Origin of the sequence: Jannaschia sp. R86511 (genome assembly GCF_042466345.1) — a bacterium.
Classification (GTDB): Bacteria; Actinomycetota; Actinomycetes; order Actinomycetales; family JBBAYJ01; genus Aquipuribacter.
Map to the genome: position 1 here is coordinate 3,376,182 of NZ_JAXHCD010000001.1, position 115,343 is coordinate 3,491,524.

Genomic DNA, 115,343 nt, shown 5'->3' on the forward strand with positions numbered 1-115,343 from the left:
CGACACGTCGTCGGCGGCCCCGCTGGGCCCCTCGACGTCGGCGCCGGTGTTGAAGATGAAGTCCCCGTCGGCGTTGACGAGCGTGGTGAGCAGGAACTCGCAGTCCCCGCCGCCGCAGGTCTCGGTGCCGCCCCGCTCCCAGCTGACCCGGACCAGCACGCGGTAGGTCAGCACGCCGTCGGCCACGGTCGTGGCGCAGGGCCCCACGGGGACGCCGGTGGTCGGGTTCTGCGCCTGGGTGCAGGTACCGATGTACGTCTCCAGCACGTAGGGCTGGTCGTCCACCGTCTGCTCGCTGCGCAGCGGGACGGCCGGCGTGCCGCTGGGGCTGGTGTCCCAGGCCGGGTCGGTGCCGGCCAGCTCGGCCGGGCCGTCGGCCCACTGGCCCTCGACCGCGGACTGGCTGCGGCCGTCGAGCAGCTTGCTCGCGCCCGGGTCGGTCTCGGTCGGCCGGACCGCGCGGACCAGCTCCATCTGCTGGTCGGACAGCTGCGCGGCCACGTTGGTGCGCGCGAGGTGCGCCGCGCTGGAGGTGCTCCGGATCAGCAGGCCCGCGACGCCGGCCAGGATGATGGCCATGAGCATGACCGCGACCACGGTCTCGATGAGGGTGAACCCCTCGTCGCGGCGGTCTCGCCGGTCGGTGCGCGTCATGTGGTGCTCCAGGTCTCGTCGGTGGCGCGGGCGCGTCAGGTGCAGGGGGCGCCGGGGGCCAGCAGGCCGCCGCCGTCGGAGTCGTAGTGGATGGTGCTGTCGCTGTGCGGGCTGGTCCCGACCAGGCAGTAGGCCTGCTCGTCGGTGAACGCCGGCACGAGGGCCACCTCGTTGTCGCCGCTCAGCTGGGTGGGGGGCGGGACGGCCGCCGCCAGCACCTCGAGGTCACCGGCGTACTCGCCCTCGTCGACGTAGTAGGTCTCCATGATCCGGGCCACCTCCCGCAGGTCGGCGCGGACGCTGGTGTCGAAGGCCGAGGCGCGCTGGTTCAGCAGGACCGGCACGGCGATCGCGGCGAGGATCCCGATGATCACCATGACGACGAGCAGCTCCACGAGGCTGAAGCCCGACTCCCGGCCTGCTCCGTCCATGTCGTGCGCTCCCGGTGGTGGTGGCGAGATGGTGCCGCCTGGCCCCCGACTACCGGGGGCCAGGCGCGGATCAGGTGGATCAGGCGCAGGCGTCGACGAGGCCGCCGGCGTCGCTGTCGTAGGAGACCGTGAGGGCGTCGGAGGGCGAACCGGGGACGCGGGTGAGCTCGATGCAGAAGGCGTCGGCGGTCGCGGTGAGCTCGGCCCGGTTGTTGGCGGACAGGTTGATGTCGTTGCCGTTGAGGTTGGCCGCGGGGACGGTCTCCACCGGGCCGAAGTCGCCGGGGTACTCCTGGTTGTCGACGAAGAACGTCTCGACCTCGTTGGCGACGGTGCGGGCGTCGGACTCCATGGAGGAGACGACGGCGCGCTCGCGCTGGTTGAGGAAGACCGGGATGGCGATGGCCGCGAGGATGCCGATGATGATCATGACGACGAGGAGCTCGATCAGGGTGAAGCCCTGGTCCTTGTCGCGCATGGACTTGTGGATACGAGCGAGCATGTGGGGTGTGTCCCTTCGAGAAGACTGACCGTGAGCTGTGACCGGTCCCTCGCGGCGCGGGTGCGCCGGCCGAGGCAGCTGGGCCGACCCGGACGGGTCCCCTGGCTTTGCGACCCCGCCTCGCGGCGGGAGTGCCTTGTCTGGCCGTGCTCGATGACACCGGGGACATCGGCGTCCGACCGCGTCCCTTGAGCCCTTCGCGACCGCCGTCACCCGGAGGGCGTAGCGGGCACGTCTGCGCTGGTCACGGCACGGTTACGGCCCGGCCGCCCTGTTGGGCGACCGGGCCGTGTGGCACCGTCCTGGATGGCCTGTCCGGCCGCCCCGCGGTCTACTCGATGAGGGTGAACACCGAGAAGATCGGCATGTAGAGCGCGACGATCATGGCGCCGACGATGGCGCCCAGGAACGCGATCATCAACGGCTCGATCAGGCTGGTGAGGGCCTCGGTGGTGGCCTCGACCTCCTGGTCGTAGAACTCGCTGATCTTGTGCAGCATGGTGTCCATGGCGCCGGTGTCCTCGCCGACGGCCAGCATCTGCACCACCATCGACGGGAACACCGGGTGGTTGTTCAGCGGGCCGGCCAGGCTCTCGCCCTGCCGCACGCTCTGCTGCACGTCACGGATGGCGCGGGCCAGCACCATGTTGCCCGTGGTGTCGGCCACGATGTCCAGCGCCTGCAGGATCGGCACGCCGGAGCTGATCATGGTGCCCAGGTTGCGGGCGAACCGGCTCAGGGCGATCTTCTGCACCAGCTGGCCGAACACGGGCATCTTGAGGGACAGCGGGTCCACGACGTTGCGCACCTTCTCCAGGTGCTTGACCCTCCCCCAGACGGCGACCGCGACCACGATGAGCACGGCGATGGGGATGGCGGTCACCTTGAGCGCCGCGGACAGCCAGACCAGCACCTTGGTCGGTGCCGGCAGCTCACCGCCCAGGTCGGCGAACATCGTCGAGAAGATCGGGACGATGAAGAGCAGCATGCCGATCACGGCCAGGATCGCGATGACGAACACCACGACGGGGTAGGTCATCGCCGACTTGACCTTGTTGCGGAGCTTGACCTCGGCCTCGTAGTTCTCGGCGATCTGCAGCAGCACCGCGTCCAGGAACCCGCCGACCTCGCCGGCCCGGATCATGTTGATCATCAGCGGCGGGAAGACCTCCGGGTGCTTGGCCAGCGACGCCGACAGCGACACACCGGTCTCGACCTCGCCGCGGACCTCGCCCAGCGTCCTGGCCAGCTTCTTGTTGTCCGTCTGGTCGGCCAGGATCGTCAGCGCCCGCAGCAGCGACAGCCCCGAGTTGATCATCGTGGCGAACTGCCGCGACATGATCGCGAGGTCCTTGAGCTTGACCCCGTTGCCGAACGGCAGCTCGATGTCCTTGTTCAGCCCGCCGCCGGACTCGCGCACGCTGACCGGGGCGTAGCCCATGGCCTTGAGCTTGGTGACGAGGACGGCCTCGTTCGGGGCGTCGAGCTTGCCCGAGGCCAGCTTGCCCGCGCGGTCGCGGACGCTGTACTCGTAGGTCTTGGTCGCTGCCATCAGGTGGCTCCTCTGCTCCGTCGCCGGGCTCAGCCGCGCCCGGTCAGGCGCTGGTAGTCCTCGACGTGGTGGCACTTCTCGAGCCCGTGCTCCCACGTGATCTGGTTGGTGCGCACGAGCTCGGCCAGGTGCTGGTCGAGGGTGTGCATGCCGTGCTGCGCGCCGGCCTGCATGGCCGAGTAGATCTGGTGCGTCTTGCCCTCGCGGATCAGGTTGCGGATGCCGGGGGTCGCCACCATGACCTCGGTGGCCACGACCCGGCCGCGTCCGTCGGCCTTCTTGCACAGGGTCTGGCAGACCACGCCCTGGATGGCGCCGGCCAGCTGGGTGCGGACCTGCTGCTGCTGGTGGGCCGGGAACACGTCGATGACGCGGTCGATGGTCTGCGCGGCGTCCGCCGTGTGCAGCGTGCCGAACACCAGGTGGCCGGTCTCGGCCGCGGTCAGGGCGACGTGGATGGTCTCCAGGTCGCGCATCTCGCCGACCAGGATGATGTCGGGGTCCTGGCGCAGCACGTGCTTGAGCGCGGCGGCGAAGCTCAGGGTGTCCTCGCCGACCTCGCGCTGGTTGACCAGGCAGCCCTTGTGGTGGTGCAGGAACTCGATCGGGTCCTCGACGGTCATGATGTGGTCCTTGCGCGTGCGGTTCGCGCGGTCGACCACGGCGGCCAGGGTCGTCGACTTGCCGGAGCCCGTAGGCCCGGTCACCAGCACCATCCCGCGCGGCAGGCCCGAGAAGTTGTTGACCACCGGCGGGACGCCGAGCTCCTCCAGGGGCTTGATCTCGAACGGGATCAGCCGGAACGCCGCGCCCAGGGACTCGCGCTGGCGGTAGATGTTGACGCGGTACCGGGCGTGGCCGGGCACCGAGTACGACAGGTCCAGCTCGAGGTTCTCCTCGAACTTCTCGCGCTGCTTCTGGGTGAGGATCGAGTACAGCACCCGCTGCGTGTCGGCCGGGGTGAGCTTGGCGTACTCGTCGAGCTGCACCAGCTCCCCCGACAGCCGCATGGCCGGCGAGGCGTTGGCGGTCAGGTGCAGGTCGGAGCCGCCGCGCTCCTTGAGGTCGATGAGCACGGCGTTGAGCTCGAACTCCTCGTGCGTCGACGCCGGCATCTCGACCTCGACGGGCCCGGCGGGCACGTCGTCGAAGCGCGCGGCCACGGCCGAGAAGTCGCCGTCGATGTCGACGCCGTGCCCCTCGAGCTGGTCGTCGCCGACGTACGCGCCGGAGTCGCGGACGGCGCTGCGGTAGTCGTAGGCCTGCGCCGCGGGCGCGGCCTGCCACTCGTCCTCGCGCGGCAGCACGCCGGGGGTGTACACGGCCGCCGCGGCCGGCGGGACGGGCGGCGCCACGGGGCCGCCGACGTCCTGGTACCCGGCCGCGGGCACGCCCGGGGCCGGGTGCGCGCTGCCGTCGAAGGCGTAGCTGTTCGGCTGGTAGCCCTGCTCGCTCACGTGTCATCCCTGCTGTGCTCAGGCCTGCGTCGGTCGGACCGGGGTCCGGGGGACGGGTGTCCTGGGGGTCCATCGGACGTCCCGGGGGCCGCCTTGAGGCGCGAGGTCACGCGACCACCCGCAGGATCTCGTCGATGGTCGTCACACCCGCGCGGACCTTGGCCATGCCGTCCTGGCGCAACGTGGTCATGCCCTGCTCCCGGGCCACCGCGGCGATCTCGGTGGCCGAGGCGCGGCTGACGGTCAGGCGCTCGATCTCCTCGCTGACCGTCATCACCTCGTGCAGCGCCAGCCGGCCCTTGTAGCCGGTCTTGGCGCACGACGGGCAGCCGACCGGGCGGCGCAGCACGGGCACCGGCTCGTCGTCGGGCAGGCCGAAGCGGACCGCGCGCAGGTCGTCCCGCTCGGGCGTGTACTCCTCGGCGCACTTGCTGCACAGCTTGCGGGCCAGCCGCTGGGCGAGCACGGAGTCCAGCGCCGAGCCGACGAGGAACGGCTCGACGTCCATCTCGGTCAGCCTGGTGATGGCCGACGGGGCGTCGTTGGTGTGCAGCGTGGACAGCACCAGGTGCCCGGTCAGGGCCGCCTCGATCGAGATCTGCGCGGTCTCGTGGTCGCGGATCTCACCCAGCAGCACCACGTCGGGGTCCGAGCGCAGGATCGAGCGCAGCGCGGCCGCGAAGGTCAGACCCGCCTTGGGGTTGACCTGCACCTGGTTGATGCCCGGCAGGCGGTACTCGACCGGGTCCTCCACCGTGATGACGTTGATCTCGGGCTTGGAGACCACGTTGAGGGTGGCGTACAGCGTCGTGGACTTGCCCGACCCGGTGGGGCCGGTGACGAGGATCGCGCCGTACGGCTTGGTGTAGCTCTGCTCGAACCGGTCGAAGTTCTCCTCGCTGAAACCCAGGTCGCGCAGCCCCATCCGGGTGTTGCTGTTGTCCAGGATCCGCATGACGATCTTCTCGCCCCACACCGTGGGCAGCGTCGCCACGCGCAGGTCGATCTTGCGGCCGTTGGCGTTGATCGACAGCCGGCCGTCCTGCGGCTTGCGCCGCTCCGCGATGTCGATGTCACTCATGATCTTGAGCCGGCTGGTGACGCCGGACGCGATCGCCTTGGGCGAGCGCATGATCTCGTGCAGCACGCCGTCGATGCGGTAGCGGATGCGCAGGTTGTCCTCGCCCGGTTCCACGTGGATGTCGCTGGCCCGGTCCTGGATGGCCTGGGTGATGAGCATGTTGACGTACTTGACGATCGGCGCGTCCTCGACGATCTCGCGCACGTGGCTGAGCTCGTCCTCGAGCTCGTCGGCGTCCATCGCGTTGGTGATGTCGTCCATGTCCGCGTCGGCGCGGCAGTACCGGTCGATGGCGGCCAGCAGGTCGTCGCGGGTGGCCACGATGGGCCGCGGCTCGCGCCCGGTGATCTGCCGGACGTCGTCCAGGGCGAACACGTTGCCCGGGTCGGCCATGGCCAGCAGCAACCGGCCCTGCTCGTCGTAGCCGATCGGCAGCACGGTGTGCCGGCGCGCGATGGCCGGGTTGAGGACCGCCACCGCCGTGGCGTCGACCGCGTGGTCGGACAGGTCGACGAAGTCCAGGCCGATCTGGCTGGCCAGGGCCGCGACCAGCTGGGCCTCGGTGATGTGGCCCATCTCGACGAGGATGCGCCCCAGCGGGCGGCCGACGCGTTCGTGCTCCTGCCACGCCTCGTCCAGCTGGGCCGGGTCCACCAGCTGCTCGTCGAGCAGGATGTCGGTGAGCTGCTTCATCGGCTCACCCGGGTCCCGCCGGGCAGGCCAGGGAGGAGGGTCATGCGGGTCAGTTCGGCGCGACCGGGCCCCGCCTTGACGCCGTCAGGAGATCTCGGGCCGGACCTCCGCCAGCGCCACCCGCATGGGCGCACCCGGGGCCGGCCGCCCCGTCATGAGCCGGACCTGCTCCGCGGCCTGGTGCAGCAGCATGAGCGACCCCGGGGCCACCGCTCCCCCGGCCGCGCCCCAGGCCGCCGCCAGCCGGCTCGGCCAGGGGTCGTAGGCGACGTCCAGCAGGGTGCCGGTGACGACGCCGGGCAGCACGGCGGCCACCGCGTCGGCGCTGCCGGCCGGGGTGGTCGACACGACCACGTCGGCGGCGGCCAGCGCGGCGGCCAGACCGGTCCGGTCCGGCCAGGGCTGCAGGTCCACGGCGCTGCCGCAGCGCTCGGCGGCGGCCAGCACCGCCCCGGCCCGCGCGCGGTCGCGGACGTGCACGACGGGCACCGGGCAGCCCAGCCGGCGCAGCGCGAGCACCGTGGAGGCTGCCGTCGCGCCACCGCCCAGGACGTGGGCCACGGCGACCGTGCCGTCCGGTCCGGCGCCGGCCTCGCGCAGGGCCGCGAGGATGCCGGCCACGTCGGTGTTGGCCCCCGACCGGTGGCCGTCGCGCAGCAGCAGCGTGTTGCACGCGCCCGTCACGGCGACCGTGTCGTCGACCTCGTCCAGCAGGGGCAGCACGGCCTGCTTGAGCGGCATGGTCAGCGACAGGCCCGCCCACTCCGGGCCCAGTCCGGCCACGAAGCGCGCCAGCTCCGGCTCGTCGACGTCGACCGCGTCGTAGCGCCACCCGGTCAGGCCCAGGGCGCGGTAGGCCGCCCGGTGCAGCAGCGGCGACAGCGAGTGCCGCACCGGGTGCCCGAGCACCGCGGCCCGGCGGTCGTCGCCCGGCTCAGCCACAGATCAGCGAGCCGTCGTCCGCCGTGTTCTCGCGCTGCCACGCGTTGAGCACCTGCACGTTGGCCTGGTGCTCCTCGAAGGTCTCGGCGAACGCGGTCTCCCCCGTGCACAGGTCCACCGTGACGAAGTACAGCCACGGCCCGGGAGTGGGCGACACCACGGCCTCGATGGCCTGCCGGCCCGGCGACTTGATCGGTCCCGGCGGCAGCCCGGGGAACCGGTAGGTGTTGTACGGCGAGTCCGAGTCGCGCTGCTCGGCCGTCGTGCGGGTGTCGAAGGTCTGCGTGGCGTAGTTCACGGTCGAGTCCAGGCCCAGCGGCTGGTCGATCGCCAACCGGTTGTCCACCACCTGCGCCACCCGGCCGAAGTCCTCGTCCAGGCGGGCCTCGCCCTGCACCAGGCTGGCCTTGGTCAGCACCTCGAGCTGGTCCTCCGGGGCCACGCCCAGCTCGGCCAGCACCTCCTGGCCCCGCGCGATCATCGTGTCGACGACCTCCTGCGCCGTCGGGTCGTCGCCGAACTGGTAGCCGTCGGGGTACAGGAAGCCCTCGGCCGGGTCGACGACGCCCTCGGCGCCGGCCGCGGGGGGCAGCTCGGCGGCGGCCACGGCCGCCTCCAGGTCGGCCAGCGGTAGCCCGGTGCCCTCGGCGAGGCGCTCCAGGGCCTGGTCCACCCGCAGCCCCTCGGCCACGACCACGGTGTTGGTCTCCCGGTTGGCCGGGTCCACCAGCGCGGCGACGGCGTCGGCGGCCGGCAGCTGCTGGGCCACCGTGTAGGTGCCGGGCTGGACCGACGTGAAGCGCGGGTCGGCGTTGGCGGCCTCCACGAACGCCTCCACGCTGGCCACCACCCCGGCGTCCAGCAGCGTCTGGCCCATCTCGCGGCCCGTGTCGCCGGGGGCCACGACCACCTCGACCGAGCCCGTGCCGCTGCCCTCGAAGTCCTCGGCCCCGGCGAACAGCTCGACGCCCTGGATGTCCGCGATCACCGGGCGCAGGCCCTGGTAGGCGAACCAGCCGGCCACCCCGACCACGCCGACGGTCATCACCAGCGCCAGCAGCCCGACCCAGCGGGGCCGGCGGCGGGGCGGCGGCGCGAACGCGGCCGTGCTGACGTAGCCGTCGCTGACCGGGTCGCCGAAGGCGTCGTCGTGGTGCGGCTCGTCGAAGTGGTGCTCGGCGTACGGCGCGGCGCCGGCGTAGGCGGGCTCGTGCGCGTAGTCGTGCACCGGCTCGTGCGCGTGGTCGTGGACCGGTTCCGCCGCGGGCTCGTGGGCGTGCTCCGCGTGGTCGTGCGCGTGGGCGTCGGGGTGCTCCGCGTGGTCCGGGGCGTACCCCGGCGCGTGGTCGTACGGGTGCTCCGCGTGGTCCGGGGCGTACCCCGGCGCGTGGTCGTACGGGTGCTCCGCGTGGTCCTGCGCGTGCTCCGTCGCGTGCGCGTCGGGCCCCTGGTCGTGGGTGTGGTCCTGAACCGGCCCCGGCGCGGGGTCCCGGGACTCGTAGGCCCGGACCGTCGGCTCGTACGCCTGGCCGTGACCCGGCTCGGGGGCGTACTGGTCGAACGGCTGGTCCGCGGCGGGCGTGACGGGCACGGCGCCGGGGGCCGCAGCCACCCCGCCCCGCGCGCGCTCGGCCTCGATGCGGGCTGCGCGGCGCGGGCTGGTGCGGCGCAGCTGGTCGAGGTCGGCGTCGGTGGTGGCGCCGTCGCCGGACGTGGGGCTGCCACCGGGGTCCCGGTAGGTCATTCGTCGCTCCTGTCGGCCGTCCCCGTGGGTGGTACGGGTTCCCCGAGTGCTGCGGTGCTCCCCGGGCTGCCTGCTCCCCCGCTCCCCGTCTCGGCGTCGAGCACCGTCTGGAGCAGGATCGCGGCGGCCGTCCTGTCCACCACCGTACGGTGCCGTCGGCCCGGACGCCCTGCGGCGTGCAGGACCTGGTGCGCCGACGTGGTCGTCAGCCGCTCGTCGACGAGCAGCACGGGCAGCGGGGCCAGGGCGTCGGCCAGGGTCTGCGTGAACGCCCGCACGGCCGTCGCCGCGGGCCCCTCCCGCCCGGACAGCCCGACCGGCAGCCCGACCACGACGTCGTCGACCTCGCGCTCGAGCGCGATGGCGGCCAGCGCCCGCAGGTCGGAGCCGTCCTTCGCCCGGGCCACGGTGTCCAGCGGCACCGCCACCGCGCGGCGGGGGTCGCTCACGGCGACCCCGATCCGCACGCTGCCGACGTCTACGGCCAGGCGGGCACCCACGCGATCAGGCCCCGACCGTCCCGGACACCTCGCGCCGGACGGCCGCCAGGGCCTGCTCGACCGCGCCCGGGTCGGTCCCGCCGCCCTGGGCCAGGTCCGGCTTGCCGCCGCCCCCGCCGCCGAGTACCCCGGCCGCGACCTTGACCAGCGCCCCGGCCGCGACCCCGGCCTCGCGAGCCGCCTCGTTGGTGGCGATCACCACGAGCGGGCGGCCCTTGGCCACCGCGGTCAGGGCCACGACCGCCGACGTCGCACCCAGCCGCTGCCGCACGTCCAGGACGAGCGAGCGCACGTCGTCGCCGCCGACCTCGCCGACGTGGGCCGCGACGAACCGGGTGCCGGCCAGGTCCTCGGCCTGCGCGGCCAGGGTCGGGGCGGCCGCCAGCACCTTCTCGCCCTGGAGGCGCTGCAGCTCCTTCTCGGCCTCGCGCAGCCGGGTGACGATCTGCTCGACGCGCTCGGGCACCTCGTCCGGGCGGACCTTGAGGGCGTCGGTGACGCTGGCCAGCAGCACGTGCTCCCGCGCCAGGTGGGCGTAGGCGTCCACGCCGACCAGGGCCTCGACCCGCCGCACGCCGGCGCCGATGCTGGCCTCGCCCAGCAGCGTGACCACGCCCAGCTGGCCGGAGCGTTCGACGTGGGTGCCGCCGCACAGCTCGCGGGCCCAGTCGCCGACCGACACCACGCGGACTGCGTCGCCGTACTTCTCGCCGAACAGGGCCATCGCGCCCGCGGCGCGGGCCTGCTCCTGGGTCATGACCTCGGCGGTGACCTCGAGGTCGTCCGCCAGCAGCGTGTTGACCCGCTGCTCGACGTCGCGCAGCACCGTCGGCGGGACCGGCCCGGAGGAGCTGAAGTCGAACCGGAACCGGCCGGGCGCGTTCTCCGAGCCGGCCTGGGTCGCGGTCTCCCCCAGGGCCTCGCGGATGGCCTTGTGAACCATGTGCGTGGCGGTGTGGGCGCGGCTGATGGACCGGCGCCGCTCCAGGTCGACCTCGGCGCGCACGCCGTCGCCCACCACGACCTCGCCGCCGGTGACCCGGCCGCGGTGCACGATCAGGCCCGTGATGGGGCTCTGCACGTCGACCACGTCGACGCTCGCCCCCGAGGACGTCCGCACGGTGCCCGCGTCGGGCAGCTGGCCGCCGCCCTCGGCGTAGAACGGGGTGCGGTCCAGGACCAGCTCGACGTCGGCGCCCTCGGTGGCCGCGGGGACGGACGCGCCGTCCACCAGCAGGCCGACCACGGTGGCGTCCCTGGTGGTGGTGTCGTAGCCGGTGAACGTGACGGGCCCGCCCGCCCCGTCGGCCACCGCGCGGTAGACGCTGGTGTCGACCCCGCCGGTCTTCTTGGCCCGGGCGTCCGCGCGGGCGCGTTCGCGCTGCTCGCCCATGAGCCGCCGGAACCCGTCGGCGTCGACGGCCAGGCCCTGCTCGGCCGCCATCTCCAGCGTCAGGTCGATCGGGAAGCCGTAGGTGTCGTGCAGCGCGAAGGCCTCCTTCGCGGACACCGACCGGCGACCCTGCGCCCGGGTGCCGTCGGCCGCCGCGGTGAACCGGGCGGTGCCGGAGTCCAGCGTGCGCCGGAAGGCGTCCTCCTCGGCGTAGGCGATGGTGGAGATCCGGCCGAAGTCGGCGCGCAGCTCGGGGTAGGAGCGGCTCATCCGCTCCATGCTGACCGGCAGCAGCTCGGGCAGCACGGGCGTCTGCACGCCCAGCAGCCGCATCGCGCGCACGGCCCGACGGACCAGGCGACGCAGCACGTAGCCGGCACCCTCGTTGCCGGGGCGGACGCCGTCACCGATGAGCATGAGCGCGCTGCGGACGTGGTCGGCGACCACGCGCAGGCGGACGTCGGTCTCGTGCGCCGCCGCCTGCTCGGGCGTGCCGTCGGTCGCGTCGTGCCCGTCCACGGTGCCGGCGCCGTAGGTGACGCCGGCCAGCGCGGCCGCGCGGTCCAGCACGGGGCGGACCTCGTCGATCTCGTACATGTTCTCGACGCCCTGCAGCAGCAGCGCGACGCGCTCCAGGCCCATGCCGGTGTCGATGTTCTTGGAGGGCAGCTCGCCGAGGACGCGGAACTCCTCCTTGCTGCGGACCTGGTCGATCTCGTACTGCATGAACACGAGGTTCCAGACCTCGAGGTAGCGGTCCTCGTCGGCCACAGGGCCGCCGTCCACGCCGTAGGCCGGGCCGCGGTCGACGTAGATCTCCGAGCAGGGGCCGGCCGGGCCCGGCTGGCCGGTGGACCAGTAGTTGTCGGTGCGGCCGCGGCGCTGGATCCGCTCGGGCGGCAGCCCGGCGACCTCCTGCCACAGCCCGTACGCCTCGTCGTCCTCCTCGTAGACCGTGGCCCACAGGGTCTCCGGGTCGAAGCCGTACCCGCCGTCGTCCTGGCTGGTGGTGAGCAGGTCCCAGGCGAACCGGATCGCATCGGCCTTGAAGTAGTCGCCGAAGCTGAAGTTGCCGTTCATCTGGAAGAACGTGCCGTGGCGCGTCGTACGGCCGACCTCCTCGATGTCGAGGGTCCGGACGCACTTCTGCACGCTGGTCGCGCGGGAGTAGGGCGGGGTCTCCCGGCCGGTCAGGTACGGGATGAACGGCACCATGCCGGCCACGGTGAACAGCAGCGACGGGTCGGGCGAGACGAGCGAGGCGCTCGGCACCACGGTGTGGCCGCGCTGCTCGAAGAACGACAGCCACCGGCGGCGGATCTCGGCGGTCTCCATCTGGGGGTCCTCTCACGGGCCCGCTGGTCGCGGGCCGGGTGATCGTGCGGGGTGGTGCCGGGCGGGTGGTGCGGCGGGGTCGGCGTCGGGCCGGCGCGCTCAGCCGGCCCGTCGGTCCTCGTGGCGCTGCGTCGGGTGCTGCAGCAGGTCGCGGGCGTCGTCCGGGTCGATGCCGCCGGTCTCGACGTCCACGCCGAGGGCGCTGCGCAGCAGGTCCTCGCGCTCGGCCGCGTTCTCGCGCACGGCGGCGGCGAAGTCGGCGACGTTGTCGGCCAGCCGGCGCACCTGGCCGGTCAGCCCCTGCGACGCCTTGCTGCCCACGGCGCCGGCGAACCGGGCGCCGGCGTCGGCCACCGACTCCGGCGTGGCGCGGCGCAGCGAGGACGTGACCTTGCGGACCACGACGACGCCCACGACGGCGCCGGCGGCCGCCCAGAGGGCCCGGCTCACCGGGCCCGCCGTCCGGCCTTGCGCCCGCTGCGGGCGCCCGTGACGGCCTGGCGGACGCCGTAGGTGAACGCGGCGACCCGGATGATCGGGCTGCCCAGCGTCGCGGCGAACAGGGCGGTGAGCGCCGACACGTTCGTGGTGGTCGAGGCGACGTTGGTGGTGATCACGTCGACCTTGCCGAGCTGGGCGTTGGTCTGCTCGACCGTGGTCGTCACGCCCGCGATGAGCGGGGTGGTCTCGTTCGACAGGTTGCGGACGGTGATCCGCGCCTCGTCGATGAGCGAGCCGAGCTTGACCAGCGGCACGGCGAGCGCGCCGACGAGCAGCACGAACGCGATGGCCGCGATCAGCCCTGCGACATCTCCTGCAGACATGTCGGGGACCCTACCTGCTGGACCGGCGACCCAGCAGCGCCCGCAGCCGCTGCAGCCGCTCGCCCAGGCGGGCCTCCACCCCCCGGTCGGTGGGCCGGTAGTACTCCGCGTCGACGAGGTCGTCGGGCAGGTACTGCTGCGCGGCCACGCCGTGCTCCTCGTCGTGGGCGTAGCGGTAGCCCTGCCCGTGGCCGAGCTTCTGGGCGCCGCTGTAGTGGGCGTCACGCAGGTGCGCGGGCACCCCGACCCCCTTGCCGGCCCGGACGTCGGCGATCGCGGCGTCCACGGCCAGGTAGGCGGCGTTGGACTTGGGCGCGGTGGCCAGGTGGACCACGGCCTGGCCCAGCACGATGCGGGCCTCGGGCATGCCGATCAGGGCGACGGACTGGGCCGCGGCCACGGCGGTCTGCAGCGCCGACGGGTCGGCCATGCCGATGTCCTCCGACGCGCTGATCATCAACCGCCGGGCCACGAACCGGGGGTCCTCCCCCGCCTCGAGCATGCGCGCCAGGTAGTGCAGGGCGGCGTCCACGTCGCTGCCCCGCACCGACTTGATCAGCGCGCTGGCCACGTCGTAGTGCTGGTCGCCCTCCCGGTCGTAGCGGACCGCGGCCACGTCGACCGCCGCCTCGGCGTCGGCCAGCTCGACGACCACGGCCGTCGCATCATCCGTCGCGCCGTCCGTCGCGCCGTCCGTCGCGACGTCGCCCGCGTCGTCGGGCGCAGCGTGGGCGGTCCGGGCCAGGGCCGCCCCCGCCGCGGCCTCCAGGATCGTCAGCGCGCGCCGGGCGTCCCCGCCGGCCAGGCGCACCAGGTGCTCGCGGGCCTCCTGCGACAGCTCCACCCGGCCCGCCAGGCCACGCGGGTCGGTCAGCGCCCGGGCCAGCAGGCCGTCGATGTCGTCGTCGGTCAGGGGGCGCAGCGTCAGCACCAGCGAGCGCGACAGCAGCGGCGAGACGACCGAGAACGACGGGTTCTCCGTCGTCGCCGCGACCAGCGTCACCAGCCGGTTCTCCACCGCCGGCAGCAGGGCGTCCTGCTGGGAGCGGCTGAAGCGGTGGATCTCGTCGATGAAGAGCACCGTCTCGGCCTGCTCGAGCCCGTCCCGGGCGTGGCGGGCGTCGTCGATGACCGCGCGGACGTCCTTCACCCCGGCCGTCACCGCGGACAGCTCGCGGTAGCGACGGCCCGGGACCGAGGCCACCAGGTGGGCGATGCTGGTCTTGCCCACCCCCGGCGGGCCCCACAGCACGAGCGAGCTGGGCCCGATCCGGTCGGCCCCCGGGCGCGGCTCCACCAGCCGGCGCAGCGGTGAACCGGGGGCCAGCAGGTGCTGCTGGCCGACGAGCTCGTCGACCCGGCCGGGTCGCATCCGCACCGCGAGCGGCAGGGCGGGGTCTGGGGTGGCGTCCACTGCTGCCAACCTATCGGTGTGCGCCGTCATCACAGTCTGCTCGGTCGTCTCGGTGGCCTGGTCGGCCACCACCCTTGGGTGACCCTGGTGACCTGGCTGGCGGTCGCCCTCAGCGCGTTCACGCTGGCCGGCGGCGGGTTCGGCAACCAGTCCCTGTTCGACCGGCTGACCTCGGGCGAGCCCACGGTGCCGGGCGAGTCGCTGACCGCGACCGAGCTAGTCGCCGAGGCCTCCGAGTCCGGCGCGGTGCTGACCACGCTGCTGCGTGACGTGGACCCCGCCGACCCGGTCCTGGCCGAGCTGGTCGGGCAGGCCCGGGAGGACCTGGCCGCCGTGGCCGGGGTCCAGTCGGTCGCCGACCCGTTCGCGTTCGGGCCCGACGACCCGCGCGCCGGGGCCTACGTGTCGACCGGGGCCGACGCCGTGGTCGTCGTGGTGGTGCCGGCCGACGACATGGCCGAGGCCGACCTCGAGGCCACCGTGGCCCGCCTCGACCGGCTGGTCGCCGACGTCGAGGCCGACCTGCCCGGGACCTCCGGCACGGTCGGCGGGGTCGACCAGCTGGTCGAGGCCATCACCGGCCAGGTCGAGGAGGACCTGCGCAGCGGCGAGCTGATCGCCCTGCCGCTGTCCCTGGCGGTCATGGTGTTCGTGTTCGGCGGGTTCCTGGCCGCGGGCATCCCGATCGTCGGGGCGGTGGCGTCGGTCGCGGCCGCCCTGGCCAGCCTGCTGGGCTTCTCGTACCTGGTCGAGATCGACTCCTCCGTGGTCAGCATCCTCACGGTGCTGGGGCTCGGGCTGAGCATCGACTACGGCCTGCTGATCGTGTCCCGCTACCGCGAGGAGGCCCGCCGGGACCCGGCCGACCTGCCGGCCGACGCGCAGGTCCCCGGCCACCGGCACCGTCACAGCGCCCGCGAGCAGCGGGTCGACGCGCTGCGCCGGACCATGGCCACCGCCGGCCGGACGGTCATGTTCTCCGGCATCACGGTCGCCCTCAGCCTGTCGGGCCTGCTGCTGTTCGAGGCGTCGATCCTGCGCGCCGTGGGCGCGGCCGGGCTCAGCGTCGTGGTCGTCGCGCTGCTGGTCGCGCTGACCCTGGTCCCGGCCCTGCTGGCCGCGGGCGGGGACCGGCTGCTGCGCCCCGGCACGGTGCGCCGGGTCCCGGGGCTGCGACGCCTGTCGACGGCGTTCGGCGACGTCCCGCCCGAGACCGGGTTCTTCTCCGTCCTGGCCGCGTGGACCCAGCGCCGGCCCTGGCTGGTGGCGGTGGGGACCACGGCGGTCCTGGCCGTGCTCACGGTCCCGGCGCTGGACATGCAGCTGCGCTCGTCCGGCACGGCCCTGCTGCCCGCCGGCAACGAGCAGCGCGAGCTCTTCGACACCCTCGACGAGGACTTCCCCGCCCTGTCGGCGCCCGCCGTGACGGTGGTGCTGACCACGACCGACGAGGCGGTCGTCGCGGACCTGGTGCAGCAGGTCGAGGACCTGGACGACGTCGACGCGGTCCGCCCGCCGCGCCCGTCGGGCGACATCACCGTCGTCGACGTCGACCTGACCGTGCCGGACGCCTCGTCCGCACCGGCCCTGGCCGTCATCGAGCAGGTCCGCGCGCTGGACGTCGGGACGGAGACGTACGTGACGGGGCTGGCCGCGTCGTTGGACGACTTCACCGCCTCGCTGGTGCGCGACGCCCCGCTGGCGATCGGGGTGGTGGTCGCGGCCACGTTGGTCCTGCTGTTCCTGATGACCGGCTCGCTGCTGATCCCCGCCAAGGCGCTGGTCCTCAACGTGCTGTCGCTGGGCGCGTCCTTCGGCGTCCTCGTGCTCGTGTTCCAGGACGGCTGGGGCGAGGACCTGCTGGGCTTCACGTCCACCGGGGGCATAGAGGCGTTCATCCCGCCGCTGGTCCTGGCCCTGGGCTTCGGCCTGGCCATGGACTACGAGGTGTTCCTGCTGGCCCGGATCAAGGAGCTGCGCGACGCCGGGATGGCCAACGACGAGGCCGTGGCCGCCGGGCTGCAGCGCTCCGGGCGGATCATCACCTCGGCCGCGCTCATCATCGTCTTCGTGTTCGCGGGGTTCGTGACCGGCGAGCTGCTCATCATCAAGCAGACCGGCGTCGCCCTGGCCACCGCCGTGGCCATCGACGCCACGCTGGTCCGGATCCTGCTGGTGCCGGCGACCATGACGCTGCTGGGCGAGTGGAACTGGTGGGCGCCGCGGCCGCTGCGCCGGCTGCACGACCGGTTCGGGGTCAGCGAGTGACCCGGTCGCCCGGTGCGGCCGGCGCGACCGGTGCGGCGGGCGCGACCGGCGCAGCGGGCGCGACCGGCGCGGCGGGTGCGACCGGCGTTCCCGGTCGGGCGGTCGGCCGGGCCTGGACCGACGCCGTGCGCGCCTCGGGCCGGGACCCCTACGTCGTGCACCACCTGGCCCCGGCCGCGGTGCAGCAGGTGCGTGTGGGCGAGGGCTGGTGGGCCGTGCAGCACGCGCCCACGTCGTACTTCGCCCGGGGCGGCCTGCACGTCGGAGGCGACGTGGCCCGGGTCGGTGAGGTGGTCGAGGACCTCTGCCGGGCCCGCGCCCGCACGAGGTCACGGTCGACGCCCGTGTCCCGCTGCCCTTCGCCCACCCGGACAACGGCGCGCTCTGGCGCTGGGTGGCCACCACCCGCCCGCTGCCGGCGGTGCCGGGCGAGGACCGGCTGACCTGGGACCCGGACCCGGCCGCCGTCGACGCCCTGCTCGACGAGGCCAACCCGGACGCCTACGTCCGACCGGGCCGTCCCGGGGGGCTGGCCTGGGCGGCGGTCCCCGGGCCCGACGGCCGGCTGCTGGCCTGCGGGGCCGCGTCGTACCACCGGCCGGGGGTGCCGCACCTGGCCTCGATCGCGGTGTCGCCGTCGGCCCGGCGCCAGGGCCTCGGCGCCGCCCTGACCGTGGGCATGACGCGGCACCTGCTGCGCACCGCCCCGGCGGTCAGCCTGGCGCTGTGGTCGGGCAACACCGTGGCGAGGGCGCTGTACGAACGGATCGGGTTCGCCACCGGCCACGACTACGCCACCCGTGAGCTCACCTGACCGTCCACAGTGCCCCCGTCCCGCCCTCCGGCCCGCCGACCCTGGGGTTGGCAGTCGGCACGGTCGTGATCCGGGCCCCGGAGGCGGTCGATCCCGACACTTCCGGCTGCCAACCCCCGGGGGACGGGTCAGGCCTGGGGCGCGGGCTCCGGCTTGGCGTCGATGCCGGCCTCCTTGCGCTGGAGGGCGCTGATGGGGGCCGGCGCGCCGGTCAGCGGGTCGTGGCCGCCGCCGGACTTGGGGAACGCGATGACCTCGCGCAGGGACTCGGCCCCGGCCAGCAGCATGACGATCCGGTCCCAGCCGAACGCGATCCCGCCGTGGGGCGGGGCGCCGAACTTGAACGCGTCGAGCAGGAACCCGAACTTCTCCTGCGCGGCGTCGGCGTCGATCCCCATGATCCGGAACACCCGCTCCTGCACGTCGCGGCGGTGGATACGGATGGACCCGCCGCCGATCTCGTTGCCGTTGCAGACGATGTCGTAGGCGTAGGCGAGTGCGCGGCCCGGCTCGGTGTCGAACGTGTCGAGGAACTCGGGCTTGGGCGAGGTGAAGGCGTGGTGCACGGCCGTCCACTCCCCCGCGCCGACCGCGACGTCGCCTGCGGCGGTGGCCGAGGCGGACGACTCGAACATCGGCGCGTCGACGACCCAGACGAAGGACCAGGCCTTGCCGCCGGGCGCCGCGGCGTCGGCCGCGTCGATCAGGCCCGTGCGGCGGGCGATCTCGACCCGCGCCGCACCGAGCAGGGCCCGGGCCTCCGACGCGGGGCCGGCGCCGAAGAAGATGCAGTCGCCGACCGAGGCGCCGACGTGGGCGACGAGGCCCTCGCGCTCGGCCTCGGACAGGTTCTTGGCCACGGGGCCGCCCAGGGTGCCGTCCTCCGCGACGAGCACGTAGGCCAGGCCCTTGGCGCCGCGCTGCTTGGCCCACTCCTGCCAGGCGTCGAGCACCTTGCGGGGCTGCCCGGCACCGCCGGGCATGACAACGGCGCCGACGTGCCCGCCGGTGGCCTTCTGCTGGAACACCCGGAACGGGGTGTCGGCGAAGTAGTCGGTGCAGTCGACCAGCTCCAGGCCGAAGCGCAGGTCGGGCTTGTCCGAGCCGTAGCGGGCCATCGCGTCGGCGTAGGTCATCCGCGGGACCTCACCGACCTCGTGGCCGACCAGCGACCACAGCGCGCGCAGCACGTCCTCGCCGACCGCGATGACGTCGTCCTGCTCGACGAAGCTCATCTCGACGTCGAGCTGGGTGAACTCCGGCTGCCGGTCGGCGCGGAAGTCCTCGTCGCGGTAGCAGCGGGCGATCTGGTAGTACCGCTCGAGCCCGCCGACCATCAGCAGCTGCTTGAACAGCTGGGGGCTCTGGGGCAGCGCGTAGAACGAGCCGGGCGCCAGGCGGGCCGGCACGACGAAGTCGCGGGCGCCCTCGGGCGTGGACCGGGTCAGGGTCGGCGTCTCGACCTCGACGAAACCCTGGGCGTCCAGGACGGTGCGGGCGGCCTTGTTGACCTCGCTGCGCAGCCGCATCGCGGCGGCGGGGCCGGGGCGGCGCAGGTCGAGGTAGCGGTGACGCAGCCGGGCCTCCTCACCCACCTCGACGTGCTCGTCCACCTGGAACGGCAGCGGGTCGGCCGGGCTCAGCACCTCGAGCTCGTCGACGTCGACCTCGACCTCGCCCGTCGGCAGCGCCGGGTTCTCGTTGCCCTCGGGGCGGCGGCGCACCGTGCCGGACACCTTGACGCAGTACTCGTTGCGCAGCTCGTGGGCGCCGGAGGACTCGATCGTCTCGTCCCGCACGACCACCTGCACGACGCCCGAGGCGTCCCGCAGGTCGATGAACGCGACGCCGCCGTGGTCGCGACGGCGCGCGACCCAACCGGTCAGGGTGACGGCGGTGCCGGTCGTGGCGGCGCTCAGGGCGCCGGCCGTGTGGGTGCGAAGCACGGGGTGGACCTCTGTCTTCTCGGGGCTGACGGGCTCCGGGGAGTCTAGGTGCTCAGCGCGTCGCTGCCGCGCGGGACGGGACGGCGGGTGGGGTGCATCGGCCACGGGCTGTCGACGGGGCGCAGGGTCGACCAGCCGGCCCGGCGGGCGGCGTCGGCCGCCAGCACGGCGATCACGGCACCCGGGTTCTGCACCCGTCCGGCCAGGACGTCGGCCACGGCCTCGGCCAGAGGCACCCAGGCCGTGATGATGCCGGCCTCCTCGTGCTCGCGGGTGAACCGCTCGGCCTCGGGCACCAGCTCGACGTCGCGGGCCAGGAAGACGCGCTGCGCCTCGTCCGAGCCGCCCGGGGAGTTGAGGAAGTCCACGAGCAGGTCGTAGCGGCCGGCCCGCAGGTCGACCTCCTCCCAGAAGCTCGCGCGCCGCGGCCAGCACCGGCTCCTCGCCGTCCAGGTCGAGCAGGCCGGCGGGCAGCTCCCACAGGTCGTGGCGCACCGGGTGGCGGTACTGCCGCAGCAGCAGGACCCGCTCCTGGTCGTCCAGGGCGAGCACGCTGACCGCGCCGGGGTGCTCGAGGTACTGCCGACGGACGGTGGAGTGCTCCTCGCCGTCACGGCCCTCGGGCGGCTCCAGCAGGAAGTCGTCGGCGACGACGTCCCACTTCATGCCGTCGACGAGCCGCTCGCGCCGGACGACCGGCCGCGGGGCGTACCGGTCGGCGGGCACCTCAGGCCCCCGCGCGGGTGGCGGCGGCGACCGGGGCCGAGTCGTCGGCGACCTTCTCCGGTCGCTCGTCGCCGTGGTCCGGGTCCAGGTCGGTCTCGTCCAGGTCGAGCCGCTCCTCGGCCTGCCGCTGCAGCGCCGCGGCGACGAGGCCGGCGAAGAGCGGGTGGGCCCGGGTCGGCCGGGACCGGAACTCCGGGTGGGCCTGCGTGCCGACGTAGAACGGGTGGACCTCGCGGGGCAGCTCGACGAACTCCACCAGCGCCCCGTCCGGGCTGGTGCCGGAGAACACCAGGCCGGCCTCGGCGAGCCGGCCGCGGTAGGCGTTGTTGACCTCGTACCGGTGCCGGTGCCGCTCCACGCAGGTGGTGGCGTCGTAGACGCCCGCCACGACGCTGCCCTCCGCCAGCCGGGCCGTGTAGGACCCCAGCCGCATGGTGCCGCCCAGGTCGCCGCCGCCGGCCACGATGTCCTGCTGCTCGGCCATGGTCGCCACGACCGGGTGCGTGGTGTCCGGGTCGAACTCCGAGCTGCTCGCGTCCTCGAGGCCCAGCACGGTGCGGGCGTACTCGATGACCATGCTCTGCAGGCCCAGGCACAGTCCCAGGGTCGGCACCCGGTTCTCCCGCGCCCAGCGCAGCGTGCCGAGCTTGCCCTCGATGCCGCGGATGCCGAACCCGCCGGGAACGCAGACCGCGTCCACGCCCTCCAGCGCGCGCCGCGCACCCTCGGGGGTGTCGCAGCTGTCCGAGGGCACCCAGCGCAGCCGGACCCGGGCGTCGTTGGCGAAGCCGCCGGCCCGCAGCGCCTCGGTCACCGACAGGTAGGCGTCGGGCAGGTCGGTGTACTTGCCGACCAGCGCGACCTCGACCTCGTGGGCGGGGTGGTGGACCGTGCGCAGCAGCTCGTCCCACTGCGTCCAGTCGACGTCCCGGAACGGCAGGCCCAGGCGGCGCACCACGTAGGCGTCCAGGCCCTCGGAGTGCAGCACCTTGGGGATGTCGTAGATGGACGGTGCGTCGATGGCGGCGACGACACCCTCGAGGTCGACGTCGCAGGAGTTGGCGATCTTGCGCTTGACCGAGTCGGGGATGTGGCGGTCGGCGCGGCACACGATGGCGTCGGGCTGGATGCCGATGCTGCGCAGGGCCGCCACGGAGTGCTGGGTCGGCTTGGTCTTCTGCTCCCCCGACGGGCCGATGAACGGCACCAGGGAGACGTGGACGAAGAACACGTCGTCGCGGCCGACGTCCTGGCGTACCTGGCGGGCGGCCTCGAGGAAGGGCAGGGACTCGATGTCGCCGACCGTGCCGCCGATCTCGGTGATGATGACGTCGACGTCGGAGCCGGCCTTGGCCCGCATCCGGGCCTTGATCTCGTCGGTGATGTGCGGGATGACCTGGACGGTGTCGCCCAGGTACTCCCCGCGCCGCTCCTTGGCGATGACGGCCGAGTACACCTGCCCGGTCGTCACGTTGGCTGCGGCGTCCAGGTCGATGTCGAGGAACCGCTCGTAGTGCCCGATGTCCAGGTCGGTCTCGGCGCCGTCCTCGGTGACGTACACCTCGCCGTGCTGGAACGGGTTCATGGTGCCGGGGTCGACGTTGAGGTAGGGGTCCAGCTTCTGCATGACCACCCGCATGCCCCTGGCCCGCAGGAGCCGGCCCAGGCTCGAGGCGGTCAGCCCCTTGCCGAGGGACGAGGCGACGCCCCCGGTGACGAATATCTGCTGAGTGACCGCGCGCTGCACCACGGACCTCGACGTTATCAGTCGGCGGGGGCCACCGGGTTTCGCCGCGGGCCGGTGGGACGGACGGCACAGGCCTCGGCGTAGGCGTCGAGGACGTCGACGGCCACGTCGTCCTCGTCGGGCAGCGAGCCGGCCCGGCGGCTGGCCGACTCGGCCAGGGCGAGCGCCCGCGCCGGGTCGCTCAGCAGGTGCGCCACCTCCACCGCGAACGCCTCGAGGTCACCGCCCGGGACCAGCACGCCGGTGTCACCCAGCACGTCCGGCACCCCGCCCACGGCCGTGGACACCACCGGCAGGTGCGCCCGCATGGCCTCCTGCACCGACAGCGCCGGGGCCTCCCAGCGGGAGGTGAGGACGAACACGTCTGCGGCGTGCATGAGCGCCGCGATGTCGTCCCGCGCCCCCAGCAGGTGCACGGGCAGGTCGGCCTCGGCGATGGTCCGCCGCAGCCGCGTCACCACCGGGGCCGGCCCGACGCCGACCACGAGGACCTGCGGGCACGGGTGCAGGCCGCGCCAGCGGGCCGAGGCGTCCAGCAGCAGGTCGTGGTTCTTCTGCGGCACGATCCGCCCGACCGTGAGGATCCAGGGCACGTCGACCGGCAGGCCGAGCTCGGCGGCCAGCGCGGCCCGGACGTCGGCCCGCTCCCCCGCAGGCGGGCGGGCCGCCGGTGCGGCCACCGGGGACAGCCGCGCCCGGCGGGCCCCCAGGCCCTCGGCCCGTCGGAGCAGGTCGCTGCTGGGGGCGAGCGTGACGTCGCTGGAGCGGGCGACCAGCCGCTCCCCCGCGCGCAGCGCCACCCGGCCGCCGTCGCCCGGGTACGGCAGCGAGTGCCACGTGGTCACCAGGGCCGGGCGACGGCGCAGGGTCCGCACGGCCAGCGCCGCGACGGCCCCGGCCCGGAAGCCGTGGGCGTGAACGACGTCGGTGCCGTGGTTGCGCAGGGCGGCGCGCAGCGTGCTGGCCGCCGCCAGGTCGTGGACCGGGCGGACGTCCTCGCCCAGCGGCAGCACGGTCCCGTGGACGTCCACGTCCAGCACGTCGGCGAAGGACGCCAGGACGGCGCGCGACGCGGCCAGGCGCACGTCCACCCCCGCCAGCAGCAGGCGGCGGACCAGGCCCCGGACGTGCACCCGGACGGTCTTGGTCGGCGAGGAGAGCACCACGACGGCGCGGGGGCACCCGGTGGCCCCGTGGGGCGGCGTCGCACCGCCGGCCACCGTCGGGGTGGGCCTGGTCGTCACTGCCGGGACCTCCTGACCGCGCGGGCCGAGCCCCCGGGCCCGGTCGGGCCGGGGTGCTCGACGTCGTGGGCAGACGGTAGCCCGGGGCCCCCGGGCACGGTCGAGCCGGGTGCGGCCGGCCGCGCGCCTAGCCTCCGGAGCCGCCGGTTCCCGTCCACGGCCAGCCGCGGGCCGCCTCGGCCAGCCCGGCCAGCTGGTCCTGGCCCCAGGGGGTGGCCGCGGCGACCGACAGGCCCGCCACCAGGACGGCCAGCACCAGCAGCAGCACCGTGGCCCAGTGCCGGCGCGGCTGGTGCAGGAGCGCGACCGTGCCGGCGTCGACCAACGTGCCGCCCGCCCGCAGCCGGGTCAGGAACGAGCTCGCCGACCCGGACCGGCCACGGTCGAGGAACTCCTCGAGCGTGGCGTGGGAGCCGACGGTGACGATGCAGCCCGCCCCGTTGCCGTGGGCCAGCAGGATGGCGGTGTCCTCGGTGCTCAGCCGGGACTCGAACCGGCTGCTGCCCGGGTCGGACGACGACGGCGCCGCCCCGCCCGGACGGCAGTGCACGACGACGTGGGCCCCGGACGACAGCGCTGCCACCCCGGCGGGCACCCCGTCGCCGGCGTCGGCGTCGGTCACCACGACGTCGGGACGCAGCCCGGCCTCCACCAGCGCGTCGGCGCCGCTCTCCACCCCGACGAGGACCGGTCGCCGCTCCGCCACGAAGGTCCTGAGCCGGCGCAAGTCCTCCCGGTGCCCGTACCCGGCGGCCACGACCACCACGGGCCGGCCCGCCAGCCGGACGGGCAGCTGCGGGACGCCGTCACCCTCCAGCAGCAGGTCGCGCTCGACCGACAGCACCTGGGCCGTGCTCTCGGCGAAGGCCTCCAGCTGGGTGGTCATGCTGCGGGCCGCCTGCTCCACGGCCGCCCGGACGCCGGCGAGGTCCTGCACCCGGCCCTGCAACGGCACCTGGGTGTCGACCCAGCGGTCACGTCCGGCCCCCACGAGCACCCGGCCGTCGTCGACGCGCACCGTGGTGCCGTCGGGGAAGGTGTCCATCAGGTGCGGCCCGAGCCGGTCCACGAGCGGGATCCCGGCCTCCAGCAGCAGCTCGGGGCCCCGGTGGGGGTAGCGGCGCGAGGTCGCGTCCCCGGCCAGCAGCACCGCCGCGGGGGCGCGGTCGACCAGGGCCTGCGCGGTCGCGCGGTCGAGGTGGGGCAGGTCCAGGACGGCGACCTCACCGGCGCGCCGACGCCCCCGGGGCAGGTGGCCGGTCTCGGCGACCCGCGCGGTGCCGACCACCCCGAGGTCGTCCGGCTGGGACCGGCGTCGTCGCAGGAGGGTCCTCATGCGCTCGAGCGTGTCACGCCCCCCGGCGACGGGCCGGCTGCCGGGACGGCGCGTCGCGCATCTGCGCCGCGGTGGCCAGCAGCTCCTCGGCGTGGGCCGCGGCCGTGGTGGACGTGCCGAGGCCGGCGAGCATCCGGGCGATCTCCTGCACGCGCTCCGCCCCCTGCACGGCGGCCACGTCGGACACGGTGCCCGTGCCGTCGTCGGCCTTGGTGACCACGAGGTGGTGGTCGGCGAAGGCCGCGACCTGGGGCAGGTGGGTGACGACGACGACCTGGCCGCCGTCGGCCAGCCGGGCCAGCCGCCGGCCGATCTCGACCGCGGCCTCGCCCCCGACCCCGGAGTCCACCTCGTCGAACACGTAGGTGCCCACCGGCTCCGCGGCGGTCGTGACCACCTCGACGGCGAGCATGACCCGGGACAGCTCACCGCCGGAGGCCGACCGGGCCAGCGGGCGCGCCTCGGCGCCGGAGTGCGAGGCCAGCAGGAACTCGACGTCGTCGGCCCCGTCGGGACCGGGCTCGCCCGGGCGGACCTCGACCTGCAGCCGGGCCCGTCCCAGCGCCAGCTGTCCCAGCTCGGTCGTCACCGCGGCGGCCAGGCGGTCGGCGGCCTCCCGGCGCGAGGTGTGCAGCCGCCCGGCCAGCCCGGTCACCTCGGCCCGGGCCTGCTCGACCTGCTGGCGCAGCCGCTGGGGCAGGCCGTCGTCGTCCAGCTCGTCGAGCCGGGTCCGGGCCTGCTTCGCCCAGACGGCGGCCTGCTCGAGGTCGCCGTGCGAGCGCAGCAGCGGGGCCAGGTCGTTGCGCCGGGCGTCGACGTCGGCCAGGCGGGCGGGGTCCGCGTCGACGCCGGAGGCGTACCCGGCCAGGTCGGTGCCCAGGTCGGTGGTGAGGTAGGTGAGCTCGGCGACCCGGTCGGCCAGCTCGGCCGCCCGCGGGTCGTGCTCGCGCACCGCCTCCAGGGCGTTGCGGGCCGCGGCCAGCAGGCCCTGCGCCCCGGGCGTGGTCCCCTCGTCGTCACCGGCGACGGCGGCCAGCGCCTCGTGCCCGGCGCGCTGCAGCTCGTCGGCGTGGGCCAGGCGCTCCCACTCCTCGTTCAGCTCGTCGGCCTCCCCCGGCACCGGCTGCACCCGGTCGTAGTCGGCCAGGGCGAGGCGCAGCATCTGCGCCTCCTGCGCCCGTTCCCGGGCCCGGGCGTCCACCTGCGCGAGCTCGGCAGCCAGCCTGCGGTGCTCCCCCCAGGCGGTCCGGTAGGACGCGAGCAGCCGGCCGTGCCCGGCCCCGGCGTAGCCGTCGAGCAGGGCCCGCTGGTGCGTGGTCGAGCGCAGCCGCAGCTGGTCGGACTGCCCGTGGACGGTGACCTCCTGCTCGGTGACCGAGCCCAGCACCGACACCGGGACCGAGCGCCCACCGGCCCAGGCCCGCGCCCGTCCGTCGGCCGGCACGGAGCGGGCCAGCAGCAGGGCGTCGTCGTCGAGCTCGCCGCCGGCCTCCAGCGCGAGCCGCGCGGCCTCGCCGTCCACGGGCACCCGCAGCAGGCCGTCGACCGTCGCGGCCCGGGCGCCGGCGCGGACCAGGGCCGGGTCGGCCCGGACGCCCAGCAGCAGGCCCAGGGCCGTGACGACCATGGTCTTGCCGGCCCCCGTCTCGCCCGTCAGCACGTTGAGGCCCGGGTGCAGCGGCAGCGTGGCGTCGGCGATGACGCCGAGGTCGCGGATGCGCAGCTCCTCGATCACGACCCGGCCCCCGGTCCGCGCCAGCCGTTGACGGGCAGCCGGAACCGCTGCACCAGCCGCTCGGTGAAGCCCGTGGCGGACAACCGGGCCAGCCGGACCGGCACCTCGCCGCGCCGCACCTCGACCCGGGCCCGTTCGGGCAGGTCGACCGAGCGCCGCCCGTCGGCCCAGAGCACCCCGGGCCCGCCGAGCCCGGGGACGGTCTCGACGGCCACGACGCTGCTGGTGCCGACCAGGAGCGGGCGGGCGAACAGGGCGTGGGCGCTGAGCGGGACCACCAGCATGGCCTCTACCTCGGGCCACACCACCGGACCGCCTGCGGAGAAGGCGTAGGCGGTCGAGCCCGTGGGGGTGGCGGTGACGATGCCGTCGCAGCCGAAGCGGGTCAGCGGCCGGCCGTCGACCTCCAGGATGATCTCCAGCATCCGCTGCCGGCTCGCCTTCTCCACCGCGACCTCGTTGAGGGCCCAGGTGCGGGCCACCTCTCGGCCCGCGTCGAGCACGACCACGTCGATGGTCATCCGCTCCTCGACGTCGTAGTCGCCGGCCAGCAGCCGCTCGACGGTGTCGGCGAGGCCGTCGAGCTCGCTCTCGGCCAGGAACCCCACGTGGCCCAGGTTGACGCCGAGCAGGGGGGCCGGCGTGCCGCGCACGATCTCGGCCGCGCGCAGGATCGTGCCGTCGCCGCCCAGGACCAGCACGAGGTCCACCCCGTGCAGGACCTCGGGCGAGGGGGCACCCACCTCGTCGACGGGGACGTGGCGGAACTCGCCGGTCACCTCGGCGTAGTGCATGGCCGCGGCCAGGGCCTGGGCCTGGTCCTCGCCGACCACCACGTCGACCCCGGCCGAGGCCAGCGCCGACACGACGGACACGACGGCCTGCAGGGCCTGCTCCCGACCGGTGTGGGCGATGACCAGGACGCTGCGCGGCGCCAACCGCTCGCGGCCGCTCACGACTGCTCCCCCGGGCCCGGGTCGTCGGCCGCGCCGGTGGGCCCCTCGACGACGGCCCGCTCGACCTCGGCGCGGTCCCGTCCCGGACCTCCGTCGCCTCCCGGACCGGTGCCGGCCGCCCCGCTGTCCTCGGCCCGACGCAGCAGCACGAAGTACTCGACGTTGCCGGACGGGCCCGGCAGCGGGCTGGCCGTCGCCGCGACGAGCCGTCGTCCCAGCGTCCTGGCCTGCTCGACCACCGACAGCACCGCCGCCGCCCGCAGGGCCGGGTCACGGACCACCCCGCCGGCCCCGACCTTGTCGCGACCGACCTCGAACTGCGGCTTGACCATGAGCAGGTGCGCGGCGTCGGGCGTGGCGGTGCCGACGAGGGCCGGCAGCACCAGGGCCAGGGAGATGAACGACAGGTCGGCGACGACCAGGTCCGGGGCCGGGTCGAGCCAGCCCGGACCCAGCTCGCGCACGTTGGTCCGCTCGCGCACCTGCACCCGCTCGTCCGTGCGCAGCGGCCAGGCCAGCTGGCCGTAGCCGACGTCGACGGCGTGGACCACCGCGGCCCCCCGGGCCAGCAGCATCTGGGTGAACCCGCCCGTGCTGGCGCCCGCGTCCAGGCACACGGCGTCCTGGACCACCGGGGCCAGGCCGCGGGCGGCCAGCGCGTCCAGGGCGCCGTCGAGCTTGCCGGCGCCCCGGCCCACCCAGCGGTCCGACGGCTCGGGCTCCGTGACGAGCACGGCCGCCGCGGCGTCGACCTGGGTCGCGGGCTTCTCGGCGCGCTGCCCGGCCACGCTCACCCGACCGGAGGCCACCAGCTCACCGGCGTGCTCCCGGCTGCGCGCCAGCCCGCGACGGACCAGCTCGACGTCGAGGCGTCGTCTCACGCCCGGTCGGTCCCCGGGGCGCCCGCGGTCGCGGTGAGGCGGGCGTCCAGGGCGTCCGCCGTCGCCTCGAGGCGGGCCACGGCGACCGCGAGGTCGTCGAGGTCCTCGACGGCGTCCCTCGTCTGGTCGTGGCCGGTGTCCGCCTGCATGGACCCGACCGTACCCGTCACCGTGGACGACGCACGCCCTCACCCCGGGGCTGGGGACAGCTGCCGGGACCACCTGGACAGCGCCTCGTCGCGCTCGTCGTCCGACAGGCCGGCGTCGAGCTCCGCCCAGGCCCGGTGGAGGCCCCGGGTGAGCGCGTCGGCCGCGTCGTGCCCAGGCCCGGGCCACAGGTCACCCAGGTCCTGCAGCAGGCGGTCGGGCCGGTGGCTCGGCTCCGCCCGCAGCGCGTCGAGCACCCCGTGGACCCCGGTCAGCACCAGGGCCGTCCGTTGCCCGGCCGCACGTCCCCCCGCCACGTCGGTGTCGAGACGGTCGCCGACGACCAGCGGGGTGACCGCCCCGCACGACTGCGCCGCGACGGTGAACAGGTGAGGCCCGGGCTTGCCGGCCACGGCGTCCGGTCGACGGCCGGCGGCCTCGGCGACCGCGCGCACGAGCAGGCCGTTGCCGGGCGCGATCCCCCAGGCCGTGGGGATGGTGGCGTCCAGGTTGGTGGCCACCCAGGGCACGCCCTGCGCCACCAGGCGGCTGGCGGTGGCCAGGTCCTCCCAGGTGGTCGCCGGCGAGAACCCCTGCACCAGCGCCGCCGGCGTCCCGTCGAGACGGGACACGTGCTCGGCGGTCAGCCCGGCCTCGGTGACGGCCTGGAGCAGGCCCTGCCCGCCCGCCACCGCCACCCGGTCGCCGTCGTCCAGGCCGAACCGGCCGCGCAGCAGGCCGACCGCGGCGCGGGGCGAGGCGAGCACCTCCTCGGCGGTGGCGGCCACACCCACCGACACCAGCTTGTCGGCCACCTGCTGCGGGGTGCGGAAGGCGTTGTTCGTGACGAACCGCAGGGCCACGCCGTCCGCGCGCAGCCGGGCCAGCGCCTCGGGGGCCCCGGGGACCGCGCCGTCGCCGGCGTAGACGACGCCGTCGAGGTCCAGCAGCAGCGCGTCGTGCTCAGGACTCCGCACGGGGGCTCCCCTCGGCGACCGTCCGGGCCCGGGCCAGCAGGGCCTGGTACTCCGCCCGACCGGGACGCATGACGTCGGCCATGACCAGGTGCGGCAGCGCGTCGGCGTGCCGGCCGAGGCGCACCAGGCTCGCCCCCAGCCCGAAGCGGGCGTAGTCGGAGTCCGGGCTGCTCTCCACCAGGTCGGCGAACAGGTCGCGGGCGGCGACGAAGCGGCCGGACTCGAACTCGGCCCGGGCCAGCGTCTCCACCAGCTCCGGCGAACCCGGCTCCTCGGCGACGGCGTGGCGCAGCAGCGTGGCCGCCGCCCCGGCGTCGCCGCGGGCCAGCAGCGCCCGGGCGCGGGAGAGCCAGTCGTAGACGTCCCCGGCCGGTCGCCTCACGTCGCCGGCCGCCACGTCCTCGGGGCTGCCGTCCCGGCTGCCATCCGGACCGCCGTCCGGGCCACCGTCCGTGATGCCGTCCGTGGTGCCGTCCGTGGTGCCGTGTCCGGGCTCCTGGGCTGCACCCACCGGCCACCTCCGTTCCTGTCGGGTCGCACCGCCGGAGGACCGTACGATGCCGGGCATGATCACCGGGACGGCGGGGGTCTCGCCGGTCCGGCTTCTCCATCCTGACCCCGAGGCGGCCCGGCACGACAGCCGGCTCCGGGATGCGGGCTGGACCGAGCACGGTCGTGACCTGCTCGCACCCCCCGCGGTGTTCGCCGTCGAGCTCGACTCCCCCGCGGCCGTCGTCCGCGGCGTGGTGGCGGTCTGGGACGTCACCGACCCGCCGTCGAGCGGTGGGCTGCTGCCCCACGAGCAGACCGACGGCAAGGCGGTCCGCCGTCGGGTCAGGGCGCTGCGCACCGCCCACGTGGACCGCGACCCGCTGCTGCTGACCCACCGCGGTGCCGGTCGGGTCGCCGACCTGGTGGACGGGCGGACGACGCCGGTGTACGAGGTGACCGAGCGCGACCGGCACGTCCGGGTGCTGCAGGTGGACGGGCACGCCGGCGACGCCGTCCTGGCGGAGCTGCGCGGCGGTCGGTACCTGGTGGCGGACGGGCACCACCGGCTGGCCGGGGCGGTGCAGCTGCGCACGGAGGGGCACCGGGCGCAGGTGACGGCGCTGGTGGTGGACGCCGACGACTCGCCGCTGGCGCTGGGTCCCGTGCACCGGGTCATGCTGGACCGCCAGGGCCGAGACCGGGTCGGCGACGACGTGGTGCAGGAGGTGCTGGAACGCTGCCGCGCGGTCGGCGCCGTGGCCGAGCCCGCCGGCCCGGACGCGGCCGGTCAGGGCTCGGTCACCCTGCTGCACGGGGAACGGACCTGGCTGGTGGCCTGGCCCCAGCACCCTGGGACCGACGTGACGACCCTGGTCGAGCACGTGCTGGAGGACACCACGGGCTCACGCACCCGGCGTGAGCCCGACACGGCGGTCGCCGAGGCCTCGGCCCGGCACGGTGCGTTGACCGCCCTGCTCCCCGCCCCGGACCTGGACGAGGTACTGCGGCTGGCCGCGCGGGGCGCCCTGCTGCCCTACAAGGCGACGGCCTTCGAGCCCAAGCTCCCCTCGGGGGCGCTCGTGCGCCCCCTGGAGGCCTGGCAGCCCGGTCCGGTCCGGAGCTCGTCGACCTGACCCGGCGTCACTCCGGGCGGCCGAGACCGCCGTCCACCCGCTCGTCCTGCTCGTCCTCCGGGTCGAGGTCCACGATGTCACCGACGGAGCCGTCCGCCGCGTCGTCGACCTCCAGGCCCGCGGGCGCCGCCGGATGGGACGCCGCCCGACGCCGCCAGACGGCGGCCTCGTCGAGTCGTCCGGCGTCGGCCAACGCCTCCGCGTAGCCGGCGACGAGGCGGTAGTGCCACTCCTGCTTGTGCCGGGCCTCGAGCTCCGGGACCTGCAGCGTCAGCACGGCCGCGTCGGCCTGCCCCAGGTCCTTGCGGGCCCCCGAGGCCACGAGGAGCATCTCGATGCGCCCCTCGAGGTCCAGACGGCCGGCCTCGGGCGAGGCCGCCAGCTCCAGCGCCCGCTCGGGACGGCCCAGTCCGCGCTCGCAGTCGGCCAGCACGGGCAGGGTGTCGTTCCGACCGCTGATGCGTCGCGCGGCCTTCAGGTCCTTCGAGGCCAGGTCGTAGCGGCCGCAGCGGTAAGCGATGACGCCGGCCGCCTCACGGGCCGCGGCGAGCCGGGCGCCGGCGACCCGCACCACGGCGATGTGCCCGAGCGCCGTGTCGACGTCGCCCTCGTCGGCCGCCACGTAGGCGGCCACCAGCCGACGCGCCACCTCGGTCGAGCGACGCTCGCCCAGGGCCTCGAACTCGCGCAGCACGTGCCGGTCGAGGGCACCTTCGGTCGCCCAATCCGGGATGGGGGGCCCGAGCGGCACCACGGCCCGCTCGTCGCGTGCCCCGTGAGGACCCGGCTCGAACGCCTCCCGCGACTGGCTGGGTCGGTTCGGGGCACCGCCACGGCCGCCCGAACGCTCCGGACGGCCGGTGCCGCGATCGGGCCGACCGGCTCCGGCAGAGCCACCACGCGGCGGACCGTCCCGACGAGGGCCGCCCTCACCACGCGGCGGACCGTCCCGACGGGGACCGCCCTCACCACGCGGCGGACCGTCCCGACGGGGACCGCTGCCGCCGCCTCGAGCGGGGCCGCCCGGCCGTCCACCACGGGACGGGGGCCGGCCGCTGCCGGATCCGCTGGGTCGTGAATTGCTGACCATCATGTCTCCTCGTGAACGCACGATAGGCCGCCCCAATCGGGGCGGCCTATCGTAAAGAATGTCCGGCGGTGACCTACTCTCCCACACAGTGTCCCGTGCAGTACCATCGGCGCAGAAGGGCTTAGCTTCCGGGTTCGGAATGGGACCGGGCGTTTCCCCTTCGCCATGACCGCCGAAACTCTATCGAGATGTCAGGAACCGACACACCACCCGCAAGCACACACTCGTGCTCACGATGGTCTGTCGGGCCCCCGTATCCCGGGAACCGCATAGTGGACGCGAAACAAATCGTTGTAATCAAGTCATCGGCTTATTAGTACCGGTCAGCTGCACGTGTTACCACGCTTCCACCTCCGGCCTATCAACCCAGTAGTCTAGCTGGGAGCCTCTCGGGCCTAAACCCATGGAGATCTCATCTTGAAGCAGGCTTCCCGCTTAGATGCTTTCAGCGGTTATCCCTTCCCAACGTAGCTAATCAGCGGTGCTCCTGGCGGAACAACTGACACACCAGAGGTTAGTCCGTCCCGGTCCTCTCGTACTAGGGACAGCCCTTCTCAAATCTCCAACGCGCACAGCGGATAGGGACCGAACTGTCTCACGACGTTCTAAACCCAGCTCGCGTGCCGCTTTAATGGGCGAACAGCCCAACCCTTGGGACCGACTCCAGCCCCAGGATGCGACGAGCCGACATCGAGGTGCCAAACCATGCCGTCGATATGGACTCTTGGGCAAGATCAGCCTGTTATCCCCGGGGTACCTTTTATCCGATGAGCGACCGCGTTTCCATTCACCACGGCCGGGTCACTAGTTCCGACTTTCGTCCCTGCTCGACTTGTCAGTCTCGCAGTCAAGCTCCCTTGTGCACTTACACTCAACACCTGATTGCCAACCAGGCTGAGGGAACCTTTGAGCGCCTCCGTTACATTTTAGGAGGCAACCGCCCCAGTTAAACTACCCACCAGGCACTGTCCCTGATCCGGATTACGGACCGAAGTTAGATGTCCAGAACGACCAGAGTGGTATTTCAACGTTGACTCCACCGACACTAGCGTGCCCGCTTCACAGTCTCCCACCTATCCTACACAAGCCGTTCCGAACACCAATACCAAGCTATAGTAAAGGTCCCGGGGTCTTTCCGTCCTGCTGCGCGTAACGAGCATCTTTACTCGTAGTGCAATTTCGCCGAGTCTGTGGTTGAGACAGTGGAGAAGTCGTTACGCCATTCGTGCAGGTCGGAACTTACCCGACAAGGAATTTCGCTACCTTAGGATGGTTATAGTTACCACCGCCGTTTACTGGCGCTTAAGTTCTGAGCTTCACCCACGAATGAGTTAACCCGTCCCCTTAACGTTCCAGCACCGGGCAGGCGTCAGTCCGTATACATCGTCTTGCGACTTAGCACGGACCTGTGTTTTTAGTAAACAGTCGCTTCTCCCTGGTCTCTGCGGCCATCAGCGCTCTCACGCCTCCGGCCCCCCTTCTCCCGAAGTTACGGGGGCATTTTGCCGAGTTCCTTAACCACAGTTCACTCGATCGCCTTGGTATTCTCTACCTGACCACCTGAGTCGGTTTGGGGTACGGGCGGCTAGAACCTCGCGTCGAAGCTTTTCTAGGCAGCATAGGATCACCCATCTTCCCGCATACGCGGTCACTATCGCGCCTCAGGTACGTAGAGCACGGATTTGCCAATGCTCAACCCTCGGACACTTGGACGGGGACAACCATCGCCCCGCGGAGGCTACCTTCCTGCGTCACTCCTGTTAATACGCTTACCTACTACAGATCTGGGTCGCACGATCCACCCACCCCAGCAAGCTGGGACAAGCTTCATGGTGCTCAGCATCGTCTGCCTCGATATGGGCGGTTCTTCGCCGGTACGGGAATATCAACCCGTTGTCCATCGACTACGCCTGTCGGCCTCGCCTTAGGTCCCGACTTACCCAGGGCGGATTAACCTGGCCCTGGAACCCTTGGTCATTCGGCGGACGGGTTTCTCACCCGTCTTTCGCTACTCATGCCTGCATTCTCACTCGTGTGGCGTCCACGACTGGGTTACCCCGCCGCTTCACTCGCCACACGACGCTCCCCTACCCATCCACACGCCTGGACCCGGATCAAGTCCGGATCGGGCTGAAGTGTGAATGCCACGGCTTCGGCGGTGTGCTTGAGCCCCGCTACATTGTCGGCGCGGAATCACTTGACCAGTGAGCTATTACGCACTCTTTCAAGGGTGGCTGCTTCTAAGCCAACCTCCTGGTTGTCTGGGCAACTCCACATCCTTTTCCACTTAGCACACGCTTAGGGGCCTTAGCCGGTGGTCTGGGCTGTTTCCCTTTCGACTACGGAGCTTATCCCCCGCAGTCTCACTGCCTCGCTCTCACTTACCGGCATTCGGAGTTTGGCTGACGTCAGTAACCTGGTGAGGCCCATTAGCCATCCAGTAGCTCTACCTCCGGTAAGAAACACGAGACGCTGCACCTAAATGCATTTCGGGGAGAACCAGCTATCACGAAGTTTGATTGGCCTTTCACCCCTACCCACAGCTCATCCCCCAGGTTTTCAACCCTGGTGGGTTCGGTCCTCCACGCGGTCTTACCCGCGCTTCAACCTGGCCATGGGTAGATCACTTCGCTTCGGGTCTAGATCACGCGACTCAACCGCCCTATTCGGACTCGCTTTCGCTACGGCTTCCCCACACGGGTTAACCTCGCCACGTAACACTAACTCGCAGGCTCATTCTTCAAAAGGCACGCTGTCACCCCGTAAGGCTCCAACGGCTTGTAGGCACACGGTTTCAGGTACTATTTCACTCCCCTCCCGGGGTACTTTTCACCTTTCCCTCACGGTACTTGTCCGCTATCGGTCATCAGGGAGTATTTAGGCTTACGAGATGGTCCTCGCAGATTCACACGGGATTTCTCGGGCCCCGTGTTACTTGGGATCCCTCCAGGGCCGCCATGCCATTTCGCCTACGGGGGTCTCACCCTCTGTGCCGGACCTTCCCAAGTCCTTCGGCTATGACACGAACGTCACCCTGCTGGAACGGCAGTCCCAGCCAGGAGGTCCCACGACCCCGCCCACGCAACGCCTGCCGGCTATCACACGTGAACGGTTTAGCCTGATCCGCTTTCGCTCGCCACTACTCACGGAATCGCTGTTGCTTTCTCTTCCTGAGGGTACTGAGATGTTTCACTTCCCCTCGTGCCCTCCGCACGCCCTATGTGTTCAGGCGTGGGTGACTGGACATGACTCCAGCCGGGTTGCCCCATTCGGAAATCCTCGGATCACAGGTCGGTTACCACCTACCCGAGGCTTATCGCAGGTTCCTACGTCCTTCATCGGCTCCTGATGCCAAGGCATCCACCGTGTGCCCTTATCAACTTGGCCACAAAGATAAAGATGCTCGCGTCCACTATGCAGTTCTCAAGAAACGGGAGGTCCCCTGCAGCACCTCGGCGCCTACCAACCCACCACCAGCCCGACCTGAGCTTCCAGGCACTCGAGCAGGTGTTCACGTAGGTGGCGGTTCGACCGACCACAGGGTCCCCGGAGTTCGTGACCGCAGCCACTCCCTCAGGACCCAACAGCGCGCCAAGCGACCAGACCCCGTCGATGTCGTTCCATCCCCCACAGCAAGCTGCAGGGAAGTACTGGACACACGAGAACCCGATCGCCAACTAATTGATGTATCCACCCATGAGCCACCCCTCGGAGACGAACGCCCCGAGCGGGCACTGGACAACCCCCACCGAAGTGACGGCTGCCAAGATGCTCCTTAGAAAGGAGGTGATCCAGCCGCACCTTCCGGTACGGCTACCTTGTTACGACTTCGTCCCAATCGCCAGTCCCACCTTCGACGGCTCCCTCCCACAAGGGGTTGGGCCACCGGCTTCGGGTGTTACCGACTTTCGTGACGTGACGGGCGGTGTGTACAAGGCCCGGGAACGTATTCACCGCAGCGTTGCTGATCTGCGATTACTAGCGACTCCGACTTCATGGGGTCGAGTTGCAGACCCCAATCCGAACTGAGACCGGCTTTTTGGGATTCGCTCCACCTTACGGTTTCGCAGCCCTTTGTACCGGCCATTGTAGCATGCGTGAAGCCCAAGACATAAGGGGCATGATGATTTGACGTCATCCCCACCTTCCTCCGAGTTGACCCCGGCAGTCTCCTATGAGTCCCCGGCATAACCCGCTGGCAACATAGAACGAGGGTTGCGCTCGTTGCGGGACTTAACCCAACATCTCACGACACGAGCTGACGACAACCATGCACCACCTGTACACCGACCTTGCGGGGCACCCATCTCTGAGTGTTTCCGGCGTATGTCAAGCCTTGGTAAGGTTCTTCGCGTTGCATCGAATTAATCCGCATGCTCCGCCGCTTGTGCGGGCCCCCGTCAATTCCTTTGAGTTTTAGCCTTGCGGCCGTACTCCCCAGGCGGGGCGCTTAATGCGTTAGCTGCGGCACGGAATCCGTGGATAGGACCCCACACCTAGCGCCCAACGTTTACGGCATGGACTACCAGGGTATCTAAGCCTGTTCGCTCCCCATGCTTTCGCTCCTCAGCGTCAGTTACGGCCCAGAGATCCGCCTTCGCCACCGGTGTTCCTCCTGATATCTGCGCATTCCACCGCTACACCAGGAATTCCGATCTCCTCTACCGCACTCTAGTCCGCCCGTACCCACTGCAGATCCGAGGTTAAGCCTCGGACTTTCACAGCAGACGCGACGAACCACCTACGAGCTCTTTACGCCCAATAATTCCGGACAACGCTTGCACCCTACGTATTACCGCGGCTGCTGGCACGTAGTTAGCCGGTGCTTCTTCTGCTCCTACCGTCACTTTCGCTTCTTCGGAGCTGAAAGAGGTTTACAACCCGAAGGCCGTCATCCCTCACGCGGCGTCGCTGCATCAGGCTTTCGCCCATTGTGCAATATTCCCCACTGCTGCCTCCCGTAGGAGTCTGGGCCGTGTCTCAGTCCCAGTGTGGCCGGTCGCCCTCTCAGGCCGGCTACCCGTCGTCGCCTTGGTGAGCCATTACCTCACCAACAAGCTGATAGGCCGCGAGCCCATCCCTGACCAAAATTCTTTCCACCAACAGACCATGAGGCCGAAGGTCGTATCCGGTATTAGCACCGGTTTCCCGGAGTTATCCCAGAGTCAAGGGTAGGTTGCTCACGTGTTACTCACCCGTTCGCCACTGATCCACCCCGAAGGGCTTCACCGTTCGACTTGCATGTGTTAAGCACGCCGCCAGCGTTCGTCCTGAGCCAGGATCAAACTCTCCATAGATGCATAACCCCCGACCACCGAAGCGGACGGGACATCTGCGTGATTGATCTCGGCATAAACGACCCCCCACTACAGGAGGCCGCCACCATAACGAATCGACACCAACGAACCCCCGAAAGGGAACGCCAGGCCGAACATATCTGGCATCAATTTTTGGCACGCTGTTGAGTTCTCAAGGAGCAGATGCACGCCGCCGGGACCCGCGAAGGTCCGTCTGGGGCTTGTGGCCGCCCGGCCCTGCACCTCTCGGTGACCTGGCCTGTGTCGGGGCCGACCACCTCTCGGTGTTCGGCGCTCCCTGTGGGGCGGCGAAGAGAAAGTTACGGGCGTGCGTCCTGCGGGTCAAATCGGCTGGTCAGAGCCATGATCACCCGATCCGGCGACGTCACCGCGCCGGCAGCACCGCGGCCAGCGTCTTGCGGCCGCGGCGCAGCACGGCCACCCGGCCGTGGACGAAGTCCTCGGCGCCCAGCACGGCGTCCTCCGCCGTCGCCTTGACGTTGTTCACGTGCACCGCTCCCTCGCCGATGGACCGCCGGGCCGCGGACCGGCTGGGCGACAGCCCGGTGGCGGTCAGGGCGTCGACCAGACCGGACCCGACGGGCAGCGTGGCGGAGGGCAGCTCGCCGGCCGCGTCCACCAGGGTGCGCTCGTCCACGCCGCGCGGGTCCTCGCCCCCGAACAGGGCCCGCGCCGCCGCCTCCACGGCCACGACGGCGTCCTCGCCGTGGACCAGCGCCGTCACCTCCGCCGCCAGCCGTCGCTGCGCGGCCCGGGTGTGCGGCCGTTCCGCCACCTCGACCGCCAGCCGGGACGTCTCGTCGTCGTCGAGGAACGTGAAGTACCCCAGGTACCGCATCACGTCCTCGTCGGCGCTGTTGAGCCAGAAACTGGTGGAACGCGTACGGGCTCGTCATGTCCGGGTCCAGCCAGACGGCGCCCCCCTCGGACTTGCCGAACTTGGTGCCGTCGGCCTTGGTGACCAAGGGGGTGCCCATCGCGTGCACGGCCTGCCGTTCCACGCGGTGCAGCAGGTCCACACCGGCGGTCAGGTTGCCCCACTGGTCGGAGCCACCGGTCTGCAGCCGCACCCCGTGCCGGCGGTACAGCTCGAGGAAGTCCGCGGCCTGCAGCAGCTGGTAGCTGAACTCGGTGTAGCTGATGCCGTGCTCGCTGTTCAAGCGCGCGCTGACGGACTCCTTGGCCAGCATCTTGCTGACCCGGAAGTGCTTGCCCACGTCCCGGAGCAGCTCCAGCGCGCTCATCCCCCCGAGCCAGTCGAGGTTGTTGACCATCTGCGCCGCGTTCGGCCCCTCGAAGTCCAGGAACGGGGTCAGCTGGTCGCGGATGCGCCCCACCCACTCCCTCACCTGCTCCTGCGGGTGCAGGGTCCGCTCCGAGGTGGGCCGAGGGTCGCCGATCAGACCGGTCGCTCCCCCCACCAGGGCGTAGGGCCGGTGCCCGTGCTGCTGGAACCGGCGCAGCGTCAGCACCTGGGTCAGGTGGCCGACGTGCAGGCTGGCCGCCGTCGGGTCGAAGCCGCAGTACAGCGACACGGGCCCTCGCGACAGCTCGCTCTGCAGGGCGTCGGCGGGCGTGCTGAGCGCGACCAAGCCCCTTCGCTCGAGGTCCTGCCAGACCGCGCCGGTGGACGTGCTCACGTGGCTCCTCCTCGGAGGTCGTGCTGCTGGTGGCCCTCGGGCCCGGGTCCGTCGGCAGCACGGTACGCGGACGCGTCGGCCGGTGCTGGGACCGTCCCGTCGCTCAGGCCCGACGGTAGGCCGAGACGGTCGGGTCCTCGTCGAGCCAGAACCGCCACGGGTACGTGCCCGCCTCGCCACCGGCCCCGCTCACGCCCACCCGGGCTCCTCGCCGCACCCCCGCCGCCGGCCCTCCCGGGGCGGGCCGCAGCCGCACCGGCCCGTGCGGGTCGAGCAGGTCGACCCCGTCGTGCTCGCGGGTCAGGCCCAGCACGACGGCCAGGCGGGCCGGCCCGCGCGCCAGGTCCCGGTCCCGCCGGCAGACGCCGCGTCCGGTCGTACGCCGCTGCCAGGCGACGTCGTGGCCCTCGACGACCTCACCGGCGCGCAGCAGCACGGCGGCGGCGCTGCCGGCGGGCCCGCACACCACGTTGACGCAGTGGTGCAGCCCCAGGTGCCGGTAGACGTACAGCCGCCCCGGCGGGCCGAACATGACCGCGTTGCGCGCCGTCGGTCCTCGGAAGGCGTGGGAGCCGGGGTCGTCGGCCCCCTCGTATGCCTCGGTCTCGCTGAGGCGCACCGAGACCGTCGCCCCGGCCACGCGGCTGGTCACGACGGCGTCCAGCAGCTGCGGAGCGACCGTGAGCGCCGTCCCGGCGAGGAAGGACCCCACGTCGTCGCTCCCCCGCCGGCTCACCCGGGCTGCGGCCCCCGCGCCCAGGCCAGCGCCTCCTGCAGCTGCGCGCGCAGGCTGGTCCGCTGCTCGCCCACGCGGACCGGGGCGGTGCCGCCGACGGCGTCGCGGGAGGCGATCGCACCCGCCACGTCCAGCACGGAGCGCACGTCGGGTCGCAGGTGCGGGCTGATGGCGGACAGGTCGTCGTCGGACAGCTCGTGCAGCTCGATGCCCCGCTGCTCGCAGGTCTGCACGCACGCCCCCGCGACCTCGTGCGCCACCCGGAACGGCACGCCCTCGCGCACCAGCCACTCGGCCACGTCGGTGGCCAGCGAGAACCCGGCCGGGGCCAGGGAGGCCAGCCGCTCGGTGTCGAAGCGCAGCGTGGCGACCATGCCGGCCATGGCGGGCAGCAGCAGGCCCAGCTGGGCCACGGAGTCGACGACCGGCTCCTTGTCCTCCTGCAGGTCGCGGTTGTAGGCCAGCGGCAGGGCCTTGAGCGTGGCCAGGAGCCCGGTCAGGTTGCCGATCAGGCGCCCGGTCTTGCCCCGGGCCAGCTCGGCGATGTCGGGGTTCTTCTTCTGCGGCATGATCGAGCTGCCGGTGGCCCAGGCGTCGTCCAGGCGGGCGAAGCCGAACTCGTGGGTCGTCCAGATCACGACCTCCTCGGCCAGCCGGGAGACGTCGACCGACGTCATGGCCAGCACCCAGGCCGCCTCGGCGGCCAGGTCGCGCGAGGCGGTGCCGTCGATGGAGTTCTCCACCGGGCGCGAGAACCCCAGCTCGGCGGCGACCATCGCCGGGTCCAGCCCGAGCGAGGTCCCGGCCAGCGCCCCGGAGCCGTACGGGCTCGCGTCGGCGCGGGCGTCCAGGTCGCGCATCCGACCGATGTCGCGCAGCAGGGCCCAGCCGTGCGCCTGCAGGTGGTGGGCCAGCAGGACGGGCTGGGCGTGCTGCAGGTGGGTGCGCCCGGGCATGGGCGCCTCGGGGTGGGCGTCGGCCTGCAGCAGCAGCGCCTCGACCAGCCCTCCGACCTGGGAGGCGACCTGCCGCAGGGCGTCACGCAGCCACATCCGCAGCAGGGTGGCGACCTGGTCGTTGCGGCTGCGGCCCGCGCGCAGCCGCCCGCCCAGGTCCGCGCCCAGCCGCTCGATCAGCCCGCGTTCGAGCGCGCTGTGGACGTCCTCGTCGGTCGGGGCGGGGGCGAAGGTCCCGTCGGCCACGTCGGCGGCCAGCCCGGTGATCCCGGCCAGCAGCCCGTCCCGCTGCTCGTCGTCCAGCAGCCCGGCGCGGTGCAGCACCCGGGTGTGCGCCGCCGAGGCCCGCAGGTCGTAGGGCGCCAGCACCCAGTCGAAGTGGGTCGACACGCTCAGCGCGGCCAGGGCGTCGGACGGCCCGCTGGCGAAGCGGCCGCCCCACAGGGCCCCTCCGGCGGTCGCGCCGGGGACGTGCTGGGGGTGCTGGCGGTCGGGGGCGTCGGGGCTGGTCGGCACGCGTGCTCCTGTCTGGGGCGTTCGGGGGCGGGGTCCTGGCGGTCGGGCCGCCCGCTCAGGTGTGCTGCGGCTCGCTGAGCTCGAGGAACCGCTGCGCGACCGCCGGACCGCCCGCCGGGTCACGGGTGATCACCAGGACGGTGTCGTCGCCCGCGATGGTGCCGAGGACGCCGGACACCACCGCGTGGTCGACCGCCGAGGCCAGGAACTGGGCCGCACCCGGAGGGGTGCGCAGCACCACCAGGTTGGCAGAGGCCTCGGCGCTGACGAGCAGCTCGGCGCAGCGGCGGGCCAGCCGTGCGCCCAGCACGTCCTCACCGACGTCGGCGACCGGGCTGGCGTCGCCGCCCTCGCCCGGCACGGCGTAGACCAGCGTCCCGTCGCCGTGGCGGACCTTGACGGCGCCGACCTCGACCAGGTCGCGCGACAGCGTGGCCTGGGTGACGACGTACCCCGCCGCGGCCAGGACCTCGCCCAGCTGGGTCTGCGAGCGCACGGCCCGCCGGGTGATGGTGTCCACGACGGCGGCCTGCCGGGCGGCCTTGCTGCGGACCACGGGGCGCTCGCCGGCGGCGGCGTCGCCCGTCACGTGGCGCCCTGCGAGCGCTCCAGCAGCCAGACCAGCAGGGCCTTCTGCGCGTGCAACCGGTTCTCGGCCTCGTCCCAGACCGCCGACGTCGGGGCGTCGAGCACCGACGCCTCGACCTCCTTGCCGCGGTAGGCGGGCAGGCAGTGCAGCACCACGGGGTCGGTGCCGGCCGCGGCGAGGGCGGCCTCGGTGACGGCGTAGGGGACGAACGGGGCCTCGCGGTCCAGGGCCTCGTTCTCCTGGCCCATCGAGACCCAGGTGTCCGTGGCGATCACGTCCGCCCCCTCGATCGCGGCCCGCGGGTCCTCGGTCACCATGACCGACCCGCCGGTCAGCGCGGCCCGACGCTCGGCGTCGGCCACCACGTCAGGACGCGGCAGGTAGCCCGAGGGTCCGGCGAGGCGCACGTGCATGCCGGCCGTCGCGCCGGCCAGGGCGTAGGAGTGGGCCATGTTGTTGGCCGCGTCGCCCAGGTAGGTCATGGTCAGCCCGGCCAGCCGGCCGGTGCGCTCCCGAACGGTCTGCAGGTCGGCCAGCAGCTGGCACGGGTGGAAGTCGTCGGTGAGCGCGTTGACCACCGGGACCGTGGCCACGTCGGCCATCCGCTGGATCCGCTCGTGGGCCCCGGTCCGCCAGACCACGGCCTCGACCTGGCGCTGCAGCACCCGGGTGGTGTCCTCGATGGGCTCGCCGCGGCCCAGCTGGGAGCCGGCCGCGTCGATCACCAAGGGGTAGCCGCCCAGCTGGGCCACCCCGACGGAGAAGGAGATCCGGGTGCGGGTGCTGGGCTTGTCGAACAGCACGGCCACGGCCCGGGGTCCCTCGAGCGGGCGGGCCGAGAACGGCTCGGCCTTGAGCCGGTCGGCCAGGTCGAGCACCTCCAGCAGCTCGTCGGGGGCGAGGTCGTCGTCGCGCAGGAAGTGCCTGGGCGTGGGCGAGCCGGTCATGCCGTGCCTCCGGTCGGGGGGCCGCTCCGCTGGAGGACCCGGTCGAGGACGCCCGGCAGGGCGTCGAGGAAGGTGGTGGCCTGGGCGTCGGTCAGGACCAGGGGCGGGGCGAGCCGGACGGCGTCGGGGGCCACGGCGTTGACCACGAACCCGGCCCCGAGCAGCTCGGCGGTCACGTCCCGGGCGACCGGGGCCGACAGCACCAGGGCCAGCAGCAGGCCCTCGCCGCGGACGCCGAGGACCAGGGGGTGGTCCACGGCGACCATGCCGTCGCGCAGCAGGGCCCCCACGTGCCGGGCGCGGTCCAGCAGGCCGTCGCGCTCGATCACGTGGATGGTCGCCAGCGCGGCCGCGGCCGCCACGGGGTTGCCGCCGAAGGTCGTGCCGTGCTGGCCGACACCGAGCAGCCCGGCCACGGCGGGGCCGTAGGCCACGGCCGCCCCGACGGGGATGCCGCCACCCAGGCCCTTGGCGAGGGTGACGACGTCGGGGCGCATGGCCGGGTCGGCCGCGATGGCGTCACCCAGGTGGTGGGGCTGCTGGTGGGCCAACCAGGTACCCGTGCGGCCAGCCCCGGACTGGACCTCGTCCAGCACCAGCAGCGCGCCGTGCTCGCGGGTGAGGCGACGGACGGCCGCCAGGTAGCCGGCCGGCGCCGGGCGAACCCCGCCCTCGCCCTGCACCGGCTCCAGGACCACGGCGGCGACCTCGCCGGCGGAGGTGTCCGCCAGGGCCGCGGCCATCGCCTCGACGTCGCCGAACGGGACGTGCTCCACCCCACCGGGCAGGGGTGCGAACGGCTCCCGGTAGGCGGGGTTGGCGGTCAGCGCGAGCGCCCCCATGGTCCGGCCGTGGAACCCGCCCTCCGCGGCGAGCACCCGGGGCCGACCGGTCCGCCGCGCCATCTTGAACGCCGCCTCGTTGGCCTCCGCCCCGGAGTTGGTGAAGAAGACCCGGCTGCCCTCGGGGGCGTCGCAGGTGCGCAGCAGGGTCTCGGCCAGACCGACCTGGACCGGGGTGGCCGCCAGGTTGGACACGTGACCGAGGGTCGCCAGCTGCGCGGAGACCGCCCCGGTCAGGGCCGGGTGGGCGTGGCCGAGCGCGTTGGTCGCGATGCCGGCCAGCAGGTCGAGCAGCTGGTTGCCGTCCGCGTCCCACAGGTGGGCGCCCTCGCCCCGCACCAGCACGCGCGCCGGTCGCCCGTAGGTCCCCATGACCGACGCGGCGTGGCGGTCGAGCCACTCCTCGCTGCGGGGGCGATCGAGGGCGCCGCCCCGGCTCGTGGTCACCGTCATCTGCATGACTATACATGCCAACGCATGACCGAGTGGCGGCGCGCGCGGCCGGTATGGCAGGTTCCCGGCGTGACCCACGACCCCGGTACGACCACGACCCCCGATCCCCTCGACGTGACGCGGGTGGTCGCCGCCGGACGCCCCGCCGCGGTGACCGTCCGCAGCGGGGTCGTCGAGTGCCTGCACCACGGCGTGGGGGCCGCCGTCCGGCTGGGGGCCGGGGCCCCCGACGACGAGCCCGGGGACCTGGTGGCTCACCTGGGTGACGAGTCGTGGGTGCTGCTGCCCCGCTCGGCGCTCAAGCTGCTGCACGCGGTGGCGTTCCTCGAGGTGGGCCTGGAGGTCGACGACGAGCTGCTGGCGATCGTCTGCGCCAGCCACTCCGGTGAGCCCGGCCACCTGGACGTCGTCCGCCGGCTGCTGGGCCACGCCGGGTTGTCCGAGTCCGACCTGCGGGGCACGCCGGACCTGCCCGTGGACGCCGAGGCGGCCTTCGCGTGGCGGGCCCGCGGGGGCACCGCCTGCGCGCTGACCCAGAAACTGCTCGGGCAACCACGCGGGGATGCTGGCCGCCTCGGTCGCGGCGGGCTGGGACCCCGCGGGCTACACCGGGGCCGAGCACCCGGTGCAGCGGGCGATCGCGGCGACCACGGCCCGCCTCGCCGGGGCGGTGTCCCCCGCCGTGGCCGTCGACGGCTGCGGCGCCCCGGCGTTCGGCACCACCGTGGCCGGGCTGGCGCGCGCCTACGCGGCGCTGGCGGGCGCCCCGGCCGGGACGCCGGAGGCCCGGGTGCGCGACGCGGTGCTGGCCCACCCCTGGCTGGTCGGGGGCACCGGGCGCCGCAACACCGCCCTGATGGGGGCCCTGCCCGGCGTCGCCGTCAAGGACGGCGCCGACGGCGTCATCGCCGCCGGGTGGGCCGCACCCGACGGCACGGGTGTGGGCGTGGCCGTCAAGGTGCTCGACGGGTCGGACCGGGCTCGCGGGGTGCTGCTGGCCGAGGGCATGCGGCGGGCCGGCCTGGACGTCCCGGTGACCACGCCCGGGGTGACCGACGCCGTACTGGGTCACGGCGAGCCGGTCGGTGCGGTCGTCGCGCTGCCGTGGGGCTGACGGGCCCGGACGGGCTCAGCAGAACGGGCAGGAGTGGGGCGCCCCGAGGACGACGACGACCACGGGCACCAGCACGGACAGCCGGCGGCGGCGGTTGAGCCAGCCGAGGAACCGCGCCTGCCAGCCGTCGGCGGGGCCCAGGTCGGGCCCGCCGCGGCGAGCCCGGACGTCGGTGCCCGGGGGGCAGGTGGGGGCGGGGCTCGTCATGGGCGGCAGGGTACGACGCCCGCCTGGGAGCACGGACCCACCCCTCAGGCGGTCACCATCGTGCCGGCCCCGGCGTCGGTGAACACCTCGACGAGCAGGCTGTGGGGCCGCCGCCCGTCGATGACGTACGCGGCGGGCACCCCGCCGCGCACGGCCTCCAGGCAGCCGGCCATCTTGGGCACCATGCCGCTCTGCAGGCGCGGCAGCATCAGCTCCAGGTCGTCGGCGCTGACCTGCGACAGCAGGCTGGCCCGGTCGGGCCAGTCGGCGTACAGCCCCTCCACGTCGGTCAGGACCACGAGCCTCCTGGCCCGCAGGGCGACGGCGAGCGCGGCCGCGGCGGAGTCGGCGTTGACGTTGAGCACCTGCCCGGTGGGCTGCCCGGCGGCGTCGACCTCGGGGGCCACGCTGGACACGACCGGCACGCGACCGGCGTCGAGCAGGTCCATGAGCGAGCTGACGTCGACGTCGGCGACGTCCCCGACCAGGCCGATGTCCACCTCGTGCGTGCTGCCGTCGTCGTCGGTCACCGTCGCGGTCCGGCGGCGGGCGGTGAGCAGCCCCGCGTCCTCCCCCGACATCCCGACGGCGTACGGGCCGTGGGCGTTGACCAGGCCGACCAGCTCGCGCCCGACCGAGCCCGTGAGCACCATCCGCACGACGTCCATCGCCTCGGGCGTGGTGACCCGGTACCCGCCGCGGAACTCGCTGGCGATGCCCATCCGGTCCAGCATCGTGCTGATCTGGGGTCCGCCGCCGTGCACCACGACCGGCCGCAGCCCGGCCAGGCGCAGGAACAGGATGTCGGCCGCGAACGCGGCCTTCAGCTCGTCGTCGACCATGGCGTTGCCGCCGTACTTGACCACGACGAGCGCGCCCTGCAGCTGCTCCAGCCAGGGCAGGGCCTCGACCAGGACGGCGGCCTTGGCCCCGGCGGACTCGAGCTCCTCCGCGCGGCGGGCCGTGGTGCCCCGGGACGGGGCCGGGCGGCCGGGCTGCGTGCCGCTCACGTCGTGTACGCCGAGTTCTCGTGGACGTAGGCGTGGGTCAGGTCGTTGGTCCACACGGTCGCCTCGGCGTCGCCGGCGTGCAGGTCGACGAGGACCGTCACCTCGCGGCCGGACAGGTCGACCCCGGCGCGGTCCTCCCCTGGGCCGCCGGCCCGGCAGACCTGCACCCCGTTGACGGACACGTCGACCTCGAGCGGGTCGAACGCGGCCGCGGTGGTACCCACGGCGGCCAGGATGCGGCCCCAGTTGGGGTCGCGGCCGAAGATGGCGGTCTTGAACAGGGCGCTGCGGGCGATCGCCCGCCCCACCTCGACGCCGTCGTCCTCGGTGGCGGCGTGCACGACGCGGATGGCCACGTCGTGCTCGGCACCCTCGGCGTCGGACAGCAGCTGCATGGCCAGGTCGTGGCAGAGGTCGGTGAGCACGGCCGTGAACGCGGCCTGGTCGGGGGTGACGCCGCCGGCGCCGGAGGCCATCAGGGTGACGGTGTCGTTGGTCGACATGCAGCCGTCGGAATCCAGCCGGTCGAAGGTCACCCGGGTCGCGGCCCGCAGCGCGGCGTCCAGCACGGCGGCGTCCAGCACGGCGTCCGTGGTCAGGTGCACGAGCATGGTGGCCAGGCCGGGGGCGAGCATGCCCGCCCCCTTGGCCATCCCGCCCACCGTCCACCCGTCGGCGGTGCGCACGGCCTGCTTGGCCCGGGTGTCGGTGGTCATGACCGCGGTGGCGGCGGCCAGGGCGTGGGCGTCGTCGTCGCCCAGGTCGGCGGCGGCGGCGCTCATGCCCGCCAGGACGGTGGCCGTGTCCAGCGGCACGCCGATGATGCCGGTGGAGCACACCACGACGTCCCCGCCGCCGACCTCGCGGTCGGCGGTGCCCAGCAGTCCGGCCACGTGCTCGGCCGTACGGTGGGTCACCAGAAACCCGTCGGGGCCCGTGTAGCAGTTGGCGTTGCCGGCGTTGACGGCCACGGCGCGGGCGCTGCCGCTGCGCACGACCTGCTCGCTCCACAGCACCGGGTGCGCCCGGGCGCGGTTGGCGGTGAAGACCGCGGCGACGGCGTCCAGCGGGCCGTCGTTGACCAGCAGCGCCACGTCCGGGCGCCCCGACGGCTTGAGCCCGGCGGTGGCGGCCCCGGCGCGGAAGCCGGCCGGTGCGGTGACGCCCAGCCCGGTCACGGGGCGAGCCCGGTGGTGCTCAGGCCCAGGGTCTCGGGCAGGCCCAGCGCGAGGTTGACACCCTGCACGGCGGCCCCGGCCGTGCCCTTGGTCAGGTTGTCGACGGCGGCGACCACGACGGCGCGTCCGGCCCGGGGGTCGAGGGTGACCTGCAGGTGCACGGTGTTGGCTCCCAGCGTGTCGGCGGTCCGGGGCCAGCGACCCTCGGGCAGCAGGTGGACGAACGGTTCGGCGGCGTAGGTCGCCGACCAGGCTTCCCGCAGCGCCGCGGCGGTGGTGCCGGGGACCACGCGGGCGGTGCAGGTGGCGAGGATGCCCCGGGGCATGGGGGCGAGGGTCGGGGTGAAGGAGACGCCCACCGGGACCCCCGCGGCCAGGGTCAGGTTCTGCTCGACCTCGGGCGTGTGACGGTGCCCGCCGCCGACGCCGTACGGGCTCATCGAACCCATCACCTCGCTGCCGGCCAGGTGGGCCTTGGCGGCCCGACCGGCACCGGTGGTGCCCGACGCGGCCACCACGACGACGTCGTCGGGCTCGAGCAGGCCCTCGGCGAACCCGGGGGCGAGCGCGAGCGACACGGCCGTCGGGTAGCAGCCGGGCACGGCGAGCCGGGCCGGGGCGTGCGGGTCGAGCCCCGGCAGCCGGTGCCGCTGCCGGCTGCCGTCGGCCAGCACGAGCTCGGGCAGGGCGTACGGCCACGCGCCGGCGTGCTCGCCGCCGTAGAACTCCCGCCAGGCCCGGGCGTCGCTGAGGCGGTGGTCGGCGGCCAGGTCGACGACGAGGACGTCGGGACCGAGCTGGGCGGCGACGGCCGCGCTGTGCCCGTGGGGCAGGGCCAGGGCGACCACGTCGTGCCCGGCCAGCGTCACGGCGTCCGTCGGCTGCAGCACCCGTTCGGCCAGCGACGGCAGGTGGGGGTGGTGCTCACCGACCGTGCTGCCCGCGCTGGCGGCGGCGGTCAGCGCGCCCACCTCGAGCTCGGGGTGGCCCAGCAGCAGACGGAGCATCTCGCCGCCCGCGTACCCGCTCGCCCCGGCCAGCGCCATTGTATACGTCACAGTGCATGACTATACACAGGCGTCAGTCGGCCCCCAGCAGCTCCCGGCCGGAACGGGTCAGGCCCTCGACCTGCGCCTGCGGGTGGCCCTGGTCGCGCCAGCGCTCGAGGCTCATGCGGTAGCGCCGGGCCTCACGACGGGCACCCCGCACGACCTCGACGGCCTCGCCGTCGCGCAGGTAGCCGGCCTTCTGCGACACCCGGTCGCTGGCCAGGTTGTCCTTGTAGGCGCCCGTGACGGCCGACCCGGCCCCCAGGTGGTCGAAGGCCAGCGACAGCACCGCGAGCCGCATCGCGGTGCCGGTGCCCCGCCCCTGGTGGACCTGGCCCAGCCAGGAGCCCGTGGCCACCTCGCGGGTGAGGGCGAACCGCGTCGACTGCAGGTCCTGCCGCCCGACGACCACCCCGTCACGCAGCACGGCGAAGGACAGCAGCCAGTCCTCGGCCGACAGCGCGCCCCGCGTGCGCCAGACGTGCTGGACGACGGCCCGGCCACGCTCCAGGTCGCTCACGTCGGTCCACTCCGTCAGCGGCTGCCAGGACGCGTCGTGGATGCCGTCGGCCGCCACGGAGGCCAGCGCCGGCAGCAGGTCGTCGTCGACGTAGCGCAGCTCCACCCCGCCCGGCGCGCGCAGGGTCAGGCCGAAGAACGGGTGCAGGTCGTCCCAGCCGAGCGTCATAGGTCCTCCCACCCCACCCGGGCACGTGCTGCCGGGTGCACGACGGGCACCGCGGTGCGCCGCGCGCCCGACGCTACTCCGCCCCGGTCCCCGACCAGCAGGGACCGGGGGGCCGACGTCGGCGGGGCGGGCGGGCTCAGGTGCGCAGCGTGGCCCCGACCGCCTCCGCCGCTCGCAGCGCCCCGGCGCGGGCCGCGGCCACCTCCTCGGCGGTCAGGGTCCGGTCCGGCGCCCGGAACCGGAGGGCGTAGGCCAGGGACTTGCGACCCTCGCCCACCTGCGCCCCGGTGTAGACGTCGAAGAGCCGGACCGACTCCAGCACCTCGCCCGCACCGAGCACCAGGGCCGCCTGCACCGCCCCGGCCGGCACGGACCGGTCGACCACCAGCGCCAGGTCCTCCTTGGCCACAGGCTGCCGGGACAGCGGCTCCGCCTCGACGACGCCGCCGGCTCCGGCGGTCACCACCTGGTCCAGGTCGAGCTCCACGGCGCAGGTGCGGGCCGGCAGCCCCAGGCGGGCGGTCACCCGCGGGTGCAGCTCGCCGGCGTGGCCCACCAGCACGGGGTCCCCGTCCGCCCCGGCGACGTGCAGCGCCGCGCAGCGTCCCGGGTGCCAGGGGGCGTGCTCGTCCGGGGTCACCGTCAGCTCGGTCCCGGCGGCCGAGGCGACCTGCCGGGCGACGTGCACGGCGTCGTCCCAGCCCACCGGTCGCCCGGGGCCCTGCCACCCGGCCGGCTCCGCCTGCCCGGCCAGGACGGCAGCCAGGCGCCGGGGCTGGTCGGGCAGCGCCGCGTCGAGGGCGGCCAGCTCGTCGTCGCTCGGCCGGCCGGCGGTCCCGGGCACCCCGGCGGGCGCGACCTCCGGCGACGGCCGGACGACCAGGCCGACCTCGAAGACGGCCAGGTCGGTCTCGCCCCGACCCAGGTTGCGGACCGCCGTGTCCAGCAGCGGCGTCAGCAGGTTGGTGCGCATCTCCGGCTGCTCGTCGCTCAGCGGGTTGGCCAGGCGCAGGGCCCGGCGCCGGGCGTCGTCGGCGGGCAGCTCGAGGACGTCGTGGGCGGTGGGCGCGACGAACGGGTACGACAGCACCTCGACCAGTCCGTTGGAGACCAGGTGGTCACGGACCCGCCGGACCGTCCGCTGCGCCTCGGTGAGGCCGCCACCGGGCGGCGGGGTGGGGACGCGCTCGGGGATGGCGTCGTAGCCGCGCAGCCGCGCCACCTCCTCGGTCAGGTCGGGGGCGCCGGTCAGGTCGGGGCGCCACGACGGCGGGGTGACCAGCAGCGGGCCGCCCGGCTGCTCGGTGACCTCGCAGCCGATGGCCACCAGCGTGTCCACGACCTGCTCACCGGTGTAGTCCACTCCGACCAGCCGGGCCGGGAAGGCCGGGTCCAGGGTGATGACCGCCGGCGCCTCGACCTGGTCGAGGTCGGTCCACGCCTGCTCGGCCGTGCCGCCGCCGTGCTCGACCAGCAACCGGACCGCGAGCTCGGCCGCCGCGGGGGCGAGCCGGGGGTCGACGCCGCGCTCGAACCGCTTGCTGGCCTCGCTCGGCAGCCGGTGCCGGCGCGCGGTGCGGCCCACGCTAACGGCGTCGAAGTGCGCCGCCTCGACGAGCACGTCGCGGGTGGCGTCGCTGACCTCGGTGTCGGCCCCGCCCATCACGCCGGCCAGGCCGAGGATCCGCGAGGCCGGCTCGCCGGTGCCGCTGTCGGTGATGAGCAGGTCCTCGGTGTGCAGGGTCCGCTCGACGTCGTCGAGGGTGCGCAGCGTCTCGCCGGACCCGGCGCGCCGGACCACGACCGGACCCGACAGCAGGGCCAGGTCGTAGGCGTGCAGCGGCTGGCCGAGGGCGAGCATGACGTAGTTGGTGACGTCCACGGCCAGGCTGATGGGGCGCATCCCGGCCTGGGTCAGGCGCCGGGTCAGCCAGGCGGGGCTGGCGGCCGTGGGGTCGATGCCGCGCACGGTGCGGGCCACGAAGCGGTCGGCGCCGACACGGCCACGGATGGGGGCGTCGTCCTCGACGCGGACGGGGTACCCCTCCCCCGAGCTCGGCGCCGGCGCCAGGTCCGCGACCGGGTCCGCGAAGGGCCGCCCGGTGCTGTGGGAGTACTCGCGGGCCACGCCGCGCACGCTCAGGCAGTACCCGCGGTCGGGGGTGACGTTGACCTCGACCGTGCGCTCGGCCAGGCCCAGCAGCCCGAGCGCGTCCTGGCCCGGGGCCAGGTCGGCGGCGTCGTGACCGAGGCGGGTCAGCACGATGATCCCGTCGTGGTCCTCGCCCAGGCCCAGCTCGGCGGCGGAGCAGATCATGCCGTCGGACACGTGGCCGTACGTCTTGCGGGAGGCGATGGCGAACCCACCGGCCAGGACGGCCCCGGGCAGCGACACGACGACCAGGTCACCGGGCGCGAAGTTGTGGGCCCCGCAGACGATGCCGCGGGGCTCGCTGGTCCCCTCGGGCCCGTTGGGGCCGACGTCGACGGTGCACCAGTTGATGGTCTTGCCGTTCTTCTGCGGCTCGGGCTGCATCGTGAGGACGCGGCCGACCACGACGGGGCCGGTGACGTCGCCGCCGTGGATGCCCTCCTCCTCCAGGCCGACCCGGACCAGGTCCGCGGCCACCTGCTCGGCCGTGGTCCCGGCCGGGACGTCCACGTGCTCGGCGAGCCACGACATCGGTACGCGCATCAGGCGATCCCTCCGAGCTGACGGGCGAAGCGGACGTCGCCCTCGACCATGTCGCGCATGTCGGCGACCCCGTTGCGGAACATCAGGGTCCGCTCGATGCCCATGCCGAACGCGAAACCGGAGTACACGGCCGGGTCGACGCCGCAGGCCACCAGGACGTTCTGGTTGACCATGCCGCAGCCGCCCCACTCGATCCACCCGGTCCCGCCGCAGGTGCGGCAGCCGGGGTCGACCGTGCCGGTGCGCGCCGCGCAGACGAAGCAGCGCAGGTCGACCTCGGCACTGGGCTCGGTGAAGGGGAAGTAGGCGGGCCGCAGGCGCGTGGTCACGGCGTCGCCGAACATCGCGCGGGCGAAGTGGGTCAGGGTGCCCTTGAGGTCGGCCATCGTCAGGCCCCGGTCGACGGCCAGGCCCTCGACCTGGTGGAACACCGGCGTGTGCGTGGCGTCCAGCTCGTCGGTGCGGAAGGTGCGCCCGGGGGCGATGACGTAGACCGGCACCCCGCGGGCCAGCAGCGAGCGGGCCTGCACGGGCGAGGTGTGGGTGCGCAGCACCAGGTTGGCCTCGCGCGGCTCGACGTAGAACGTGTCCTGCATCTGGCGGGCGGGGTGGTCGGCGTCGAAGTTGAGGGCGTCGAAGTTGAACCACTCGGCCTCGACCTCGGGGCCCTCGGCCACCTCCCAGCCCATGGCCGTGAAGACGTCGACGACCCGGTCGGTCAGGGCGGTCAGCGGGTGGGCGGCCCCGGGGGCCCGACGCTCGGTCGGCAGGGTGACGTCGACGGCCTCCTCGGTGAGGATGCGGGCGTCGCGCTCGGCCTCGAGCTCCACCTGCCGCGCGGCCAGGGCCGTGGTGACCTGGCCCCGGGCCTGGCCGACGAGCTTGCCGGCCGCGGCCTTCTCGCTGCCGGGCAGCTGCCCGATGGACCGGTTGGCCAGGGCCAGCGGGGAGCGGTCGCCGGCGTGCGCGAGCCGGACCTGCTTGAGGCCGTCGAGGTCCCCGGCCCCGGCCGCAGCGGCCAGGGCGGCGGCGACGGCGGCGCCGACGGCCTCCTCGGTCAGCTCGAGCGGGGCGACGGGCTGACCGTCGGGCGGAGCCGTGGTGGGGGCTCCGTCGGGGGCGTGGTGAGGCTGGCCGGACACGGTTGCGGAGTCTAGGTGCGGGCCGCCGCCCCGCGCGCCCGGGTATCGCGGGCGAGCGCCACCGGGCGCCGCGTCAGCGTGCGGCCCGTCAGCGGGCGGCCCGTCAACGGCGGGCGCGGGCGGAGGCGTACAGGCAGACCGTGGCCGCCATGGCCAGGTTGAGGCTCTCGGCGTGGCCGTGGATGGGGACCGACACCGTGGTGTCGGCCAGCGCGGCATCCTCGGCGGGCAGTCCCCAGGCCTCGTTGCCGAGCAGCCAGGCGTGCGGGCCCACGAGCAGCCCGCGACCGTCGGCGGCCTCGTCCTGCAGGTCGTCGAGGTCCTGCCGGCCGTCCGCCGCCGTGGCGAGCGTGGCCAGACCGCCCTGCCGGCAGGCGGCCACCACGTCCGCCAGCGGCACCCCGGTGACGACGGGCACGTGGAAGAGGCTGCCCGCGGTCGAGCGCACGACCTTGGGCCCGTGGACGTCCACCGACTCCGTGGTCAGCACCACGGCGTCGGCGCCCGAGGCGTCGGCGGCCCGGATGACCGTGCCGGCGTTGCCGGGGTCCCGGACCCGGGCCAGCACCACCAGGGTGCGGGGCCGCCCGGCCAGCACCTGGGCCAGGTCCACGTCCACCCGGTGCGCGACGGCCAGGACGTGCTGCGGGGTGACCGCGTCGGCCATGGCGGCCAGCACCTCGGCGCTGGCGGTGCGCACCTCGACCCCGGCGGCGGTCGCTGCCCGCGCGTAGCCGGGGTCGGCGTCCAGGCCCACGTACAGGGTGTCGACGACCACCCCGACGGCGGCGTCCGGGTCCACCACGGCGGCCAGCAGCTCGGTGACCGGCCCGTGGCCCTCCACGAGGAACCGGCCGGTGGCCTGACGCACCGAGCGCCCGGAGAGCCGGGCCACCTTCTTCACCCGTTCGGCACGGGGGTTGGTGAGCTCCGGCGCCTCCGGGCGCTCGGTCACGTGCGTGGTGCCTGGGTCCGGCAGACCGCTCAGGCGGCCTTGTCGGCGGCCGGCTTGGCGTTGGCCGGCAGGGCCGTCTTGGCCGCCTCGACGAGGACCGCGAAGGCCGCCTCGTCGTTCACGGCGAGCTCGGCGAGCATGCGACGGTCGACCTCGATGCCGGCGGCGTTCAGGCCCTGGATGAAGCGGTTGTACGTGATGCCGTTGGCGCGGGCCGCAGCGTTGATGCGCTGGATCCACAGCCGCCGGAAGTCACCCTTGCGCGCCTTGCGGTCGCGGTAGGAGTAGACGCCGGAGTGGAGCAGCTGCTCCTTGGCCTTGCGGTACAGGCGCGAACGCTGACCCCGGTAGCCGCTGGCCTTCTCGAGGACCTCGCGGCGCTTCTTGTGGGCATTCACTGCCCTCTTCACGCGTGCCATGTGGTGCTCCTGCTAGTTCGTGGGGAGGTCGCTGCCGACCCGGACGTGCGAGGGAGGGCTCAGAGACCGAGCAGCTTCTTCGCGTTGCGCGTGTCCGCCTTGGACAGCACCTGGTCGACGTTCAGCTTGCGCTTGCGCCGCGAGCTCTTGTGCTCGAAGAGGTGCTGGTTGTTGGCCTGCTCACGCATGAGCTTGCCCGAGCCAGTCACCTTGATGCGCTTCTTCGCACCGGAGTGCGTCTTCATCTTCGGCACCGTGGTGCTCCTGTCTGTGTCGTGGGCCGCGGGGCGGCGGCCCGGTGTCGCAGGACTCGGTTCAGGCCTGCGGGGCGTCGGTGGTGGCGGAGGCCTCGACCTCGGCCGCCGGGGCCGCGGGGGCAGGGGCGGTGGCCTCGGCCCGGGCGGCGTCCTTCTCGGCCTGCTTGGCCGCCTTGGCCTCGGTCTTGACCTCGGCCTTCTTCTTGTGCGGACCGATGACCATGACCATGTTGCGACCGTCGACCCGCGGGGTGGACTCCACCGAACCGAGGTCCTCGACGTCCGCCGCGACGCGCTGCAGCAGACGCAGACCCATCTCGGGCCGGGACTGCTCGCGACCGCGGAACATGATCATGACCTTGACCTTGTCGCCGGCCTTGAGGAACCGGGTCACGTGACCCGTCTTGGTGGCGTAGTCGTGGTCGTCGATCTTGAGCCGGTAGCGGATCTCCTTGAGGACCGTGTTGGCCTGGTTCTTGCGGGCCGCACGCTCCTTCATGGCCGACTCGTACTTGAACTTGCCGAAGTCCATGAGCTTGACGACCGGCGGGCGGGCCTCGGGGGCCACCTCGACCAGGTCGAGCTCGGACTCAGTCGCGAGCTTCATGGCCTGTTCGATGCGGACGATCCCGACCTGCTCGCCGTTCGGCCCGACGAGTCGGACCTCGGGGACACGGATGCGGTCGTTGATACGTGGCTCGGTGATGTGCGTGCTCCTCGGTGAGGGTCTGTGGTCTGTCCGGCGGCCTGTCGACCCGGCGGCTGCCACGGGGCAAGCACTGGCCGGGTCCGGCGCGCGGGGACGACAGCTGTTGCACACGTGCTCGGGTGGTCAGACTGGTGTCGTCCCGCCCGTGGACCTGAACCGCGGACACCGTGGGTGTCCGGGTGGGAGTGGCCTCCGCTTGCTGCCGTCCCGGTTACCCGTGACGGCTGGTCGGCTGCCAGGGTAGCAGGGTGAGCCCCGACCCCCTGCCCGACGTGGCACGTGACCTGGCCGACGTCCCTGCCGTGGAGGTCATCACCACGGCCGCCGTGCACCTGATGAGCGCCGCCGCGGTCAAGTGCGGCCTGGTGTCCCCGGCCGACCTGGACGGGGCGGTCGGCGAGGACGGCGCCCCGCTGACGCCGGCGGACCTGATGGACCTGGCCGAGGCGCGCAGCCTCATCACGTCCCTGGCGGGGCTGGTGACCGCGGCCGCACCCGAGATCGGGTCGCAGCACGCCCGGGCCCTGCGCGACGGGCTGCGGTCGCTGCAGCTGGCGTTCCGGGAGGCGTCGGTGGTGCCGGACGCGCCGGGCCAGGGCCCGGGCGAGAAGCTCACCGGCCCGGTGCGCTGACGTCGTCCGCCTGCTCCGCCGACGTCCGCGCCACCGACGTCCGGTGGCGCCGCACCATCCCGAGCGCGACCAGCGCCAGCGACCCCGAGACCACCGCCACCAGCACGAACGCGCTCCACGGGCCGAGCAGGTCCGCCGCCCCTCCGGCCAGCGGCGCCCCCAGGCTGAACCCGGCCGTGGTCGCCGAGCCGTGCCAGCCCATCGCCTCGCCCCGGTTCCGCTCCCCCACCCGACGGCTCACCCCGTCCGCGCTGGCCGACAGCGTGGGGGCGACCAGCACCCCGGCCGGCACCACCAGCAGGAACAGCAGCAGCGGGTCCACCGCCAGGGCCAGCGGCAGCGTGGCCAGCGACAGCCAGGCCAGCAGGACCAGCGGGCTCGAGGCCCCCCGTCGCATCGCGCCGTAGACCAGGCCACCCGCGCCCGAGGCGACGCCCCACACGGCGAACACCCAGCCCACCAGGTCGACGCGCTCCAGGCCCCGCAGCAGCGCGATGACGCCGACCTCGGAGCCGGACAGGACGAACGCCGTCCCGAACGAGCAGGCGTACATGGCCATCAGGCCCGGGCTCATCCAGGCCGGCAGCGGCAGCCGGAGCCGGCGCAGCCGCCGGTCGTCACCGCCGGTCAGCCCGGCCGCGACGTCGGCCTCGCCGTCGGGTCGCTGCTGCACGCCGACGCCGCCGGCCCCCGGATCCCCCGGCCGGCTCCGCAGCTGCGGGTTGAGCAGGGCCAGCAGGACCCCCGCCAGCGCCTCGCCCACGCCGATCGCGATCAGCGCGGCCGGGGCCCCGACCTGCAGGACGCCGATCACCACCAGCGGCGGACCGGCGACGAAGCTGGCCTCGACCAGCACCGAGTCCATGGCGAAGGCGGCTCGGCGCGAGCGCAGGGGGACGATGACGCCGATGGCCTGGCGCAGCACGGTGAAGACCGGCACGGCCAGGGCCCCGGCCACCAGGGCCACGGGGATCAGCAGCCAGTACGGGCTGAACGCGGCCGCGGTCCACAGCAGCGGCATGGCCACGACGCTGGGGACCAGCGCCCGGCGCAGCCCCACCCGGTCGACCAGCCGGCCCCGCCACGGGCTTCCGAAGGCGATGCCGATGGTGAGGGCGGCGGTCACGAGGCCGGCCTCGAAGTAGCCGCGCCCCAGGCCTTCGGTGACGTACAGGGTGAGCGCAAGCCCGCCCCCGACGTGCGGGACGCGGGCCAGCACCCCGACCAGGTACAGGGCCCTCATGCCCGGGACGGCGAGGACCTCGCGGTAGGCGCCGGGTCCTCGGGACTCGATCTCGGTGCTGCTCACGGCGCCCAGTGTCGGGCACGGCACCGACACCTGCGGTCGCGTCATCTTGAACCATTCCAGTTGCCGTGCTGTCCTGGCGGGACGGCTCGACAGGTGTCCGACCGCCCCGTCCGGGGTACCAGTCCTACGAGCCAGGCACGCGCACACCACCACCGATCGCGAGGAGCGCACATGAGCACCGACCAGACACCGGCGACGACCACCACCGCCGGGGCACCGGTCCACAGCGACGAGCACTCGATGACGGTGGGGCCCGCGGGCCCGCTGCTGCTGCAGGACCACTACCTGATCGAGAAGATGGCCCAGTTCAACCGCGAGCGCGTCCCGGAGCGGGTCGTGCACGCCAAGGGCGGGGGCGCGTTCGGGCGGTTCACCGTGACGAACGACGTGTCGCAGTACACGATGGCGAAGGTCTTCCAGCCCGGCGCCGAGACCGAGACGCTGCTTCGCTTCAGCTCCGTCGCCGGCGAGCAGGGCTCCCCCGACACCTGGCGCGACCCGCGCGGCTTCTCGCTGAAGTTCTACACCGAGGACGGCAACTACGACCTGGTCGGCAACAACACGCCCGTGTTCTTCGTGCGGGACCCGATGAAGTTCCAGGACTTCATCCGCTCCCAGAAGCGCGACCCGCAGACCGGGCTGCGCGACCACGACATGCAGTGGGACTTCTGGTCGCTGTCCCCGGAGTCCGCGCACCAGGTGACCTGGCTGATGGGCGACCGCGGCCTGCCGAAGTCGTGGCGGACGATGAACGGCTACGGCTCGCACACGTTCATGTGGATCAACGCCGAGGGCGTCCGGTCGTGGGTGAAGTACCACTTCAAGACCAACCAGGGCCACGAGTTCTTCACCCAGGACGAGGGTGACGCCATGGCGGGCCAGGACGGCGACTTCCACCGCCGGGACCTGTTCCAGGCCATCGAGGACGGCAACTACCCGACCTGGTCGCTCAAGGTGCAGATCATCCCGTTCGAGGACGCGGCCGGTTACCGGTTCAACCCCTTCGACGTCACCAAGACCGTGTCGCAGAAGGACTACCCGCTCATCGACGTCGGGACCCTGGAGCTCAACCGCAACCCGGCCAACTACCACGTCGACATCGAGCAGGCGGCGTTCGAGCCCAGCAACTTCGTGCCCGGCATCGGCCCCAGCCCGGACCGGATGCTGGTCGGCCGGCTGTTCTCCTACGCCGACGCCCACCGCTACCGCATCGGCGCCAACTACAACCAGCTGCCGCCGAACGCCCCCCGCGCGGCGACGGTGAACTCGTACTCCAAGGACGGCGCGATGCGCTTCCAGCACGACGGCGACGCGCCGGTCTACGCGCCCAACTCCCGCGGCGGGGCGGCCGCGGACCCGGCGAAGGCCGGGCCGATGGCCGGCTGGGACGCGGCCGGGTCGATGACGCGTGAGGCCGAGACGCTGCACGCAGAGGACGACGACTTCGGCCAGGCCCGCACCCTGCTCATGGAGGTGTTCGACGACGCGGCGCGGGAGCGCTTCCTGACCAACGTCACCGGCCACCTGCTGAACGCGGTGAGCGAGCCGGTGCTGGAGCGCGCGTTCCAGTACTGGAAGAACGTCGACGAGGGCATGGGCACCCGGATCGAGAACGTCGTCCGCGGCGCCCTGGCCGGTGGCGACGGCGGCGCCCCGGAGCCCGGTGACGGCGTCACGGGCCCGTCGGACAACGTGAACGCGGACGCGGACGAGGTCGACGTGCGCGACCGGGCCGGCATGGCCTGAGCGTCCGGGTGGGCCACGGCCACCCCTGACCAGCGACACAACGGCACCCTGCGTCGGAACGCGTCCGACGCAGGGTGCCGTTGCGTCGGGTAGAGCGACGCAGAGTGCCGTTGCGTCGGTACGCGACCGACGGAGAGTGCCGTTGCGTCGGGATGCGGGCCCTCAGCCGGCGACGGCAAGCGCCTCGGGCAGGGTGAAGGCGCCCGCGTAGAGGGCCTTGCCCACGATGGCGCCCTCGAGCCCCTCGCCCACGATCGCCCGCAGCGCCTCGAGGTCGGCCAGGCTGCTGATGCCGCCGGAGGCCACGACCGGCTTGTCCGTCGCCGCGCACACCTGGCGGAGCAGGTCGACGTTCGGGCCGCGCATCGTGCCGTCCTTGGTCACGTCCGTGACCACGTACCGGGCGCAGCCGTCGGCGTCCAGGCGGGCCAGGGTCTCCCACAGGTCGCCCCCCTCCGAGGTCCAGCCCCGGGCGGCCAGGGTGGTGCCCCGCACGTCCAGGCCGACGGCGATCCGGTCGCCGTGCTCGGCGATGGCGCGGCGCGTCCAGTCCGGGTCCTCCAGCGCCGCCGTGCCCAGGTTGACGCGGCGGCAGCCGGTGGCCAGCGCCCGGGCCAGGGACTCGTCGTCACGGATCCCGCCCGACAGCTCGACGGCGACCCCCGCATCGTCGACGGCCCGCACCACGGCGGCCAGGGCCTCGGCGTTGCTGCCGCGACCGAAGGCCGCGTCCAGGTCGACCAGGTGGATCCACTCGGCCCCGTCACGGACCCAGGCCAGCGCCGCGTCGAGCGGGTCGCCGTAGGAGGTCTCGGAGCCGGCCTCGCCCTGGACGAGGCGCACGGCCTGGCCGTCGGCGACGTCGACCGCCGGCAGCAGCTCCAGCCGACCGGTGGGGCGGGCGGTCCCGGTGGGCCCGGCCTGCGGTCCGGGCGCCTGGCCCGACCTCTCGGCGGCGGGGACGGACGGGGTCGCGGAGGCGTCGGGCGTGGTCACGGACGCCGACGGTAGCCCAGCCGGCGCCCGCGCGCGGAGTCGGTCACCACCACCCACAGCAGCGGCGCCGCGAGCAGGGTGACCCCCAGCCCGACCAGGCTGGCGCGTGCGTCACGGACCAGGAACCACAGCAGCAGGTGCGCCAGCACGAGGACGGCCAGGACCGGCAGCCAGCGCCGCCGGGCGGCCCGTCGGGTGGCCGAGCGGACCTTGGTGGGCCGGATGCCCAGCGCCCGCCGGAACGACCGGGCCCGGGCCTCCCGACGCCCGCGACGCTCCACCGTGGCCAGCCGGTCGCGCTCCGACCGGTCGCGGGCCGCGGCGGCCTCGGCCTCGCGCGCCGCCCGTCGCCGGGCGCGCTCCCGGCTCATGCCCTGCTCATCCGCTGCTCGCCCGCTGCTCGTCCGCTGCCCGACCGACGGGTCAGGCGCGCAGCGAGCCGACCCAGCCGGCCAGCAGGGCCGCCCCGGCGTCGCCGGACTTCTCGGGGTGGAACTGGGTGGCCGTCAGGGCCCCGTTCTCCACCGCCGCCACGAACCGCACCCCGCCGTGCTCGGCGTAGGTGACCAGCGGCGCCGGGATCCGGTCGTTGCCCAGGTCGGCGACGTGCTCGGCGTCGGGCTCCTCCCCCGTCACCGGCGGCTGGCCGGGGGCGAGCACGGCGTAGGAGTGCACGAAGTAGAACCGCTCGTCGGCCAGGCCCTCGAACAGCCGGCTGCCCGGGGCGACGTCCACGGTGTTCCACCCCATGTGCGGCACACGGTCGGCCGGCAGCCGGCGGACCGTGCCGGGCCACTGCGCCAGGCCGTCGCGGTGACCCGCCCCGGGCTCGGTGGACGCCTCGAACATCACCTGCAGGCCGACGCAGATCCCGAGCACGGGACGACCGCCCGCCAGGCGTCGGCCGACGACGCGGTCCCCGCCGACGGCCCGGACGCCCTCGACGACCGCGGCGAAGGCGCCGACACCGGGCACGACCAGCCCGTCGGCGGCCATCGACTCGTCGTGGTCGGCGGTCAGGCTGACGTCCGCACCGGCCCGCTCGAGCGCACGGACGGCGGAGCGGACGTTGCCCGAGCCGTGGTCCATCACGACCACGGTGGGCCGGGCGGCCTCCGTCACAGGGCGCCCTTCTCGCTGGGGACCCCGCCCACGCGCGGGTCGGGCTCGACGGCGGCGCGGAAGGCCCGGGCGAGCGCCTTGAACTGGGCCTCGACGACGTGGTGGGGGTCGCGGCCGGACAGCACCCGGACGTGGACGGCGATGCGGGCGTTGTGGGCCAGCGCCTCCAGCACGTGCCGGGTGAGCGAGCCGACGTAGTGCCCGCCGATGAGGACGTGCTCCTGCCCGGCGGGCTCGCCCTCCTGCACGCAGTAGGCCCGCCCGGCCAGGTCGACCGCCGCCATGGCCAGGCACTCGTCCAACGGCACCGTCGCGTCGCCGAAACGACGGATCCCGGCCTTGTCGCCCAGGGCCTGGTCGATGGCCTGGCCCAGGACGATCGCGACGTCCTCCACGGTGTGGTGGGCGTCGACGTCGGTGTCGCCGTCGGCCTCGACCCGCAGGTCAACCAGGGAGTGCCGGGAGAACGTCTTGAGCATGTGGTCGAAGAAGCGGACCCCGGTCGACACCTCCGACCGGCCCGTGCCGTCGAGGTCGAGCTCGACGAGGACGCGGCTCTCCTTGGTGGCTCGTTCGATGCGTGCGGTCCGCGACGGCGTGCTCACGTGGGGCTCCTGGGGGTGGGTCCGGGTGGGTCCTGGCTGGTGGGTCGGGCGGGTGGTCGGGGGCCGGGTGGTGCCCGTCCGGGCCCGACGCTACCGGGCGCCGGGGCGGCTCCGGCCGAGCGGGATCAGGTGCCCGGCGCGGTCGCGGGAAGCTCCCGCAGGGCGGCCAGCAGCGCCGAGGTCTCGGCCTCGGTGCCCGCCGTCAGCCGCAGGTGCCCCGGCAAACCCACGTCGCGCACCAGCACCCCGGCCGCCAGCAGCCCCCGCCAGGCCGCCTTCTCGTCACCGAACCCGCCGACCAGGACGAAGTTGGCGTCGCTGGGGACCGGCGCCAGCCCGAGCTCGCGGACGCCTTCCACGATGCGGTCCCGCTGGGCCTTGGTGTCCGCCACCGTGGCGAGCAGGTCGTCGGTGTGCGCGAGCGCGGCCCGCGCCGCCGCCTGGGTCAGGGACGACAGGTGGTAGGGCAGCCGCACCAGGCGCAGGGCCGCGGTCACCGCCGGGTCCGCCGCGAGGTAGCCCACCCGCGCCCCGGCGAAGGCGAAGGCCTTGCTCATGGTGCGGGTGACCACCAGACGGGGCCGTCCGGGCAGCAGGGTCAGGGCGCTGGCCGTGCCGGGCCGGGCGAACTCGGCGTAGGCCTCGTCGACGACGACCAGGGCCGCGGGGGCCGCGTCGTGCACGGCCTCCACCACGTCCAGGCCGAGCGCGGTGCCCGTGGGGTTGTTGGGCGAGCAGAGGAACACCACGTCGGGGTCGACGTCGGCGGCCTGGGCGGCCGCGGTCTCCGCGGTCAGGTCGAAGGGGTCCTCGGGGCTGCCGGGGCGGTGCCCGTCCACCCAGTTCGTGCCGGTGCCCTGGCTGATGATCGGGTGCATGGAGTACGCGGGCGTGAACCCCAGCGCCACCCGGCCCGGCCCGCCGAAGGCCTGCAGCAGGTGCTGCAGGACCTCGTTGCTGCCGTTGCCCGCCCACAGCTGGTCGGCGACGAGGTCGACACCGGCCGTGCGGACCAGGTAGGCCGCGAGGTCCTCGCGCAGCGCCGTCAGCTCCCGGTCGGGGTAGCGGTTGAGGCCGGGGGCCGCTGCGGCCACCGCGGCCACCAGCGCCTCGACGACCGCGGGCGGCACCGGGTGCGAGCTCTCGTTGGTGTTGAGCCGGACGGGCACGTCCAGCTGCGGGGCGCCGTAGGCGGTGGCGCCACGCAGGTCGTGGCGCAGCGGCAGGCCGCTGCCGTCCAGCCGGTCGGCGCGCTCCTGCCCCGGCGCCGGGGGCCGGCCGGTCACTTGGGCGGCGCCGGGAACCGGGCCGTCACGGCGTCCCCGTGGGCCGGCAGGTCCTCGGCGTTCGCGAGCGCCACCACGTGGTGGGCGACGTCGGCGAGCGCCTGCTCGTCGTAGTCGACGACGTGGATGCCGCGCAGGAAGGTCTGCACGCTCAGCCCCGAGGAGTGGCAGGCGCAGCCGCCCGTTGGCAGCACGTGGTTGGACCCGGCGCAGTAGTCCCCCAGGCTGACCGGCGCCCAGCGGCCGACGAACACCGCACCGGCGTTGCGGACCCGCGCCGCCCGCTCGCGCGCGTCGACGGTGTGGATCTCCAGGTGCTCGGCGGCGTAGGCGTCCACGACCTGCATGCCCGCCTCGAGGTCGTCGACCAGCACGACCGCCGACTGGGGACCGGCCAGGGCCGTGGCGACCCGCTCGGTGTGCTTGGTGCCCGCCACCTGGCGGACCAGCTCGGCCGTGACCGCCTCGGCCAGCGCGGTGGACGGCGTGACGAGGACGGCGCCGGCCATGGGGTCGTGCTCGGCCTGGCTGATGAGGTCGGCGGCGACCTCGGCGGCCACGGCGCTGTCGTCGGCCAGGATGCCGATCTCGGTCGGCCCGGCCTCGGAGTCGATGCCGATGACGCCCTTGAGCAGGCGCTTGGCCGCCGCGACGTAGATGTTGCCGGGACCGGTGACGATGTCCACGCCCGGCACGACCAGCACGCCGTCGGCGTCGCGGGCCCCGTAGGCCAGCATCGCGACGGCCTGGGCGCCGCCGACGGCGTAGACCTCGTCGACGCCCAGCAGGGCGCAGGCGGCGAGGATGGTCGGGTGGGGCAGGCCGCCGAAGTCCTTCTGGGCGGGGCTGGTGACGACGATCTGCTCGACCCCGGCCTCCTGGGCGGGGACGACGTTCATCACCACGCTGCTCGGGTAGACGGCCAGGCCACCGGGCACGTAGAGCCCGACCCGCTCCACGGGGACCCACCGCTCGCTGACGCTCCCGCCCGGCACGACCTGCACGGTCGAGTCGGTCCGGCGCTGGTCGGCGTGCACCAGGCGGGCGCGCCGGATCGACTCCTCCAGCGCGGCCCGGACCGCGGGGTCCAGCGAGGCCAGCGCCTCCGCGAGCGCCGCCGCAGGCACCCGGAGCCGATCGAGGCGGACCCCGTCGAAGCGCTCGGTGGCGTCGACGACCGCCGCCACCCCCCGGGCGCGCACGTCGTCGCAGATGGGGCGGACGACGGCGAGGGCGCCCTCGACGTCGAGCTCGGCGCGCGGCACGACGCCGCGCAGCTCGCGGTGCTCGAGCCGTCGTCCCCGCAGGTCGAGCGTGCGGATGGGGGCGTCGACGAGCGCGGGCGTCCCGGACGGGGCCGTGGTGGTCTGCACCTGCCCATGGTAGGTCGACCCCGGTGGGCGAGCGGTCGCCGGGCGCCGGGCCTGGGTACCGTCTGGGGCGTGACGCGAAGCAGCGCGACGGGAGCCGGCGGCACCCCGGCCACGGTGGCCCTCGAGCAGGCCGGGATCCACCACACCAGGCACAGCTACGCCCACGACCCGCGCGCGGCGGCGGGCCGGGGCGGGTACGGCCTCGAGGCGGCCGACGCCCTCGGCCTGGAGCCGGCCACCGTGCTCAAGACCCTCCTGGTCACCCTGGACGGTGCCCCGCGGCCGGGGCTGGGGGTGGCCGTGGTGCCGGTGACGCACAGCCTCGACCTGAAGGCGGTCGCGGCGGCGCTGGGGGTCAAGCGGGCGGCGATGGCCGAGCCGCGCGCGGCCGAGCGGGCCACCGGGTACGTGGTGGGCGGCATCTCGCCCGTCGGGCAGCGGACCGTCCTGCCCACCGTGGTCGACGTCTCCGCCCTGACCCACCCCGTGGTGTTCGTCAGCGGCGGCCGGCGGGGCTTCGACGTGGGGCTGGCCCCGCAGGACCTGGTCCGCGTCACCTCGGCGGTCGTGGCTCCCGTCGCCCGCTGAGCGGGTCGGGGGCGGGCGACCTACGCTGGGTCGATGAGCACGACGGTGCCCCTCTTCCCCCTGGGCACGGTGCTGGTCCCCGGTCTGGTCCTGCCGCTGCACGTCTTCGAGCAGCGCTACCGCGACCTGGTGGCGGACCTGCTGGCCGCGGACGAGACCCGGCAACACTTCGGCGTCATCGCGATCCGTTCCGGCCACGAGGTCGGCGACGACGGGGTGCGGGCGCTGCACGAGGTGGGCACCCTGGCCGAGCTGACCGACGTCACGGCGCTGCCCGACGGCCGCTACGACGTGCAGACCGTGGGCACGAGACGCTTCCGGCTGCTGGGCCTGGACCCCGACTCCGGTCACCCCGGCGCCGCCGTGCCGTACCTGCGCGGTCGGGTCGAGGTCCTCGACGAGCCGGTCGGTGACACCGCCCAGCTGCTCGCCGGGTCGGTGCGAGCCGCGTTCGAGCGCTACCGGACCCGGCTGCGCGGGGCCGACAGCGTGCTGCCCGACGACCCGCTGCTGCTGTCGTACACGGTGGCCGCGAACATGCTGCTGGACCTCGTCGACCGGCAGCAGCTGCTGGAGTCGCCGGACACGTCGCAACGGCTGCGGCGGGCGCTACGGCTGCTGGCCCGCGAGGAGGTCCTGCTGCAGCTGCTGCGGGCGGTGCCGGCAACCGACGTCGTCCGCCGCGCCCCCGGCCTGAACTGACCGAGGGCCGCGGCCGCGTCGGGGCCTCCCCGCCGGTCCGTCAGTCCGTCCGGTCCCGACCGTCCTTGACCAGGGACTGCCAGGCCAGGTCGCGCAGGGTGTCCACCAGCACCAGGACGCCGGTGGCCAGCGGCCACAGCAGGACCGCCGCCAGCACCCCCGCGACCGGCTGCGGCGCGACCAGGTCGGCGACGACGTCCGCCGGCACGACGCCGACCTCGACCGGCGCCAGCAGGCGCAGCACGGCCCCGGTCCCCCAGGCCAGCACGGCCCCGACAAGACCTCCCACCAGCAGGCCCACCAGGCGGCCCACGGCCCGACCGTCGTGCTCGTCGTCACGGGACAGGACCCAGCCGACCCCCGCCGACGCCCCCGACAGCAGGCACCACAGCGCGAAGGACGCGTGCGCCTGCCCGCCCGCCTGCAGCAGGTCGAGGTAGGTGTCACCGGGTGAGCGGAGCCCGCCGGGTGCCGTGAGCCACCACCCCAGGCCGACCAGCGGGCCGGCCAGGAGGCAGGCGAGGCCCGCGCGCACCCCCACGGCGCGCGGGGTGCGTCGGCGACGCCGGCGGTCCGGGCGAGGCCGGCGCGGCAGGACGGTGTCCGGGCTCACCCCAGGCACGCGGGACCGAGCAGGGCCTTGAGGTCGCCGAACAGGGCCGGCGTGACCGTGACCCGCAACCCCTCGTCCAGCCGCATCAGCGTGTCGCGGCCGGGCTGCTGCAGGCGCAGCCGGACCTCCGTGGTGCCCGGGTGGGTGTCCAGCACGACCTTGAGCCGCTCCACCACGACGGGGGTGCAGCGCGCCAGGTCCATCTGGATGGTCACGGGACCGTCGGCGCGGGTGTCGACGTCGGGCAGGGTGATCTCGGTCGCCCGGATGCTGACGCTCTCGTCGGAGCGGTTGAGGTCGCCCTTGACCACGACGACGACGTCCTCACCCAGGACCGGGCCGGCGATCTCGTACTGGCTGGGGAACACGAGGACCTCCACGGAGCCCGCGAGGTCCTCCACGGTGACGATGGCCCAGGTCTTGCCCGCCTTGGAGATCTTGCGCTGCACCCCGGTGACCAGGCCGGCGACGGTGACCTTGGCCCGGTCCTTGATCGTCTCGTCGGTGGCCAGCTGGGCGATGGAGACGTCGGCCAGCCGGGCCAGGATCCCCTCGATGCCGCTCAGGGGGTGGTCGGAGACGTACAGGCCGAGCATCGACCGCTCGCGCGACAACAGCTCCTTCTTGTCCCACTCCGGCAGGTCCGGCACGACCACGCTGACGCCGGTCGCGATGGAGGAGTCGGCGTCGGCGCCGGAGTCGAAGGCCGCGAACATGTCGTACTGGCCGGAGTCCAGCTTGCGCTTGAGCGCCACGGCCTCGTCCACGGCCTCCTCGAACACCGCGGTCAGCGAGCGCCGGGTGTGACCCACCGCGTCGAAGGCCCCCGAGGCGATCAGGGACTCCACGGTGCGCTTGTTGCAGACCTGGGCCGGGACCTTGTCGAGGAAGTCACGGAAGTCGGCGAACGCCCCCTCCTTCTCGCGCGCGGCCACGATGTGGTCGACCACGGCGCCGCCGACGTTGCGGACCGCCTCCAGGCCGAAGCGGATCGACCGGTCGACCGGGGTGTAGTCGCGGGCGGAGGTGTTCACGTCCGGCGGCAGGACCTGGATCCCCATCCGGCGGCACTCCTGCAGGTAGATCGCCGACTTGTCCTTGTCGTCGCGCACGCTGGTGAGCAGCGCGGCCATGTACTCGGCCGGGTAGTTGGCCTTGAGGAACGCGGTCCAGTAGCTGACCAGGCCGTAGGCGGCGGAGTGCGCCTTGTTGAACGCGTAGTCGGAGAACGGGACCAGGATGTCCCACAGCGTCTTGATCGACTCGGGGCTGAAGCCGTTGGACTTCATGCCGTCGGCGAACCCGACGTACTCCGCGTCCAGGACCTCGCGCTTCTTCTTGCCCATGGCGCGCCGCAGCAGGTCGGCCTTGCCCAGGCTGTACCCGGCCAGCTGCTGGGCGATGGCCATGACCTGCTCCTGGTACACGATCAGGCCGTAGGTGGTGCCGAGGATGGGCTCCAGCGCCTCGGCCAGCTCCGGGTGGGGGTAGCTGACCGGCTGCAGACCGTTCTTGCGCAGCGCGTAGTTGGTGTGCGAGCCCGCGCCCATCGGGCCCGGCCGGTACAGGGCGCCGACGGCGGAGATGTCCTCGAAGTTGTCGGGCTTCATCTGACGCAGCAGCGCCCGCATCGGACCGCCGTCGAACTGGAACACGCCCAGGGTGTCGCCCCGGCCGAGCAGCTCGTACGTGACGGGGTCGGTCGGGTCCTTGCTGAGGGCGTCCAGGTCGATCTCGACGCCGGCGTTGGCGCGGACGTTGATCAGCGCGTCGTCCAGGATCGTCAGGTTGCGCAGGCCCAGGAAGTCCATCTTGACCAGGCCGAGGTTCTCGCAGCTCGGGTAGTCGAACTGCGTGATGACCTGCCCGTCCTGCTCGCGGCGCATGATCGGGATCAGGTCCAGCAGCGGCTCGCTGGACATGATCACGCCGGCCGCGTGGACGCCCCACTGCCGCTTGAGGTTCTCCAGGCCCTTGGCCCGGTCGATGACGCCCTTGGCCTCGGGGTCGGTGGCGTACAGGGTGCGGAACTCGCCGGCCTCGGCGTAGCGCTTGTGCTCGGGGTCGAAGATCCCGGACAGCGGGATGTCCTTGCCCATCACCCCGGGCGGCATGGCCTTGGTCAGCCGCTCCCCCATGGAGAACGGGTGGCCCAGCACGCGGCTGGCGTCCTTGAGGGCCTGCTTGGCCTTGATCGTGCCGTAGGTGACGATCATGGCCACCCGGTCGTCGCCGTACTGCTCGGTGACGTAGCGGATGACCTCGGAGCGGCGGCGCTCGTCGAAGTCGATGTCGAAGTCGGGCATCGACATGCGCTCGGGGTTGAGGAACCGCTCGAAGATCAGGCCGTGCTGCAGCGGGTCGAGGTCGGTGATCCCCATGGCGTAGGCGCACATCGAGCCAGCACCGGAGCCACGGCCCGGGCCGACCCGGATGCCGTTGCGCTTGGCCCAGTTGATGAAGTCCGCGACCACCAGGAAGTACCCGGGGTAGCCCTTGCCGACGATGACGTCGGTCTCGAACTCGGCCTGTGTGCGGCTGGCGTCGGGGACGCCGTCGGGGTAGCGCGCGTGCAGGCCCCGCTCGACCTCCTTGATGAACCAGCTGGTCTCGTCCTCGCCCTCCGGGCAGGGGAAGCGGGGCATGTAGCGGCCCTCGCCCTCGGTGAAGGACACGTCGCAGCGCTCGGCGATGAGCAGCGTGTTGTCGCAGGCCTCGGGCAGCTCGCGGAACAGGTGGCGCATCTCGGCCGGGGACTTGAGGTAGTAGCCGTCGCCGTCGAACTTGAACCGCTTGGGGTCGTCCAGGCGGGAGCCGGACTGCACGCACAGCAGCACCTCGTGCGCGGCGGCGTCGGCCTGGGTGGTGTAGTGAAGGTCGTTGGTGGCCACCAGCGGCAGGTCGAGGTCCTTGGCGATGCGCAGCAGGTCCTCGCGGACGCGCTGCTCGATGTCCAGGCCGTGGTCCATCAGCTCGCAGTACAGGTTGCCCGCGCCGAACAGGTCCTTGAGCTCGGCCGCGGCCCGGACGGCCTCGTCGTACTGGCCCAGCCGCAGCCGGGTCTGCACCTCGCCCGACGGGCAGCCCGTGGTGGCGATCAGGCCGTGGTGGTAGCGCTCGAGCAGCTCCCGGTCCATGCGGGGCTTGAAGTAGAACCCCTCGAGGCTGGCCAGGCTGGAGAGCCGGAACAAGTTGTGCATGCCCTGGGTGTTCTCGGCCAGCAGGGTCATGTGGGTGTACGAGCCGCTGCCGGACACGTCGTCCCGGCTGCCGTCGCCCCACTTGACCCGGGTGCGGTCGAACCGGCTGGTCCCGGGGGTGATGTACGCCTCGGTGCCGATGATCGGCTTGATGCCCGCCTTGGTGGCCTTGGACCAGAACTCGTAGGCCCCGAAGACGTTGCCGTGGTCGGTCATCGCGACCGAGGTCATGCCGAGGCGCTCGGTCTCCGCGAAGAGCTCGCCGATGCGTGCCGCGCCGTCCAGCATCGAGTACTCGGTGTGGACGTGGAGGTGGGAGAACGACTCGCTGGACATCGTGGGTGAGTCTAGGTCGCCCCCCGGACGCTTCGACCCCGGACGCGCGGTCGGCCCGTCAGGCCCCCGGCCAGTCTCCTGCCCCCTCCTCCCCCTCCTCGCCGTCGTGGGTGGATCGAGAAGGCCGGATCGACCCACCGAGCGCCCGACGACGGGTCGAAGTGGCCCTCTCGGTGGCTGACCCGGGCCGGGCCGGGCTGGGCCGGGCTGGGCTGGGCCGGGCCGGGCTGGGCTGGGCTGGGCTGGGGCGGGTGGTCAGGCGGCCTGGTCGGCGCAGGAGAGGTGCAGCGCGGCGCGGATGCGGGTGACGGCGGCCGCGGGCCCCCACCGGAAGTCCTCGGCGGTCAGGACGACGACCCGCCAGCCCAGCGCCTCCAGACGCTCGCGCCGCAGCAGGTCGCGCCAGCGCTGACCGGGCTCCAGGTGGTGGCGGCCGTCGTACTCCACGAGCACGCGGTGCGGCTCCCAGGCCAGGTCGACCCGGGCGACGAAACGGCCCGCACCGTCGCGCACGACGAGCTGCGGGGTCGGGGCCGGCAGCCCGGCGTCCAGCGCCGCCAGCCGGAGGAGGCTCTCCGGCGGTGACTCGGCGCGACCGTCCAGCACGGGCAGCGCCGCCCGGGCGCCCCGCACCCCCCGGCGACCCATCCCGGCCGCGACGGACCGGGCGAGCGGGACGGCGAGCCGGGGCCACCGGTGCAGCAGGGCGTCACCGACCACGACCAGCTCGTCGCGGGTGGCCCCCGACCGCGCCAGGTCGCACCAGGTCCGCACCGGTGCGGTGACCGCCACCCCGTCGTAGCGGACGGACGCCACGGCGCCCTGCGCGGTGTGCCCCACCAGATCCGACCGGCGGGTGGCCCGGTGAGGACGGTCGGGTGTCGTCACGTGCACGGGCAGCACCTGTCGTCTCCTCGGCAGGGGCAGCCTCAGCACCGCGACCGCCGTCCAGTGGCTGACCACGGTCCCGGGGCCGCACCGTGAGAGCACGGCCCGGCAGCGTTCGGCGAGGGGCGCCCCGGCCGGGACGTAGGCCCCGCTGGTGGCCCGCTCGAACTCCGGCCCGAGGAGCCGACGACGGCTTATCCCCCTCGCGCGGGCGTCTCCCACATCGACCCACGTCCACTCGCCACCCTCCACGGTGCCACGGTGCCGCCGCCGGCACGCGGGCCGGGCCCCGTCGACGTGTCTGTGGACACCGAAGCCCCGTCCACAGGTCCTCCCGGAGTGGGCTGAGATGGCCACCGCGTGCTCCGAGAGGGCTGGATCGACCCGCTCGGGTCGCCACGAGGGGACGATCCGGCCCTCTCGGCGACGGGAGCGCGGCACCGGCCCGCCCGACCGGCCCGCCCGGCCGGGGCCGGACGTGGGGCATGACGCGGCGCCGAGGAGGCCGGATCGGCCCCGCGAGCGAGCCGGAACAGGCCGATCCGGCCTTTTCGGCGTCCGGGGCGGGCCGGGGCGGGGGCGGGCCGGGGCGGGGGCGGGGCGGGGGCGGGGGCGGGGGCGTCCGGGGCGGGGCGCCGGCGGGTCAGGGGCGGGCGTCGTCCTCGCGGAGGACGTCCAGGGCGCGGACGAGGTCGTCGGGGTAGGACGACTCGAGCCGCACGCGCTCACCGGTGCCGGGGTGCTCGAAGGCGAGGCGGTGGGCGTGCAGCCACTGGCGGGTCAGGCCGAGGCGGGCCGACATGACGGGGTCGGCGCCGTAGGTCAGGTCGCCGACGCACGGGTGCCGGAGCGCGGACATGTGGACCCGGATCTGGTGGGTGCGCCCGGTCTCCAGGTGCACCTCCAGCAGGGTCGCCGCCGGGAAGGCCTCGACGGTGTCGTAGTGGGTGACGCTGGGCTTGCCGTCCTCGACCACGGCCCAGCGGTAGGAGTGGGTGGGGTGACGGCCGACCGGCGCGTCCACGGTGCCGGAGCTCGGGTCCGGGTGACCCTGCACCAGCGCGTGGTAGGTCTTGTCGACCGTCCGCTCGCGGAACTGGTCCTTCAGCGAGGTGTAGGCCCGCTCGGACTTGGCCACGGCCATCAGCCCGGAGGTCCCGACGTCGAGGCGGTGCACGACGCCCTGCCGCTCCTCGGCCCCGGAGGTGCTGATCCGGTAGCCGGCCGCGGCGAGGCCCCCGACGACGGTGGGACCGGTCCAGCCGGGGCTGGGGTGCGCGGCCACGCCGACGGGCTTGTCGACGACCACCACGTCGTCGTCGTCGAGCACGATCGACATGCCCGGCACCGGAGCGCCGTCGACGGGCAGGTCGGGCTCCTCCGGGATCTCGACCTCCAGCCACGACCCCGCGACCAGGCGGTCCGACTTGCCGACCGCACGGCCGTCGAGCAGCACGTGACCACCCGCGGCCAGCTCGGCGGCGCGGGTGCGGGACACGCCCAGCAGGCGGGCCAGGCCGGCGTCGGCCCGCTCGGAGTCCAGACCGTCGGGCACCGGCAGGGAACGGCGGCTCATGAGTCCTTCGGGTGGTCGGTGCGGGCGTCGACGTCGGGCCGGGCCTCGTCGGCGGCCGGTGCTGCCGGGGCCGGAGCGGCCGCGAACGGCACGTCGCGCAGCGACAGCAGGACGATGAGTACGGCCCCGGACACCACGGCCATGTCGGCGATGTTAAAGATGGGGAAGCTGGGCAGCTCGAAGAAGTCGACCACCTCGCCGCGGCCGACGCCGGGGTCCCGGGTCAGCCGGTCGACGAGGTTGCCCGACGCCCCGCCGAGCAGGACGGCCACCGACACCGCCCAGGCCGTGCTCCACGTCCGGGCCAGCGCGACGAGCATGGCGACGACGGCCAGGCAGGCGAAGGTCGTCAGCACCGGCGTGATGCTCGTGCCCAGGCTGAAGGCCGCCCCGGAGTTGTAGAACAGCCGGAAGCCGAACAGCTCACCGAGCACGTCCACCCGGACCCCCGGCTCGAGCCGGGCCTCCGCGAGGTGCTTGGTGAGCTGGTCGAGGACGGCGATGACAGCGGCCGTCACGACCCCGAGGACCAGCAGACGTGCGCGCGGCCTCGGGGGCGTACGGGACGGGGTGATCAGTTCTGGCCGCCGAAGGGGAAGCCCGACGCTGCGGCCTCGTCGCCGCCCAGACCACGACCACCGGTGGCACCGGGCGTCCGGCCCGGCACGACCTGGCCCTTGCTGTCGAGATCCCGGAGCTGGTTCTCCAGGTAGCTCTTGAGGCGGCTGCGGTAGTCGCGCTCGAAGCCACGCAGCTCGTCGATCTTGCGCTCGAGCAGCGCCCGCTCCTGCTCGAGCGAGCCGAGCGTCTGGGCCTGCTTCTCCTCGGCCTCGCGGATGAGCCGGGTCGACGTCTCCTGGGCCTCGCCCACGAGACGGTCGCGCTCCTGCTCGCCGTTGCGCACGTGCTCGTCGTGCAGGCGCTGGGCCAGCGCCAGCATCCCGGCGACGTCGCCGTTGCCCGTGTCGACGCCCGAGCCCGCGGTGGGCACCGCACCGGTGCCGGCGGACTCCACGGCGGCCGGGGCCGGGGTGGGCGCGGGTGCGGCCTCGACGGCACCGCCGCGGCCGGAGTCCGAGGCGCGGGCCTCGGCCTGAGCGAGCTGGCGCCGGAGGTCCTCGTTCTCCTCGTTGAGGCGCCGCAGCTCCGCGACCACCTCGTCCAGGAAGTCGTCGACCTCGTCCTGGTCGTAGCCCTCACGGAACTTCGTGGGGTTGAACCGCTTCTGGACCACGTCGTCTGCGGTCAACGGCATGTCGTCACCTCGTCGAGTTGTCTGTGGGGGCCGGGGAAGGCCCCCGTCACGTTAGCGGACGATCGTGCTGGAGCACCCCGACCGTTGCGCGGGGTGACGCAGAGGCTACCCCCGCACCGCGGGTCCGCCTCACGACCCGCCCGGCTCGCGGGGAGGCTCAGAAGGAGGCGGCCAGGCTCATCAGCACGTTGTAGAGGATCACCGTCACGAAGAACAGGATCATGAAGCCGAGATCGAGCCGGATCGAGCCGAGCGTGAGCGGCGGGATGATCCGGCGCAACGCGTTCAGGGGCGGGTCCGTGGCGGAGTACACGACCTCCAGGACGACCACGAGCGGGCCGGCCGGACGCCAGTCCCGCGCGAACACCCCGATCCAGCCGATGACCAGGCGGGCGAACAGGAGGATCAGGTAGAGGAAGACGACGAACGCAAGGATCCCGAAGACGACGCCCACAGGTACAGCCTAGGTGCCGTCGGGAGCGCCGCTGACCTCAGGACTGGTTGAAGAGACCAGCACCCGCGGTGACCTCGTGCTTCTCGTTGGTCACCTCGACGGCGGACGGCGACAGCAGGAACACCTTGCTGGTGACCCGCTCGACCGCGCCGTGCAGCCCGAACACGAGGCCGGCGGCGAAGTCGACGAGCCGCTTGGCCTCGACGTCGGTCATCTCCGACAGGTTCATGATGACCGGCACGCCCTCGCGGAAGTGCTCGCCGATGATCTTGGCGTCGTTGTAGGTGCGGGGGTGCACGGCCGTGATGCGCTGCAGGTCACCGGCGGCGCGGACGGCACTGGGAAGGTGGGTCACGGTGGCCCCTCGGGACTCGTCCTGGCGGGCACGCACGGGACGGCGGTCCGTCTCGGGCTCCTGCTCCTCGACCTCGTACTCGTCGTAGCGGTCCTCCTCGGCCAGGCCGAGGTACACGAGGGTCTTGCGTAGTGCGCCCATGACGCCCTCCTTCTGCCGTGGCCTTGCCAGACCGCCTGCGGTGCGAGGCGGTACACCTCTACCGCCGTCGACGCTAGCCCGTCGGGGGGCGCGAACCGAGGACCGCGGCCCCGACACGCAGGTGTGTCGCGCCGTGCCGGAGCGCGGCCTCGAGGTCGCCGCTCATGCCGGCGCTGACGGCCGTCGCCGTGGGGTGCTCGGCCGCGACCCGGGCGGACAGGCCCCGGAGCCGGGCGAAGGCCTCGTCCGGGTCGGCCCCTCGCGGCGCGACCGCCATGACGCCCAGCAGCCGCAGCGACGGCGTACCGGCCACCTGCTCGGCCAGCGCCAGCAGGTCCGCCTCGGTCACCCCGCCGCGGCTCGGGTCGCCGTCCAGGCTCACCTGGACGAAGCAGCCGAGCTCGCGACCGACCTCGGCCGCCCCCTCCGACAGCCGCAGCAGCAGACGGACGTCGTCCACGGAGTGCACGACGTCGGCCAGCCGCCCGACCGAACGCGCCTTGTTGCGCTGCAGCCGGCCCACCAGGTGCCAGCGCAGGGCCAGGTCGGGCAGCTGCTCGCGCTTGTCGCGCAGCTCCTGCTCCCGGGCCTCCCCCACGTCGCGCACGCCCAGCGACGCCAGCGCGGCCACGTCCGAGGCCGGGTAGGTCTTGGTGACGACCACGAGCGTGGTCAGCGAGGGCTGGCGGCCGACGGCGGCGCAGGCGTCCGAGACCCGCGCCCGCACCCGACCGAGGGAGGAGACGAGCTCCGCGACCCTCGACCCCGCAGCATCCTGCGCCGGGGACGGGCCGTCGGCACGAGAGGAGCCGGACGGGTCCGTCGGGCCAGGCGGGCCGGCGAGGCCGGACGGGTTCACGGTGCCACCGCCACGAGGCCGGCGTGCCGTCCGGTCGGCGCGTCCCGCCGGTGGCTGAACCACGCGGGGTCCTCGACCGTGCAGGCCGCCCAGGAGGTGTCGACCTCGACGTCGACGCCGTGCGCCCGACCGGCGCGCATCAGCTGGTCGCCGACGCCGGCCGGGATGTCGAGCGCCGCCGTGCCGCGGGGCGTGGCCGAGGCGGCGGCCGGCACCGCGGCGGCGACCTCGTCACGCATGGGCTCGGGCACCTCGTAGCAGCGGCCGCAGACCGTGGGCCCGGGCAGGGCCAGCAGCCGACGGGCCCCGGCGGCGGCCAGGGCCGCCACCGCCACGCCGGCGATGCCCAGGTGCAGGCCGCGCCGTCCGACGTGCACCGCCGCGGCCAGTCCGCGGTCGGGGTCGCCCAGCAGCAGCGGCATGCAGTCGGCGGCCAGCACCCCGGCGACCAGGCCGGGAGCGCTCATCACGACGCCGTCGGCCTCGGGACCGCCGTCGGGCCAGGGCCCGTCGGCGGCGACCACGCGGTCGGCGTGCACCTGCCGGGGCAGGCGCAGAGCCGCCACCGGCACCCCCAGCGCCGTGGCGACCGCCTCACGCCCCCCCGACGCCTGCGCGCCGACGGCCAGGTCGTACCCGCCCGTCAGGGCGAAGCGGACCCGGCCCACCGTCCGGTCCAGGCGCAGCGGCGTCGCACCACCACCCCCCGCGACCGGCAGCCTCACCGCCTCACGTGCCGGGCTTGACGAAGTCCGGCACGTCGAGGTCGTCGTCGTCCAGGAAGCCCGGCCGACGCCGGGTGTCGCCCGGCAGCTCCACGACCCGCGTCCCGCCCGACGGCGCCTGCAGCGGGTTGGTCGGCTCGGCCGCGACCGGACGGGCCTGGCCCTCGTGCTGCGCGGCCGGGGCCGGCTGGGCCGGCGGCTGGTACGACGGCTGCTGCGGGGCCTGCTGCTGGTACGAGGCCTGCTGGTAGGAGGGCTGCTGGTGGGAGGGCTGCTGGTAGGAGGGCTGCTGGGGCGCCTGGTGGGACGAGGGGGCGTGAGGGGCCTGCTGCTGGGGCGGCTGCTCCGTCGACCGGCGCGAGGCGGGCTGCTCCTGGGCGGAGGCCGAGGACGCGGCGGGCTGACCGGCCGCGGCGGCGACGCTCTGCCGACCACCCGTCGCCTCGGACGTGTCCTCGTCGTCGAACCCGGCCGCGATGACGGTCACCCGGACCTCGTCGCCCAGGGCGTCGTCGATGACGGCGCCGAAGATGATGTTCGCCTCGGGGTGGGCGGCCTCCTGCACCAGCCGCGCGGCCTCGTTGATCTCGAACAGCCCGAGGTCCGAACCGCCCTGGACCGACAGCAGGACGCCCTGGGCACCGTCGACGCTGGCCTCCAGCAGCGGGGAGCTGATCGCCATCTCGGCGGCGCAGACGGCCCGGTCCTCACCGCGGGCCGAGCCGATCCCCATCAGCGCGGTGCCGGCACCCTGCATGACGCTCTTGACGTCGGCGAAGTCCAGGTTGATCAGACCGGGGGTGGTGATCAGGTCGGTGATGCCCTGCACGCCGGACAGCAGCACCTGGTCCGCGGAGCGGAAGGCGTCCAGCACGCTGATGCCGCGGTCGCTGATCTGCAGCAGCCGGTCGTTGGGGATGGTGATGAGGGTGTCGACCTCGGCCTGCAGCTGCGCGATGCCGTTGTCGGCGCTCAGCGCGCGGCGCCGGCCCTCGAAGGTGAAGGGCCGGGTGACGACCCCGATGGTGAGCGCGCCCAGCGAGCGGGCGATCTTCGCGATGACCGGTGCGCCGCCGGTGCCGGTGCCGCCGCCCTCGCCCGCGGTCACGAAGACCATGTCGGCGCCGCGCAGCACCTCCTCGATCTCCTCGGCGTGGTCCTCGGCGGCCTTGCGGCCCACCTCCGGGTCCGCGCCGGCACCGAGGCCGCGCGTGAGGTCGCGGCCGACGTCGAGCTTGACGTCGGCGTCGGACATCAGCAACGCCTGGGCGTCGGTGTTGACCGCGATGAACTCGACGCCCCGCAGGCCGACCTCGATCATGCGGTTGACCGCGTTCACGCCGCCGCCGCCGACTCCGACGACCTTGATGACGGCGAGGTAATTCTGCGGTGCGGCCATGGGCGTACCTCTCGCTCGGTGCCGGGAGCCCCCGTGCGGGACGCCCTCGCTGGATCAGCCCTAACCCTCTGGTAGAGGGTTATTGTTATGTCAGCTTCTCCTCATGAGGACGGTAGGTACACCCGGGCGCACCCACAACGACCGACACGGGTGTGTCGCGCGCGGGTCCCGTCCGCGCCCCCACCGGATGACCGGTGCCCGCCGTGCGGACGTGGCCGGGGAGCGTCAGGGCCGGACGGCGGGGGCGCCGGGCGCCGACACGTCGTAGACCGACGCGGGCACCGAGTCCAGCAGGCCCAGCAGGACCTCGACCTTGCGGTCGGAGTCCGCTGCGGTCCCCCACCGCACGTCCGCGCCGTCGACGACCAGCCGGACGTCGGCGGGCGAGGCGGCGGAGATGTCGGTGGTCCGGCGCTGCAGGTCCGCCGGCAGCGCCGCCAGCACGTCCCGGGCCGCAGCCAGGGTGTCGGTGCCGGCCGCCTCGACGTCGACCCGGAGCAGGGGCACGTCCGGGGGCGGCTCGGTCGCGGTCGCCAGCACGACGCCGTCGGCGTCGACGACCTCGTAGCCACCCTCGTCGGCCGGGACGACCGCCACCGCCACCCGCTCGGTGACCACGACCCCCAGGGTCCGCGGCCAACGGCGCTCGACCTCGACGTCGAGCACGAGCGGCAGCTCCTGGACCGCGGCGTCGATCGCACCGACGTCCACGGCCACCAGCGGGGTGCCGACGGCCTGCTCGGCCAGGGCCTGCACCTGCTCGACGGGTACCCGGTCGGTGCCGCTGACCTCGACGACGCGGGTGTCCAGGTGCCCGGCGTCCCAGGCCCACCAGGCGGCGCCCGACACGACGGCGAGCACGAGCAGGAGCACACCGGTCCCGACCAGCCGGGCCCGCAGGGACGCGGCGCGCACCCCCGCCACCCGGTCGTCGAGCCAGGTCACGCTCACGAGCCGCCCCGGCCCTCCCCCGCCCGCTCGGCCAGGGCGGTCACGATCCGCGGCCCCAGCTCGGTCACGTCCCCGGCGCCCAGGGTGAGCACCAGGTCGCCGCGCCGGGCCACGGCGGCCAGCGCCGCCACGGCCTCGTCCCGGTCGGGCAGGAACCGGGCCCCCGGCACGCCCGTGGCCACCAGGGCGCCGTCGACCCCCGGCTCGGGCTCCTCGCGCGCGCCGTAGACGTCGAGCACGACCACCGAGGCGGCGTCGCCCAGCGCCGTGGCGAAGCCGTCGGCGAACAGCCGGGTGCGGGAGTACAGGTGGGGCTGGAACAGCACGTGGACCTTGCCGCGACCGGCCACCGTCCGGGCCGCGGCGATGGTGGCGGCCACCTCGGTGGGGTGGTGGGCGTAGTCGTCGACCACCCGGACGCCACCGGCCTCGCCGACGGGCTCGAACCGCCGGCGCGCCCCGGTGAAGCCGGCCAGGCCCTCGACGACCCGGGCGGGGTCCAGCCCCAGGCCCAGCACGGCTGCGGTGAAGGCCAGCGCCGCGTCGACCACGTTGTGCCGGCCCGGGACCTGCAGCCGGAGCTCCCAGCGACCGGGCCCGGGGGCGTCGCCGTCGGCGGTGACCAGCTGGGCCACGGCGAGCTCGTCGGGCCCCCGGTCGGCCTTGGGGTCCACCACCACCCGCACGTCGGCGTCGGCGGCCTCCCCGACGGTGACGACCCGTCGGGCCGCGGCCGTGTCGTCGCCCGACAGGGCCCGGGCCAGCGCCCGCGACCCCCGGTCGTCGGCGCCCACGACCAGCAGCCCGTCCGGGGCGACCCGGTCGGCGAAGCGGGCGAAGGCGGCGTGAACCGCGTCCACGTCGCCGTAGTGGTCCAGGTGGTCGGCCTCGACGTTGGTGACGACGGCGACGTCGGGGCGGTAGGCCAGGAACGAGCCGTCCGACTCGTCCGCCTCGGCCACGAACACCCGGTCGGCGCCGCGGCGGGCGTTGGTGCCGTCCGCCACCAGGTCGGCCCCGATGGCGTAGGAGGGCTCCAGGCCCGCCGCCCGGGCCGCGACCGTCAGCATGGACGTGGTCGTCGTCTTGCCGTGGGTGCCCGCGACCGCGACCACGCGGTCACCGTGCATGAGGCCGGCCAGCGCCACCGAGCGGTGCACGACCGGCACGTCGGCGGCCAGCGCCGCGACGACCTCGGGGTTGTCCTCGCGCACGGCCGTGGACACGACCACGAGCGCGGCCCCGGCGACGTGGGCCGCGTCGTGGCCGACGTGGACGGCCGCCCCGGAGCGGCGCAGGTCCTGCAGGGTGGCGGAGTCGCGGGAGTCCGAGCCCCCGACCGGCACCGAGTCGGCGAGCAGGAGCCGCACCAGGGCGCTCATGCCCGCGCCGCCGGCCGCGACGACGTGGACCGGACCGGTGCGCAGCCGCCGGAGCAGCTCGTCGCCGCTGATGGTGGTGGTGGGCATCACGAGGTCTCCCGGGCGGCGTCGACGACGAGGTCTGCGAGGCGGTCGGCGGCGTCCAGCACGCCCGAGGCGCGCGCGGCCTCCGACATGTCGCGCAGCTGGTCCGGCTCGCGCAGGACGGGCAGCAGGGTGGTGCGGACCCACTCGGGGGTGAACTCGTCGTCGTCGACCAGCAGCCCTCCCCCGGCCGCCACCAGCGCCTCCGCGTTGTGCCGCTGCTCGCCGTTGCCGACGGGCAGCGGGACGTAGGCGGCGGGCAGGCCGAGCGCGGCCAGCTCGCACACCGTGCCCGCCCCGGCACGGCAGACGACGGCGTCGCACGCGGCGTAGGCCAGGTCCATCCGGTCCACGTAGGGCACGACGACGTAGCGGGGGTGCGCGCCGTCGGCGTCCGCCCCCGGGGCCGCCGGGCTGCCGGCGGGCAGGCGGACGTCCTTGCCCCGCCCCGAGACGTGCAGCACCTGGACGCCCGCGGCGGCCAGGTCGGCCGCCGCCTCGGGCATGGTGCGGTTGAGGCGCTGGGCCCCGAGCGACCCGCCGGTCACCAGCAGCACGGGCAGGTCGGGGTGCAGGCCGAAGAACGACCGCCCCTCGGCCCGCAGCCGAGCACGGTCCAGCGTGGTGATGGCCGTGCGCAGCGGCATGCCGAGCTGCTGGGCGTGGGGCAGCCGGGTGCCGGGGAACGTGGTGGCGACGTGCGGGGTCAACCGGGCGCCCAGCCGGTTGGCGATGCCCGGCATGGCGTTCTGCTCGTGCACGACGACGGGCAGCCCGGCCTTGCGGGCCGCGAGGTAGGCCGGCGTGGCCACGTAGCCGCCGAAGCCCACCACCACGTCGGCGTCCACCTCGGCCATCACCCGGCGGGCGGTCGCGACCGCGCCGTAGAGCCGACCCGGCAGGCGCAGCAGGTCCGGCGAGGGCCGGCGCGGCAGCGGCACGCGGGGCAGGTGCCGCAGCGGCAGGCCCGCCTCGGGGACCAGCCGGGCCTCCAGGCCCTCGGCCGTGCCCAGCACCGTGACCCGGGTCCGCGGGTCACGGCGAAGCAGGGCCTCGGCCGTGGCCAGCAGGGGCGCCACGTGCCCGGTCGTGCCGCCACCGGCCAGCACGACCGACACGGGTCGGTCCTGCGCCCGGTCCTGCGCCCGGTCCTGCGGCCGCGACACGCCGGTCACCGGCGCGGACGGGCCGTGGTGGCCCGCGGTCGGGGACGCCCGGCCTCGACGACGACGGCGGCCCCGGACCGGGCGGTGCGCGCGCTGGTGGCCAGCGCCTCCCTGGCCCCGGGCTCGGCCCGCGCGAAGGACATCACCATGCCGAGCGCGACCATGGTCGTGACCAGCGAGGAGCCGCCGCTGGACACCAGCGGCAGCGGGACGCCGATGACGGGCAGGACCCCGATGACGACCCCGATGTTGATCAGCGCCTGGCCCAGCACCCAGACCATCACCCCGGTCGTGGCGATGACGACGAACGGGTCCTGCGCCCGGTGGGCGACCCGGACCATGCCGACCGCCAGGGCCACGAACAGCCCCAGCACGGCCAAGGTGCCGGGCAGGCCGAGCTCCTCGCCGACGATGGCGAAGATGAAGTCGTTGTGGGCCTCGGGCAGCCACGCCCACTTCTCGCGGCTGCCGCCGAGGCCGAGGCCCCACCAGCCGCCGGAGGCCAGCGCCCACATGCCGTGCACGGGCTGCCAGCACTCGCCGTAGATGTCGGTGCACTGGTTGCCCGTGAGCCAGGTCTGGATCCGGGTCATGCGGTAGGGCTCGCGGATGACGAGGGCAGCCACCCCGGCCAGGACGACGGCACCGCCGATGGCGAAGTAGCGCAGCGGGGTGCCGGCCGCGTACAGCAGCCCGGCCAGCAGGAGCAGGAGCACGAGGCCGGTGCCGAGGTCGTCGCCGGCCAGCACGAGCCCGAGGGCCAGGAAGCCGAAGGGGAAGAGCACCGGCACCAGGACGTGGCCCAGCCGGCCGAGCAGCTCCTGCTTGCGGGCCAGCACGGTCGCGGCCCAGACCACGAGCGCGAGCTTGATGGCCTCGCTGGGCTGGGCCGTGAAGCCCGCCACGCTGATCCAGTTGCGGTTGCCGTTGACCTCGAACCCCACGCCGGGCACGAACACCAGCGCCTGCAGCGCCAGGGCCAGGCCCAGCACGGGCCAGGCCAGGCGCTTCCACCAGTGCACGGGCAGCCGGGTCGCGACGAGCATGAGCGGCAGGCCGACGGCGGCGAACATGACCTGCCGCCCGGCGATGGCCCACGGGTTGCCGGAGGTTGCGTAGGACTCGACGCTGCTGGAGCTGAGCACCATGAGCAGGCCGAAGACCAGCAGCAGCCCCGTGGCCGAGGCGACCAGCACGAACGACGTCACGGGGGTGTCCAGGGCCGCCGCCCAGCGCGCCAGCGGGCCGGGCAGCCAGTGGCTGCCCGCCGCGGGGGTCGTGGTCGTGCCGGCGGTGGTCGGGGCGGAGGGGGTCCGGGAACGACCCGGCGCCGGCCGGCCCGCGCGTCCGGAGCCCGGCCGGTCGGTGAGCGTCGTCACGAGCCGACCACCCCGGCGTCGCCCCGGGCCCGCGCGACGGCGGCGGCGAACGCCTCGCCCCGGGCCACGTAGGACGTGAACTGGTCCATCGAGGCGGCGGCCGGGGCCAGCAGCACCGTGCCCCCCGGCGTGGCCAGCGACCGGGCGGCGGCGACGACGCGGTCCATCAGACCGGCGGTGCCGGCGTCGTCGAGTGCTCCCACCCGGTCAGTGTCGGGGGGGTCGACGAGCACGACGGGGATCTGCGGGGCGTGTCGGGCCAGTGCTGCGGCCAGCAGGCCGCGGTCGGCCCCGATCAGGACCGCCCCCCGCAGCCGGGCGGCGTGCCGGGCCACGAGGTCGTCGTAGTCCGCGCCCTTGGCCAGCCCGCCGGCGACCCAGACGACGTCCTCGCCCGCCCCGAGCGACGCGTCCGCCGCGTGAGGGTTGGTCGCCTTGGAGTCGTCGACCCAGCGCGCGCCGTCCAGCTCGCCCAGCACCGCGGCCCGGTGCGGCGGCAGGTGGGCGCCGCGCAGGCCGTCCCGGACGGCCTGGGCGGGGACCCCGAGGGACCTGGCCAGGGCGGCGGCGGCCAGGGCGTTGGCCAGCACGTGGTCGGGCACGGGCTCCCCGGCCAGGCCCGTCAGGTCGCCGACCGCGGCCAGCTCGGCCGCGGCCCGGTCCCGCTCGGCGATGAACGCGCGGTCGACGAGCAGGTCCTCGACCACGCCCAGGTCTCCGGCCCGCGGGGCGCCGAGGCCGAAGCCGACGGCCCGGCAGCCCTCGACGACGTCGGCGTCGCGGACCAGCTGCGTCGTGACGGGGTCGGCCAGGTTGTGCACGCAGGCCACCCGGGTGCGCTCGTACACCTGCCCCTTGGCGTGGCGGTAGGCGTCCAGCCCGCCGTGCCAGTCCAGGTGGTCGGGCGCGACGTTGAGGCAGACCGAGGCGTGCGGGCTCACCGTGCGCACCAGGTGCAGCTGGAAGCTGGACAGCTCGACGGCCACGACGTCGTGGCCGGGGGTGCCGTCCGGGCCGACGTCACGCACCACGTCGACGATGGGGGTGCCGATGTTGCCGGCGGTACGCGCCCGCAGCCCGGCCGCGGTGAGCACCTGGCCGAGCAGCTCGACCGTGGTGGTCTTGCCGTTGGTGCCGGTCACGACCAGCCAGGGCGGGCCGTCGGGCCCCTGGAGCCGCCACGCGAGCTCGACCTCGCCCCAGACGACCACGCCGAGCCGGTCGGCCGCGACCAGCACGGGGTGCGTGGGGCGCCAGCCCGGCGAGGCCACGACCAGGTCGACCTCGGCCAGCAGGGGCTCGGGGTCCTCACCCAGCCGGGCCGCGTCCGGACCCAGCACCAGCCGGGCCCCCAGCACGTCGAGCAGGTGGGCGCGCTCGGCGGCGGTTGAACCCTCGACGGGGAGGGCGTCGTCCACGACCGTCACGGCGGCCCCGCGCTCCAGCAGCGCGTCGGCCGCGGAGAACCCGGACAGGCCCAGCCCGGCCACGACGGCGCCCAGGCCGCCCAGGTCGCAACCCAGGCCCTGCACCCGCGCCACGGCGGCGGCCCGGTCGCGACCGCTCACGCGCCGACCACCCACTCGGCGTAGAACACCCCGAGCCCGGCCCCGACGCAGAGCCCGGCGATGATCCAGAACCGGATGACGATCGTCACCTCGTTCCAGCCCTTGAGCTCGAAGTGGTGCTGCAGCGGCGCCATCCGGAACACCCGCTTGCCGGTCAGCTTGAACCCGGCCACCTGGATGATCACCGAGGCGGTGATGATGACGAACAGGCCGCCCAGGATGATGAGCAGCAGCTCGGTGCGGGTCGTGATGGCCAGACCGGCGATGGCCCCGCCCAGGGCCAGCGACCCGGTGTCGCCCATGAAGATCTTGGCCGGGCTCGCGTTCCACCACAGGAAACCGAAGCAGGCCCCCAGCAGCGCGGCCGCCACCACCGCGAGGTCCCGGGGGTCACGGACCTCGTAGCACTGCGTGCTGACCTCGGTCAGGCACGACTGGCCCGACTGCCAGATCCCGATCAGGGTGTAGGCGCCGAAGACGAACAGGCTGGCGCCGGTGGCCAGGCCGTCGAGGCCGTCGGTCAGGTTGACGCCGTTGCTGGCCGCGGCGATGAGCAGGTACGCCCACGCGATGAACAGCACGGTGCCCCCGACGGCGCCGGTCACCGCGAGGTCGAGCAGGTCGATGTCGCGGATGAACGAGATGGCCGTGGAGGCCGGGGTGCGCCCGGCCTCGTTGGGTCGCTGCAGGGCCAGCACGGCGAAGGTGATCGCGACCAGCGACTGCCCGGTCAGCTTCTGCCAGGCCTTGAGCCCGAGGCTGCGCTGGTTGCGGATCTTGGTGACGTCGTCCAGCATCCCGACCGCGCCCAGCCCGGTCATCAGGAACAGCACGAGCAGGGCCGAGTAGGTGAGCGGCGTGAGCGTGACCAGGTGGGCGAACAGGTACGACACCAGGACGGCGGCGATGATGACGGCGCCACCCATGGTCGGGGTGCCGCGCTTGGTGTGGTGGGTCGTCGGGCCGTCGTCGCGGATGAACTGGCCGTAGCCCTGCCGGACCAGCACGCGGATGAACAGCGGCGTGGCGAGCAGGGTCAGCACGAGGCTCGTGCCGGCGGCGATCAGCACGGTCCTCATCGGTCGTCCTCCTGCTCCTGGGTCGTGGTGGGGGGTCGGCGTGCCGGGTCGGGGCGGGGCTGGTCGGGGCGGGGTGGCTCGTGGGCCAGGGTGTCGCCCAGGCGCCAGAGGCCGATCGAGTTGCTGGCCTTGACCAGCACGACGTCCCCGGGCCCGGTCTCGGCCCGCAGCAGCTCCAGGGCGGCGTCGGCGTCGGCCACGTGCACCGACTCCTCGCCCCAGCTGCCCTCCTGCGTGGCCCCGGCGTGCACGTGCAGCGCCCCGGGCCCGACCGCCACGAGCCGGTCGATGTTGAGCCGGACCGCCAGCCGGCCGACGCGGTCGTGCTCCTCCCGCGCCGCCGATCCCAGCTCGAGCATCTCACCGAGCACGGCCCAGGTGCGCCGCGGCGGACGCGCGGCGCGACCCATGTGGGCCAGCGCCCGCAGCGCGGCGGCGACGGCCTCGGGCGAGGCGTTGTAGGCGTCGTTGACCACCCGGACCCCGTCGGGACGGTCGACGACCTCCATCCGGTAGCGCGAGCCCGAGCGGGCCACGGACAGGCCCTCGGCGACGACGTCGCCGGGCACGCCCAGGTGCAGGGCCACGGCGGCCGCGGCGAGGGCGTTGCCCAGGTGCTGCTCCCCGGTCAGGGCGAGGCGGACCGGCCAGGGCCCCTGGTCGGCGTCGGGACGGCGGCGGTCGAGCAGGCCGAAGCGCAGCCGGGCGTCGGCGTCGAGCTCGACGTCCACGGCCTGCACCTGGCTGCCCTCGCCCTCGCCGAACAGCACGACGGGCGCGTCGGTGACCCCGGCCATGTCCCGGACGGCGGGGTCGTCACCGTTGAGGACGGCCAGGGCCCCGCGCCGCGAGCCGTCCAGGGCCCGGACCAGCTCCGCCTTGGCCGCGGCGATGGCCTGCCGGCTGCCGAACTCCCCCAGGTGCGCGGAGCCGACGCCCAGGACGACGGCGACGTCCGGTCGGGCGACCCGCGTGAGGTGGGTGATGTGGCCCGGGCCCCGGGCGCCCATCTCCAGGACCAGGGTGCGGGTGCCCTCGTCGGCCCGCAGCACGGTGAGCGGCAGGCCCAGCTCGTTGTTGTAGGAGCCGTGGGTGGCCACGAGCCCCGCCCCTCGGCCCGCGTGGCGCAGGACGGCCGCGAGCAGGTCCTTGCTGGTGGTCTTGCCTGCGCTCCCGGTGACGCCCACCGTGACCAGCCCGGCGGCCCGCAGCCGCTCGTGGTCGGCGCGCGCCAGCTCGGTCAGCGCCTGCACCCCGTCGGCCACGACGACCACGGGACCCGTGACGGCCTGGTGGGGCTCGCGCTGGACCAGGGCCGCGGCGGCCCCGGCGGCCAGGGCCGCCTCGACGTAGTCGGCCCCGTCGACGTGGTCCCCGGGCAGCCCGACGAACAGGTCGCCCGGCGCGACCGCCCGGGAGTCGACGACGGCCGCACCGGTGAGGCGGGGCGGCGCGGCACCGTCGGGCAGGTGCAGCCGGCCACCGACCGCGGCCGCCAGCGCCTGGGCGTCCCGGGCGATCATGCGGCACCGTCCGGTCGGGGGGCCCAGCGGGCGAGGCCGGCCCGGGCGACGTCGCGGTCGTCGAACGGCGCGACGGTGCCACCGGCGCTCTGCCCCGTCTCGTGGCCCTTGCCGGCCAGCAGCACGGTGTCCTGGGGACCCGCGCAGGCGGCGAGCGCCGCCGCGACGGCCTCGGCGCGGTCGGCCACCTCGAGCACCTCGGTGACGACGCCGGCCAGCACCGCGGCGCGGATGGCCGCCGGGTCCTCGCTGCGGGGGTTGTCGTCGGTGACGACCACGAGGTCGGCGGCCGAGGCGGCCTCCCCCATGCCCTGGCGCTTGCCGCGGTCGCGGTCGCCGCCGGCCCCGAGGACCACGACGAGCCGGCCCGGGGTGGCCGCGCGCAGCGCCGCCACGGCCCCGGCGACGGCGTCGGGGGTGTGGGCGTAGTCGACCACGACCAGCGGCAGGTCGTCCCGGCCGGGCAGCCCGACCCGCTCCATGCGCCCGGGGACGCCCGTCACCCCGGCCAGCGCGGCCACGAGCTCGTCGGTGCCGGACCCCGAGGGCAGCAGGCCGGGCTCGCCCGGCCCCCCGTCCTGGCCCAGGACGTGGACGGCCGTCAGCGCCAGCGCGGCGTTGGTCGCGTTGAACCCGCCGGGCATGCCGAGGCGGACCGCGAGCCGGAGCGCCGCGCCCTGCGGGCCGAAGGGGCCGTCGACGGCGAGCTGCTGGTGCCCGGACGGCTCGACCGCGGTCACCGTGACCGTGACGTCGGCCTCGCTGCCCGGCGCCCCCACCGTGGTGACGGCGAGGCCGGCCCCGCGGGCGGCGTCGGCCGTGGCGCGGCCCCACTCGTCGTCCACGCCCACGACGGCGCGGCGGGCGAAGCCGTCGGTGAACAGTCGCCGCTTGGCCGCGAAGTAGTCCTCCAGGGTGCCGTGGAAGTCCAGGTGGTCCCGGGACAGGTTGGTGAACACGACGAGCGCGAACCGGGTGCCGTCGACCCGGTGCTGGGCCAGGGCGTGGCTGGACACCTCGGCGGAGACCGCCCGGCAGCCGGCGTCGGCCATCCGGCGCAGCAGGTGCTGCAGGACGGGCGCCTCGGGCGTGGTGAAGCTGCTGGGCAGCACCTGGTCGCCGATGCGGGAGCGGATGGTCCCGATCAGGCCGGTGCGCACGCCCAGGGCGCGCAGCAGCTCGTCGACCAGGCTCGAGACGGTCGTCTTGCCGTTGGTGCCGGTCACGCCGACCAGGGCGAGCTCGTCGGAGGGGTGGCCGTTGACGTCGGCGGCCACCGGGCCGAGCCGCTCCCGGGGGTCGTCGTGGACCAGCAGCGGCGGGACGGGCAGCCGCTGCTCGCCCAGCACCTGCACGGCCGTCCGGGCCCCGGCCGGGTCGGTGAGCAGGGCCACGGACCCCGCGCGGACCGCGTCCGGCGCGAACTTCGCGCCGTGGGTGCTGGCGCCGGGCAGGGCCGCGTACAGCTCCCCCGGCCCGACGGTGCGGGAGTCCAGCGACACCCCGGTCACCGGGGCGTCGGGTCCGGGGACGCGGGGTCCGCCCGGACCGCTGCCGACCGCCGCCTCGGCAGGGTCGTCCCGGAGCAGCAGGGCGTGACGGTCCGCGAGCTCGCGGACCGTCGGGGGGGTCATCCGCACGCGCCGGAGGTTACCGTCCGACGAGGGGTGGGGGCCCCCGACGGTGGCGTCCACGCTCACCAGGTGAGGGGGTAGGGGCGGGGCTCGCCCTCCGAGGCGGGCACCCCCTCGGCGGCGAGCGCGGCGCTCATGATCTGCTGGAACACCGGGGCGGCCGTGGTGCCGCCGAAGATGCCGCGCACCGGGTCCTGCACCATCACGGCGACGACGACCTCGGGGTCCTCGGCCGGGGCGAAGCCGACGAACGAGGCCGTGTAGCCGCAGTAGCCGCCGCACGCCTCGTCGTAGCGCTGGGCGGTACCGGTCTTGCCCGCCACCCGGTACCCGGGGACGATCGCGTTGGACCCGGTCCCGGTCTCGCCCGACACGGCCGACTCCAGCATGGTGCGCATGCTCGCGGCGGTCTCGCTGGTCAGGACCCGCTCGGCCTCGCCCGTGGGCTCGGGCGTGACGTCGTCCTCGCCCTGCCGGGTGCCGACGACCACGGACGGCTCGACCCGGACGCCGTCGTTGGCGATGGTCTGGAACACCGAGGCGATCTGGACGCTGTTGACGCTGACGCCCTGGCCGAACATGACCGTGTAGCGCTGCGAGCCGGACCAGTCCTGCGGGTCGGCCAGCAGGCCGGGCGTCTCGCCCGGCAGGCCCAGCCCGGTGGACCGGCCGTAGCCGAACGCCTCGAACCAGGCGTGCAGCTGCTCGTTGTCCAGCGCCTCCCCGGCCAGGATGGTGCCGACGTTGCTGGACTCGGCGAGCACCCCGGCCGTGGTCAGCTGCTGCAGGGCGTGCGGGTGGGAGTCCTTGAAGCGGGTGCCGCCGCGCACGATGGTGTCGGCGACCTCGAACGGCGTCTCCGGCGAGACGACGCCCTCCTCCAGGGCCGCGGCCACCGTGATCACCTTGGAGGTGGAGCCGGGCTCGAACGCCTCGCCCACCGCCCGGTTGCCGCGGTCGTCGGCGTCGGCGTCGCCCGGGTCGTTGGGGTCGAAGCCGGGGGCGTTGGCCATGACCAGCAGCTCCCCGGTGTCCACGCGCATGGCGATGGCCGTGGCCGACTCCGCGCCCGACGTGCGCACGGCCTCGGTCAGGGCGTCCTCGGCCATCCACTGCAGGTCCCGGTCGAGGCTCAGCACCACGTCGGCGCCGTCCACGGGGGCCTTCTCCTCCGTGGCGCCGCCCGGGATGGGCCGCGACGAGCGGCTCTCGCCGCTCACCTCGTAGCGCAGGTAGCCGTCCTCGCCGCCCAGCTCGTCGTCGAGGCTCATCTCCAGCCCGCCCAGGCCGTGGCCCTCGTCCCCGACGAAGCCGAGCACGCCGGCGGCCACCTGCCCCGAGGGGTAGGTCCGGCGCGAGGCCTGCTCGCTGAAGAGACCGACGATGCGCAGCTCCGCCACGGCCCGGTACACCTCGGGCTCGATGTCCTTGACCACGTAGGCGAACCGGGCGTCGCCGTCGAGGCGCTCGGTCAGCGTCTCCACGTCCAGGCCCAGCACGGGCGCCAGCCGGGCGGCCGCCGCACGCGGCCCGGCCCGGCGCGGGTCCTCGGGGTCGACGTAGGTGGCGACCAGGGTCTGGTCGACCGTGATGTGCCGCTTCTCGACCGTGGAGGCCAGCACCTGGCCGTGCCGGTCGACGACGTCCCCACGGTGCGCCAGCAGCTCGGAGGTCCGCAGCCGGCTGTCCAGGGCCTCCTGGGCCAGCGCCGTGGACTCCAGGGCCTGGATCTGGAACAGCTTGCCCGCGTAGAGGCTGCAGACCAGGCACACCACCACCAGCGCCACGCGCAGCCGCAGCGGGGTCCGACCGGTCCGGGGCGCGCGGCCCGCGGCCGGGCGGGTGCGGTTCGCGGCCGCGCGGGAGCGGTCCGGGCCCGGGCGGGAGCGGTTCGCGCTCGACGTGGTCGCGGTGGACCCGGTGGGCCGGGGGGCGGTCGGGCGACCGGGAGCCGGTTCCCGCCCCGCCGCGGGCCGTCGCGCGGGCGGACCCTGCCGGGGCCGTGCGCCGCGGGACCCGCGTCGGTCCTCCGCCATCCCTGGTCCTGCCCTTCGCGTCCGTGTCGGCCGTGCCGGTCCTGCTGCTGGTGGGGTGCTGCTGGTGGGGTGCTGCTGGTGGGGTGCTGCTGGTGGGGTGCTGCTGGTGGGGTGCTGCTGACAGGTGCGCGGTGGGGCCGGGGGCCTCAGGGTTCCGCGTCGGGGTCCTCGGGGAGCGGGGACGCGCCGGTGCCGTCCGGTGCGATCACGAGGACCTGCGGGGCCGGCACCATGCCGAGCTCACGGGCCTGGCCGGCCAGGGCCTGCGGCGACGAGCGCACGAGCAGCTGCTGCTCCAGCGCCTGCTGCTGGTCCACCAGCAGGCTGCGCTGCGACTGCAGCTCGGCCATGGTGAACGCGTTGCCGGAGATGGCCACGTTGAGCAGCAGCAGACCCAGCATCAGACCGGCCAGCAGCGCGGTGCAGGTCAGGGCGAAGCCCATCCGGCGCGGACCGGCGTCGGGCCGGGTGAGGACCCGCATCCGCGGCCGCGGCTCGGCCGGGGCCGCGGGACGCGGCAGGGCACGGGCCGTGGCGGCCCGACCCACGGCGACGCCGACGACCGCGCGCGCCGAGGCGGCCCGTGCCGAGGCCGCCCGGCCCGGGGCCGTCCGCCCTGAGGGCGTCCGCCCCGCGGGAGCTCGTCCTGCGGGGGTCCGACCCGAGGCCGGGCGTCCCGGGGCCGGGCGTGCCTGGGTGGAGCGTCCCGGGGTGGACCGCTCGGGGCCGGGTCGAGCCGGACGACTGCTGGGGGCCAGGGCCGGTGCGCTCATGCGGTCCTCCTCGTGATGGCTCGGAGCCGCACGGAGGCGGCGCGTGGGTTGGCCTCGACCTCGGCCTCGGACGCCTTGACGGCGCCCTTGACCAGCAGGCCGTAGGGAGCGGGAGCGGGCTCCACGGGCAGCCCCGGTGGCACGTCGACCGTGCTCACGGCGGCGAACGCCCGCTTGACCAGCCGGTCCTCGCCGGAGTGGTACGACATGACGACCATCCGCCCACCGGGCCTCAGCCGCTCGAGCCACGCGGGCAGCGCCCGGGCCAGACCGGCGATCTCGTCGTTCACCTCGATGCGCAGCGCCTGGAACAGCCGCTTGGCCGGGTGCCCGCCCGTCCGCCGGGCCGCGGCCGGCACGGCGTCGTAGACCAGCTCGACGAGACGGGCGCTGGTGGTGAACGGCTGCTGCGCGCGGGCCGCGACGACGGCCTTGGCGATCCGGTCGGCGAACTTCTCGTCCGCGTGCGCCCGCATGATGCGGACCAGGGCCCGCTCCGGGTACTCGTTGAGCACGTCGGCCGCGGTCGGGCCGCTGTCGCCCATCCGCATGTCCAACGGCGTGTCGCGGGAGTAGGAGAAACCGCGCTCGTCCAGGTCGAGCTGCATGGAGGACACACCGAGGTCGAGCAGGACGCCGTCGACCGCGGCCACCCCGGCCGCCGCCAGCACCGCGTCGACGTCGTCGTGGACGGCCCCGACGCCGACGAAGCGATCGCCGAACCCGGCCAGCCGACGCCGCGCCTCCTGCAGCGCCACCGGGTCACGGTCCACCCCGACGGCCACCGCCTCGGGCGCCGCGGCCAGCAGCGCCGCGGTGTGCCCGCCGAGGCCGAGCGTGCCGTCGACCACGACGGCACCCGGCTGCTGCAGCGCAGGCAGGAGCAGCTCCACGCAACGCTCCAGCATGACGGGCACGTGCGCCGCCCCGGCACCGGCCGGGCGGACGAGGCCGGGGCCGGGGCCGGGGCCGCCCGGGTCGACCGGGTCGCCGAGGCCGGCGGGCTCGGACGAGCGGTCCGGGTCGTCGACCTCGGTCATGTCGTCCTCCAGGGGGGTGGGTGCGGTGGGGGCACCGACCGGTCGGGTCCCTCGCCGCCGCGGACCGGCCTGGCACCGGGGAAGGTGAGCCAGGACGGTCGCGGCGGCGGGAGACCCCACCGGTCGGGCGGGGGTGCGGCGGAGCGTGGCGGCCGGGCTCACAGCACGCCCGGCAGGATCTCGGTGGAGCGCTCGGAGAAGGCCTGCTCGCCGGCCTGCTGCAGGTCCTGCCAGGTCGTGGCGTCCCAGATCTCCAGCCGGCGACCGACCCCGAGGACGGCCAGCTCGCGCGTCAGGCCGGCGTACTCGCGCAGCAGGGGGGCGATGGTCACCCGGCCCTGCTTGTCGGGGACCTCGTCCTGGGCCCCGGCCAGCAGCATGCGGGAGTACTCGCGGGCGTCCCGGTTGGTGAGCGGGGCCGAGGCCAGCTCGTCGACGAGGGTCTCGAACGAGGCCCGGGCGAAGGCGAACACGCACCGCTCCTGGCCCCGGGTCATGACGATCCCGCCGTCGAAGGCCGGCCTCCACTTGGCGGGGAGGATCAGCCGGTTCTTGTCGTCCAGGCGCGGGGAGAACGTCCCGAGGAACATCGGCCACCCCTTCCTCGCCCGTCGTCAGCCCATCTGGCTCCACGCTACTCCACTTTCCTCCACTTCGTCGGTCCCCCGCTCCACCCACTTGAGCCGTGTCGACGAACTGCCTGATCAGGCCCGGTTGAGGCCGTCGCCACCGACCCTGCGACGCCGACCCGACACGGCCCCCGCCTGCGACCGACCCAAGGGCGTACGAAGAAGCCCGGCCGCACTTTTGGCTCTGACCTGCTGGTTCATGGACCACGCCCGGGGCGTTGGAGTGGTCCGGGGAGCGCGGGGGCGCCAGGTGGAGGATTGTGGAGGGTGGGGGTGGCCGGTCCCGGCGGCCCGTCGGGGCCACGACGAGGCGCCGGACCCCGGGGACCCGGGCGGTGGCGCCGTGCGACGATCTGCACCGGACGACGAGGTGCGGAGGGGAACATGACGACGGTCGACGGGCAGGCGCCGACGCTGGCGGAGGCGGCGGCGACGGCGGGGGCGGTCCGGCAGGCGGTCCGACGGGTGGTGGTCGGCAAGGACCACGTCGTCGACCTGGCCGTGGTGACCCTCCTCGCGGAGGGCCACCTGCTGGTGGAGGACGTGCCGGGGGTCGGCAAGACGCTGCTGGCCAAGGCGCTCGCCCGCAGCATCGACTGCTCGGTGCGCCGGATCCAGTTCACCCCCGACCTGCTGCCCAGCGACGTCACGGGCGTGAGCATCTGGAACCAGGAGCGCGGCGACTTCGAGTTCCGGCCGGGGGCGGTCTTCGCCAACGTCGTGATCGGCGACGAGATCAACCGCGCCTCCCCCAAGACGCAGTCGGCGCTGCTGGAGTCGATGGAGGAGCAGCAGGTCACCGTCGACGGCACGACCTACCCCCTGCCGCCCCCCTTCCTGGTCGTGGCCACGCAGAACCCGGTCGAGATGGACGGCACCTACCCGCTGCCGGAGGCCCAGCGCGACCGGTTCATGGTCAGGGTCGCCATGGGCTACCCCCGCCCCGAGGACGAGCTGCGGCTGCTGGACACCCACGTCGGCGACGACCCGCTGCTGAGCCTGGCCCCCGTGGCCGACGCCGAGTCGGTCCGTCGGGCCGTGGCGGCCGTCCGCGGGGTGCACGTCTCGGACGCGCTGCGCCGCTACGTGCTGGACCTGACCCAGGCGACACGCACCCACCCGGACCTCCGCCTCGGCGCCTCGCCGCGCGCGGGCCTGCAGCTGGTGCGCGCCGGGCGGGCCATGGCGGCCCTGCAGGGCCGCGACCACGTGCTGCCCGACGACGTCCGGGCGCTGGCCGGACCGGTCCTGGCCCACCGGCTGCTGCCCAGCTCCCGGGGCCGGACCGCCCGCAAGGACCCCTCGGGCGTCGTCGCCGAGATCGTCGGCGCCACCCCCGTGCCCGGCGCACGCGGCTGAGCGGGGCCCTCGTGCGCCTCGCCGACCTGCGCGCCAGCTGGTCCGGTCTCACGGCACGGGGCACGTCGTTCCTGACCGCCGGGGTGGTCGCGCTGGTCTGCGCCCTGCTGCTGGGCCAGGCCGACCTGGTCCGGGTGGCCGGCCTGCTGGCCGCCCTGCCGCTCGTGGTCGTGCTGGTCATGACCGGGCAGCGGCTGCAGCTGGCGGTCGCCCGCTCGACCGAGCCGCCTCGCGGGTCGGTCGGGCAGGAGGTCGAGGTGGCCGTCGAGGTCGTCAACCGCGCCACGACACGCACCCCGGTGCTGCTGTTCGAGGACCAGGTCCCGGCGGGCCTGCTCGCCTCGACGCGGGTCGTGCTGCCGCCGCTGCGCCCCCGGGAGTCCGCCCAGGTGTCCTACCGGCTGCTGGCGACCCGGCGCGGCCGGTTCGCGGTCGGCCCCGCCCGCCTGGTGGGGGCCGAGCCGTTCGGCCTGGTGGAGCGGACCTGGGAGGCGACCAGCCGCGACGAGCTGCTGGTCCGCCCGGTCGTCACCGCTCTGCCCCGGGTGCTGCCGGTCCGCCGGACCGGTCGCGGCGGCGACTCCGACCTGGGTGGGGCCGGCATCGTCGGCGACCCCGACCTCAACGTCCGGGAGTACCGCGACGGAGACGACCTGCGCCGCGTGCACTGGCCGACCACCGCGCGCCGCGGTGAGCTGATGGTGCGCCCCGACCAGCACCCCCAGGACCACAACGCCGCCGTCCTGCTCGACACCCGGGCCGACGGTCAGCGGGGTCGGGACGAGGCCTCCACCCTGGAGGTGCTGGTGGCCGCGGCCGCGTCGGTCGTCGTCCACGCCGCCGACCTGGGCCAGCGGGTGGTGCTGCTGGGCGACGGCGAGGACCCGACCGCCGGCTCGCACGACACCGCGCACCGCGACGACGCCGACGACGACCCCGTCGAGGACGCGCTGGACCGGCTGGCCGTGGCCCGGACCACGGGGCCGGACAGCCTCGCCGTCGCCGTCGAGCAGCTGCCGGGGACCCACCCCTCGATGGTCGTGGCCCTGCTGGGCGAGGTCGGGCCCGAGGACGTGGACGAGCTGGCCGGGTCCGCCCGGGAGGCGTCGCGGGCGGCGCTGGTCTGCGTGAGCACCCGCTGGGAGGAGCTGTCGGCCGCCCGGCGACGACAGGTGCAGGACCGGCACGAGGCCGCGGTGCAGCGGCTGCAGGAGGCCGGCTGGCGGGTGGCCCCGCTGCACCCCGGTGACGACCTGGCCCTGGTGTGGGAGCAGCTCGGGACCTCGCGGGTGCCGGTGTGAACCGCGACGTCCGCGCGGCGCTGCTGTCCGCCGCGGCCACCCTGCTGACCATGCTGTCGCTGGCCCCGCTGCTGGCCGACCGGTCGTGGCTGCAGCCGGTGGCCCTCGTGGTGGCGGCCGTGGGCCTGGCCGGCACGGCCGTGGCTGCGGCTGGGCTGCCCCGCTGGCTGGCGCCGCCCCTGGCCGCGCTGGCCGGTCTGGTCATCGCCACCGCGCTGCTGGTGCCCTCGCTGGCGGCCGTCGGCGGCTTCGTGCCGACCCCGACGTCGGTGCGGGCCCTGGGCACCCTGCTGCGCAGCGGCCTGGCCACCACCCAGGTCGTGGTTCCTCCCGCCCCCACCGACGACGCGGGCGTCGTGACCATGCTGACGCTGGCTGCCGGCGCGGTCGCGGTCCTCACCCTGCTCATCGCCGGGCCGCTGCGCCGACCGGGCGCGGCCGGCCTGCCCCTGCTGCTCGTGGTGTGCGTGGCCACGGCGCTGGCGCCCGACGGGATCGGCGTGACCGGGTACCTGTCCGCCGCCCTGGGCTACCTCGGACTGACCCTGACCGACGCCGACCAGCGGGTCCGCCGCTGGGGCGAGGTGCTGGGCCGGCAGGGCCGCAGCGGTGAGCCGGCCCCCTCGGGGGTCCCCGAGGCGCTGACGCGCGCCGCGGCCGTGACGGCCGTGGTGGCCCTGCTGGCCGGCGCGCTGCTACCGCTGCTCACCCCGGGCAGCGGTGGTGACCGGTTGCAGTCGATGGTGGTGGACCGCTTCGGCGGCGGCGCCGGTGGCGGCGGGACGACCGTCAACCCGTTCCTGGACCTGCGGGAGGACCTGACGTCGCAGGACGACACCGTGGTGCTGCGGTACGCGACCGACGACCCGGACCCCGACCCGCTGCGCATCGTCACCTCGGACGCCTTCGACGGGGCCATCTGGCGTCCCACCCCGCCCGACCCCCCGGCCGGGCAGGACCTGACCGGCGGCCTGCCGCCGCCACCGGGCGCGGACGCCGAGGTCCTGGCCGCTGCGGAGCAGGTGAGCACCGCCGTCAGCGTGGGCCCGCTGGCCGAGTCGTACCTGCCGCTGCCCTACCCCGCCTCGACGGTGGCGGTGGAGGGGGCCTGGGGCGTGGACGCCCGGACGCTGAACGTGCTGTCGGGCCAGGACACGACCGAGGGCCTGTCGTACTCGGTCACCCACTACGACATCCGTCCGGACGCCGACCAGCTGGACGCCGTGCCCGCCGACGGGCTCGACCCGGTCTGGACCGAGCTGCCCGAGGACATGGCCGACCTCGTGCGCGGCGAGGCGGAACGCGTGGTCGAGGTGGCCGGCGCGACCACCCGGTACGAGCAGGCCCTGGCCCTGCAGCAGTGGTTCCGCAGCTCCGGGGGCTTCACGTACTCCCTGGACGCGCCGGACGTCACGGACCGCGACGCCGTCGAGGCGTTCCTGCAGGACCGGCGGGGCTACTGCGTGCAGTTCGCCTCGACCATGGCGCTGATGGCCCGCAGCCTCGACGTGCCCGCCCGTGTGGCGGTGGGGTTCCTGCCGGGGGCGGAGACGTCGCCCGGGCAGTGGGAGATCCGCGCCGACGACGCCCACGCCTGGCCCGAGCTGTACTTCGAGGGCGTGGGCTGGGTCCGCTTCGAGCCGACGCCCGCGACCCGGACCCAGGCCCCGCCGGACTGGGCCGTCCCCCGCAGCGAGCCCGCCGACCCGGGCGCTCCCGCGCCGAGCCAGGCGCCGCAGCTGCCCGAGCAGGACCAGCAGCCGGGGGCGGCCCCGCCGCCCGGGACCACCACGCCGGAGGCCGGCCCCCTGCAGGACGTGCTCGCGGTTGCCGGTCAGGTCCTGCTCGTGCTCGGCGCGCTGCTGGTGGTGGCCGCGGTGCTCGCCCTGCCCCGGGCCTGGCGCTGGTGGCGCAGCCGGGCGCGGTGGCGCCGTGCCGCGGGCGACGACGCGGCGAGGGCCGCGGCGGCGTGGCTCGAGCTGCTCGAGCGGTTGGCCGACCTGCAGGCCCTGCCCCGGGGCGCGACGGTCAGGGACCAGGCCGCCGACCTGGAGGAGCGGGAGCGGCTGGGTGCCCCCGCCCGGGAGGCGCTGGAGCGGCTGCGGCTGGCGACCGAGCGCGCGCTGTACGCGGCCGGCCCCACGGCGTCGGACTCGTTGGAGCAGGACGTACGGACGGTCCTCGACGACGTGGCGGCCTCACGGGACCGGCGGCAGCGGCTGGCCGCCACGTGGTTCGCGGCGCCGTCGCCGGACGTCCAGGTCCGGCGCGAGGACCGGGTGGCGCAGCGGGTGGGCTGAGGCCCCCGCGGACCGAGCCCGCTCGACCGGTCAGCGTGCCCGACCGGTCAGCGTGCCCCACCGATCAGCGTGCTCGACTCAGAGCCCGCCACCGTCGGCGCGCCGTTCCCAGCGCTCCTCCATCCGCTGCACGAACGAGGACTTCTGGCCCCGAGCGGGCCCGCGCGAGGAACGCCCGGTCGTGGCGCCGGCCTTCTTCTTGCCGGTCGAGGTCGAGGACGGGGCGGCCACCGCGAACACGACGCCACCGAACATGACGACGAAGCCGACGACGCTGAGGCCGAGCCAGTACAGGCTGCTGCTGTAGCTCGCGATGCCGATGATGATCAGCGTGAGGCCGACGGCCACCGAGCCGATGCCCACCAGGGCGCGGGAGACGGAGCCGACGCCCCGTTGGCGACCGGTGAGGGTCGTGGCGAACTTGGGGTCCTCGGCGTAGAGCGCCTGCTCCATCTGCGCGAGGAGCTTCTGCTCGTGGTCGGAGAGCGGCACCGCTGACCTCCTGGCTCTCTGTGGGTCCCGTAAGGATAGACGTGCGGCCGGGGCCGCGACACCTGGTGTCCTCATCGGCTCAACGACGCGACCTCTTCAGTCGTGCCCGGAATCCGCTGCGGCATCTCGGCGCCGCCGGTCGACCAGTGTCCCAGGCCGCACCACGCCCGCCCCGAAGCGCCGGCTGAGGCTGTCCACGGCCCGTTCCGCGTCCCGCCAGCCGTGCTCCGGAGCGCCGAGCTCGAGCTGCAACGGCGCCGTGTCGGCCGGCTGGAGCCCCTCGACCCTGACCCCCACCAGCCGGATCCGCGCCCGGTCGAGCCCCAGGCCGTCGAAGGCGGCCACGGCCGCCGCGTGGACGTCACGGCCCAGGTCGGTCGGCTGACGCAGGGTCCGCGAGCGGGTGATGGTGGTGAAGTCCGCGAAACGGACCTTGAGCACGACGGTCCGGCCGACCACGTCGTCACCGCGCAGCCGGGCCGCGACCCGCTCGGACAGCCGGAGGATCTCGCGGTGCACCACGCGCGGGTCGTCCACGTCGCGGGCGAAGGTCTCGTCGGCGCCGATGCTCTTGCCCGCCGTCTCGGGGACCACGACCCGCGGGTCACGTCCCCAGGACAGCTCGTGCAGGTGCGAGCCCTGCGCCTGCCCCAGCGCGCGGTGCAGCGTCCGCAGCGGGGTGTGGGCCAGGTCGGCCACCGTCCGCAGCCCCAGCCGGGTCAGCACCTCCTGGGTGCGGGGCCCCACCCCCCACAGGTCCGCGACCGGCAGGGAGTGCACGAACGGCACCGTGTCCGTCACGCCCACCACCAGCATGCCGTCCGGCTTGGCGGCCGAGCTGGCGAGCTTGGCCACGAACTTGCTCGCCGCCACGCCCACCGAGCACGTGATCCCCTGCTCGTCGGCGATCCGGTCCCGCAGCAGCGTGCCGATCGCGGCCGGCGGGCCGAGCCGACGCAGCGCCCCGGACACGTCGAGGAACGCCTCGTCCAGGCTGAGCGGCTCCACCACGGGGGTGACGGAGCGGAACACCTCCATCACCCCGCGCGAGACCTCGGCGTACAGGCCGTGGTGCGGTTCCAGCACCACCGCCTGCGGGCAGAGCCGTCGCGCCCGGCCCATGGGCATGGCCGCGTGGACGCCGCTGCGCCGGGCCTCGTAGGTCGCCGACAGCACCACGCCCCGGGTGCCGCCACCGACGATGACGGGACGGCCGACGAGCTCGGGCCGGGTCCGCAGCTCGACCGCCGCGTAGAACGCATCCATGTCGGCGTGCAGGACCGTGCAGCCGGTGTCGTCCCCGCCCAGCCCCAGCGCCGCCGCCCGACCGTCGGCCCGGCCGACCTGCCGGCGGCTCATCCGGACCCTGCCGTCGTCGCGTCGGCCGTCGTCGCGTCGGCCGTCGTCGCGTCGGCCGTCGGGGCGCGGCCGGGCCCGCGGGTGGTGCGGCCCACCTCAGCGCCGCACGGCGTGCCAGTGCAGGTGGGAGGCGAGCCCGCGCAGGTCGGGGTGGTCGGCCGCGGCCAGCTCGAGGCGCCGCAGCGACTCGCGGGCCCGGGGCGAGGAGTCCAGGACGGCCTCGGGGACCAGGTCGGCCAGGACGGGCACGCCGGTGACCTCGACCACGTCGAGCCCGGCGTCCCCGAGGAGCGCGGCCGTGGCGTCGGCGTCGAGCCGTCGCAGCAGCGGGTCGTCCGGACCGGTCCGCCCGTCGGGGTCGCTGAGCGCGGCCAGGGCCTCCTCGACCCGGCCGACCGCCGCCCGCAGCGCCACCGCCCCGCTGCGCTGGGCGGTGAGCAGGCTGAGCGAGGCCCCTGGCCGCATGGCCGCGGCCAGCTCGGCCAACGTCGTAGCGGGGTCGTCGACCAGCTCGAGCACGTCGTGGCACAGCATGACGTCCACCGCGCGGCCGCCGCAGAGGCCGGGCAGCGCCCGGGCGTCGCCCTGGTGCCCGCGCACCCGCTCACCGACCCCGGCCTCACGGGCCCGGCGGGCCAGCGCGGCCAGCGCGTCCGGGCTGGGGTCGACGACGAGGACGTCGTGCCCGAGCAGGGCCAGCTCGACCGACAGCGTCCCCGCCCCGCCGCCGAGGTCGACGACGAGGGCGGCACCACCGTCCGGTCCTGGGGCGCGCAGCAGCGGCCCGACCAGGCGGCCGATCGCCTCGTGGCGCAGCTCCGCGCGCGTCGAGCGGCGCTCGCGGCGCAGGGCTGGGCTGGTGTCGGGCACGGCCACAGCCTACGAGCACCGGGGCCCGACCGGTCGGGCCCGACACCCGTCGGTCGGGACCGGCTCCGTGGCCGCTCCGCGCTCACCGGCCGGAGCTCCCTGGGCTGGCGTGCCACAACCGCCTCGGGACCCGGGACGCGCGGGCGGCCTCCTCGGCCAGCTTGCGGGGGTCCTTGCCGCTGACCCCCGCCGGTGTGATGTCGGCGTACGGGGACTGCCGGAACCCGCTGGCGTGGACCAGCACCCGCCGCCTCGCCCCGCCGCCCATCCCGCCGGCGCTGTCGCCCGCCTGCTCCTCGACCGGCCCGTCGGGTCCACCGACGCCGGTGCCGGCCAGCCGCCCCGGACCGCCCGGCCCGCCCGGTCCCCCACCGGGGCCGGTCGGCGGCCGGACCACGACCGGGCGGCTGGAGCGGCTGGCCGCCGCCCCGGCCACGGCGTGCCCGGACACCTGGTCGGCGTCCTCGAAACCGGCCGGCACCTCGGCCAGCAGCGCGTGCACCGCCTCCAGACCGCCGTCCTTCCAGCAGGCCCACAGCGTGGGCAGCTCCCACGCCCCGGTGGCCCGCAGCGACACCCCGCGCGGCCCGGTGCGGCGCAGCACCCCGCGCACCAGCAGCAGCCAGGAGTGGAACACCGTGGCGGCGTACGGGCCCTGGACGTCCTCGAAGAACGTCGCGTCCACCGCCCCGGTGGCGTCGTCCAGGGTGAGGAACACCACGCGCCGACCCGACCGGATGGGCGGGGTCTGGGTGGCGACCTTGACCCCGGCGACCAGCAGCTCGCTGCGGCTGCGCTGCCGCACCAGGTCCGGGCTGCGGGTGACCCCGAGGGCGGCCAGCAGCGGGGCGTAGAAGTCCAGGACGTGCCGGGAGGCGTCCAGGCCGAGGACGTCCAGCTCGGCCACGACCCGTTCGGCGCTGGTCATGTCGGGCAGGTCGGTGCCCTCGGTCTCGTCCGGCGCGTCCCCCAGGTCCAGCGCCAGCTGGGTCACCGGCTCCGGGGCCGTCACCCCCGCGCTGCCGGCCGTGCCGCCGCTGCGGCGGCGGTCCACCCCGCGCCCGCCCTTGACCGCGCCCACCGAGCGGCTCCACCGGTCCAGCTCGGCCACCTGCAGCAGCAGGTCGCGGCGGGTGGTCCGGCCGCGTCGTCGGGACGGCAGCCGGTAGCCCGACCCGCCGCCGGGACCCGGCCCGTGCACCCGGCCGGTCAGCCCGTACAGCTCGTCGAAGCCGCCGGCCATGACGAGCCGCTCGACCACGGGCCGGGACACGCCCGCCCGGTGCCAGAAGTCGGCCAGCGAGCCGTAGGGCCGCCCCGCCACGACGCGCGCGACCTCGGCGTCGCTGATGCCCTTGACGTCCGCCAGCGACAGCCGGATGCCGTAATCCCGCCCGTCGGGCAGGCCCTCCAGGGTCGGCGCCTCCCGACCGGGCACACCCAGCAGCTCCGGCGGCGGCTCGTCCCAGGGGGCGACCTTCTCGACCCGGTAGGTGGCGTCGGAGGCGTTGACGTCCAGGCCGAGCACGGCGATGCCGAGCTGGCGGGCGTCGTCGAGCACCAGCCGCTTGGGGTACATGCCGGGGTCGTGGGTGAGCACCCCGGCCAGGAACGCGGCCGGGTGGTGCCGCTTGAGCCAGGCCGACTGGAACGTGGGCAGCGCGAACGCGGCCGCGTGGGCCTTGCAGAAGCCGAACGACGCGAACGCCTTGAGCACCTCCCAGAACCGGCCCACCACCTCGGGGGTGTAGCCGCGCCGGACCGCCGTGGGCACGTACCACTGCTTGACGGACTCCTGGCCGGCCGGTGAGCCCATCGAGCGGCGGACCTCGTCGGCCTCGGCCAGCGTGCACCCGGTCGTGACGGCGACGATCCGGATGACCTGCTCGTGGAAGACGACCACGCCGTAGGTCTCGGCCAGCACCGGTTCGAGGTCCGGGTGCAGGTACTCGGGGGCGTTCCAGCCCTGCCGGGCCCGCAGGAACGGCGTCACCATGTCGGACTTGACCGGTCCGGGCCGGAACAGCGAGATGTCGGTGACGATGTCGGAGAAGCAGTCCGGGGCGAACTTGCCGACCAGCTCGCGCTGGCCGGGCGACTCGATCTGGAAGATCCCGAGGGTGCGGGTGGTGCGGATCAGGGCGTAGGTGTCGGGGTCGTCCAGCGGGACCTGCTCGGGGTCGTCGACGTCCACCTCGACCCCGTCGACCCGGGCGATCTCCGCCGTGGCGTGGGCCATGGCCGACTGCATCCGGATACCGAGCACGTCGAGCTTGAGCAGGCCGACCTCCTCGACGTCGTCCTTGTCGAGCTGGGTCATCGGGTAGCCGTCGTAGCTGGGCTCCACCGGGGTGCGGTCCAGCAGGCCGGAGTCGGAGATGATCACCCCGCAGGGGTGCAGCGCGACGTGGCGCGGCAGCCCGTCGACGCCCTCGACCAGGTCGAAGAACTGCTCGAGGTCGGCCGAGGCGAGACCGGAGGCCCGCAGCTCGGGCAGCTCCTCGATGGCCTTGCGGGCGTCGCGGGCCCGGATGTGGGGGAAGGCGGTGGCGATGGCGTCGACCTCGCCGGGCGGCATGCCGAGCGCGGCGCCGACGTCGCGGACGGCGTGGCGCACCCGGTAGGTGTCCATCATCGACACGCAGGTGACCCGCTGCGGGCCGAACTGCGCCAGCACGGCGTCGTAGACCTCCATCCGGCGGTCGGACTCCACGTCGACGTCGACGTCGGGCAGCGTGGCCCGCAGCGGCGACAGGAACCGCTCCATCAGCAGGCCGTGGCGGACCGGGTCCACCCCGGAGACGCCGAGCACGTGGCAGAGCAGGCTGCCGGCCCCCGACCCCCGGGCGGCGACCCGGATGCCGAGGTCGCGGGTCAGGTCGCACACCCGGGCGACGGTGAGGAAGTAGGCCGCGAACCCCAGCTGGTCGACGACGGCGAGCTCGTCGGCCAGGCGGGCCTCGATGTCGGCGGGACCGACCAGCCCGGTGGGCGAGCGCACCGAGCGGGAGCCGTAGCGGCGTTGCAGGCCCTCACGGCAGCGGGCGGCCAGGACGGCCTGCAGGTCGGTGGTGGCCGAGAACCCCAGCACCTCGGCCTCGGGCAGGTGGACCGAGCCGACGGACAGGTCGGCGGCGGGGTCCAGCCGGCACCGGTCGGCCAGCGCGGCCGTGGTGCCCAGCAACCGGCTCGCCAGGGCGTCCGGGCCCGACCCGGCCTCGTGGCCGGGCAGGCCGGCGGCCAGGACGGCCACCTCACGGGCTCGCCGGGCCATGTCCGCCCCGTCGGCCAGGTGCCCGGCCGAGGTGGTGCGGTCCAGGTGACGGGGGTCCAGGGCGACCAGCCGACGGGCGGCGTCCAGCACGTCGACGACCAGGCCCTGGTCGGGGTCGACGTGGCGCACGGCGTTGGTGAGCACCGCGGGCACCCCGGCGGCGTCGGCCACCGCGAGCATCCGCCCGGCCAGCCCCACGCTGCCCACGGTGTCGCGGCGGCTGCGGTGGTGGACGAGCTCGACGTAGAGGCTGCCGGCCGGCAGCCGGTCCGCCCAGCGCCGCAGCAGCCGGACGGCCAGGTCGTCGCGACGGGCCAGCACGGCCCGGCCGACCTCGGACCCGGGCCCGAGCAGCACCGCCAGCGCCGGCGCCCCCGTCCCGCCCGAGGGGCCGGAGGTGTCGACGGCGTGGGCCACCAGCAGGTCCTCGGTGCTGACGGGACGCCCGCGCGGGCTGCGGGCGTGCCCGGCGCTGACCAGCCGGCAGACCTGGGCCCAGCCCGCCCCCGGCGGCAGCCCGGTGCGGGCGTCGGCCGCGAGCGCGAGGACCGTGACGCGGGGGTGGCGGGGGTCGACCACGGCGCCGCCCCGGGCGGGGTTGCGCCGGGCCCCGGTCGTCCCGGCACCCCTCGCCCCGGACGCCCCGGACGCCCCGGCCCGACCGGCCTGCGACGGGTCGGCCCAGGCGGGCAGGCCGACGAGCGCCCCGGACGGCTCGACGGCGACGTCCACCCCGATGATCGGGTCGATGCCGGCGTCGGCGCAGGCCACGGCGAACTTGACCGCGCCGTAGCAGCCGTCGCGGTCGGTGAGCGCGAGCGCGTCCATGCCGAGCTCGGCGGCCCGGGCCACCAGCGCTGCCGGCGTCGAGGCGCCGTGGCGCAGCGAGTAGCCCGAGGCGACGTGGAGGTGGGTGAAGCCGCTCATCGGCACCGCCCCCGGACGGGCCGGGTCACCGGGAGGCCGGGACGACGTCGGGCAGCACGGGCCGCCACGGCAGCGACAGGGCGCGCGTGACGGCGCAGAGGAACCGCTCGGCGTCGCGCAGCAGGTCGTCGGCGGCCCGGGAGTGCCCGCCGGGACGCTCGGGCAGCCGCTGCAGCCCACCGAGGAAGACCGCCCACTCCGCCAGCTCCGGGGCCAGCCGGGGCAGCACCTGCCAGACGCTGCGCGGACGCGACCGGGCCGGACCGGGCCGGCCGCGCACCGCGAGCACCGCGGTGGCCGCGCGCAGCGCCGCCAGGTGCGCCCCCGACCAGCGGGCCCGGGCGTCCAGCTCCGCCGCCGCGGTGCGCAGCCCCTCGCGCGAGCGCTCCAGCAGCGCGACGACCGCGGCGTTGACCTCGGCGGGACCGACCACGACGGCCAGGTCGCCGGGACGGGCCTCGGGACGGGTCTCGGGGCGGGCCTCGGGACGGGCCTCGGGACGGGCCTCGGTCATCAGTCGAGCTGGCACAGCAGCCACCACTCGTCCGACCCGCCGGCCCCGGCGGGGGTGCCACCGGGGGCGCCGGCCCCCGCCATCGCGGGGGCCGCGACGGCCTGGGCCAGGTCGTACACCCCGGTGCCCAGCTGGCGCCCGGCCCCCGCCTCGACCCGCCAGACCGTGCGCTCGGGGGCGACCCGGTGCCCGGGGGTGCGGGCGGCCTCCCACCACGGCTCGCTCTCCAGCCAGGTGGCGAGCACCTCGCGGACCACGTAGAGACGACCGCGCCACAGGAAGGCGTCCGGCACCCCCTGGGCCTCGTCGCCGATGGTCCTGAGGCGGACCTGGACGGGTTCGTCATGACGACGCACGATGACCTCCTGACGACGGACGACGGACGAGCCGTTCGAACACGTGTTCTACCGAACGCGTGTTCGAACAGTAGGCCGGGACCCCGACATCCGTCCACCGCCCCGGCGAGTCGCCCGTCCGCACGGGGACCGACCCCTGACCGGCCGGTGACCCGGGTCTGACGGAACGGTGACGGCCACCCCCGGTGGCGCCCGGCGGGGGCCCGGGCCGCGCAGGCTGGCCGGGTGCGCATCCCCCGCGGACCGCTGCTGGTCGCCTCCGTCCTCGCCCTCGTCGCCGTCGTCGGCACCGCCCTGGCCGTGCTCCAGCCGTGGCTGCTCGTCCTCGACGAGCAGGTGTCCGAGGCGCTGCCCGTCGCCGCCCCGGCCCCGACCCCGGCGACCAGCAGCCTCCCCGCCGCACCGACGCCCCCGCCCGCCCCGGGCCCGAGCACCACCGGACCGACACCGGCCGGGTCCCCCACCGCCGCGACCGACGCGACCGGCCCGACCGCCGCGACGCCCACCGCACCCCGCCCGACCGGACCCATCGAGCTGGCGCGGGGCGAGCTGGTCAGCCACGAGCACGCCACCACCGGGACGGCGCGCGTCCTGCTGCTGCCCGACGGCAGCCGGGTGCTGCGCCTGGAGGGGCTGGACACCTCCAACGGGCCGGACCTGCACGTCTGGCTCAGCGACGCCCCGGTGCTGACCGGTCGCGACGGCTGGTTCGTGTTCGACGACGGCGCCCACGTGGACCTGGGCGAGCTCAAGGGCAACCAGGGCGACGCCAACTACCCGATCCCGGCCGACGTCGACCTCGACGCCCTGGGCAGCGTCAGCGTGTGGTGCGCCCGGTTCTCCGTGTCGTTCGGGGCGGCCGCCCTGACCTGACCACCACCCGCGGGTCGGCGCCTAGGATCCCTCCGTGACCGAGCCCCTCGACCTCGCGACCCACCCGGGGGTGTCCCGGGTCCGGGCCGCCCTGGCCGCCGCCGGCGTGCCCGACCGGGTCCAGGTGCTGGACTCCGGCGCCCGGACCGCGGCCGAGGCGGCGGCCTCGCTCGGGGTCGGGGTCGCCCAGATCGCCAACTCGCTGGTCTTCGTCGCCCACCCGCACCACGACGCGGTCGGGGGCGACGACCCGTTCCCGGTCCTGGTCCTCGCCTCCGGCGGCCACCGGGTGGACACCGACCTCGTCGCCGACCTGCTCGAGGTCGCCTCGGTGCGCCGGGCGTCCCCCGACCTGGTCCGCAGCGCGACAGGGTTCGTGATCGGCGGGGTCTCCCCCGTCGGGCACCCGAACCCGCTGCCGACCCTGGTCGACGCCGACCTGGCCGACCTGGGCGAGGTGTGGGCCGCCGCCGGGCACCCGCACACCGTGTTCCCCACCAGCCACGACGAGCTGGTGCGCCTGACCGAGGGCCGCAGCGCCGTGGTGGCCCGCCCCTGACCGCAGCCCGTGACGACACCTAGACTCACGGCCATGCCCGACGCAGGACCGCCGACCGCCCGGCGGGCCCTCCTGTCGCCGTCGGGCCTGCCCCTGGCCCTGGCGGCCTTGACGGTGCTGGTGCAGATCACCTACCCGCTGCTGGACGGGCGCGCCCTGCTGGCCTCGACCGTGGCCACCGTCCTGCTGTTCTGCGCGACGAGCCTGAGCCACGCCGCCCTGACCCTGGGCGCCCGCGTCGCCGTCCTGGTCCTGCTCGTCGCCGGCGGCATCGGGCTGGTCGCCGAGGCGGTCGGCACGGCCACGGGCTTCCCGTTCGGGCCCTACGTCTACACCGGGACCCTGGGCCCGGAGCTGCTCGACGTGCCCGTCGTCATCCCGCTGGCCTGGACCATGATGGCCTGGCCGACCCTGCTGCTCGGCCGTCGGCTGGCGGCGGCCCTGCTGGGCCGCGTCGAGGCCCGCCGCCGGCTCGGTCGCCGCGCTGCGGCGTCGCTGCGGGCCGCGACCACGGCCGTGGTCGGCGGGCTGGCCCTGGCCTCGTGGGACCTCTACCTCGACCCGCAGATGACGGACGCGGGCCACTGGGTCTTCGCCGCGCCCGAGCCCGGGCTGCCCGGGGTGCCCGGCATCCCGCTGACCAACTACGCCGGGTGGTTGCTGGTCGCGGTCCTCATGGTGAGCGTGCTGGACGCCGTCGTGCCGCACCGGGACGTTGAGGAGTCCGTGCCGGCGCTGCTGCTGGCCTGGACCTGGCTCGGCTCCGCCCTGGCCAACGTGGCGTTCTTCGGCCGCCCGGAGGTCGCCGCCTACGGCTTCGTCGGGATGGGTCTGGTGGTGGCGCCCTACCTGTGGCTGTTCGTCTCCGAGCAGCGCCGCACGACGACGGCCCGGCCGCACCACCCCGACCGCCGCACGTCGCGAGCGTGAGCCGGGGACCCGAGCGGCTCACCCTGCTGGGCACCGCGCTGGCGGTCGGGCTCACGGCGCACACGGCCTGGAACGTCACCCGGCTGCGCCGCCCGCGCGACGAGCCGCCACCGACGGCGGAGCGGGTCAGCGTCCTGGTGCCGGCCCGGGACGAGGAGACCACGCTGCCCGCGCTGCTGGACTCCCTGCGGGAGCAGACCGGGGTCGCGGACCTGGAGGTGCTGGTCTGCGACGACGGCAGCACCGACGGCACCGCCGGGGCCGTGCGCGACGCGGCCCGCCGTGACCCGCGGGTCCGGCTGCTCACCTCCTCGCCGCGACCCGAGGGCTGGGGGGGCAAGGCGTTCGCCTGCCACCAGCTGGCGCAGGCCGCCACCGGTTCGGTGCTGCTGTTCGTCGACGCCGACGTCGTGCTGGCCCCCCACGCGGTCGCCGGCACGGTCGACCTGCTGCGCGCGGCGGGGCTCGACCTGGTCTCGCCCTACCCGCGCCAGCTGGCGCTCGGCCCGGGCGAGCGGCTCGTGCAGCCGCTGCTGCAGTGGTCCTGGCTCACCACCCTGCCGCTGGACCTCGCCGAGCGGTCGCCGCGGGCCAGCCTGGCCGCGGCCAACGGCCAGCTGCTGGCCGTCGACGCCGCGGCCTACCGCAGGGCGGGCGGCCACGCGGCCGTGGCGGGCGAGGTCCTGGAGGACATCGCGCTGCTGCGGGCGGTCAAGCGGACCGGCGGGCGGGGGGTCCCCTGCGACGGGTCGGGGGTCGCCATCTGCCGGATGTACACCTCCTGGGCGCAGGTGCAGGACGGCTACGGCAAGTCGCTGTGGTCCGCCTTCGGCTCCCCGGCCGGGGCCGCCGCCGTCATGGCCGTGCTCGGCCTGGCCTACGTGTGGCCGGCCGCGGCGGCCCTGCGCGGCTCCCGGGTCGGTCTGCTGGGGCTCGGGGCGGGCGTCCTGGGCCGCTACCTGACCGCCGAGGCCACGGGGGCCAGGTCGTTGCCGGACGCGCTGGTCCACCCGCTGTCCGTGCTGGCCGCGGCGTACCTCACGGTGCGCTCGTTCGTGGGACGGTACCGGGGCACGTTGCGGTGGAAGGGCAGGGAGGTCCGGTGAGCAGAGTCGTCGTGGTGGGTGCGGGCCTGGGGGGCCTGGCCGCCGCCGTCCGGCTGGCCCACGCGGGCCACGACGTGACCGTCCTGGAGCAGTCGACCGCCGTCGGGGGCAAGCTCGGCCGGTACGCCCGGGACGGCTTCGTGTTCGACACGGGCCCGTCGCTGCTGACGCTGCCGTCGGTCTACGAGGACCTGTTCGCGCAGACCGGCGCCCCGCTCAGCCGGTTGCTCGACCTGACCGCGCTCGACCCGGCGTTCCGCTACCGCTTCGCCGACGGCACGGTGCTGGACGTGCCCGGCGGCGGGGGCCGACGGGTGGCCGCCGCCATGGACGCGGCCCTGGGCGAGGGCACCGGGGCGCAGTGGCTGGCCTTCCTGGAGCGGGCCGGCGACATCTGGCAGGCGGCGCGCGGGCCGTTCCTGGACTCGCCCCTGGACGGTGTCCGGACGCTGGCCCGGGAGGCCCGCAAGGTCGACGACCTGCTGCGCATCGCCCCCTGGCGGAGCCTGCGCTCGCTGGGCCGGCGCTACCTCAAGGACCCGCGGCTGCGCACGCTGCTGGACCGCTACGCCACCTACACCGGCTCCGACCCGCGCCGGGCGCCGGCGGTGCTGGCCACGGTGCCCTACGTCGAGCAGACCTACGGGGCCTGGTACCTGCGCGGCGGGCTGCAGCAGCTCGGTGAGGCGCTCGCCCAGCGGGCGCTGGAGTGCGGGGCCCGGATCCGGACCGGCGCCGACGTGGCCGAGATCATCGTCAAGGACGTGCCCGGACCGATGGGCTGGCGCACGCAGGGCGTGCGGCTGCGTGACGGCTCGGTCGTCGACGCCGAGGTCGTGGTGTCCAACGCCGACGCCGCCCACACTTACCACGAGCTGCTCGCGGGCCCCCCGGGCGAGCTGGGACGGCGCCGGCTGCGCAAGGCCGAGCCGTCGCTGTCCGGGTTCGTGCTGCTGCTGGCCCTGCGGGGACGGACCGAGGACCTGCAGCACCACACCGTCCTGTTCCCCGCCGACTACGACGACGAGTTCGACTCGGTGTTCGGCACCGGCCGGCACCGCGGCCGGCCCCGACCGGCCCCGGACCCGACGGTCTACGTGTCCGCCCCGGACGACCCGGCGCTGCGCCCCGACGAGGACCACGAGTCGTGGTTCGTGCTGGTCAACGCCCCCCGGCACCGTCCCGGGGACCCCGCGGGCGGGGTGGACTGGCGGGCCGAGGGGCTGGCCGAGAGCTACGCCGACCGGGTCCTGGAGGTCATGGCCGAGCGCGGCCTCGACGTGCGCGACCGGCTGCTGTGGCGGGTGGTGCGCACCCCGGCCGACCTCGAGACGGCCACCCGCAGCGTCGGTGGCTCCATCTACGGCAGCTCCAGCAACGGGGCCCGCTCGGCGTTCCTGCGCCCGGCCAACGCCAGCAACGTCGAGGGCCTGTTCCTGGTGGGCGGCTCGGCGCACCCCGGCGGCGGCATCCCGCTGGTCGGGATGAGCGCACGCATCGTGGCGGACCTCATCGGCCCGGTCGCGGCTCCGGAGGACGGTCCCGGCGACCCCACCGCGTGACCCCACCGCGTGACCCCGTCCTGACCCCGGCGGCTCCGGCGGCCCCGTGACGCGGCACGGCCCGTCCGACGCGGCCCCGGCCACGTCTCGGCCGGGGGCGGTCAGGGTCGCGGCGCCGCTGGTGCGACGGCACCGCCCCGGCCGGGGGCCAGACCCAGGTTCGACACCAGCTCCAGCGTCGCGGTCGAGGAGTTGAGCGTGTAGAAGTGCAGCCCCGGCGCGCCGGCCGCGAGCAGCCGCTCGCACAGCCGCGTCGCCGCCTCGATGCCGACCTGCCGCACCGCGACCGGGTCGTCGGCCACCCGCTCGAGCCGGGCCACGAGGTCGGCGGGCAGCGGCTGGCCGGACAGCTGGGGGAAGCGCACGAGCTGGCGCAGGTTGGTGACCGGCATGATGCCGGGCAGGATCGGCAGGTCGGCCCCGGAGGCCGCCACCCCGTCGACCAGGCGGACGTAGGCGTCCGGGTCGAAGAAGAACTGCGTGACCGCGAACTGCGCCCCGGCGCGGGCCTTGAGCGCCAGCACCCGCGCGTCGTGCGAGGCCGACGGCGACTCGGGGTGCACGTCGGGGAACGCGGCCACCCCCACCGAGAAGCTGCCCAGGCCGGCCACCAGCTCGACCAGCTCGATGGCACGGTCCAGGCCGCCCGGGGTCGGCTGCCACGGTGCTCCGGGCCCGCCGGGCGGGTCCCCGCGCAGGGCCAGCACGCTGCGCACGCCGGAGTCGGCGTAGGCGCCGATGACCTGGCGCAGCTGCTGCCGGGTCCGGCCGACGCAGGTCAGGTGGGCCACGGGCGCCAGCGAGCTCTCGCGGGCGATGCGCTGGGTCGCCCGCACGGTCCGGTCCTGCGTGCCGCCCCCGGCCCCGTAGGTGACCGACACGAAGTCCGGCCGCACCGCCTCCACGCGCCGGACCGCCTGCCACAGCTGCTGCTCCGCGGCGGCGTCGCGGGGCGGGAAGAACTCGAAGGAGACCGTCGGTCGGCCCTGCTCGCGCGCCGCGCCCAGGGCCTCGACGACGGTCCGGTGACGCTGCGGCATGACGGAGGCCTCGGGCACGTCACCAGGCTAGGCGCCCGGCGCCCCGCGGGCCGGGTGTGCCCGCAGGTCGGCGCGAACATACGCTGGGCCACCATGACCACCCCGCCGCCCCACGACCCCCCAACCGCCCCGGTCGCCGTCGGTGCGGTGGCATCGGCCCGGGCCGTGCTCGACCGGGCGTCGCTGCGGGCCCGGGTGCAGGCGGTCCTGGACGAGGTGCTGGCCCGGCAGGTGGCCACGGTCGCCGCCGTGAGCCCGCACGCCGCCCCGCTGGTGGACTACGTCGTGGACCTGCTGGCCGGGGGCAAGCGGCTTCGGCCGGCGTTCGCCTACTGGGGCTGGCGCGGCGCCGGCGGCGTCGACTGCGAGGAGATCATCACCGCTGCGACCAGCCTCGAGCTGTTCCAGGCGGCGGCCCTGATCCACGACGACGTGATGGACGACTCCGACACCCGACGCGGCCGGCCGGCCGTCCACCGGCGCTTCGGCCAGCTGCACCGTGGTTCGGGCTGGCACGGCGACACCGAGCGCTACGGCATGGCCGGGGCGGTCCTGGCCGGCGACCTGTGCCTGTCCTGGTCGGACGAGACGCTCGCCACCTGCGGCCTGCCGACCGAGTCCGTCGCGCGCGGCCGGGTCGTGTTCGACCGGATGCGCACCGAGCTGATGGCCGGGCAGTACCTGGACATGCTCGAGCAGGCCACGGCCGGTCGGACCGACGACGACCCCGTCGCCAGCGCCCGCACGGTGATCCGGTATAAGAGCGCGAAGTACACCATCGAGCACCCGCTGCTGATGGGCGGCACCCTGGCGGGCGCCCCCCCGTCCCTGCTGGCCTCCTACAGCGGCTACGGCCTGCCGCTGGGCGAGGCCTTCCAGCTGCGCGACGACGTGCTCGGGGTCTTCGGCGACCCCGCGGAGACCGGCAAGCCCGCCGGGGACGACCTGCGCGAGGGCAAGCGGACCGTGCTGGTCGCGCTCGCGCTGGAACGGGCCACCCCGGCCCAGGCCGAGCAGGTCCGGCGGCTGCTCGGGGACCCGCACCTGGACCCGGACGGCGTCGCGACCCTGCGCGAGGTGCTGCTGGACACCGGGGCCGCCGACCGCGTGGAGGCGCTGATCGCCGCGGACGTCGAGGCCGCCACGGCCGCCCTGGCGACGGCCGACGTGGACCCCGAGGCCCGGGAGGTCCTCGAGGGCCTCGTGGTGGCCGCGACGTCGCGCACCACGTGAGGGCCGTCACCCGGCCGGCTGCATCCGCCGGGCGGGCGGACGCCGCAGCACCAGTGAGCCGGACCACCAGCACCAGCACCAGCACCAGCACCAGCAGGGCCACCACCAGCGCACGTCCGACAGACCGGAGCACCGCATGAGCGCCGTCCTCACCCCCGCCCGCCTCGCCGGCTGGCTGCCCGGACGCGTCCGCACCGTCCACGGCCCCACCGACCACGTGGTCGTCGTCGGGGCCGGCCTGGCGGGGCTGTCGGCCGCGATGCGGATCGCGGGCGCCGGGCGCAAGGTGACGCTGCTCGAGCGCGAGGACGTCCCCGGCGGCCGCGCGGGCCTGGTCGTCAAGGACGCCCCGGACGGCTCGGGGCAGTACCGCTTCGACAACGGCCCGACCGTGCTGACGATGCCGGACCTGATCGCCGACTGCTTCGACGCACTCGGCGAGGACATGCACGACTGGCTCGACCTGGAGCCGGTGAGCCCGCTGTACCGGGCGTTCTACGCCGACGGCAGCCACCTCGACGTCCACGCCGACACCGAGGCGATGTGCGAGGAGATCGAACGCGTCATCGGACCCGACGAGGCCGCCGGCTACCGGCGCTACGTCGACTTCGTGGCCAAGCTCTACAAGTACGAGATGCGGGACTTCATCGACCGCAACATCGACACCCCGCTGGACCTGCTCACCCCCAACCTGGTGCGCCTCGCCGCGATCGGCGGGTTCGGCAAGCTGGCGCCCAAGGTCGAGCAGTTCCTGTCCGACCCCCGTACACAGCGGGTGTACTCCTTCCAGGCGCTGTACGCCGGGGTCAGCCCGTACGACGCGCTGGCCATCTACGCCGTCATCGCCTACATGGACTCCGTGGCCGGCGTGTTCGCGGCCAAGGGCGGGATGAACGCCATCCCCCAGGCGATGGCCGCCGCGGCCGAGAAGCACGGCGTCGACATCCGCTACGGCACGACCGTCGAGCGGATCGAGCACAGCGGCGGGCGGGCCCGGGCCGTCATCACCAGCACCGGCGAGCGCATCGTGGCCGACACCTTCGTCCTCAACCCGGACCTGCCGGTCGCCCACGCCGACCTGCTCGGAAAGCCGCACTGGCGCTCCAAGCGGCTCACCTACTCCCCCAGCTGCTACCTGATGCTGGCCGGGTCGAACCGGACGTACGACTTCACCGCCCACCACAACATCCACTTCGGTGAGCAGTGGAAGGGCGTCTTCGACGACCTCACCCACGGTCGCCTGATGAGCGACCCCAGCATCCTGGTCTCGCGCCCCACCGCGTCGGACCCCTCGCTGGCCCCGGCCGGCAAGGAGATCTACTACGTGCTGTTCCCCACGCCCAACATGACCGCCGGCATCGACTGGGCCGCCAGCGCGCCCCGCTACCGCGACCACGTGCTGCAGCAGCTGGAGTCCCGCGGCTACGAGGGGTTCGGCGACGCGATCGAGGTCGAGGACGTGACGACCCCGCTGGAGTGGGAGCAGCGCGGCATGGCCGCCGGGGCGCCCTTCGCCAGCGCCCACACGTTCGGCCAGACCGGCCCGTTCCGGCCCGGCAACCTGTGGGGCGAGAACGTCGTGTTCACCGGTTCGGGCACCCAGCCGGGCGTCGGGGTGCCGATGGTGCTGGTGTCGGGCCGGCTGGCCGCCGAGCGCGTGCTGGGCAAGGACAAGAGCTACCGCTCCCGGGCCTGGCGCGGGATCTGAGCCATCGCCCCCGCGGGGGCGACGACTCAGGGCGCCGGGGTCTCGGTCGCCCCGGCGGTGCGGGCGGCCAGCAGCTGCACGAGCAGCGTCTGCAGCGCGTTGGGGTTGCGGGCGTCGACCGCCTGCGCAGGGCCCCCGGCCCCCGTGGCCGCCACCTGCTCCAGCGCGGCCAGGTCGGCGTCCGGGCCGAAGCCGACGAGCACCAGACCCACGGGCCGCTCGGGGTCGCCGACCTCGGTCAGCCGGTCGATCAGGCCGTCGAGGTCCAGCCCCGTGCTGTCCTCGTTGCGGCCGTCGGTGATGACGACCACGGTGCTGACCGCCTGGTCGTCCCACTGCTCCTGGGCCGAGGCCACGGCCGCGGCCACCGTGTCGTACAGCGAGGTGCCGCCGCTGACCAGGGATTCCGGCAGCGCCGCCACCTCGTCGGCCAGCAGGTCCCGCTGCCGCCGGCCGTCGACGCTGCCGCCCAGCTCGCGCACCGGCAGCACCTCGACGTGGTCCTGCTCGCCGTCCAGCTGAGAGGCGAACTGCCACAGGCCCACGCGCGAGGAGTCGGGCAGGTCGACCAGGGCCCGGTCCAGGGCCTCGGCCGCCACGTCGGCCCGGGTGAAGCCGTCACCCACCTCACCCGACATGGACAACGACACGTCCACCACGACCAGCAGCTCCGACGGCGGGGCCAGCCGGGTCAGGTCCGCCGTCAGCCGGTCCAACGCCTCCTGGTCCGGCTCCAGCAGCA

General features: G+C 74.6%; 95 protein-coding genes, 3 rRNA genes, 6 pseudogenes and 1 riboswitch (2 of these 105 cut by a window edge). Of the genes and pseudogenes, 19 read left to right on the plus strand and 85 right to left on the minus strand.

Annotated features, from left to right (window positions below; all coding sequences use genetic code 11):
• The 13 genes from SJY06_RS15775 to SJY06_RS15835 all read right to left on the minus strand — a co-directional run.
• A protein-coding gene (locus SJY06_RS15775; protein ID WP_380168490.1) for an Ig-like domain-containing protein crosses the window boundary here: on the minus strand, positions 1-654 show its 5' end (the start). It extends 1,359 nt beyond the left edge of the window; the window shows 654 of its 2,013 coding nt (coding positions 1-654); the start codon lies at positions 652-654; its stop codon lies off the left edge, out of view.
• A gap of 35 nt (positions 655-689) precedes the next feature.
• Positions 690-1,085 (minus strand): type IV pilin protein, encoded by a 396-nt coding sequence (locus SJY06_RS15780; protein WP_380168491.1) that lies wholly within the window; start codon positions 1,083-1,085, stop codon positions 690-692.
• Between the two features lie 79 nt (positions 1,086-1,164).
• A complete protein-coding gene (locus tag SJY06_RS15785; protein WP_380168492.1) occupies positions 1,165-1,587 on the minus strand; it encodes a type IV pilin protein in 423 nt (140 codons plus the stop codon).
• A gap of 70 nt (positions 1,588-1,657) precedes the next feature.
• Positions 1,658-1,733: riboswitch (cyclic di-GMP riboswitch) on the minus strand.
• Between the two features lie 185 nt (positions 1,734-1,918).
• On the minus strand, positions 1,919-3,139 hold the full coding sequence (locus SJY06_RS15790) for a type II secretion system F family protein (RefSeq protein ID WP_380168493.1): 1,221 nt from the start codon (positions 3,137-3,139) through the stop codon (positions 1,919-1,921).
• A gap of 29 nt (positions 3,140-3,168) precedes the next feature.
• Entirely contained in the window at positions 3,169-4,596 is a 1,428-nt protein-coding gene (locus SJY06_RS15795) for a type IV pilus twitching motility protein PilT (RefSeq protein ID WP_380168494.1), read from the minus strand.
• A 106-nt stretch (positions 4,597-4,702) separates the two neighbouring features.
• Positions 4,703-6,370, minus strand: coding sequence for a GspE/PulE family protein (locus SJY06_RS15800; RefSeq protein WP_380168495.1), 1,668 nt, complete (start codon positions 6,368-6,370; stop codon positions 4,703-4,705).
• 84 nt (positions 6,371-6,454) lie between these two features.
• Complete coding sequence (locus SJY06_RS15805) at positions 6,455-7,312, minus strand: shikimate dehydrogenase (RefSeq protein ID WP_380168496.1); 858 nt, start codon at positions 7,310-7,312, stop codon at positions 6,455-6,457.
• Entirely contained in the window at positions 7,305-9,056 is a 1,752-nt protein-coding gene (mltG, locus tag SJY06_RS15810; protein ID WP_380168497.1) for an endolytic transglycosylase MltG, read from the minus strand. Before mltG ends, SJY06_RS15805 begins: the two co-directional genes overlap by 8 nt.
• Positions 9,053-9,556, minus strand: coding sequence for a Holliday junction resolvase RuvX (ruvX, locus tag SJY06_RS15815; protein WP_380168498.1), 504 nt, complete (start codon positions 9,554-9,556; stop codon positions 9,053-9,055). Before ruvX ends, mltG begins: the two co-directional genes overlap by 4 nt.
• Before the next feature lie 4 nt (positions 9,557-9,560).
• Positions 9,561-12,284, minus strand: coding sequence for an alanine--tRNA ligase (gene alaS / locus SJY06_RS15820; protein ID WP_380168499.1), 2,724 nt, complete (start codon positions 12,282-12,284; stop codon positions 9,561-9,563).
• Positions 12,285-12,383: 99 nt separating this feature from the next.
• A complete protein-coding gene (locus SJY06_RS15825) occupies positions 12,384-12,734 on the minus strand; it encodes a hypothetical protein (protein WP_380168500.1) in 351 nt (116 codons plus the stop codon).
• Positions 12,731-13,108 (minus strand): DUF948 domain-containing protein, encoded by a 378-nt coding sequence (locus tag SJY06_RS15830; RefSeq protein ID WP_380168501.1) that lies wholly within the window; start codon positions 13,106-13,108, stop codon positions 12,731-12,733. The genes SJY06_RS15825 and SJY06_RS15830 overlap by 4 nt, the downstream gene beginning before the upstream one ends.
• Before the next feature lie 10 nt (positions 13,109-13,118).
• Entirely contained in the window at positions 13,119-14,522 is a 1,404-nt protein-coding gene (locus tag SJY06_RS15835; protein WP_380168502.1) for a replication-associated recombination protein A, read from the minus strand.
• 78 nt (positions 14,523-14,600) lie between these two features.
• Here SJY06_RS15835 and SJY06_RS15840 point away from each other — a divergent pair, with 78 nt between their 5' ends.
• Both SJY06_RS15840 and SJY06_RS15845 read left to right on the plus strand, forming a co-directional pair.
• Positions 14,601-16,790, plus strand: a complete 2,190-nt coding sequence (locus SJY06_RS15840; protein WP_380168503.1) for an MMPL family transporter — start codon at positions 14,601-14,603, stop codon at positions 16,788-16,790.
• Between the two features lie 394 nt (positions 16,791-17,184).
• Positions 17,185-17,604 (plus strand): GNAT family N-acetyltransferase, encoded by a 420-nt coding sequence (locus SJY06_RS15845; protein ID WP_380168504.1) that lies wholly within the window; start codon positions 17,185-17,187, stop codon positions 17,602-17,604.
• A gap of 128 nt (positions 17,605-17,732) precedes the next feature.
• On the opposite strand, the gene aspS is transcribed toward SJY06_RS15845, so the two are convergent.
• The 12 genes and pseudogenes from aspS to SJY06_RS15905 all read right to left on the minus strand — a co-directional run bounded on the left by aspS (position 17,733) and on the right by SJY06_RS15905 (position 29,810).
• Positions 17,733-19,550 carry an aspartate--tRNA ligase gene (gene aspS / locus SJY06_RS15850; protein WP_380169721.1) on the minus strand — a complete coding sequence of 606 codons (1,818 nt, stop codon included), beginning with the start codon at positions 19,548-19,550 and terminating at the stop codon, positions 17,733-17,735.
• A gap of 44 nt (positions 19,551-19,594) precedes the next feature.
• The gene (locus SJY06_RS15855) at positions 19,595-19,918 is read right to left on the minus strand and encodes a hypothetical protein (RefSeq protein WP_380169751.1); all 324 of its coding nucleotides are present in this window, start codon (positions 19,916-19,918) and stop codon (positions 19,595-19,597) included.
• Between the two features lie 55 nt (positions 19,919-19,973).
• Positions 19,974-20,216 (minus strand): annotated as a pseudogene (locus tag SJY06_RS15860) (NUDIX domain-containing protein); the annotation flags it as partial.
• Between the two features lie 187 nt (positions 20,217-20,403).
• Positions 20,404-22,023 (minus strand): annotated as a pseudogene (locus tag SJY06_RS15865) (CTP synthase); the annotation flags it as partial.
• Positions 22,024-22,040: 17 nt separating this feature from the next.
• Positions 22,041-23,267 carry a glycosyltransferase family 4 protein gene (locus tag SJY06_RS15870; RefSeq protein WP_380168505.1) on the minus strand — a complete coding sequence of 409 codons (1,227 nt, stop codon included), beginning with the start codon at positions 23,265-23,267 and terminating at the stop codon, positions 22,041-22,043.
• A gap of 127 nt (positions 23,268-23,394) precedes the next feature.
• Positions 23,395-24,603, minus strand: a complete 1,209-nt coding sequence (steA, locus tag SJY06_RS15875) for a putative cytokinetic ring protein SteA (RefSeq protein WP_380168506.1) — start codon at positions 24,601-24,603, stop codon at positions 23,395-23,397.
• Between the two features lie 13 nt (positions 24,604-24,616).
• The gene (gene recN / locus SJY06_RS15880; protein WP_380168507.1) at positions 24,617-26,338 is read right to left on the minus strand and encodes a DNA repair protein RecN; all 1,722 of its coding nucleotides are present in this window, start codon (positions 26,336-26,338) and stop codon (positions 24,617-24,619) included.
• Positions 26,335-27,294 carry an NAD kinase gene (locus SJY06_RS15885; RefSeq protein WP_380168508.1) on the minus strand — a complete coding sequence of 320 codons (960 nt, stop codon included), beginning with the start codon at positions 27,292-27,294 and terminating at the stop codon, positions 26,335-26,337. The genes recN and SJY06_RS15885 overlap by 4 nt, the downstream gene beginning before the upstream one ends.
• Positions 27,291-28,175 (minus strand): TlyA family RNA methyltransferase, encoded by an 885-nt coding sequence (locus SJY06_RS15890; protein WP_380168509.1) that lies wholly within the window; start codon positions 28,173-28,175, stop codon positions 27,291-27,293. The genes SJY06_RS15885 and SJY06_RS15890 overlap by 4 nt, the downstream gene beginning before the upstream one ends.
• Complete coding sequence (locus SJY06_RS15895; RefSeq protein WP_380168510.1) at positions 28,172-28,324, minus strand: hypothetical protein; 153 nt, start codon at positions 28,322-28,324, stop codon at positions 28,172-28,174. The genes SJY06_RS15890 and SJY06_RS15895 overlap by 4 nt, the downstream gene beginning before the upstream one ends.
• 39 nt (positions 28,325-28,363) lie before the next feature.
• Positions 28,364-29,299 (minus strand): HAD-IIA family hydrolase, encoded by a 936-nt coding sequence (locus SJY06_RS15900; RefSeq protein WP_380168511.1) that lies wholly within the window; start codon positions 29,297-29,299, stop codon positions 28,364-28,366.
• Positions 29,286-29,810 (minus strand): tetratricopeptide repeat protein, encoded by a 525-nt coding sequence (locus SJY06_RS15905; protein ID WP_380168512.1) that lies wholly within the window; start codon positions 29,808-29,810, stop codon positions 29,286-29,288. The genes SJY06_RS15900 and SJY06_RS15905 overlap by 14 nt, the downstream gene beginning before the upstream one ends.
• A 55-nt stretch (positions 29,811-29,865) precedes the next feature.
• On the opposite strand from SJY06_RS15905, the gene SJY06_RS15910 reads away from it, so the two are divergent.
• Complete coding sequence (locus SJY06_RS15910) at positions 29,866-30,924, plus strand: DUF1015 family protein (protein ID WP_380168513.1); 1,059 nt, start codon at positions 29,866-29,868, stop codon at positions 30,922-30,924.
• Between the two features lie 7 nt (positions 30,925-30,931).
• Here SJY06_RS15910 and SJY06_RS15915 read toward each other — a convergent pair whose 3' ends face one another.
• The 11 genes and pseudogenes from SJY06_RS15915 to SJY06_RS15965 all read right to left on the minus strand — a co-directional run bounded on the left by SJY06_RS15915 (position 30,932) and on the right by SJY06_RS15965 (position 44,011).
• On the minus strand, positions 30,932-31,678 hold the full coding sequence (locus SJY06_RS15915) for a hypothetical protein (protein WP_380168514.1): 747 nt from the start codon (positions 31,676-31,678) through the stop codon (positions 30,932-30,934).
• Positions 31,679-32,074: 396 nt separating this feature from the next.
• Positions 32,075-32,191: ribosomal RNA gene (rrf, locus tag SJY06_RS15920) — 5S ribosomal RNA — on the minus strand.
• 116 nt (positions 32,192-32,307) lie between these two features.
• Positions 32,308-35,401, minus strand: a 23S ribosomal RNA gene (locus tag SJY06_RS15925).
• A 392-nt stretch (positions 35,402-35,793) separates the two neighbouring features.
• Positions 35,794-37,311: ribosomal RNA gene (locus tag SJY06_RS15930) — 16S ribosomal RNA — on the minus strand.
• Together the 16S, 23S and 5S rRNA genes form the textbook arrangement of a ribosomal RNA operon.
• 385 nt (positions 37,312-37,696) lie before the next feature.
• Complete coding sequence (locus SJY06_RS15935) at positions 37,697-38,170, minus strand: S4 domain-containing protein (RefSeq protein ID WP_380168515.1); 474 nt, start codon at positions 38,168-38,170, stop codon at positions 37,697-37,699.
• Between the two features lie 67 nt (positions 38,171-38,237).
• A pseudogene (gene tyrS / locus SJY06_RS15940) lies at positions 38,238-39,152 on the minus strand (tyrosine--tRNA ligase); the annotation flags it as partial.
• Entirely contained in the window at positions 39,076-39,684 is a 609-nt protein-coding gene (locus SJY06_RS15945; protein WP_380168516.1) for a DNA-3-methyladenine glycosylase, read from the minus strand. The gene SJY06_RS15945 and the pseudogene tyrS, both read right to left, overlap by 77 nt.
• Positions 39,685-39,704: 20 nt before the next feature.
• Positions 39,705-41,180, minus strand: a complete 1,476-nt coding sequence (gene argH / locus SJY06_RS15950) for an argininosuccinate lyase (protein WP_380168517.1) — start codon at positions 41,178-41,180, stop codon at positions 39,705-39,707.
• 55 nt (positions 41,181-41,235) lie between these two features.
• Positions 41,236-41,769 (minus strand): arginine repressor, encoded by a 534-nt coding sequence (locus tag SJY06_RS15955; protein ID WP_380168518.1) that lies wholly within the window; start codon positions 41,767-41,769, stop codon positions 41,236-41,238.
• Positions 41,766-42,716: an ornithine carbamoyltransferase gene (argF, locus tag SJY06_RS15960; RefSeq protein ID WP_380168519.1), complete on the minus strand. Its 951-nt coding sequence runs from the start codon at positions 42,714-42,716 to the stop codon at positions 41,766-41,768. The genes SJY06_RS15955 and argF overlap by 4 nt, the downstream gene beginning before the upstream one ends.
• A complete protein-coding gene (locus tag SJY06_RS15965) occupies positions 42,713-44,011 on the minus strand; it encodes an acetylornithine transaminase (protein WP_380168520.1) in 1,299 nt (432 codons plus the stop codon). The genes argF and SJY06_RS15965 overlap by 4 nt, the downstream gene beginning before the upstream one ends.
• A gap of 24 nt (positions 44,012-44,035) precedes the next feature.
• Here SJY06_RS15965 and SJY06_RS15970 point away from each other — a divergent pair.
• Positions 44,036-44,533, plus strand: a pseudogene (locus SJY06_RS15970) (asparaginase); the annotation flags it as partial.
• Positions 44,534-44,561: 28 nt separating this feature from the next.
• Positions 44,562-45,125 (plus strand): annotated as a pseudogene (locus SJY06_RS15975) (asparaginase); the annotation flags it as partial.
• Between the two features lie 15 nt (positions 45,126-45,140).
• Here SJY06_RS15975 and SJY06_RS15980 read toward each other — a convergent pair.
• From SJY06_RS15980 to infC, 11 genes are all read right to left on the minus strand, one after another.
• Complete coding sequence (locus SJY06_RS15980; protein ID WP_380168521.1) at positions 45,141-45,332, minus strand: hypothetical protein; 192 nt, start codon at positions 45,330-45,332, stop codon at positions 45,141-45,143.
• A 44-nt stretch (positions 45,333-45,376) separates the two neighbouring features.
• Positions 45,377-46,342: an acetylglutamate kinase gene (argB, locus tag SJY06_RS15985; protein WP_380168522.1), complete on the minus strand. Its 966-nt coding sequence runs from the start codon at positions 46,340-46,342 to the stop codon at positions 45,377-45,379.
• Positions 46,339-47,520, minus strand: a complete 1,182-nt coding sequence (argJ, locus tag SJY06_RS15990; protein WP_380168523.1) for a bifunctional glutamate N-acetyltransferase/amino-acid acetyltransferase ArgJ — start codon at positions 47,518-47,520, stop codon at positions 46,339-46,341. Before argJ ends, argB begins: the two co-directional genes overlap by 4 nt.
• Positions 47,517-48,578: an N-acetyl-gamma-glutamyl-phosphate reductase gene (gene argC / locus SJY06_RS15995; protein WP_380168524.1), complete on the minus strand. Its 1,062-nt coding sequence runs from the start codon at positions 48,576-48,578 to the stop codon at positions 47,517-47,519. Before argC ends, argJ begins: the two co-directional genes overlap by 4 nt.
• A gap of 22 nt (positions 48,579-48,600) precedes the next feature.
• On the minus strand, positions 48,601-49,257 hold the full coding sequence (locus SJY06_RS16000; protein ID WP_380168525.1) for a GNAT family N-acetyltransferase: 657 nt from the start codon (positions 49,255-49,257) through the stop codon (positions 48,601-48,603).
• A gap of 136 nt (positions 49,258-49,393) precedes the next feature.
• Positions 49,394-51,952: a phenylalanine--tRNA ligase subunit beta gene (gene pheT, locus SJY06_RS16005; RefSeq protein WP_380168526.1), complete on the minus strand. Its 2,559-nt coding sequence runs from the start codon at positions 51,950-51,952 to the stop codon at positions 49,394-49,396.
• Positions 51,952-53,094 carry a phenylalanine--tRNA ligase subunit alpha gene (gene pheS / locus SJY06_RS16010; RefSeq protein WP_380168527.1) on the minus strand — a complete coding sequence of 381 codons (1,143 nt, stop codon included), beginning with the start codon at positions 53,092-53,094 and terminating at the stop codon, positions 51,952-51,954. Before pheS ends, pheT begins: the two co-directional genes overlap by 1 nt.
• Positions 53,095-53,197: 103 nt before the next feature.
• Positions 53,198-54,049 carry a TrmH family RNA methyltransferase gene (locus SJY06_RS16015; protein WP_380168528.1) on the minus strand — a complete coding sequence of 284 codons (852 nt, stop codon included), beginning with the start codon at positions 54,047-54,049 and terminating at the stop codon, positions 53,198-53,200.
• Between the two features lie 29 nt (positions 54,050-54,078).
• Complete coding sequence (gene rplT / locus SJY06_RS16020; protein WP_380168529.1) at positions 54,079-54,468, minus strand: 50S ribosomal protein L20; 390 nt, start codon at positions 54,466-54,468, stop codon at positions 54,079-54,081.
• A gap of 59 nt (positions 54,469-54,527) precedes the next feature.
• Positions 54,528-54,722, minus strand: a complete 195-nt coding sequence (rpmI, locus tag SJY06_RS16025; protein ID WP_380168530.1) for a 50S ribosomal protein L35 — start codon at positions 54,720-54,722, stop codon at positions 54,528-54,530.
• A gap of 61 nt (positions 54,723-54,783) precedes the next feature.
• Positions 54,784-55,545, minus strand: coding sequence for a translation initiation factor IF-3 (gene infC / locus SJY06_RS16030; RefSeq protein WP_380168531.1), 762 nt, complete (start codon positions 55,543-55,545; stop codon positions 54,784-54,786).
• Between the two features lie 137 nt (positions 55,546-55,682).
• Between infC and SJY06_RS16035 the strand changes: the two genes are divergently transcribed.
• Positions 55,683-56,066 (plus strand): DUF1844 domain-containing protein, encoded by a 384-nt coding sequence (locus tag SJY06_RS16035; RefSeq protein WP_380168532.1) that lies wholly within the window; start codon positions 55,683-55,685, stop codon positions 56,064-56,066.
• Here the strand turns inward: SJY06_RS16035 and SJY06_RS16040 are convergent.
• The gene (locus SJY06_RS16040; RefSeq protein ID WP_380168533.1) at positions 56,047-57,375 is read right to left on the minus strand and encodes an MFS transporter; all 1,329 of its coding nucleotides are present in this window, start codon (positions 57,373-57,375) and stop codon (positions 56,047-56,049) included. The genes SJY06_RS16035 and SJY06_RS16040 overlap by 20 nt on opposite strands.
• Positions 57,376-57,546: 171 nt before the next feature.
• On the opposite strand from SJY06_RS16040, the gene SJY06_RS16045 reads away from it, so the two are divergent.
• Positions 57,547-59,121: a catalase gene (locus SJY06_RS16045; protein WP_380168534.1), complete on the plus strand. Its 1,575-nt coding sequence runs from the start codon at positions 57,547-57,549 to the stop codon at positions 59,119-59,121.
• A 162-nt stretch (positions 59,122-59,283) separates the two neighbouring features.
• Here the strand turns inward: SJY06_RS16045 and priA are convergent, their stop codons facing one another.
• The 6 genes from priA to hisD all read right to left on the minus strand — a co-directional run bounded on the left by priA (position 59,284) and on the right by hisD (position 64,503).
• Positions 59,284-60,117, minus strand: coding sequence for a bifunctional 1-(5-phosphoribosyl)-5-((5-phosphoribosylamino)methylideneamino)imidazole-4-carboxamide isomerase/phosphoribosylanthranilate isomerase PriA (gene priA, locus SJY06_RS16050; protein WP_380168535.1), 834 nt, complete (start codon positions 60,115-60,117; stop codon positions 59,284-59,286).
• Entirely contained in the window at positions 60,114-60,488 is a 375-nt protein-coding gene (locus tag SJY06_RS16055; protein ID WP_380168536.1) for a hypothetical protein, read from the minus strand. The genes priA and SJY06_RS16055 overlap by 4 nt, the downstream gene beginning before the upstream one ends.
• Positions 60,489-60,540: 52 nt before the next feature.
• A complete protein-coding gene (hisH, locus tag SJY06_RS16060; RefSeq protein WP_380168537.1) occupies positions 60,541-61,239 on the minus strand; it encodes an imidazole glycerol phosphate synthase subunit HisH in 699 nt (232 codons plus the stop codon).
• A complete protein-coding gene (gene hisB, locus SJY06_RS16065) occupies positions 61,236-61,844 on the minus strand; it encodes an imidazoleglycerol-phosphate dehydratase HisB (protein ID WP_380168538.1) in 609 nt (202 codons plus the stop codon). The genes hisH and hisB overlap by 4 nt, the downstream gene beginning before the upstream one ends.
• 125 nt (positions 61,845-61,969) lie before the next feature.
• The gene (locus SJY06_RS16070; RefSeq protein ID WP_380168539.1) at positions 61,970-63,130 is read right to left on the minus strand and encodes a histidinol-phosphate transaminase; all 1,161 of its coding nucleotides are present in this window, start codon (positions 63,128-63,130) and stop codon (positions 61,970-61,972) included.
• A complete protein-coding gene (gene hisD, locus SJY06_RS16075) occupies positions 63,127-64,503 on the minus strand; it encodes a histidinol dehydrogenase (protein ID WP_380168540.1) in 1,377 nt (458 codons plus the stop codon). The genes SJY06_RS16070 and hisD overlap by 4 nt, the downstream gene beginning before the upstream one ends.
• A gap of 69 nt (positions 64,504-64,572) precedes the next feature.
• On the opposite strand from hisD, the gene ybaK reads away from it, so the two are divergent.
• Positions 64,573-65,091 (plus strand): Cys-tRNA(Pro) deacylase, encoded by a 519-nt coding sequence (gene ybaK, locus SJY06_RS16080; protein WP_380168541.1) that lies wholly within the window; start codon positions 64,573-64,575, stop codon positions 65,089-65,091.
• A 33-nt stretch (positions 65,092-65,124) separates the two neighbouring features.
• Positions 65,125-65,793, plus strand: coding sequence for an LON peptidase substrate-binding domain-containing protein (locus SJY06_RS16085; RefSeq protein WP_380168542.1), 669 nt, complete (start codon positions 65,125-65,127; stop codon positions 65,791-65,793).
• Positions 65,794-65,833: 40 nt separating this feature from the next.
• Here the strand turns inward: SJY06_RS16085 and SJY06_RS16090 are convergent, their stop codons facing one another.
• The 23 genes and pseudogenes from SJY06_RS16090 to mraZ all read right to left on the minus strand — a co-directional run bounded on the left by SJY06_RS16090 (position 65,834) and on the right by mraZ (position 92,799).
• Positions 65,834-66,406, minus strand: a complete 573-nt coding sequence (locus SJY06_RS16090) for a hypothetical protein (protein WP_380168543.1) — start codon at positions 66,404-66,406, stop codon at positions 65,834-65,836.
• The gene (gene dnaE / locus SJY06_RS16095) at positions 66,403-69,942 is read right to left on the minus strand and encodes a DNA polymerase III subunit alpha (RefSeq protein ID WP_380168544.1); all 3,540 of its coding nucleotides are present in this window, start codon (positions 69,940-69,942) and stop codon (positions 66,403-66,405) included. Before dnaE ends, SJY06_RS16090 begins: the two co-directional genes overlap by 4 nt.
• Before the next feature lie 255 nt (positions 69,943-70,197).
• Positions 70,198-70,845: an endonuclease domain-containing protein gene (locus tag SJY06_RS16100; RefSeq protein WP_380168545.1), complete on the minus strand. Its 648-nt coding sequence runs from the start codon at positions 70,843-70,845 to the stop codon at positions 70,198-70,200.
• A 628-nt stretch (positions 70,846-71,473) separates the two neighbouring features.
• Positions 71,474-72,406: an RluA family pseudouridine synthase gene (locus SJY06_RS16105; protein WP_380168546.1), complete on the minus strand. Its 933-nt coding sequence runs from the start codon at positions 72,404-72,406 to the stop codon at positions 71,474-71,476.
• On the minus strand, positions 72,403-72,924 hold the full coding sequence (locus SJY06_RS16110; protein ID WP_380168547.1) for a signal peptidase II: 522 nt from the start codon (positions 72,922-72,924) through the stop codon (positions 72,403-72,405). The genes SJY06_RS16105 and SJY06_RS16110 overlap by 4 nt, the downstream gene beginning before the upstream one ends.
• A gap of 56 nt (positions 72,925-72,980) precedes the next feature.
• Positions 72,981-73,661 carry a DivIVA domain-containing protein gene (locus SJY06_RS16115; RefSeq protein ID WP_380168548.1) on the minus strand — a complete coding sequence of 227 codons (681 nt, stop codon included), beginning with the start codon at positions 73,659-73,661 and terminating at the stop codon, positions 72,981-72,983.
• A gap of 157 nt (positions 73,662-73,818) precedes the next feature.
• Complete coding sequence (locus SJY06_RS16120; RefSeq protein ID WP_380168549.1) at positions 73,819-74,115, minus strand: YggT family protein; 297 nt, start codon at positions 74,113-74,115, stop codon at positions 73,819-73,821.
• Positions 74,116-74,152: 37 nt separating this feature from the next.
• Positions 74,153-74,425, minus strand: a pseudogene (locus SJY06_RS16125) (cell division protein SepF); the annotation flags it as partial.
• A 259-nt stretch (positions 74,426-74,684) separates the two neighbouring features.
• The gene (locus tag SJY06_RS16130) at positions 74,685-75,338 is read right to left on the minus strand and encodes a YggS family pyridoxal phosphate-dependent enzyme (protein WP_380168550.1); all 654 of its coding nucleotides are present in this window, start codon (positions 75,336-75,338) and stop codon (positions 74,685-74,687) included.
• 128 nt (positions 75,339-75,466) lie between these two features.
• Positions 75,467-76,195 carry a laccase domain-containing protein gene (locus SJY06_RS16135; RefSeq protein ID WP_380168551.1) on the minus strand — a complete coding sequence of 243 codons (729 nt, stop codon included), beginning with the start codon at positions 76,193-76,195 and terminating at the stop codon, positions 75,467-75,469.
• Positions 76,196-76,199: 4 nt separating this feature from the next.
• Entirely contained in the window at positions 76,200-77,594 is a 1,395-nt protein-coding gene (gene ftsZ, locus SJY06_RS16140) for a cell division protein FtsZ (RefSeq protein ID WP_380168552.1), read from the minus strand.
• A 225-nt stretch (positions 77,595-77,819) separates the two neighbouring features.
• A complete protein-coding gene (locus SJY06_RS16145; RefSeq protein ID WP_380168553.1) occupies positions 77,820-78,545 on the minus strand; it encodes a cell division protein FtsQ/DivIB in 726 nt (241 codons plus the stop codon).
• Complete coding sequence (gene murC / locus SJY06_RS16150; RefSeq protein WP_380168554.1) at positions 78,542-80,014, minus strand: UDP-N-acetylmuramate--L-alanine ligase; 1,473 nt, start codon at positions 80,012-80,014, stop codon at positions 78,542-78,544. Before murC ends, SJY06_RS16145 begins: the two co-directional genes overlap by 4 nt.
• Positions 80,014-81,177, minus strand: a complete 1,164-nt coding sequence (gene murG / locus SJY06_RS16155) for an undecaprenyldiphospho-muramoylpentapeptide beta-N-acetylglucosaminyltransferase (RefSeq protein ID WP_380168555.1) — start codon at positions 81,175-81,177, stop codon at positions 80,014-80,016. The genes murC and murG overlap by 1 nt, the downstream gene beginning before the upstream one ends.
• Before the next feature lie 5 nt (positions 81,178-81,182).
• The gene (ftsW, locus tag SJY06_RS16160; RefSeq protein ID WP_380168556.1) at positions 81,183-82,556 is read right to left on the minus strand and encodes a putative lipid II flippase FtsW; all 1,374 of its coding nucleotides are present in this window, start codon (positions 82,554-82,556) and stop codon (positions 81,183-81,185) included.
• Positions 82,553-84,124, minus strand: coding sequence for a UDP-N-acetylmuramoyl-L-alanine--D-glutamate ligase (murD, locus tag SJY06_RS16165; protein WP_380168557.1), 1,572 nt, complete (start codon positions 84,122-84,124; stop codon positions 82,553-82,555). Before murD ends, ftsW begins: the two co-directional genes overlap by 4 nt.
• Positions 84,121-85,203 carry a phospho-N-acetylmuramoyl-pentapeptide-transferase gene (mraY, locus tag SJY06_RS16170; protein WP_380168558.1) on the minus strand — a complete coding sequence of 361 codons (1,083 nt, stop codon included), beginning with the start codon at positions 85,201-85,203 and terminating at the stop codon, positions 84,121-84,123. Before mraY ends, murD begins: the two co-directional genes overlap by 4 nt.
• Positions 85,200-86,726, minus strand: a complete 1,527-nt coding sequence (gene murF, locus SJY06_RS16175; protein WP_380168559.1) for a UDP-N-acetylmuramoyl-tripeptide--D-alanyl-D-alanine ligase — start codon at positions 86,724-86,726, stop codon at positions 85,200-85,202. The genes mraY and murF overlap by 4 nt, the downstream gene beginning before the upstream one ends.
• On the minus strand, positions 86,723-88,360 hold the full coding sequence (locus SJY06_RS16180; RefSeq protein ID WP_380169722.1) for a UDP-N-acetylmuramoyl-L-alanyl-D-glutamate--2,6-diaminopimelate ligase: 1,638 nt from the start codon (positions 88,358-88,360) through the stop codon (positions 86,723-86,725). Before SJY06_RS16180 ends, murF begins: the two co-directional genes overlap by 4 nt.
• Before the next feature lie 62 nt (positions 88,361-88,422).
• Positions 88,423-90,396, minus strand: coding sequence for a penicillin-binding transpeptidase domain-containing protein (locus tag SJY06_RS16185; RefSeq protein ID WP_380168560.1), 1,974 nt, complete (start codon positions 90,394-90,396; stop codon positions 88,423-88,425).
• 146 nt (positions 90,397-90,542) lie between these two features.
• On the minus strand, positions 90,543-91,169 hold the full coding sequence (locus SJY06_RS16190) for a hypothetical protein (protein WP_380168561.1): 627 nt from the start codon (positions 91,167-91,169) through the stop codon (positions 90,543-90,545).
• Entirely contained in the window at positions 91,166-92,209 is a 1,044-nt protein-coding gene (gene rsmH / locus SJY06_RS16195; protein WP_380168562.1) for a 16S rRNA (cytosine(1402)-N(4))-methyltransferase RsmH, read from the minus strand. The genes SJY06_RS16190 and rsmH overlap by 4 nt, the downstream gene beginning before the upstream one ends.
• 158 nt (positions 92,210-92,367) lie before the next feature.
• Complete coding sequence (gene mraZ / locus SJY06_RS16200) at positions 92,368-92,799, minus strand: division/cell wall cluster transcriptional repressor MraZ (protein WP_380168563.1); 432 nt, start codon at positions 92,797-92,799, stop codon at positions 92,368-92,370.
• 423 nt (positions 92,800-93,222) lie between these two features.
• On the opposite strand from mraZ, the gene SJY06_RS16205 reads away from it, so the two are divergent.
• From SJY06_RS16205 to SJY06_RS16215, 3 genes are read left to right on the plus strand one after another with little or no spacing between them, the layout of a single operon-like run.
• Positions 93,223-94,197 (plus strand): AAA family ATPase, encoded by a 975-nt coding sequence (locus SJY06_RS16205; protein WP_380168564.1) that lies wholly within the window; start codon positions 93,223-93,225, stop codon positions 94,195-94,197.
• Between the two features lie 11 nt (positions 94,198-94,208).
• A complete protein-coding gene (locus tag SJY06_RS16210; protein WP_380168565.1) occupies positions 94,209-95,498 on the plus strand; it encodes a DUF58 domain-containing protein in 1,290 nt (429 codons plus the stop codon).
• Positions 95,495-97,798, plus strand: coding sequence for a transglutaminaseTgpA domain-containing protein (locus SJY06_RS16215; protein WP_380168566.1), 2,304 nt, complete (start codon positions 95,495-95,497; stop codon positions 97,796-97,798). The genes SJY06_RS16210 and SJY06_RS16215 overlap by 4 nt, the downstream gene beginning before the upstream one ends.
• A 78-nt stretch (positions 97,799-97,876) precedes the next feature.
• Here SJY06_RS16215 and SJY06_RS16220 read toward each other — a convergent pair whose 3' ends face one another.
• The 6 genes from SJY06_RS16220 to SJY06_RS16245 form a co-directional block, all read right to left on the minus strand.
• Positions 97,877-98,290, minus strand: coding sequence for a DUF3040 domain-containing protein (locus tag SJY06_RS16220; protein ID WP_380168567.1), 414 nt, complete (start codon positions 98,288-98,290; stop codon positions 97,877-97,879).
• Positions 98,291-98,386: 96 nt separating this feature from the next.
• A complete protein-coding gene (dinB, locus tag SJY06_RS16225; RefSeq protein WP_380168568.1) occupies positions 98,387-99,649 on the minus strand; it encodes a DNA polymerase IV in 1,263 nt (420 codons plus the stop codon).
• Positions 99,650-99,745: 96 nt separating this feature from the next.
• A complete protein-coding gene (locus SJY06_RS16230) occupies positions 99,746-100,519 on the minus strand; it encodes a class I SAM-dependent methyltransferase (RefSeq protein ID WP_380168569.1) in 774 nt (257 codons plus the stop codon).
• An 82-nt stretch (positions 100,520-100,601) separates the two neighbouring features.
• Complete coding sequence (locus tag SJY06_RS16235) at positions 100,602-104,720, minus strand: DNA polymerase III subunit alpha (RefSeq protein WP_380168570.1); 4,119 nt, start codon at positions 104,718-104,720, stop codon at positions 100,602-100,604.
• 25 nt (positions 104,721-104,745) lie between these two features.
• Positions 104,746-105,234: an SAV_6107 family HEPN domain-containing protein gene (locus SJY06_RS16240; RefSeq protein ID WP_380168571.1), complete on the minus strand. Its 489-nt coding sequence runs from the start codon at positions 105,232-105,234 to the stop codon at positions 104,746-104,748.
• A complete protein-coding gene (locus SJY06_RS16245) occupies positions 105,234-105,590 on the minus strand; it encodes a DUF6504 family protein (RefSeq protein ID WP_380168572.1) in 357 nt (118 codons plus the stop codon). Before SJY06_RS16245 ends, SJY06_RS16240 begins: the two co-directional genes overlap by 1 nt.
• A 225-nt stretch (positions 105,591-105,815) precedes the next feature.
• On the opposite strand from SJY06_RS16245, the gene SJY06_RS16250 reads away from it, so the two are divergent.
• Genes SJY06_RS16250 through SJY06_RS16270 form a run of 5 tightly spaced genes read left to right on the plus strand, consistent with a single transcriptional unit; the run spans position 105,816 to position 110,620 of the window.
• Positions 105,816-106,463, plus strand: a complete 648-nt coding sequence (locus tag SJY06_RS16250; RefSeq protein ID WP_380168573.1) for a DM13 domain-containing protein — start codon at positions 105,816-105,818, stop codon at positions 106,461-106,463.
• A gap of 34 nt (positions 106,464-106,497) precedes the next feature.
• On the plus strand, positions 106,498-107,022 hold the full coding sequence (locus SJY06_RS16255) for a YbaK/EbsC family protein (RefSeq protein WP_380168574.1): 525 nt from the start codon (positions 106,498-106,500) through the stop codon (positions 107,020-107,022).
• 33 nt (positions 107,023-107,055) lie between these two features.
• Entirely contained in the window at positions 107,056-107,952 is an 897-nt protein-coding gene (locus tag SJY06_RS16260) for a carotenoid biosynthesis protein (RefSeq protein ID WP_380168575.1), read from the plus strand.
• The gene (locus SJY06_RS16265) at positions 107,949-109,058 is read left to right on the plus strand and encodes a glycosyltransferase (RefSeq protein ID WP_380168576.1); all 1,110 of its coding nucleotides are present in this window, start codon (positions 107,949-107,951) and stop codon (positions 109,056-109,058) included. Before SJY06_RS16260 ends, SJY06_RS16265 begins: the two co-directional genes overlap by 4 nt.
• Positions 109,055-110,620, plus strand: coding sequence for a phytoene desaturase family protein (locus SJY06_RS16270; RefSeq protein ID WP_380168577.1), 1,566 nt, complete (start codon positions 109,055-109,057; stop codon positions 110,618-110,620). The genes SJY06_RS16265 and SJY06_RS16270 overlap by 4 nt, the downstream gene beginning before the upstream one ends.
• A gap of 101 nt (positions 110,621-110,721) precedes the next feature.
• On the opposite strand, the gene metF is transcribed toward SJY06_RS16270, so the two are convergent.
• Positions 110,722-111,678: a methylenetetrahydrofolate reductase [NAD(P)H] gene (gene metF, locus SJY06_RS16275; protein ID WP_380168578.1), complete on the minus strand. Its 957-nt coding sequence runs from the start codon at positions 111,676-111,678 to the stop codon at positions 110,722-110,724.
• 75 nt (positions 111,679-111,753) lie between these two features.
• Between metF and SJY06_RS16280 the strand changes: the two genes are divergently transcribed.
• Together SJY06_RS16280 and crtI are read left to right on the plus strand one after the other, a co-directional pair.
• On the plus strand, positions 111,754-112,893 hold the full coding sequence (locus SJY06_RS16280; protein ID WP_380168579.1) for a polyprenyl synthetase family protein: 1,140 nt from the start codon (positions 111,754-111,756) through the stop codon (positions 112,891-112,893).
• A 136-nt stretch (positions 112,894-113,029) separates the two neighbouring features.
• Entirely contained in the window at positions 113,030-114,601 is a 1,572-nt protein-coding gene (gene crtI / locus SJY06_RS16285; RefSeq protein ID WP_380168580.1) for a phytoene desaturase family protein, read from the plus strand.
• A gap of 26 nt (positions 114,602-114,627) precedes the next feature.
• On the opposite strand, the gene SJY06_RS16290 is transcribed toward crtI, so the two are convergent.
• Positions 114,628-115,343, minus strand: partial view of a VWA domain-containing protein gene (locus SJY06_RS16290; protein WP_380168581.1) — the 3' portion only. 1,054 nt of this gene lie beyond the right edge of the window; only the last 716 of its 1,770 coding nucleotides appear in the window; the start codon falls outside the window, past its right edge; it ends in the stop codon at positions 114,628-114,630.

What these genes read in the sequence shown, in the direction of transcription:
- SJY06_RS15780 (WP_380168491.1), bottom strand. Translation starts at nt 1,085, where the DNA reads ATGGACGGAGCAGGCCGGGAGTCGGGCTTCAGCCTCGTGGAGCTGCTC.
- SJY06_RS15785 (WP_380168492.1), bottom strand. Translation starts at nt 1,587, where the DNA reads ATGCTCGCTCGTATCCACAAGTCCATGCGCGACAAGGACCAGGGCTTC.
- SJY06_RS15790 (WP_380168493.1), bottom strand. Translation starts at nt 3,139, where the DNA reads ATGGCAGCGACCAAGACCTACGAGTACAGCGTCCGCGACCGCGCGGGC.
- SJY06_RS15800 (WP_380168495.1), bottom strand. Translation starts at nt 6,370, where the DNA reads ATGAAGCAGCTCACCGACATCCTGCTCGACGAGCAGCTGGTGGACCCG.
- mltG (WP_380168497.1), bottom strand. Translation starts at nt 9,056, where the DNA reads ATGACCTACCGGGACCCCGGTGGCAGCCCCACGTCCGGCGACGGCGCC.
- alaS (WP_380168499.1), bottom strand. Translation starts at nt 12,284, where the DNA reads ATGGAGACCGCCGAGATCCGCCGCCGGTGGCTGTCGTTCTTCGAGCAG.
- SJY06_RS15830 (WP_380168501.1), bottom strand. Translation starts at nt 13,108, where the DNA reads ATGTCTGCAGGAGATGTCGCAGGGCTGATCGCGGCCATCGCGTTCGTG.
- steA (WP_380168506.1), bottom strand. Translation starts at nt 24,603, where the DNA reads ATGAGGACCCTCCTGCGACGACGCCGGTCCCAGCCGGACGACCTCGGG.
- SJY06_RS15895 (WP_380168510.1), bottom strand. Translation starts at nt 28,324, where the DNA reads ATGCAGGCGGACACCGGCCACGACCAGACGAGGGACGCCGTCGAGGAC.
- SJY06_RS15910 (WP_380168513.1), top strand. Translation starts at nt 29,866, where the DNA reads ATGATCACCGGGACGGCGGGGGTCTCGCCGGTCCGGCTTCTCCATCCT.
- SJY06_RS15935 (WP_380168515.1), bottom strand. Translation starts at nt 38,170, where the DNA reads ATGCGGTACCTGGGGTACTTCACGTTCCTCGACGACGACGAGACGTCC.
- argF (WP_380168519.1), bottom strand. Translation starts at nt 42,716, where the DNA reads ATGACCGGCTCGCCCACGCCCAGGCACTTCCTGCGCGACGACGACCTC.
- SJY06_RS15965 (WP_380168520.1), bottom strand. Translation starts at nt 44,011, where the DNA reads ATGACGGTGACCACGAGCCGGGGCGGCGCCCTCGATCGCCCCCGCAGC.
- SJY06_RS15980 (WP_380168521.1), bottom strand. Translation starts at nt 45,332, where the DNA reads ATGACGAGCCCCGCCCCCACCTGCCCCCCGGGCACCGACGTCCGGGCT.
- SJY06_RS16000 (WP_380168525.1), bottom strand. Translation starts at nt 49,257, where the DNA reads ATGACGCTCGGCTGGGACGACCTGCACCCGTTCTTCGGCCTGACCCTG.
- pheT (WP_380168526.1), bottom strand. Translation starts at nt 51,952, where the DNA reads ATGCGCGTACCGATGTCGTGGCTCGCCGAGCACGTGGACGTCCCGGCC.
- rplT (WP_380168529.1), bottom strand. Translation starts at nt 54,468, where the DNA reads ATGGCACGCGTGAAGAGGGCAGTGAATGCCCACAAGAAGCGCCGCGAG.
- SJY06_RS16045 (WP_380168534.1), top strand. Translation starts at nt 57,547, where the DNA reads ATGAGCACCGACCAGACACCGGCGACGACCACCACCGCCGGGGCACCG.
- SJY06_RS16055 (WP_380168536.1), bottom strand. Translation starts at nt 60,488, where the DNA reads ATGAGCCGGGAGCGCGCCCGGCGACGGGCGGCGCGCGAGGCCGAGGCC.
- SJY06_RS16085 (WP_380168542.1), top strand. Translation starts at nt 65,125, where the DNA reads ATGAGCACGACGGTGCCCCTCTTCCCCCTGGGCACGGTGCTGGTCCCC.
- dnaE (WP_380168544.1), bottom strand. Translation starts at nt 69,942, where the DNA reads ATGTCCAGCGAGTCGTTCTCCCACCTCCACGTCCACACCGAGTACTCG.
- SJY06_RS16105 (WP_380168546.1), bottom strand. Translation starts at nt 72,406, where the DNA reads ATGAGCCGCCGTTCCCTGCCGGTGCCCGACGGTCTGGACTCCGAGCGG.
- SJY06_RS16115 (WP_380168548.1), bottom strand. Translation starts at nt 73,661, where the DNA reads ATGCCGTTGACCGCAGACGACGTGGTCCAGAAGCGGTTCAACCCCACG.
- ftsZ (WP_380168552.1), bottom strand. Translation starts at nt 77,594, where the DNA reads ATGGCCGCACCGCAGAATTACCTCGCCGTCATCAAGGTCGTCGGAGTC.
- murC (WP_380168554.1), bottom strand. Translation starts at nt 80,014, where the DNA reads ATGCCCACCACCACCATCAGCGGCGACGAGCTGCTCCGGCGGCTGCGC.
- mraY (WP_380168558.1), bottom strand. Translation starts at nt 85,203, where the DNA reads ATGAGGACCGTGCTGATCGCCGCCGGCACGAGCCTCGTGCTGACCCTG.
- murF (WP_380168559.1), bottom strand. Translation starts at nt 86,726, where the DNA reads ATGATCGCCCGGGACGCCCAGGCGCTGGCGGCCGCGGTCGGTGGCCGG.
- SJY06_RS16180 (WP_380169722.1), bottom strand. Translation starts at nt 88,360, where the DNA reads ATGACCCCCCCGACGGTCCGCGAGCTCGCGGACCGTCACGCCCTGCTG.
- SJY06_RS16185 (WP_380168560.1), bottom strand. Translation starts at nt 90,396, where the DNA reads ATGGCGGAGGACCGACGCGGGTCCCGCGGCGCACGGCCCCGGCAGGGT.
- SJY06_RS16190 (WP_380168561.1), bottom strand. Translation starts at nt 91,169, where the DNA reads ATGAGCGCACCGGCCCTGGCCCCCAGCAGTCGTCCGGCTCGACCCGGC.
- rsmH (WP_380168562.1), bottom strand. Translation starts at nt 92,209, where the DNA reads ATGACCGAGGTCGACGACCCGGACCGCTCGTCCGAGCCCGCCGGCCTC.
- mraZ (WP_380168563.1), bottom strand. Translation starts at nt 92,799, where the DNA reads ATGTTCCTCGGGACGTTCTCCCCGCGCCTGGACGACAAGAACCGGCTG.
- SJY06_RS16205 (WP_380168564.1), top strand. Translation starts at nt 93,223, where the DNA reads ATGACGACGGTCGACGGGCAGGCGCCGACGCTGGCGGAGGCGGCGGCG.
- dinB (WP_380168568.1), bottom strand. Translation starts at nt 99,649, where the DNA reads ATGAGCCGCCGGCAGGTCGGCCGGGCCGACGGTCGGGCGGCGGCGCTG.
- SJY06_RS16235 (WP_380168570.1), bottom strand. Translation starts at nt 104,720, where the DNA reads ATGAGCGGCTTCACCCACCTCCACGTCGCCTCGGGCTACTCGCTGCGC.
- SJY06_RS16240 (WP_380168571.1), bottom strand. Translation starts at nt 105,234, where the DNA reads ATGACCGAGGCCCGTCCCGAGGCCCGTCCCGAGGCCCGCCCCGAGACC.
- SJY06_RS16260 (WP_380168575.1), top strand. Translation starts at nt 107,056, where the DNA reads ATGCCCGACGCAGGACCGCCGACCGCCCGGCGGGCCCTCCTGTCGCCG.
- SJY06_RS16280 (WP_380168579.1), top strand. Translation starts at nt 111,754, where the DNA reads ATGACCACCCCGCCGCCCCACGACCCCCCAACCGCCCCGGTCGCCGTC.
- crtI (WP_380168580.1), top strand. Translation starts at nt 113,030, where the DNA reads ATGAGCGCCGTCCTCACCCCCGCCCGCCTCGCCGGCTGGCTGCCCGGA.